Genomic DNA, 110,927 nt, shown 5'->3' with positions numbered 1-110,927 from the left:
CCCATTGATACAAATCCTGATCGTTCTCGGACAACAAGGTATCGTAGCGATCCAGCATCGCGTCATCAAAGCCTTCAAGCCGCTGTTCGGCATAGCGCGAGAGAATGATGTCCATCTCCTTGATCCCTCGGCGCATCGACCGCATGGAAAGGCGCTTCAGACGATGTTCGCGAGGTTCGTTCATGTCGGTTGCACCATCAACTTGCGCAGGCGTTTTTCAAGACGTGCCAACTGCTCGGCCTTGTAGTGCAGTTCGGATTTCATTTCACGGATTTCAAGAATGATTTCTGTCAGGTCAGACGGCACGGTCTCGGCATCGGGGCCGTCGATGCCTTCGCCTTCTCCGTTGATGAGCCACATCATCGAAACATTCAACAAACCGGCAAGCATCGAAAGGCGGTTGGCACGCGGTTCGGCCACATCGTTTTCCCAATTGCGCAGCGTGCTTTTCTTGACACCCAACCGCTTGGCCAACGCCTCCTGCGTCATACCGGCTGCCTCGCGAGCGGCAGTCATGCGGTCGCCGAAGGTTGCAATTTCAGGGGCATACCAGTTCTGGTCGCTTTCGGTCATTGGTTCTCCTTTCGCGATCGTCGCTTGATCGTGTTTCTTGCGCACCCTAAGACAGTCGCGGTGCAATCACAAACAGGGGCCGACCATGCCATTCCTCTCCGACACTCTTGCCCGCGTTAGCCCTTCGCCCACAGTTGCCGTTTCGCAAAAAGCGATGGAGCTGAAGGCAGCAGGTCACGATGTCATCGGTCTGGGTGCCGGTGAGCCTGACTTTGACACACCCGACAACATCAAGGCCGCTGCAATTGCGGCGATCGAAGCGGGAAAAACGAAGTACACCGCAGTTGATGGCATTCCCGAGGTCAAACAGGCGATCTGCGCCAAGTTCAAGCGAGAGAACGGGTTGGACTATTCCCCGTCGCAAGTGGCGGTCTCTACAGGTGGCAAACAGGTGCTGTACAACGCGCTGCTGGCAACGCTGAACCCCGGCGACGAGGTGATCATCCCGGCCCCCTACTGGGTCAGCTACCCAGACATGGTGCGCCTGGGCGGCGGTGAACCAGTGATTGTCGAAACGACGCTCGAAGATGGGTTCCGCATTTCTCCCGAAGCGCTGGAGGCAGCCATCACCCCCAAGACCAAGTGGTTCATCTTCAATTCGCCGTCGAATCCGACCGGCGCGGGCTATGGCCACAACCAGTTGAAAGCATTGACAGATGTTTTGATGCGACATCCCCATGTCTGGGTGATGACAGATGACATGTACGAACATCTGGCCTATGACGGGTTCCAGTTCTGCACCCCTGCACAGGTCGAAGCGGGGCTTTATGATCGAACGCTAACGGTGAACGGAGTGTCGAAATCCTATGCGATGACCGGCTGGCGGATCGGCTATGCAGCAGGTCCCGAACACCTGATCGCGGCTATGCGCAAGCTGCAGTCGCAATCCACAACCAACCCCTGCTCGATCAGCCAATGGGCAACGGTTGAAGCATTGAACGGCCCGCAGGAATTTCTGGCCGAGCGCAACGAGGCGTTCCGCAAGCGGCGGGATTTGGTGGTTTCCGGGTTGAATGCCTGCGAGGGCATCACTTGCGCCATTCCGGAGGGCGCGTTCTATGTCTATCCATCCATTGCTGGCTGCATCGGCAAGACCAGCGCAGGGGGCACTTTGATCGACACGGACGAGGCCTTTGCAACGGCGCTTCTGGAAGAGCACGGCGTTGCAGTCGTCTTTGGCGCAGCGTTTGGCCTAAGTCCTTATTTTCGCGTCAGCTATGCGACATCGGATGAAGCTTTGTCCGAAGCATGCCGCCGCATTCAAACCTTTTGCGCCGGTCTGTCCTAATTCAGGGCTGCGGTCAGGCCGTGAAAATTCCCCCGGTCATCCGGTCGCCCCAAGGCTGGCTTACCGAAACGTAAGTTGTTAGCCTGAGACAACACGGGCGTGAGGCAGATATGGCTGGAGACCTTCCTGATTATTATTTCAGGGTTCGCGAGAACGGAGCTCTTGTTTTTCGGGTGGATACCGAAAACCCGCAGCGGCGGATCGAGATGGACCAGATCGCCGTGGTCAACATCCGCAATGGCGAAATCAAACCTCACGGCGATCGCACACTCAGCGACGAGGATGTCACAGTCATCCGTGACTGGATGCAGGATCGGCAGGTGATTCTGGCCGATCGCGAAGTGGACGACATTCTGCGCACAGTGGATCATCTCAACCTCACCACCCAATGGGCTCAATCCCGCGCCACAGAGGACCAACTGGAAATCGTCACGGATACGCTGCTGCTGGCAATGCACGATCTGCGGGGCGTTCTGGTCCGGCGCAAGGCCGAGCGCTTGATGAAGGGTGACACGGCACGCTGACGCTTCCCCCTTGCCGCACGCTCTGCCATACTGGCGCGCAAAGCAACAAACACAGAGCAGCTGCCATGGCCGAAGACCTCCTCTCCGGACACGAACCGACCGACTATGATGCGTCCTCAATCGAGGTCCTGGAGGGGCTGGAACCCGTCCGCAAACGCCCCGGCATGTATATCGGCGGCACAGATGAACGGGCATTGCATCACCTCGTTGCCGAAGTTCTCGACAACTCGATGGACGAAGCCGTGGCGGGCCACGCCAACCGGATCGAGGTGGAACTGCACGAGGATTACGCCGTCACCATCCGCGACAATGGGCGCGGCATTCCGATTGATCCACACCCCAAGTTTCCGGGCAAATCCGCGCTCGAAGTGATCCTGTGTACGTTGCACGCGGGCGGCAAGTTTTCGGGCGATGCCTACGAGACATCCGGCGGTCTGCACGGGGTTGGCGCGTCGGTGGTGAACGCTTTGTCGGATTCGATGGTGGTGCAGGTCGCGCGGAACAAGGAAGTCTACGAACAGCGCTTCTCGCGCGGCGTGCCGCTTGGCCCCGTGGCCAAGGTCGGTGCAGCGCCGAACCGTCGTGGGACAACTGTCACCTTTCACGCGGACGAGCAGATCTTCGGCTCGCACCGGTTCAAACCCGCGCGTCTGCTCAAAATGGTGCGGTCCAAGGCTTATCTGTTTTCCGGCGTCGAGATTCGTTGGAAATCCGCGATCAACGATGGCGAAACGCCGACCGAAGCCACGTTCCATTTTCCCGGTGGTCTGAGCGATTATCTGACAGAAACACTGGGCAGCGCCTCGACCTATGCGGACAAGCCGTTCGCCGGAACGGTCGAGTTTCGTGAAAAGTTCAATGCACCGGGCAAAGTGGAATGGGCGATCAACTGGACGCCATCGCGCGACGGGTTCATCCAGTCCTATTGTAACACTGTCCCAACCCCCGAGGGCGGCACGCACGAAGCCGGGTTCTGGGCCGCGATCCTCAAGGGTATTCGCGCCTATGGCGAATTGTCGAACAACAAGAAAGCCGCGCAGATAACCCGCGACGACCTGATCACGGGCGGTTGCGCGCTCGTGTCCTGTTTCATCCGTGAGCCAGAATTCGTGGGTCAGACCAAAGACCGCCTTGCCACCACTGAAGCACAGCGTCTGGTCGAAGGGGCTGTGCGCGACCATTTCGACAACTGGCTGGCGGCGGACACGAAATCCGCAGGTGCAATCCTCGACTTCCTAGTGCTGCGCGCTGAAGAGCGGTTGCGGCGGCGGCAGGAGAAAGAAACACAGCGCAAGTCAGCGACGAAAAAACTGCGGTTACCAGGCAAGCTTGTCGATTGTTCTTCGTCAACCCGTGAGGGCACGGAATTGTTCATCGTCGAAGGCGACTCGGCCGGTGGATCGGCCAAGATGGCGCGGGACCGCAAAACACAGGCATTGTTGCCGCTGCGGGGAAAAATCCTGAACGTTCTGGGCGCTGCCTCCTCTAAACTGGGGACCAATGCCGAGATCAGCGATCTGACACAGGCCTTGGGTGTGGGGCTCGGGACGAAATTCAATGTGGACGATCTTCGTTACGATAAGATTATCATCATGACAGACGCCGACGTCGACGGCGCACATATTGCAGCGCTTTTGATGACATTTTTCTTCACCCAGATGCGCCCGATGATCGACACCGGGCATTTGTATTTGGCCTGCCCACCGCTGTACCGGCTGACGCAGGGCGCCAAGCGGCTTTACGTGTCGGACGATACCGAAAAAGATCTGATGATGGAAAAGGGCCTTGGCGGCAAAGGCAAGATCGACGTCCAGCGCTTCAAGGGTCTGGGCGAAATGGACGCGAAGGACCTCAAAGAAACTACAATGGACCCGGCGTCCCGCAAGCTGATCCGCGTGACGATTGACGAAGATGAACCGGGCGAAACCGGCGATCTAGTGGAACGTCTGATGGGCAAGAAGCCGGAGTTGCGGTTCCAGTATATTCAGGAGAACGCCCGGTTTGTTGAGGAGTTGGATGTTTAGGTAGTGTGCGTGATGGCACGCACCGAGGCGTTCACAATGGTGCGTGAAATCACACACCCTACGGATCGCCGTCCCAAAACGAAAAAGCCCCGCCACATGGGCGGGGCCGTGATCGTGCCACTTGGGCGTGATCTTATTCTTCGTCTGCCGCTTCGAATTCGGCAATGCGCGCCTTGTCGGCAGCGCCTTTGGCATCGACGTCACGGTCAACGAATTCGATGATCGCCATCGGTGCCATGTCGCCATAGCGGAAACCGGCCTTCAGGATGCGGATGTAACCGCCCGAACGCTCTGCATAGCGCGGGCCAAGGATGTCGAACAGCTTGGTAACCAGCATGTCCTGCTTGAGAGCGGCGCGCGCCTGACGGCGGGCGTGCAGATCGCCGCGCTTGCCCAGCGTGATCAGCTTTTCAACGATCGGGCGCAGTTCCTTGGCTTTCGGCAGGGTTGTCTTGATTTGCTCATGTTCGATGAGCGAGCCAGCCATGTTTGCAAAGAGCGCCTTGCGGTGCTCGTGGGTGCGGTTCAGGCGGCGATAGCCTCGTGCGTGACGCATGTGTCTTCTCCTAATGTGCCCTCTACGGGCGTTTTTGCTTTGTCCGGCCGCCGATGCGTGTCAGCAGCTCTCCTTGGGGCGGATGCCCGTTTGGGTGAGAGTTGCCCCTCACCCAAGTGTCTTAAAAGTTGTCTTCCAGCTTTTTCGCCAGGTCTTCGATATTGTCTGGCGGCCAGTCTTCGACGTCCATACCAAGGTGTAGACCCATGCCCGACAGCACTTCCTTGATCTCGTTCAAGGACTTACGTCCAAAGTTCGGCGTGCGGAGCATCTCGGCTTCGGTTTTCTGGATCAGATCGCCGATATAGACGATGTTGTCGTTCTTCAGGCAGTTCGCCGAACGGACAGACAGTTCCAGTTCGTCCACTTTCTTGAGCAGAAGCGGATTGAACTCGAGACCATCGTCGTCGTCCTGCGGGCGGGCCGATTCCGGCTCGTCGAAGTTGACGAAGATCGACAGCTGGTCCTGAACAATGCGCGCGGCGTAAGCGACGGCATCTTCAGGGGTCAGCGACCCATCGGTTTCGATTTTCATGGTCAGTTTGTCATAGTCGAGAACCTGACCTTCACGGGTCGGTTGCACGTCATAGGCGACCTTTTTAACCGGCGAATAAATCGCGTCGATCGGCATCAGGCCGATGGGCGCGTCTTCGGGACGGTTCTTGTCAGCCGAGACATAGCCCTTGCCGGTGTTGACCGTCAGTTCCATGTAAAGGTCTGCCCCATCGTCAAGGTGGCAGATCACATGATCGCGGTTCAGAACTTCGATACCGTTGGTTTCCGAAATGTCACCAGCGGTGACAACGCCCGGACCCTTGGCATTGATCGATACGCGCTTGGGGCCTTCGACTTCCATGCGAAGCGAGACACCCTTGAGGTTCAGAACGATGTCGGTCACGTCTTCGCGGACGCCAGCAACGCTGGAGAACTCGTGCAGCACGTTGTCGATCTGTACGGAGGTGATTGCAGCGCCCTGAAGCGACGACAGCAGAACCCGACGCAGCGCGTTGCCCAGGGTGAGACCAAAGCCGCGCTCAAGCGGTTCGGCGACAACGGTCGCGACACGCGACGGATCAGCGCCCGGCTTGACTTCAAGCTGTGTCGGCTTGATCAGTTCTGCCCAATTTTTGTGGATCATGCGTCCCTCCATTCTTGTTTCTGCCCCATGTCCGAAAGGCAAAAACGCCCGAGGTTAAAATGACGAAAGCACGACCCCACCAAAGGGTGGGGCCATGCCAGTAAAGTGTTCGCTTTTAGACGCGACGGCGCTTCGGCGGACGGCAGCCATTGTGTGCGATCGGGGTCACATCACGGATCGAGGTGATGTTGAAGCCGACAGCAGCCAGCGCGCGCAGAGCTGATTCACGGCCCGAACCGGGGCCCTGAACTTCGACTTCGAGCGTCTTGACGCCATGTTCCTGTGCCTTGCGGCCCGCATCTTCGGCAGCCAGCTGGGCTGCATAAGGTGTGGATTTCCGCGAGCCTTTGAAGCCCATGGTGCCGGCAGACGACCACGAAATGGCGTTGCCCTGCACGTCGGAGATCAGGATCTTGGTGTTGTTGAAGCTGGAGTTCACATGTGCGACGCCAGCTGCGATGTTCTTGGAGACCTTCTTCTTGCCTCCGCGACGGGTATCACGTGCCATTGGTTCGGACCTCCCTTATTTCTTCTTACCAGCAATGGCCTTTGCGGGGCCTTTGCGAGTACGAGCGTTGGTGTGGGTCCGCTGACCGCGTACGGGCAGGTTGCGACGATGACGCAGGCCACGGTAGCAGCCAAGATCCATCAGACGCTTGATATTCATCTGTGTCTCGCGGCGCAGGTCGCCTTCGACAGTGAAGTTGGCGTCAATATGTTCACGCACGGCGAGCACTTCGGCATCGCTCAGTTCGTTAACACGACGAGTCGGATCGATGTTGACCGCTTCGCAAATTGCCTTTGCGGAGGTATGGCCAATACCGGTGATGTAGGTGAGGGCGATTGGAACACGCTTCCCTGTGGGAATGTTCACGCCAGCAATACGTGCCACGTAGGACTTCCTTTTCGTTGCGGGTCCGTAACGCCAGACCCTTTTTTCACAACATAAGGCCCGTCGGTTTTACCCTTGGGGCCCCTAGCTGATCAGGTGATCCGCATGTGGGCGCGACCCAACATGCGATGGTGATTCTCAGTTAAGAGATGGCGGTAGATAGGAGCGTTTTTCACCCGCGTCAAGGGCATGGCAGACCTCATTGCGCGTGCGCCAGGTCTGCCAAGCTTTCTTACGCCGTTCAGGCGTCCAACACCTTCGCGATGTCCGCTTTCACCGCTGCCATCTCGCCAAGACCGTCGACCGAGGACAGTTGCCCCTTGGCATAGTAATAGCCGATCAAAGGCGAGGTCTTTTTGTAATACTCCATCAGACGCTGCTTGAGGCTATCCTCGTTGTCGTCCGCGCGGCGCTTGAATTCACTACCGCCGCAATTGGTGCATTTGCCATCCGCCGGAATTGGCTTGGTGTGGTCATTGTAGACCTCACCGCAGGAACCGCAGGTGGAACGTGCCGTGATGCGGGCGACAAGCGCATTGTCGTCGACCTGCATCTCAATCACTGCGTCGAGTGTCTCGCCTTCTTCGGCGAGCAGCTCGCCCAACGCATCTGCTTGAGCCAGAGTGCGCGGGAAGCCGTCAAAGATGAAGCCACCCTTTTTGTCACCCTCGAGTTTTTCGCGGATCAGACCGATGACGATCTCATCCGTCACCAACTCACCACGGGCCATCACGTCAGCAACGACCTTGCCCATCTCTGTGCCACTGTCTTTGGCTTCGCGCAGCATGTCGCCGGTCGAAAGCTGGATCATGTCACGTTCGTCACAGAGGAACCGCGCCTGAGTGCCTTTGCCCGCACCCGGCGGGCCCAAAAGTATGATATTCATCGGCGCGCCGGGCTCCGTCTTTTGCCTTTGGACTTACCCTTGCCGCGAAGTTGCGACTTTTGAATAAGACCTTCGTATTGATGCGCCAGAAGATGGCTTTGCACCTGTTGGATCGTGTCCATCGTTACCGACACAACGATCAGTACGGATGTGCCACCAAAGTAGAACGGGATCGCAAATTGACCGCGCAGAACTTCGGGCAACAGACAGACCGCAGTCAGGTAGGCAGAGCCCAGAACAAGCACGCGGTTGACCACGTATTCAAGGTATTCTGCGGTTTTCTTGCCCGGACGGATACCCGGTACAAAGCCGTTCTGGTTCTTCAGGTTGTCGGCCACGTCATCGACTTTGAACGACACGTTGAAGGTGTAGAAATAGGCGAAGAAGACGATCATCGCCCCGAAGAACAATAGATAAAGCGGCTGCCCTGGCCCGAAATAGGCAAGGATCGTCGACATCACCGGACCGGAATTCTGACCGCTGAAGGTGCTGATCGTGGTCGGCAGCAGCAGCAAAGAGCTGGCGAAGATCGCCGGAATCACGCCCGACGGGTTGACCTTGACCGGCAGGTGGCTGTTCTGCGCTTCTGCGATCTTCATGCCCATCTGGCGACGGGGATACTGGATGGTGATCTTTCGGAGCGCACGCTCCATGAAGACGACGAACATGATCACCAGAATGACCATGAGGATCACCCCCACGATCACCGCAGGGCTAATCGCGCCCGAACGACCCGACGCAAAGAACTGCGCAAGAGCGGCAGGAACTTCGGCGATGATGCCGACGAAGATGATGAGCGAGATGCCGTTTCCGACGCCGCGTGCGGTGATCTGTTCACCCAGCCACATCAGGAACATTGTGCCACCTACAAGGGTGATCACGCAGGACGCACGGAAAAACCAGCCCGGATCGGTGACAAGATCACCCGCCTCAAGGCTGACCGCAAGGCCATACGCCTGAAACGTGGCTAGGAACACCGTGCCGTAGCGGGTGTACTGGGCAATCTTCTTGCGGCCCGCTTCGCCCTCTTTTTTCAACTGTTCCAGCGATGGCACCATGGAGGCCAAAAGCTGAACGATGATCGAGGCCGAGATATAAGGCATGATGCCAAGAGCAAAGATGCCCATGCGACCCAGGGCACCGCCGGTGAACATCGTCAGGATGCCCCCGATGCCTTGCTGCGCCTGCTCCATGAATTCGCGCAAGGCAATACCGTCGATCCCGGGAACCGGGATGAAGGTGCCGATGCGGTAAACGATCAGAAGGCCGAGCGTAAACAGGATCCGGTTGCGCAAATCGGTCGCTTTGCCGAGCGCAGCCCAGCTTGTATTCGCGGCCATTTGTTCTGCTGCTGATACCATGCGGGTCTCTTTTATGATGAACGCCGCCATGAGCGGTCCGGCTCAGGCGGCGTTTGGAAAGCTCTGGAGGGTATGTAAGCGGCGCGAGGGCCGCTCACAACCTCTTATTCGGCAGCCTGCGCGGTTGTGACCGTCAGAGAGCCGCCAGCCTTCTCCACCGCGTCGATTGCGGATTTCGAAGCGCCGGTGACTGCCAGCGTCACTTTCGCAGTGATATCGCCCTTGGCAAGAACGCGGATGCCGTCCAGCTTGCGGCGGACCAGACCGGATGCGACCAGCGCGTCCTCGTCAATGGTGCCTTTCGCATCGAGCTTGCCGGCGTCGACGAATTTCTGGATCAGGCCAAGGTTGACCACGGCAAACGCCTTGCGGTTCGGCTTGTTGAAGCCACGCTTGGGAAGACGCTGGTAGAGCGGCATCTGGCCACCCTCGTAGCCCTTGATGGCCACACCCGAACGGGATTTCTGACCTTTGATACCACGGCCACCCATTTTACCAAGGCCGGAGCCCGGACCACGGCCAACGCGCTTTTTGCGCTTGGTTGCGCCAGGATTGTCACTTAGTTCATGCAGTTTCATATCGCTTCTCCTTTGCCGGAAACGCCCCCGAAGCGATGTGGGACGAACGCGGCTTCTCTTGATTTTAGACTCAGGACCCTATCGGGCCACCGGGGGCGTATAGAGGGTTGCCGATGCCGGATCAAGGGGCAGAGTAGCACTTGTGACGTAAACAGCAGCGTCTGTTTTTAAGTTACGAAACCCTGTCCTGAATGTCGTCACCCTCCCAAGGCGGTAATACCTTGGACACGCTACTTTCATCCATGAAATACCGTTCCCTGGGCTTTGGACCGGAAAGTTTCTGTGCGACAAGCGATACAAGGGGAGCGACGCCGGACACGTCTGGATCGGCAACAGCTGTCAGCTCTTTCAACAACTTGGCGCGATCCACCCATTTTGCATCACCGATACCATCGCAGGGAAATCCAACACGTACGTTGCGCTCAATGATCTTGAGTATCACCCGACCGCCGTCGGTGCTGTCCAAAGGCGTGCGGCGCGCCTCGGTAAAGTAATACGCGACGCCCAGCTTATGAAGAATGGCGACAGCGACAGCATTCTGACAGGCAGGATGGTCCAACATCGCGGATAGACATTCATAGGTGCTTGCAACATCGCTATTCATTGCACCTGCCAATTGCAGCCACATTTCCTGATCCGTATCGCGGTGAATGAGATCTTCGAACTCCCCAACCTCTGCTACGTCTTCAAGGTGCCAAGGCAACCTGTGCTCCAAGATATAGTTGATTACCGCATTCACATCTTCGGGCAGCCGGTCTGCCGCATACACAGGCCGCTCCGGCACAGTTCGCGCCTTTTTGCGCGGCAGATTGACGACCTCGGTTTGCGGGACGCTTGTCGGCGGTGTGTTGACGGGTTGTGTCTGCGGCTTTGACCTTGCGGTGACCACTTTTTGATCAGAATTCGACTGTTCTGCCGATCTAGTTCGATAGAACACGACGATCACAAATGCGACGACGAAGAGCAATCCAACTGCCGCGATCGCCATTTGGACATTCAGAGGCAAGGTGCGGACCGTTTCTTCCAACATCGGTTTGAGCATAGTCGCCCCGACCACAGCACTGATGGAGACGCTCAGGACAATGATCCCCAGAATGACTTTCTTAATCATGCGATACCCAATTCGACCGAGACAACTTGGTATCGGATTTAGGGGCGCATTCCGGCAGACATTCGGCGAAAAAGTGCGGAAAAAGAGTTTACCACTTCAGATATCGTTTCTTTTGACACGAAAAAAGCCCCCCGGAAAACCGAGGGGCTTTGTGTCTTGGCGGCCATCGCTTCGGCGCGATGGGACTATCCTTACCGGATAGGCAGAGCCGACAAATCAGCCGCGCTCTTCGATGATCTCGACCATGTGAGACACTTTGCGGACCATACCACGGATGGCAGGTGTGTCCTCAAGCTCACGGGTCTTGTGCATCTTGTTCAGACCCAGACCGATCAGCGTCTGGCGCTGGATGGCGGGGCGGCGGATCGGGGAGCCGATCTGCTTTACAACAATTGTCTTAGCCATAGTGATCAGGCCTCCTCAGCGACTTGGGCGCTTTCCTGCGGCGCGTCTTCGCGCTTGGGCAGGATGTCAGCCACTTTCTTACCACGACGCTGCGCAACGGAGCGCGGGCTGGACTCTTTCGAGAGACCATCAAGCGTAGCGCGGATCATGTTGTAGGGGTTCTGCGAACCGATCGACTTTGCGACCACGTCCTGAACACCCAGCATTTCAAATACGGCACGCATCGGACCACCGGCAATGATACCAGTACCTTGCGGAGCTGTACGCATCACGACGCGACCTGCACCATGACGGCCTTCCATGTCGTGGTGCAACGTGCGGCCTTCGCGCAGCGGAACGCGCATCATCTTGCGCTTGGCTTGCTCGGTCGCTTTACGGATGGCCTCGGGGACCTCCTTGGCTTTACCTTTACCAAAGCCAACGCGGCCTTTCTGGTCGCCCACAACGACAAGCGCGGCGAAGCCGAAACGCTTACCACCTTTTACGGTCTTGGACACCCGGTTGATTGCGACCAGACGATCGGCAAATTCCGGCGCCTGTTCTTCACGGTCGCGACGATTGCCACGACGATTGTTTTCACGTTCTGCCATCTAGGCATCCTTTGTTCTGTGGGCTGATGCCCGTTGTCCAATCCAGGTGAGCCTTTCGGTGCTCCCGGATCATCGGGAAGGGATGAGCCTTCCGCAAAGCAAGGTGCGTGTCAGCACGCACCTTGCGAAATCAGTTGGTAGGGTGCGTGATGTCACGCACCGCCACCCTTAGATCTTCAGTCCACCTTCGCGGGCTGCGTCAGCCAGAGCCTTGACGCGACCGTGAAAGAGGAAACCGCCACGATCGAAATACGCCTCGGTCACGCCTGCTTTTTTGGCCCGCTCGGCAATTGCCGCGCCAACCTTTGCAGCCGAAGCGACATCATTCTTGCCGCCAAGCTCTTTTTCCATCGTCGAAGCCGCTGCCAGTGTCACACCCTGAACGTCGTCGATCAGCTGAACGCTGATGTTCTTGTTCGAACGATGAACGCTGAGGCGCACGCGCCCTGCATTGACCTTGCGAAGTTTGTTCCGAACGCGCAGACGGCGCTTTTGGAACAGATCACGTTTACTGTTTGCCATGTCCTTGCGTCCTTACTTCTTCTTGCCTTCCTTACGGAAGATGAATTCGCCCTTATAGCGAATGCCTTTACCCTTGTAGGGCTCAGGACGACGCCAGTCGCGAATGTTCGCAGCCACCTGACCCACCAGCTGAGCATCCTGACCTTCGATCACGATCTCTGTCTGCTTGGGGCATGTGACGGTCACACCGTCAGGAATTTGGAAATCAACGTCATGCGACAGGCCAAGGTTCAGTTTCAGGACATTGCCCTGAAGCTGAGCACGGTAACCAACACCCTGAATTTCAAGCTCTTTCTTGAAAGTGTTGGTTACACCATGCACCAAATTCGCAACCATCGTGCGGGACATGCCCCACTGCTGGCGTGCGCGCTTGGACTTGCCACGCGGCGTGACGGTGATCACGTTTTCTTCAACCGAGATGGTCACATCATCGGTCGCGGTGAAGCTCTTGGCGCCTTTCGGGCCTTTCACTTCGACGGTCTGGCCAGACACGGACGCGGAGACACCCGAGGGCAGCTCAACCGGCTGTTTACCAATACGAGACATTACCAGACCTCCTTAGAAGACGGTGCAAAGTACTTCGCCGCCAACATTGTGGCTGCGGGCACTTGCATCGGTCATGACGCCTTTGGACGTGGACACGATCGACACACCCAGACCCTGACGGACCTGCGGGATGTCTTCCACACCCAGATACACACGACGGCCCGGCTTGGACACGCGCTTGAGTTCGCGGATCACGGGGGTTCCATCGTAGTACTTGAGGCTGATTTCATATGCGGGGTGGCCATTCACATCTTTGGTTTCTTCGAAACCGCGGATGTAGCCTTCGTCCGCCATCACCGCGAGAACGCGGCCACGCAGCTTGGAAGCCGGTGTCATGGTTGTGGACTTGCCGCGCATCTGTGCGTTGCGGATACGGGTGAGCATATCGCCGATAGGATCGTTCATTCTATGCCCTCCTTACCAGCTCGACTTGACCATACCGGGGGCTTGTCCATTGCTGGCAAGTTCACGAAGCATGATCCGGCTGACCTTGAGTTTACGATAATAGGCGTGCGGACGCCCGGTGAGCTGGCAGCGGTTGTGCAGGCGCGAGGGCGCGCTGTTCCGCGGCAGTTTGGCAAGCTTGAGGCGCGCCTTGAAGCGCTCTTCCATCGGCTTGCTTTCGTCGTTCGCGATTGTCTTCAGCTCAGCGCGCTTGGCGGCGTACTTTTCCACCAGCTTCTGACGCTTCTTTTCGCGTTCAATCATTGCTTTCTTCGCCATGGTATCAGTCCCCTCAGGCGTTGAACGGCATGTTGAAATGCTTCAACAGCGCCTTGGCTTCCGCGTCGGTCTTTGCGGTCGTCGTGATGATGATATCCATGCCCCAGACTTCATCGACCTTATCAAAGTCGATTTCGGGGAACACGATGTGCTCTTTCATGCCCATGGCAAAGTTGCCACGACCATCAAAGGACGGCTTCACGCCGCGAAAGTCCCGAATACGGGGCATCGCGATGGTGATCAAACGATCGAGGAAGTCGTACATCCGGTCGCCACGCAGGGTCACCTTGGCACCAAGCGGCATTTCTTCACGAACGCGGAAGCCCGCGATGGATTTCTTTGCCTTGGTGGTCACGGCCTGCTGACCAGCGATCTTTGTCAGATCCTCAACAGCGGATTTTGCTTTCTTGCTGTCACGGACAGCTTCGGCACCGCAGCCGATGTTCAGCACGATCTTGTCGAGGCGCGGAATCATCATGTCGTTCGAATAACCGAACTCTTCTTTCATCGCAGCCTTGATTTGCTCGCGGAAAGCGGCCTTCAGACGCGGGGTGTAGGTTGCAGTATCAAGCATCGATTACATCCCCTGTTGTCTTGGCGTAACGGACCTTTTTGTCGCCTTCGATCTTGAAGCCAACGCGGGTCGGTTTGCCGTTTGCATCAACGATAGCCAGGTTCGACAGGTCGATCGGCATCGCTTTTGGAGTGCGGCCGCCCTGGGTTGTCTGGGACTGGCGCACGTGGCGGATTGCGACGTTCACACCATCGACGATGGCCTTGCCGGCCTTCGGATCAACGGATGCGATTGTGCCCGACTTGCCTTTGTCTTTACCGGCAAGCACGACCACCTTGTCACCTTTACGGAGTTTAGCAGCCATTACAGCACCTCCGGAGCAAGCGAGATGATTTTCATGAAGTTCTTGGCGCGGAGTTCACGCACAACCGGGCCGAAGATACGCGTACCGACCGGCTCACCTGCGTTGTTCAGGATCACGGCAGCGTTGCGGTCAAAACGGATAGCTGTGCCGTCTTCGCGACGGACTTCTTTGGCGGTGCGTACGACGACGGCCTTGCGGACGTCACCTTTTTTCACGCGACCGCGCGGGATGGCTTCCTTCACGGATACGACGATGATGTCACCCACCGACGCGTATTTCCGCTTGGACCCACCCAGAACCTTGATGCACTGAACTCGGCGTGCGCCGGAGTTGTCAGCAACATCCAGATTGGTCTGCATCTGGATCATAATTTGTCTCCCGACGTCCCGGACCGCTCAGACGAGGCATTGGCCCGGGGGTTTCGTAAATGCCAAAAGGCTATCGCTTACTCAGCGATAACCTCCCAACGTTTGGTCTTCGACTTGGGGGCGCATTCCTGAATGCGGACAACGTCCCCAACAACGAATTTCTCGGCCTCATCATGGGCGCGATATTTCTTGGACTTCCGGATCGTCTTTTGAAGAACCGGGTGCTTGAAGCGGCGCTCGACGGACACGGTCACAGTTTGTGTGTTCGCGGTCGATGTAACGGTGCCGGAAAGGATACGTTTGGGCATCTGTTCAGGCTCCTCTTACGCGTCGCTGGCGGCAGCAGCCGCTTTTTGGTTCAGCACGGTGTTCACACGTGCCACGTTGCGGCGCACTTCACGAATGCGCGCGGTGTTCTCAAGCTGGCTGGTGGCCGCCTGAAAGCGGAGGTTGAAGGCCTCTTTCTTCAGGGACACAAGCTCATCCCGGAGCTGATCCGGTGTCTTGTCATGCAGTTCTTTGGCGTTCATGCGCCGTTCCTTTCTATCAACATCACCGGAGAGCCCCATCATTGATGTGGGTCACCCTGATTCCCGGTGGAGGTGGATGAAGTGGCGCGTATAGGCGGGATGCCAGAGTCGCGCAACCCCTTTGTTTACATGTCGCTTCAATGTCCTCTCGCCATTGGTGCGACCGCATATTATGACGGGGCCATGAGCACAATATCTTCCCTCTTCGTGACCCGCCTCTACCACGCGCCCCTGTCCGAGCAGGCACCGAACATCGACGCCGAGGAAATGGAAAACTCCTGTTTCGCCATCGCCGAGGATGACGAGGCTGGCCAGCAATGGTGCGAGGACAATGCCTATCCCGGCTACACCTCCTATGCCTCCCTGTCAGACCTGCCTTGGCGCTTTCCGATCTTTGCCGATTTGGTTAAGTCGCTCGACGCACATGTCGCGGCCTTTGCCAAGGATCTGGAGTTCGATCTGGACGGTCGCAAGCTGGTGCTGGAAGACCTCTGGATCAACATCCTGCCCGAAGGCGGGTTTCATGCCGCCCATATCCACCCGCATTCGGTGATTTCGGGTACGACCTACGTTTCCATGCCCGAAGGCGCGTCGGCCCTGAAACTCGAAGATCCGCGCCACGCGATGATGATGGCCGCCCCACCCCGCCGCAAAGACGCGCGCGAGGAGATGCGGAACTTCATCTACGTGAAACCGGCGGTCGGCGACGTCCTGCTCTGGGAAAGCTGGCTTCGCCACGAGGTGGTGATGAACCAGTCCGAAGACGAGCGCGTGTCGGTGAGTTTCAACTATCGGTGGGAGTGAGGAAAGCGTTTCGAAACGCTTTCTAAAGCCATTCAAATGGCTTTGATCCGCGCCTCAACCTTAGCAACCAAACGCTTAGAAGCGTTTGGTGAAATCATTCAAATGATTGCCAAAGAAAAACCCCCGGCGCTTACACACCGGGGGCTATTAATCTCGTAGGGTGCGTGCTCGCACGCACCGAACCGCTTACCAGTCCTCGCGGACCACAACGCGCGTCTTGATCGGCAGCTTCATTGCAGCCAGACGCAGCGCTTCGCGGGCAATGTCTTCACCGACGCCGTCGATTTCGAACATCACGCGACCCGGCTTTACCTTGGCGGCCCAATAATCGACCGAACCCTTACCTTTACCCATACGGACTTCGGTCGGCTTCGACGTGACCGGGGTATCCGGGAAAATCCGGATCCAGACACGGCCCTGACGCTTCATGTGACGCGTCATGGCACGACGGGCAGCTTCGATCTGACGTGCAGTCACACGCTCAGGCTGAAGCGCCTTGAGGCCGAAGGTGCCAAAGTTCAGATCGGAGCCGCCTTTGGCTTCGCCCTTGATCCGGCCTTTGAACATCTTACGGAATTTTGTACGCTTTGGTTGAAGCATGATTAGTTCCTCCGACCGCCGCCAGCACCACGCGGTGCGGGACCGTCTTGCAGTTCCTGTGCCTTACGATCCCGTGCCGACGGATCATGATCCATGATCTCGCCTTTGAAGATCCAGACCTTGATGCCGATGATGCCGTAAGGCGTTGTTGCCTCAACATTGGCATAATCGATGTCGGCGCGCAGCGTGTGCAGCGGCACACGGCCTTCGCGATACCATTCGGTCCGTGCGATTTCCGCGCCACCCAGACGGCCTGCAACGTTCACGCGGATGCCGAGGGCACCCATACGCATGGCGTTCTGCACGGCACGCTTCATGGCACGACGGAAAGACACACGACGCTCGAGCTGCTGGGAGATGCTTTCCCCAACCAGCTGCGCGTCCAGTTCCGGCTTACGCACTTCAACGATGTTGAGGTGCAGTTCGCTGTCGGTCATCGCGGCAAGCTTCTTGCGGAGCGTTTCGATGTCCGCGCCTTTCTTGCCGATGATGACGCCGGGACGTGCGGTGTGAATGGTCACGCGGCACTTCTTGTGCGGGCGTTCGATGATGACACGGGCCACACCAGCCTGCTTGCACTCTTTCGCGATGAATTCACGCATCGCGATGTCTTCGAGCAAGAGGTTGCCGTAGTCCTTAGTGTCAGCGTACCAGCGGCTGTCCCAGGTGCGGTTCACCTGAAGGCGCATGCCGATCGGATTGGTCTTGTTACCCATTAGGCCTGCTCCTCAACTTGACGCACCTTGATGGTGATCTCCGAAAACGGCTTCATGATCTTGCCGAAACGGCCACGTGCCCGCGGACGGCCACGCTTCATTACAAGGTTCTTGCCCACATAGGCTTCGGCGACGATCAACTCGTCCACGTCGAGACCGTGGTTGTTTTCGGCATTTGCGATGGCCGACTGAAGGCATTTCTTCACGTCAGCAGCGATCCGCTTCTTGGAGAAGGTCAGATCAGTCAAAGCGCGATCCACTTTCTTGCCGCGGATCAGACCGGCGACGAGGTTCAGTTTCTGCGGGCTGGTGCGCAGCATCCGCAGCTTCGCCATGGCTTCATTGTCAGCCACGCGGCGGGGGTTCTTTTCCTTGCCCATGACTTACTTCCGCTTCGCTTTTTTGTCAGCCGCGTGACCGTAATAGGTCCGTGTCGGCGAATATTCACCGAACTTCTGACCGATCATGTCTTCGGTGACGTTCACAGGAACATGCTTCTGGCCGTTGTACACGCCAAACGTCAGGCCCACGAACTGGGGCAGGATCGTCGAGCGGCGCGACCAGATTTTGATGACTTCGTTGCGACCCGATTCACGCGACGCTTCTGCCTTTTTCAAGACATAGGCATCGACGAACGGGCCCTTCCATACAGAGCGCGACATGGTTTACCGCCCCTTCTTCTTGGCGTGACGCGAGCGGATGATCAGCTTCTGCGACGCCTTGTTTCTGTTGCGGGTCTTCTTGCCCTTGGTCGGCTTGCCCCACGGGGTCACCGGGTGACGACCACCCGAGGTCCGGCCTTCACCACCACCGTGCGGGTGGTCGATCGGGTTCATGACGACACCACGGACGCTTGGGCGAATGCCCTTGTGGCGCATACGGCCCGCTTTACCGAAGTTCTGGTTCGAATTGTCCGGGTTGGACACGGCACCGACGGTGGCCATGCATTCCTGACGGACCATGCGAAGTTCGCCCGAGCTCAGACGGATCTGCGCGTAACCACCATCACGACCCACGAACTGAGCGTAGGTCCCGGCGGCACGGGCGATCTGACCACCCTTGCCGGGCTTCAGTTCGATGTTGTGAACGATTGTCCCGATGGGCAGCCCCGAGAAGGGCATCGCGTTACCCGGCTTGACGTCGGCTTTTTGCGACGCAACCACGCGGTCGCCAATGGCGAGACGCTGGGGGGCAAGGATATAGGCCTGTTCGCCATCGTCATACTGGACGAGTGCGATAAAGGCGGTGCGGTTGGGGTCATATTCGATACGCGCGACGGTCGCGCCCACGTCAAACTTGTTCCGCTTGAAATCAACGATACGGTAAAGGCGTTTCGCCCCACCACCGCGACGACGGGATGTGATACGTCCGGTGTTGTTCCGGCCACCCGATTTGGTCAAACCCTCAGTGAGGGCTTTGACCGGACGGCCTTTCCACAGCTCCGAACGGTCGATCAGCACCAGCCCGCGCTGGCCCGGCGTCGTCGGCTTATACGACTTGAGTGCCATGCTTTCTGTCTTCCGTTAGCAAGTGCAGGTCTTTGACGACCCGCTATGTTTGGGCGAACGTATTCGCCAGGGGTATAGGGCCCCGAAGGTCCCCGGTTAATGCAACAACGAAGCCCCGGACGAATCCGGGGCTGCGCGGTTGGGGCTTACTAGGTGGTGTGGCGCGTGGCGTCAAGCGCCGTGGGTTTAGAAAGAACGAGTTATCCGCGTTCCCGTCGCACACCGTCTTTGCTTCGCAAGAAGGACCGTCATCCTCGCGCTCGACCCGAGGCCACCTAACCAGACCAATCTTCGGGCCAAGCCCGAGGATGACGCCGAGTATAGACCCGTAGGCTGCGTGTTCTCACGTGCCGTGCACGGCCGGGACATCGCCAATCTGGGAGGTCTGACAATGGCCCGGCGGCTTCGCCGCTATCAGGACCAACACACTCCAAAACAAGGAAAAAGCCCCCCGCCATCACTGGCGAGGGGCTTTCTTATTCTATCAGACCGGGCCGAAACCCAACCAGATCACAGACCTGTGGTCACGTCGATCGTGTTGCCTTCGGCAAGTGTCACATAGGCTTTCTTCACGTCTTTCCGACGGCCCATTGTGCCGCGGAACCGCTTGGTCTTGCCCTTCGTGATCGTCGTGTTGACCGCCTTGACCGACACACCAAACAGCGCTTCTACGGCTGCTTTGATCTGCGGTTTGTTGGCGTCGATCGCCACTTCGAAGACCACAGCGCCGTTTTCCGACGCCATTGTGGTTTTCTCGGTGATGATCGGCTTGCGGATCACATCGTAATGTTCAGCTTTCGCGCTCATTTCAGACGAGCCTCCAGTGCTTCGACACCCGCCTTCGTGAGCACCAGAGTGTCACGCTTGAGGATGTCATAGACGTTTGCCCCCATCGACGGCAGAACATCGAGACCGTCGATGTTGGCTGCGGCACGGGCGAAGTTTTCATTCACTTCGGCCCCGTCGATGATTAGCGCGCGCTTCCAGCCCAGGTTTGAAACCTGCTTGGCCAGCGACGATGTCTTACCGTCAGAATCGATATTCTCGATGATGACAAGCGAACCGTCTTTGACCTTGGCGGACAGAGCGTGCATGAGACCCAGCTTACGCACCTTCTTGGGAAGGTCGTGCGCGTGGCTGCGCGGTGTCGGACCCTTGTAGATACCACCCTTGCGGAAGATCGGAGCCTTGCGGGAGCCGTGACGTGCGCCACCGGTGCCCTTCTGGCGATAGATCTTCTTGGTCGAGTAGCTGACTTCGGACCGTGTTTTCACCTTGTGTGTACCGGCTTGCGCTTTGTTGCGCTGCCAGCGAACGACACGGTGCAGAATGTCGGCGCGCGGCTCGAGACCAAAAATCTCGTCGCCCAGCTCGACCGACCCGGCGGTTCCGCCGTCCAGTTTGATCACGTCGAGTTTCATTCGTCGCCTTCCTTCTTCTCAGCCTGAATTTCCGCCTCGGCTTCTTTCAGAGCGGCTTCTTCGGCTGCTGCTGCCTCTGCTGCTGCAGCTTCTGCTGCGGCGGCTTCTTCAGCGGCGGCCTGAGCGGCGGCTTCTTCGGCCAGACGCTTGGCTTCTTCACCAGCCGACCGCAGAGCGGCGGGCAGGATAACGTTTTCCGGCGTCGGCTTCTTCATGGCGTCCTTGACGGTCACCCAACCACCTTTGGAGCCGGGAACGGCGCCTTTGATCATGATGATGCCGCGTTCCGCGTCCGTCTTCACAACCTGAAGGTTCTGGGTCGTCACTTTGACAGCGCCCATGTGACCGGCCATCTTCTTACCTTTGAAGACTTTGCCCGGGTCCTGACACTGACCGGTGGAACCATGCGAACGGTGCGAAATCGAAACACCGTGCGAGGCACGCAGACCACCAAAGTTGTGACGCTTCATGGCACCGGCAAAACCCTTACCAATCGACGTGCCGGAGACATCCACAAACTGACCTTCGAAGTAATGGTCAGCAGTGATCTCTTCACCTACGTTGATCAGGTTCTCGGGTGCGACGCGGAATTCCGCGACCTTCCGCTTGGGTTCCACGTTCGCCGCAGCAAAGTGACCGCGCATCGCTTTGGATACGCGCTTTGCCTTGATCGAACCGGTGCCCAGCTGAACTGCCGAATAGCCGTGCTGGTCAGCTGTGCGCTGAGCAACGACCTGAAGATTGTCGAGTTGGAGGACGGTCACGGGAATCTGCTTTCCGTCTTCCATGAAAAGCCGGGTCATGCCGACTTTCTTAGCGATGATACCAGAGCGCATCATGGGATACTCTCCTTAAACCTTGATCTCGACATCCACGCCAGCGGCGAGGTCGAGCTTCATCAGGGCATCAACAGTTTGCGGGGTCGGGTCAACGATGTCGAGCATGCGCTTGTGGGTACGGATTTCCCACTGATCGCGTGACTTCTTGTTGACGTGCGGACCGCGCAGAACGGTGAATTTCTCAATCTTGTTCGGCAGCGGAATCGGGCCGCGCACTTGCGCGCCGGTCCGCTTGGCAGTGTTGACGATTTCCTGTGTCGACGCGTCGAGCACACGATAGTCAAACGCCTTGAGCCGAATGCGAATAGTCTGGCTTTGCATTGGTCTTAGCCTTTATTGGCGTTGCGGTTGAGAGGATGAGGCAAGACCACCCTGCCCCTTCATCGAACCGAATACGGGACGGCATGACGCCGCCCCGCGCAATTTGGTATCGTTGAAGTTTACTCGACGATTTTGGACACGACGCCGGAGCCGACGGTGCGGCCGCCTTCGCGGATGGCGAAGCGGAGGCCGTCTTCCATGGCGATCGGCGCGATCAGTTCAACGTCGAACTTCAGGTTGTCGCCCGGCATCACCATCTCGGTACCTTCCGGCAGCGTCACGGTGCCCGTCACGTCTGTGGTCCGGAAGTAGAACTGCGGACGGTAGTTCGCGAAAAACGGTGTGTGACGACCGCCTTCTTCCTTGGTCAGAATGTAGACCTCGGCTTCGAACTTCGTGTGCGGGTTCACCGACTTCGGCTTGCACAGAACCTGACCACGCTCAACGCCCTCACGGTCGATGCCGCGCAGCAGAACGCCCACGTTGTCGCCTGCTTCACCACGATCCAGCAGCTTGCGGAACATTTCAACGCCGGTACAGGTCGTCGATTTGGTGTCCTTGATGCCAACGATTTCGATGGTGTCGCCAACGTTGATCACGCCACGCTCGATACGGCCGGTCACAACCGTACCACGACCCGAGATCGAGAACACGTCTTCGATCGGCATCAGGAACGGCTGGTCGATCGCACGTGCCGGCTGCGGGATGTACTCGTCCACGGCCGCCATCAGTTCGCGGATCTTGTTCTCACCGATTTCCGGCTCAGTGCCGTTCATCGCGTGCAGAGCAGAGCCCGCTACGATCGGAATATCGTCGCCCGGGAAGTCGTAGGTCGACAGCAATTCGCGGATTTCCATCTCGACGAGTTCCAGAAGTTCCGGATCGTCAACCTGGTCAACCTTGTTCATGAACACGACCATGGCGGGAATACCCACCTGGCGGCCCAGCAGGATGTGCTCGCGGGTCTGCGGCATCGGGCCGTCAGCGGCGTTCACAACCAGGATCGCGCCGTCCATCTGGGCGGCACCGGTGATCATGTTTTTCACATAGTCGGCGTGGCCGGGGCAGTCGACGTGCGCATAGTGACGCGCGTCGGTTTCGTATTCCACGTGCGCGGTCGAGATCGTGATACCACGTGCCTTCTCTTCCGGCGCGCCGTCGATCTGGTCATACGCCTTGAAGTCACCAAAGTACTTCGTGATCGCCGCCGTCAGCGTCGTCTTGCCGTGGTCAACGTGACCAATCGTGCCAATGTTGCAGTGCGGCTTACCGCGCTCAAACTTTTCCTTGCCCATTGCAAAGCTCCTTTTCTTTTCTCACGGTGCGTGCTGCGCACACATCCTACAGGGTTGGTAGGGTGCGTGGTTGCCCACGCACCGCGGGTTATGCGTATTTCGACTGGATCTCTTCAGAGATGTTCTGCGGAACCGGATCGTAGTGATCGAACTGCATCGTGAACTGCGCACGGCCCGAGGACATGGAACGCAGCGTGTTGATGTAGCCGAACATGTTGGCGAGCGGTACCATCGCAGCAATCGCAACAGCGTTGCCGCGCGGTTCCTGCCCAGTCACCTGACCCCGACGGGATGTCAGGTCACCGATGATCCCACCGGTATAGTCTTCCGGCGTCACAACTTCGACCTTCATGATCGGCTCAAGCAGCTTCGCTCCGGCTTTCTTCATGCCTTCGCGCATGCCCATCCGAGCCGCGATTTCAAAGGCCAGAACGCTGGAGTCCACATCGTGGAACTTGCCGTCGATCAGAGCGACTTTGAAGTCGATCACGGGGAAGCCTGCCAACGGACCAGAGTCCATGACCGACTTGATGCCCTTTTCGACGCCCGGGATGTATTCCTTGGGAACCGCGCCACCGACAATCTTGGATTCGAAGGAATAGCCTTCGCCCGGCTCTGTTGGTGTGATCACCAGCTTCACTTCGGCGAACTGACCCGAACCACCCGACTGTTTCTTGTGGGTGTAGGTGTGCTCGACTTCGTGACCGATGGTTTCGCGATACGCCACCTGAGGTGCACCGATGTTGGCTTCGACCTTGAACTCACGCTTCAGACGATCAACGAGGATATCGAGGTGAAGTTCGCCCATGCCCTTCATGATGGTCTGACCGGACTCAATGTCGGTTTCCACACGGAAGGAGGGATCTTCAGCCGCCAGACGCGCAAGGCCCTGGGACATCTTTTCTTGGTCGCCTTTGGTTTTCGGCTCGACCGCAATCTCGATGACCGGATCCGGGAACGTCATCGTTTCCAGAACCACCGGATCAGCTTTGTCACAAAGCGTGTCACCAGTTGTCGTGTTCTTGAGACCACCCAGAGCAATGATGTCACCAGCATACGCTTCGGTAATTTCATCGCGGTTGTTGGAGTGCATCATCATCATACGGCCCACGCGCTCACCATGACCTTTGGTCGAGTTGAGCATGGAGTCGCCCTTCATGAGCTTACCAGAGTAGATCCGTACGAAAGTCAGCGAGCCAACAAACGGGTCGTTCATGATTTTGAACGCAAGGCCGGAGAACGCCATATTGTCATCCGCGCGACGCGGGATGTTGCGTGTTTCGGTCTCATCACCCGGCTTGAAGCCCATGTAGTCAACCACGTCGAGCGGGCTCGGCAGGTAGTCGATCACAGCGTTGAGCAGCGGCTGAACACCTTTGTTTTTGAACGCGGAACCGCCCAGAACCGGTACGAACGACAGCGACAGCGTACCCTTACGCAGCAGAGCGCGCAGTGTCGGAACGTCAGGCTCGTTGCCTTCAAGGTATTCCATCATCGCGTCGTCGTCCATGTCGACGGCCGCTTCGATCATCTTGCCGCGCCACTCTTCAGCCATGTCCTTGAGGCTGTCACGGATCGGAGCTTTGATCCAGGACGCACCAAGATCCTCGCCCTGCCAGAGCCACTCTTCCATGGTCACAAGGTCAATCAGACCTTCGAGTTCGGTTTCCGCACCGATCGGAATACCAACCGGCACAGCCTTCGCGCCTGTACGGTCTTCGATCATCGCAACGCAGTTGAAGAAGTCAGCGCCGATCTTGTCCATCTTATTGACGAACACCATGCGCGGAACCTTGTAGCGGTCAGCCTGGCGCCAAACGGTTTCGGTCTGCGGCTCAACACCGGCGTTGGCGTCAAGAACACAGACTGCACCGTCGAGAACAGCCAGCGAACGTTCGACTTCAATGGTGAAGTCCACGTGCCCGGGGGTGTCGATGATGTTCAGACGGTGCTTCGGGCTATCCGGCTCAACACCGTTTTCCGTGCGTTCCCAAAACGTCGTGGTTGCAGCGGACGTGATCGTGATGCCACGTTCCTGTTCCTGCTCCATCCAGTCCATGGTTGCAGCACCATCGTGCACTTCGCCGATGTTGTGCGACTTGCCGGTGTAAAACAGGATGCGTTCGGAGCAGGTGGTTTTACCTGCGTCGATGTGCGCCATGATACCGAAGTTGCGGTAGCGCTCGAGAGGATAATCGCGTGCCATTGTGTTTGGCTCCTATTACCAGCGGTAGTGGCTGAACGCTTTGTTCGCGTCGGCCATCTTGTGAGTGTCTTCACGCTTCTTCACGGCCGAACCACGGGAGTTCACGGCATCCAGAAGTTCAGCGGCAAGACGCTCTTCCATGGTGTTTTCGTTGCGGGCGCGGCTCGCGTTGATCAACCAGCGGATCGCAAGCGCTTCGCGGCGCTCGGGACGCACTTCGACGGGCACCTGGTAGGTTGCGCCACCAACCCGGCGGGAGCGAACCTCGACCGACGGCTTGATGTTGTCCAACGCCTCGTGGAAGATTTCTACTGGCGCGCGCTTCACCTTGCCTTCGACGCGATCCAGCGCGCTGTAGACGATGCGTTCCGCGACCGACTTTTTACCATCGATCATCAGGTTGTTCATGAACTTGGTCAGAACCCGGTCGCCATACTTGGCGTCGGGCAGGACTTCGCGTTTTTCTGCGGCGTGACGACGAGACATCTGTAATTCCTCTTACTTCGGACGCTTCGCGCCATATTTCGAACGGCGCTGTTTCCGGTCCTTGACGCCCTGGGTATCCAGAACACCACGCAGGATGTGATAGCGCACACCGGGAAGGTCTTTTACACGACCGCCACGGATCAGAACCACCGAGTGCTCCTGAAGGTTGTGGCTTTCACCCGGGATGTAGCTGATGACTTCGTAACCGTTGGTCAAACGGACCTTGGCCACTTTACGCATCGCCGAGTTCGGCTTCTTCGGTGTGGTTGTGTAGACACGTGTGCATACGCCACGTTTCTGCGGGCACTGCTCAAGGTGCTGCGACTTCGAGCGCTTGATTTTCGGCTGCCGCGGCTTGCGGATCAGCTGTTGGATCGTTGGCATTCCGGTTCTTTCCCCGTGTAGCTCACATATGTGGTGCACGGGGTGCCCCGTGCGGGTTTCGTATGAAGGCCATGCGCGTCCGCTTGACCCTGTTCAATTCTCGCCGCTTTCCTACAAAAACGACGCAAAGAACCGCATCCGCCTCCTTAGTGGAAGCGATACGGTGCATTTCCAGAGGATCGGGGCTTGCGCCCGGATCTTGACCGCTCCAGTCCTGTAAATCGGCAAAACGGGTATCCACCCTGCCGAATTAGACGCGCGTATATGGAGAGTCGGATAGCTTGTCAACAGCGCCCCGGCGCTTGTGTGCACCGCGTTGCCAAGGCACAGTTACGTAACACGAGCCGTCGCCGTTACACAGGGCCAATCGCCATGCAGACCATCGTTTTCTGTCGGTTTTCCTACCCCGCCGAGGGCGGTTTCCAAGTGGAACACGACAGCATCGCCGACCGCCAGGCCTTTCTCTATGCGCCTGACCGGATGGAGCAGCGCTTTGCTCTGTTCGAGCACCTGTGCCTGCCCGGTCTCAAGGCGCAAACCGATCCCGATTTCGACTTTGTCGTTCTGGTCGGCACCTGCCTGCCGGCCCCCTATCTTTCCCGACTGAAAGCCTTGATGGCCGATATGCCCCAAGGGCGCATCATTGCCCGCGACCCCGCACCGCACCGGCAGATCTGTCAATCTGTTCTGAATGCAGCCCGTAAGCATATCAATCAGCCTTGCCTGCAAGTTCGCCACGATGACGATGACGCGCTCTCGGTCGATTTCATTGCCCGCCTGCGCAAGGCCGCCACCGATTGCGCTGCTTTGGTTCTCAGCAACAAGCTGGTTGGGTTCGATTGGAACAGGGGTTACACGATCTGCCGCTCTGACCTTCATCCGTTCGAAATCACCGAGACGGTCAATCCCTATCTCGGCGTGGCGCAGGCACTGGCGGTTCAAGGCGGCGTCCGGCAAAGCCTCATGAATTTCGCGCACAGCCGCATCAACCGTTTCATGCCAACCGTCACGTTTACCGATGCACCGATGTATCTGCGCTCACACCACGGGAGCAACGATTCCCGTCAAAAGCCCAAGGTTGATCACCCCGATTTTCACGCTCCCACAGTCGAGCACATCGAGACATTGAACCGGCGGTTTGCCCTCACGGCTGACGCGGTAGAATCGGCTTTCGCGCCCGCCGCTTCAACTGCGCCTCACGCAGCAGGCTGAACACCCCTGTCGCCACGATGATCGTCGCTCCGATCAAGGTCAGAGGCTCTGGCCATTCGCCAAAAACAAGAAATCCCAGGATCAACGCCCAGACCAACCCGGTATAGCGAAACGGTGCGACAAAGCTCACTTCGCCAACGCGCATCACCATGACGCTGCACAGATAGGCGCAGATAACAAAGGTGGTCGCCATCAGAACCAGCATCGTCAGGCGCGGTGTCATGGCCACCCAGTCCTGTTCAATCGACCAGAGCCCCGCAAACAGCGTCACGATCACCGACGAAAACACCGTTACCGTCAGCGACGGCACCACTTTGGACACCCGCCGCGTCACCAGATCGCGCACCGTGACCGCCGCGACAGCGCACAGCGCATAAACCGAAGCCGAGGTGAACCCGTCCGTTCCCGGCCGCACGATCAACAGCATGCCGACAAACCCGATAATGATCGCCGACCAGCGCCGCCAGCCCACCGCCTCGCGGAACACCAGTGCGCCACCCAAGGTGACGGTCAATGGCAACATCTGCAAAAGCGCTGTCACATTGGCCAAAGGCATCGCCAAAAGCGCAGTCAAAAAGAAATACGCCGCTGTCGCTTCGGCCAGCCCGCGCCCAAGGATCAGTGCCCAGTCTTGGGCCGGAAGTCGCAGCTTCAACCCGTTGAAATAAAGCGCCATCGCGATCAATGCAGCCGAGGCCAGAGCCCCGCGGATCACCAGCAATTGCGACAGCGGCAGATCCCCGCCGGTCGCCTTGATTGACGCGTCCCCAAAGGTGAAAGCGGCCATCGAGACACACATCAAAAGCGCGCCGCGCATATTGTCGGAGAGTTGTATCATGCTGCTCGGATTAGCAGGCCGTCTGTGCCGCCTCCATGCCAAAAGCGACACGCGATAGGTCTTTGGCTTTCAGGGCCATTCAGTGTATCGCAGCAAGGGGGCGACACCTCCCCCAGTCGCTATGAGACAGGAGCGCCCGTGGCATTAGCCCTAAACGACGATCTGACCACCGGGCCAATGCTGACCCACTACAAGAACCTCGCCATCCCGGCAGCCTTGGGGATGCTGTTCTCCACACTCTATAATATTGTGGACGTCTATTATGCCGGCAAACTCTCGACCGAGGCGCAGGCGGGTCTGGCCATTGGCTATCAAGCATTTTTCATCATGATGGCTGTCGGCTTTGGCCTTGGGTCCGCCCTCAGCGCACTGGTCAGCAATGCCAAGGGTGAAAAGAACACCACGGCCAGCCGCAGTCTCGCGGCACAAGGCCTTAGCTTTGGTGTCATCGCCACCGCGCTGCTGATGGTCGGCGGCTGGTTCGCGGGGCCACACCTGATCGCATTGGTATCCGAACCCGGTGGCTATCGCGACGCCGCTTTGGGCTATTTCCGCCTGCTGATCCTCGCCCTGCCCGGCTTCCTGCTGGCCTACGGCGGCAATGGCATCCTGCAGGCGCATGGCGACACCCGGTCCATGCAACGTGCTATGATGGTCGCCTTCTTTGCCAATATCGGCCTCAACCCGCTGATGATGTTCGGCATTCCCGGCATCTGGGGCGGCATGGGCTTCAACGGCATCGCTTTGGCCACTGTGATCAGCCAGACCGGCGTGATGGCGTTCATCCTGTCGCGCGTGTTCAATCTGAACATGATGGAACGCGTCAAACGCGCCGAGTTCATGCCAGACCCCACCTGCTACAAAGCAATTGTCGAACAGATGCTGCCGGCGACCACGGCGCTTGTGGTGATGTTTGTGTCGGGCTTTGTCGTACAATTCGCTCTCAAGAATTTTGGTGAAGACGCTATTGCTGCCTATGGCGTGGCGCTCAGGATCGAACAAATCCTGCTTTTGCCTGTCCTTGGCATGACCAGTGCCCTGCTGCCTATTGCGGGCCAGAACTTTGGCGCAAAGGAATATGACCGCGTGCGCGATGCCGTGTTCTTTTGCTGGAAACTGGGCTTTGCCCTGTCGCTGGTCGCCATGCCCGCCCTATGGTTTGGCGGAGCTTGGGCCATGCGGCCCTTCACGTCAGACCCGGACGTGATTGAGATCGGTGCAAGTTACCTGTTGGTCGATGGGTTTCTTTTTCCGATCTACATGATGCTCTTCTCCATCAACTCGCTGCTGCAAGCGATGAAGCGCCCAATCTACACGCTTTGGATCAGCGTCTACCGCCAAGGCTTTGGCGTCGCCTTCTTTATCTGGGTGTTTATTGCGCTCTTGGGTTTTGATGTCTGGGGGGTCTGGCTGGGCATTGCAACCGCTGTCTCGACCGGCTGGGTCATGGCCCTGATCGTCGCCATCCGCGTGTCGCAAACCACAATGGGTGGTCTTCGCGCCAAACCTGCATAGAAAAACGGAGCGCATTTTGCGCTCCGTTTGCGTTGCTCAAGAACCCGACCCACCGATCGTCACATGGATCAGCCCACCGTTTTCGTAATCGGTGGCGAGGATCAAACTACCGTCGCTCAGTTCTTCGATATCGCGCACGCGGCCGTACTCGGTGAACAGACGCTCCTCGGAGCTGACGCGGTCTCCGTCCCATTCAAGCCGCACGACACCCGGCGCCACCAGTCCCGCAACAAGGCTGTCGCCTTGCCATCCGGACATCAGGGTACCGTCGTAAAACAGCATATCCCCCGGTGCGATGACCGGATCCCAGTAATATGCAGGCTCAGCCATACCCTCGGCTTGTGCTCCGCCTGTTCCGATGTCCTCGCCGTCATAGCGCACGCCGTAGGATACCACCGGCCAGCCATAGTTCAGCCCCGCTTGCGGGATGTTGATCTCGTCTCCTCCAGCCGGGCCGTGTTCAACAATAAAAAGTTGTTCTCCGCGCATGGCCGCACCTTGGATATTCCGGTGCCCGTAGGACCAAATAGATGCCTCTGCACCCTCCTGACCGACGAACGGGTTGTCGTCTGGAACCGATCCGTCAAGATCCACGCGCACGACTTTGCCATACGTATTGTCCAAACCTTGCGCCTTCTCGCGCTCTTCGTCGGTAAAGTGCTCGCCCGTGGTGATGAAGGCATGACCTTTGCCGTCAAACACGATCCGGCTGCCATAATGCATCGCGGCTGGTGATGGCGGGGTTTGTTCGAAGATATCCATAACGTCCGTCAGGGCCGTCATGTCCTCTGACAAGACACCGCGTCCGGCAGCCGTCACCGACATGCCGTCGCCTTTGCCCTTGGCGTAGGTAAAATAGATCATTCGATCTTCGGCAAAGTTCGGTCCAACTTTTACGTCCAGCAAACCAGCTTGCGTGCTGTTGCCGGCCGATTGATTGAAAATCTCAGGAAGGCCAGAAATCGGCTCCGACACGTCCCCATCCAGTGACACATGCACAAGACGCCCCGGGCGCTCGGTCACCAAGAGCCCTGCCCCATCGGGCAGTTCGGCCACTGCCCATGGGTGTTCCAGCCCTTCGGTGATCTGGCGATACTCGAATGTCAGATCGGACTGTGCCAATTCGGCACGGGTCTGGTTTTCAAACGCGGGTTCGAAATCGGCGTTCTTTGCGCCCCAGCTGTGGGTCTCCTGCGCGGCCGCAGGGGCAGCAAGGCACATGGCCAGAGCAGTGGTCGTTGTCATTGAGCGGATCATGAAACTCTCCTTTTACGCTGTTGCTGGATCAACGTGCGTTAAGAGGTTCCGTTCCTGTTTTCACTGGAGTTCAAACAAAAACCCCCGCGACCAGCGCGGGGGTTTTTTATCATTTGGTAAAAAGTCGCGCTTATTCGCGGCTTTCCGGAGTGTCGACAATGATGTTGTCGAACTCGTCGCCACCCACCACATCGTCCATCGGCGCAGGAGCTGCCAGCGCAGCAGCCGCCTCGGCCTCTTCGCGGCGTGCTTCGATTACGACATTGTCGCGATCTTGCGCCACGCGACGCATTTTCTGGGTCGCCCCTCCGGTGCCCGCCGGGATCAGACGGCCCACAATGACGTTCTCTTTCAGGCCAACAAGCTTGTCTTTCTTGCCCTGAACCGATGCTTCGGTCAGAACGCGCGTGGTTTCCTGGAACGACGCCGCCGAGATGAAGCTGCGCGTTTGCAGCGACGCCTTGGTGATGCCCAGCAGGATCGGTTCGCCTTGGGCAGCACGGCCACCCTTCTTTTCGGCCTTTTCATTGGCAAGGTCGAATTCGGCTTTGTCCACATGTTCGCCTTTCAGAAGCGTGGTGTCACCAGAATCCTGAATTTCCCACTTCTGAAGCATCTGGCGCACGATCACTTCGACATGCTTGTCGTTGATCTTCACACCTTGCAGGCGATAGACGTCCTGAACTTCGTCGATCATGTAGTTCGCCAGCGCTTCGACACCCATGATGGACAGGATGTCATGCGGCGCAGGGTTGCCGTCCATGATGTATTCACCCTTCTGGATGAAGTCGTTCTCCTGAACAGGAATGTGCTTACCCTTGGGAACCATGTATTCCACGGGCTCCATGGTGTCATCCGCCGGTTCGATGGTGATGCGACGCTTGTTCTTGTAGTCCTTGCCAAAGCGCACATAGCCGTCGATTTCCGCGATGATGGCGTGATCCTTGGGGCGACGTGCCTCAAAGAGTTCAGCCACACGCGGCAGACCACCGGTGATGTCCTTGGTCTTGGCACCTTCGCGCGGGATACGTGCAACCACGTCCCCGGCCTTGACGTCTTGACCATCTTCGACGGACAGAATGGCGTCCACCGACATCGGATAGGTGATCGGATTGCCCGCATCGTTGCGCAGCGGCTCACCGTCTTCACCCATCAGGATGATTTCCGGCTTAAGCTCATTGCCCTTGGGTGCAGCACGCCAGTCGATGACGATCTTCTGGGTCATGCCTGTCGCATCGTCGGTTTCGTCACGTACGGCAACACCAGCGGTAAGGTCCACGTGCTTGGCGATACCGTCCTTTTCGGCGATGATCGGCAGGGTATATGGATCCCATTCGAACAGCTTGTCGCCGCGCTTGACCATGTTGCCTTCATTGACGAACACCTTGGTGCCGTAGCCCAGCTTGTGGCTGGCCCGTTCGACGCCATGCTCGTCCATGATGCGCAGCTTCATGTTACGGCCCATGACAAGCGTGTCACCCACCGAGTTTTCCAGCGTAGACGCGTTCTCGAACACGACCTTGCCTTCTTGGCTCGCTTCTTGGAACGACTGCTGACCACCCTGAGCAACGCCGCCGATGTGGAACGTCCGCATCGTCAGCTGTGTACCCGGCTCGCCAATCGACTGTGCCGCGATGATACCCACCGCTTCGCCGTTATTGACCAATGTGCCGCGTGCAAGGTCACGACCATAGCACATGGCACAAACGCCCTCTTCGGCCTCGCAGGTCAGCGGCGAACGGATACGCATGGTGGCAACACCCGACTCTTCGATCATGTCGGACATGCGTTCGTCGATCAGTTGACCGGCGCGCACCAGCACCTCGTCCGTCCCCGGCTTGAGGATATCATCGGCGTTCACACGACCAAGGATACGCTCGGCCAGCGATGCGACGACTTCACCATCATTGACTGCCGCCTGAGCGGTGATCGCACGATCGGTGCCGCAATCATGCAAACGCACGATGCAGTCCTGCGCCACGTCCACCAGACGGCGGGTCAGGTAACCCGAGTTCGCCGTCTTCAAAGCTGTGTCCGACAGACCCTTACGAGCGCCGTGAGTCGAGTTGAAGTATTCAAGAACGGTCAGACCTTCCTTGAAGTTCGAGATGATCGGCGTTTCGATGATGTCGCCATTCGGCTTCGCCATCAGACCGCGCATCCCGCCCAGCTGCTTCATCTGCGTGACCGAGCCACGGGCACCGGAGTGGGCCATCATATAGACCGAGTTCGGTTCCATAGTCGCGCCATTTTCGTCGGTTTTTTCTGCCGAGATGGTGGACATCATGGCTTCAGTGACCTTGTCGTTACACTTCGACCAGGCATCGACAACTTTGTTGTACTTTTCACCCTGAGTGATCAGGCCGTCCATGTACTGCTGTTCGAAATCCTTAACCTGATCGCGTGTTTCTTCAACGATCGGCCACTTGGTTTCCGGGATCACCATGTCGTCCTTGCCGAACGAAATGCCCGCCTTGAACGCTTCTTTAAAGCCCATGGTCATGATCTGGTCACAGAAGATAACCGACTCTTTCTGACCGCAATAACGGTAGACAGTGTCGATGACTTTCTGCACGTCTTTCTTACGCAGAAGCGTGTTGACGAGATCAAACGGCGCTTTTGCGTTCAACGGCAGCAGCGCACCAAGACGCACACGACCCGGTGTGGAGTCGTACAGTTTGGTGATCTCGTTGCCTTCGTCGTCGATCTGCTTGACCCGGCATTTGATGTTGGCATGCAAATGCACTTCGCCAGCATTCAGCGCGTGCTCGACTTCTTCGATCGACGCGAATGTCATCCCTTCGCCCTTCATCCCATTGCGGGCGATGGACACATAGTACAGGCCAAGGATCATATCCTGCGACGGAACGATGATCGGCGCGCCGTTGGCCGGCGACAGGACGTTGTTCGTCGACATCATGAGAACACGGGCTTCCAACTGCGCCTCAAGGCTCAGCGGGACGTGAACAGCCATCTGGTCACCGTCGAAGTCAGCGTTGAAAGCCGAACAGACGAGCGGGTGAAGCTGGATCGCCTTACCTTCGATCAGAACCGGCTCGAACGCCTGAATGCCCAGACGGTGCAGCGTCGGCGCACGGTTCAGCAAAACCGGGTGTTCGCGGATCACTTCGTCAAGGATATCCCAAACTTCGGGACGCTCTTTCTCGACCAATTTCTTGGCTTGTTTGACGGTCGACGACAGGCCCTTGGCTTCAAGCCGCGAATAGATGAACGGCTTGAACAGTTCGAGCGCCATCTTCTTCGGCAATCCGCACTGGTGCAGTTTGAGTTCCGGGCCCGTCACAATGACCGAGCGACCCGAGAAATCGACGCGCTTACCCAAAAGGTTCTGACGGAAGCGACCCTGCTTGCCCTTGAGCATGTCGGACAGCGACTTGAGCGGGCGCTTGTTGGCACCGGTGATGACACGACCACGACGGCCGTTGTCGAACAGAGCGTCCACGGATTCCTGCAGCATCCGCTTTTCGTTCCGAACGATAATGTCAGGCGCGCGCAATTCGATCAGACGCTTGAGACGGTTGTTCCGGTTGATCACGCGACGATAAAGATCGTTGAGGTCAGAGGTCGCGAAACGGCCCCCATCCAGAGGAACCAGCGGACGCAGTTCTGGCGGGATCACGGGGATCACTGTCAGAACCATCCATTCCGGACGGTTGCCGGACTCGAGGAAGGATTCAACCACCTTGAGGCGCTTGATGATCTTCTTGGGCTTCAGTTCACCTGTCGCTTCCTTGAGATCGGCGCGCAGCGTGTCGGCCTCGGATTCCAGATCGATATTGGCGAGCATCTCACGGATCGCTTCAGCACCGATATTGGCAGTGAACGCGTCCATGCCGTAGGCATCCTGCGCGTCCATGAACTCTTCTTCGGTCATCAACTGGCCGTAGGTCAGGTCGGTCAGACCCGGCTCGATCACAACGTAGTTTTCAAAGTAGAGGATGCGTTCCAGATCGCGCAGCGTCATGTCCAGCATCAGGCCGATGCGCGACGGCAGCGACTTGAGGAACCAGATGTGGGCGCAGGGCGCAGCCAGTTCGATATGGCCCATCCGCTCGCGGCGGACCTTTTGAAGCGTGACTTCAACACCGCATTTTTCGCAGACAACGCCGCGATACTTCATGCGCTTGTACTTGCCACACAGGCATTCGTAATCCTTGATCGGGCCAAAGATACGCGCGCAGAACAGGCCGTCACGTTCCGGCTTGAACGTGCGGTAGTTGATGGTTTCGGGCTTTTTGATCTCACCGAAGGACCACGACAAAATCCGCTCGGGCGATGCGAGCGAGACTTTGATCTCGTCGAACACCTTGGCCGGTGCGACGGGGTTGAACGGGTTGTTGGTCAGTTCCTGGTTCATAGAGTTACCTCAAAATAAGGGCGTGGGGGATGAGCCGGGCGCCAATTCCTTTGAAGGAATTGGCCAGACTTTTCGAAAAGTCTGGCCGCGCCCGGGGCGAACGGTGTCGCTTATTCCTCATCCTCCGCATCCAGGAGTTCCATATTCAGGCCGAGGCCGCGCACTTCCTTGACGAGAACGTTAAAGCTCTCGGGAATGCCCGCTTCGAAATTGTCCTCGCCCTTGACGATGCTTTCATAGACCTTGGTCCGGCCCGCGACGTCATCCGACTTGACGGTCAACATTTCCTGCAGGGTGTATGCAGCGCCATAAGCTTCCAAAGCCCAGACCTCCATTTCCCCGAAACGCTGGCCACCGAACTGCGCCTTACCACCAAGCGGCTGCTGGGTCACAAGGCTGTACGGTCCGGTCGAACGCGCGTGGATCTTGTCGTCGACCAAGTGGTGCAGCTTAAGCAGGTACTTCACACCCACGGTCACTGACCGCGAGAACTGCTCACCCGAGCGGCCGTCGAACAGGATCGACTGACCGGAAGTGTCGAAACCAGCGCGGATCAACGAGTCGTTGACGTCGGCTTCTTTCGCACCGTCAAAGACCGGCGTGGCAATCGGCACACCATTGGTCACGTTGCCTGCGGCTGTGATCAGCTGTGCTTCGTCCATGTCCTTGATGCCTTCTTCATAGACATCATCACCATAGGCGATCCGCATCGCTTCGCGCACCGGGGTCAGGTCGCCGGAGCGACGGTAATCTTGCAACGCTTCGTCAATCTTGATGCCCAGACCGCGTGCGGCCCAGCCCATGTGGGTTTCAAGAATCTGACCGACGTTCATGCGCGACGGCACGCCAAGCGGGTTGAGACAGAAATCGACCGGAGTACCATCTGCGAGGAACGGCATGTCCTCCATCGGCACCACTTTCGAGATCACACCTTTGTTGCCGTGACGACCGGCCATCTTGTCGCCCGGCTGCAGCTTGCGCTTCACCGCGACGAACACCTTGACCATCTTCATCACGCCCGGAGGTAGATCGTCACCACGACGGACCTTTTCGACCTTGTCTTCGAAACGGGCATCAAGAGCGCGCTTCTGCGCCTCGTACTGCTCGTTCAGGGCTTCCATGATCTTGGCGTCGTCTTCGTCTTCCAGCGCCAGCTGCCACCACTGACCACGGGTCAGCGATTCAAGCAGCTCTTCGGTGATCTGGCTGTTGGACTTGACGCCTTTCGGGCCTTTGACAGCCATCTTGCCAAGGATCAGGTCTTTAAGACGCGCGTAGATGTTACGGTCAAGGATCGCCAGCTCGTCGTCCCGGTCACGGGCCAGACGTTCGACTTCTTCACGCTCGATCTGCAACGCACGTTCGTCTTTTTCGACGCCGTGACGGTTGAAGACACGCACTTCGACAACGGTGCCGAAATCGCCCGGTTTCACTCGCAGCGAGGTATCGCGAACGTCCGACGCCTTCTCACCAAAGATGGCGCGGAGGAGTTTCTCTTCCGGCGTCATCGGGCTTTCGCCCTTCGGTGTGATCTTGCCGACCAGAATATCACCCGGTTCCACGTCGGCACCGATATAGACGATACCCGCCTCGTCGAGGTTGCGCAGCGCTTCTTCACCGACGTTCGGAATGTCGCGTGTGATCTCTTCCGGCCCAAGCTTCGTGTCACGCGCGGCGACTTCGAATTCCTCGATGTGGATCGAGGTGAACACGTCGTCCCGTGCGATCCGCTCGGAAATGAGGATCGAGTCTTCGTAGTTGTAACCGTTCCACGGCATGAACGCGACGACCACGTTCTTGCCCAGAGCCAGTTCGCCCAGATCGGTCGACGGGCCATCGGCGATAACTTCGCCCTTGCCCACGGTGTCGCCCACATTCACCAGCGGACGCTGGTTGATGCAGGTGTTCTGGTTCGAACGCTGGAACTTGCGCAGACGGTAGATATCCACACCCGCATCACCCAGCTCGAGGTCTTCGGTCGCACGCACAACGATACGGGTCGCATCGACCTGGTCGATGATCCCGGCACGTTTCGCCATGATCGCCGCACCCGAGTCGCGTGCAACCACACCTTCGATCCCGGTACCGACCAGCGGTGCCTCGGAACGCAGGGTGGGAACAGCCTGACGCTGCATGTTCGAGCCCATGAGAGCACGGTTCGCGTCGTCGTTTTCAAGGAACGGAATGAGCGAGGCCGCAACAGACACAAGCTGCTTCGGCGACACGTCGATCAGATCGACGGACTCGTTCGGGGCAAGCGTGTATTCACCCGACTGGCGGGTGTTGACGAATTCGTTCACGAACTTGCCGTTCTCGTCCAGCGTTGCGTTGGCCTGAGCCACGGTGTGACGCTGTTCCTCGGTCGCGGACATGTACTGGACTTCGTCCGTGACATGACCATCCTTGACCCGACGATACGGCGTTTCGATGAAGCCGTACTTGTTCACGCGGGCAAAGGTGGCCAGCGAGTTGATCAGACCGATGTTCGGACCTTCCGGCGTCTCGATCGGGCACATGCGACCGTAGTGGGTCGCGTGCACGTCGCGCACCTCAAAGCCAGCACGTTCGCGGGTCAGACCGCCCGGCCCAAGCGCCGACAGACGACGCTTGTGCGTCACTTCAGACAGCGGGTTGGTCTGGTCCATGAACTGTGACAGCTGCGAAGAGCCGAAGAATTCACGTACTGCAGCAGCAGCAGGTTTTGCGTTGATCAGGTCCTGCGGCATCACCGTGTCAATTTCGACCGAGGACATACGTTCCTTGATCGCCCGCTCCATCCGAAGCAGACCGACGCGGTATTGGTTTTCCATCAGTTCGCCAACCGAACGGACCCGGCGGTTGCCGAGGTGGTCGATGTCGTCGATGTCGCCCTTACCGTCACGCAGCTCCACCAGCGCCTTGACGCAGGCGACGATGTCCTGACGGTCCAGCGTGCGCTGGCTGTCCGGCTTGTCGAGCGCGAGACGCATGTTCATCTTAACGCGGCCAACAGCGGACAGATCGTAGCGTTCGCTGTCGAAGAACAGCGTTTCGAACAGCGCAGACGCCGCTTCGACGGTCGGCGGCTCGCCCGGACGCATGACACGGTAAATGTCCATGAGCGCAGTTTCGCGGTTCATGTTCTTGTCGGCCGCCATGGTATTGCGCATGTACGGGCCGACGGTGATGTTGTCGATGTCGAGCACTGGGATCTCGGTGATACCCGCATCCACCAGCTCTTTCAGCGATCCACCGGTCACGGCACCGTCCTTGTCGACGGTCCATGTCAGTTCGTCCCCGGCTTCGACATAGATCGCACCGGTGTCTTCGTTGATCATGTCCTTGGCCACGAATTTGCCAACGATCTGTTCGAACGGCAGCAAAAGATCAGTGATCTTGCCATCGTCAATGATCTTCTTGACGGCACGCGGCGTGATTTTCTTGCCAGCTTCGGCAAAGACTTCGCCGGTTGCGGCATCCACGAGATCATAGGTCGGACGGGTCCCGCGAACGCGTTCGGGGAAGAACTTGGTCTCCCAGCCCTCGCCTTTGCGCAGTGTGTAGGACACGGTGTTGTAATACGCGTCCATGATGTCTTCCTGGTCGAGGCCCAAGGAATACAACAGAGTTGTCACCGGCAGTTTCCGGCGGCGGTCGATGCGCGCGAACACAAGGTCCTTGGCGTCGAATTCAAAGTCCAGCCACGAGCCGCGATAGGGAATGATGCGGCAGGCGAAGAGCAGCTTGCCCGAGCTGTGCGTCTTGCCTTTGTCATGGTCGAAAAACACGCCCGGCGAACGGTGCATCTGGGACACGATCACGCGTTCCGTACCGTTCACGACGAATGTGCCGTTCGGCGTCATCAGGGGCATATCGCCCATGAAAACGTCTTGTTCTTTGATGTCCTTGACCGACTTGGCCCCAGTGTCTTCGTCCATATCGAACACGATGAGACGCAGCTTGACCTTCAGCGGCGCACTGTAGGTCATGTCACGCTGCTGACATTCCTCGACGTCGTATTTCGGCTTTTCCAGCTCGTAGCTGACGAATTCCAGCACGCTGGTTTCGTTGAAATCCTTGATCGGGAAAACCGATTGGAAGACGCCCTTGATGCCTTCGCCGTCAAGCGGCTGGGGCTGGTCGCCGGATTTCAGGAAGAGGTCGTAAGAGGATTTCTGAACCTCGATGAGGTTCGGCATCTCCAGAACCTCGCGGATTTTTCCGTAGTATTTACGAAGACGTTTCTGGCCAAGGTAGCTTTGCGCCATGGTCGATATCACCTTTTCATTCTCAGCTGAGCATTCCACCGTCGGGCCCCGGCGGTCTGCCCAATAGAGACGACACGAACCCGATCAATTCCCGGCACACGTCCCACCGCGCGCCTCCCGATCTTTGGATCCTGTCCAAGAAAACCCCCCTTGTCTTGCAGGGCCTTTCTAAGACGGGAGCGGCTGGGCATGGAAATCCATACCCAGCCTCTGATTTTGGATCGGTGCGTGAAGAGCGTGCACCCTACATCTTGCAGGGTAAGTGCTCTCACGCACCTGCCAATTACTTGAGCTCGACTTCCGCGCCAGCTGCTTCCAGCTTCGCTTTGATGTCTTCGGCTTCGTCCTTGGAAACCTGCTCTTTGACAGCTTTGCCGCCTGCTTCGACCAGATCCTTGGCTTCTTTGAGGCCCAGACCGGTGATGCCGCGAACTTCCTTGATCACGTTGATCTTGGATGCGCCTGCCGACTTCAGGATGACGTCGAATTCGGTCTGCTCTTCAGCAGCCGCGCCACCGGCGTCGCCGCCAGCCGGACCCGCCATCATGACCGCGCCACCAGCGGCGGGCTCGATGCCGTACTCATCCTTGAGGATTGTTTTCAGTTCTTGTGCTTCAAGCAGCGTCAGACCAACGATCTCTTCTGCCAGTTTTTTCAGATCAGCCATTGTGACTTTCCTATCTAAATGTGTTCCAACGTCGAGGTTTCAACCCCGCGAAGATTTCCAGATGCCTTACGCCGCTTTCTCTTCGATGGTCGAGAGAATAGAGGCGATGTTCGATGCAGGTGCGCCAATCGCGCCAGCGATGTTGGACGCCGGTGCGCCAATGCAGCCAACGATGGAAGCAATAAGCTCCTCGCGCGACGGCATCTTGGACACGGCTTCAACACCGGCCCGGTCAAGTGCGGTCTCGCCCATGGCCCCACCAAGGATTTCGAACTTTTTGTTCTCCTTGGCAAAGTCCTCGACCACTTTGGCGGCTGCCACAGGGTCTTCGGAATAGGTGAGAACCGTCATTCCTGTCAGGAAGTTAGCGATGCTTGCGCACGGCTTTCCATCAAGGGCAATCTTGGCCAGACGGTTTTTGGCGACACGTACGGAACTTCCAGCGGCGCGGGCGCGCCCCCGGAGATCCTGCATCTCGGCAACTGTGAGACCTTCGTAGTGGGCTACCACAACGACGCCAGAGCTTTCGAAGATCTGGCCGAGTTCGTCGACCACTTTCTCTTTTTGGGCTCTATCCACAGGTGTACTCCAGTTTGGGGGGCGGACCCCCCGGCTCAGTGGTACCGGATCGCTCCGGCGGTTTTGGTCCGCTGTTTGCGGTCCCAAACCCGCCCAGCGCTCAACGGGTGAGCCTTGGCATGTCGGTCTGTTCCCGCCTCGGGCAGGATTTATTGCGGCACATGCCCCAACCCACCGTCTCGGACGTAATACAAAAGACCGCGGGACGAATCGCGCGGTCTAATGCAAATGTGGGGATAGTACGCGTTGAAGGATTTGCCAAGCCCTCGGACCTGCAAATCTTCTGCGAATTTTCACTTTTTCAGGAGATTAACGTATCACAGCCTGAAGAAATCGCAAAAGCCATATTTTCAATCACTGTGAGCCTATCTGCGCAACCCAACCCAAACTGCGAAGGGTGGGCCTTAGCCGCCAAGGATGTCGCCGATATTCGATACGATCGCCACCAGAAGAACAGTTCCGCAGATCAGCATCGCCATCCAGAACGCGTATTGCATCACAAACGCAGAAATGCCCAAACCAATCGCCAATTTTGGAAGTGCGGTTGGCTCGTGTCGGAACAGGCTTATCCCACCCAACACGGCTGCAATTACCGCAAGAACCGGCGTCAGCACGGCCAAAAGCGCATCCAGATCCATGGTTGGTTTCTCAACCGGCGCACTGGCGACACCGGTCGCGGCATTGCGAATGTCGCGTGCCATTTCTCCAATCAGCGTTCCAACAGATTGTTCTGGCACAGGCGCCAACATCCCAGAAGTCAAAACCACCGCCGCACAAAGTGCGGCCACGCCGAACACAAACCCGATCAGCCCCCAATGGGCCGGCGTGACATCAATGGAAGTGGACATGCGCTGAACTCCGAACATTAAGATCAACATGACGATAGCTCGGGAATCGGTCAATTCTAAGTTGCACAAACGGTGATTGTTGGGCCTGCAACACGCCCCAATCCGACAACAAAAAACGGCGCCCCGAAGGACGCCGTTTTCATGAATATGCAAACTGGCTTAGTGACCAGCAGCGTCATCCACAGAGATCGACACGCCCGGACCCATGGTCGAGGACAGTGCGATCTTTTTCATGTAGGTGCCCTTTGCGCCTGTCGGCTTCGCTTTGGCAACTGCATCGACAAACGCCTTGATGTTCTCGACCAACTTGGCATCGTCAAACGAGATCTTGCCGATCCCAGCATGAACAACGCCAGCCTTCTCGGCTTTGAACTGAACCTGACCGCCTTTCGCCGCTTCCACGGCTTCCTTGACGTCCATGGTCACAGTGCCAACCTTGGGGTTCGGCATCAGGTTGCGCGGGCCAAGCACCTTACCCAGACGGCCGACGATCGGCATCATGTCCGGGGTTGCGATGCAGCGGTCAAAGTCGATGGTGCCGCCTTGGACGGTTTCCATCAGATCTTCTGCGCCAACGATATCTGCGCCCGCGGCCTTGGCTTCGTCAGCCTTCGGACCACGTGCGAACACGGCGACGCGAACAGTCTTGCCAGTGCCGTTAGGCAGTCCGACAACGCCACGAACCATCTGGTCCGCGTGACGCGGATCAACACCGAGGTTCATCGCGATTTCAAGCGTTTCGTCGAACTTTGCGTTTGCGTTCGCCTTGATCAGAGCAACCGCTTCAGCAACGGTCACGTCGTCTTTGCCAACAAAGGCTTCGCGGGCGGCGCGGGTGCGTTTTCCAAGCTTAGCCATCTTACTTCACCTCGATGCCCATGGACTTCGCAGAGCCCAGGATAATCTGCATTGCACCTTCAACGTCGTTTGCGTTGAGGTCTTTCATCTTGGCTTCCGCAATCTCGCGCACTTGAGCGACAGTCACGGTTGCGATGGTCTCGCGGCCGGGATTTTCGGCACCACGCGGACGGTTCCGCTTGCCAACAGGCTTCAGACCGGCGGCCTTCTTCAGGTAGTAAGACGCGGGCGGCGTCTTGATGTTCATGGTGAAGGATTTATCCTGGTAATAGATAATCTCTGTCGGGCAGGGTGCGCCCTCTTCCATATCCTGCGTCTTGGCGTTGAACGCCTTGCAAAATTCCATGATATTGATGCCGCGCTGACCCAGCGCAGGGCCCACGGGCGGGCTTGGGTTGGCTTTGCCTGCAGGGATCTGCAGCTTCATCTTGCCAGCAAGTTTCTTGGCCATCTGGCCTCTCCTTTTCCAACGACCCGGGAACGCGTTCCAAGGTCACTCATGTTGTGTGGTCCGGTCCACGACACGCGTGCCGCTCGCCTCCCACGCTCTTTCGGCAGGTTGCCCTGCCCGCACTCAGATCACTATTGCTTCGTGACCTGCGTGTATTCCAGTTCGACCGGGGTTTCCCGGCCAAAGATCACAACCGACACCTTCAGGCGCTGGTTGTCGTCGTCCACTTCTTCGATCATGCCATCGAAATCCTCGAACGGACCGTCGTTGACCTTGACCTTCTCGCCAATCTCGAAATGGATCAGCGTACGCGGCGTCTCTTCACCTTCGGCGACACGGCCCAAGATGGCCTGCACTTCGGCGTCGCGCATCGGCATCGGGCGGCCCTGCGGACCAAGGAATCCGGTGACGCGGTTGATCGAGTTGATCAGGTGATAGCCCTGATCCGACATCTCCATCCGCACCAGCACATAACCCGGCATGAAGCGACGCTCTGCCGTGACCTTCTTGCCGCGACGGATTTCAATCACTTCCTCGGTCGGCACCATCACTTCTTCGATCTGGTCCTGAAGCCCCTGCTCCTCGACCGCTTGCAGGATCTGTTCTGCGATTTTCTTTTCGAAATTCGACAGAACACTGACCGAGTACCACCGCTTCGCCATCTGGTCGCAAACCTTCTTGTCCATGCGGCTAAGACGCCGTCTGTTGTTTTGTGGCCGACGCGCAGGCGCATCCGCTCCGGAACAAAAAATCGGCGTGCAACTCGAATCGATGCACGCCTCATTCCGTCTTGTCGGGTCAGTTACCGTCTTAGCCCGCCCTTTTCAAGAGCAGACCCGATCTTACCCGAAGAGGTTCAGAAGGCCCTGGAGCCCGCTGCGGATCAAAATATCCACCAACGCAAAGAACACTGCCGTCAATGCGGCCATGATAAAGACCATCACGGTGGTCAAGAGGACCTCGCGCCGCGTCGGCCAGACGATCTTCGACACCTCAGCACGAACCTGCTGAATGAACTGAAGTGGGTTGGTCGTAGCCATGATAATGGTCTCACTCTGCGTTTGCTCACTTCGCACTTAGCGAAGACGCAACCCGAATTCAAGCAAGCCGCGACCGATAAGACGCATCATGTGGCCCACCATTAAAGCGGAACGCGCGTGAAGCCGTCAGTGTAGAAAAGTTCCAACTGGCGCCGTCACAAAGATGTGTCCGTTTTTCCAACGACTTGCAGGAACGTTTCCCGCCTTGATCCGGTTTGTCCACCAGAGCCGACGGGCACTGCACCGCCGGCACTAAGACCAAAGACGACGTATAGTAACGAAAGGACATCACAATGACACGCATGATGATTGCAACCGCACTCGCAACGACACTCGGCACCGCAGCGTTTGCCGCGACCGAAGCCCAGATTCAACAGGTGCAGACCTTTAACGCAGGCATCGACACCACGACATTCACTGACACCGATTACGATATTGCCTATGGCATCGTGACCTCTGGCATGTCCAACGGCGAAAAGACCGCCAAATTGCGTGCACTTGGCACGGACGACAATGTCGATATGGGCATCGCGATGATCAGCGAAGCCGAGATGGCGCGTCTGCTGGATTACGCGCCCAACACTGATTTTGGTGCGATTACCCAGTCGCAAGCCGAAGCAGCACTGGCCGTGACCTATGGTGGCGAATCTCGCGCCACGATCACCAACCGTGTTGAAGCCATCCTCGGCGGCGCGGAGATGGATGCTGATACGCTGACAATCGTCGGCGAAGGTCAAGCCGCCATGTTGCGCAACTACGTCCCAGAAGCGGACGTCACCGTATTGACGCAAGAGGAATTGGCCCTCGCGATGAGCTATGTGCACAGCGGCATGTCGCGCAATGAGAAGGCCGCTCAGATCGAAGCGCTGATCAACTGATCCCGCTGAATCATGATCACAGGGCCGTCCCATCGGGGCGGCCTTTTTTGTTGCTCGGGCCTTTGAATGCCTTGCGTTCCCGCGAGACAGCGATCCAGACTATTCGTATTTCGGAAGTGGCAGGGGCAGCAGGGTTCGAACCCGCGACCTACGGTTTTGGAGACCGTCGCTCTACCAGCTGAGCTATACCCCTAAGGCCGAGACGACGGGTATTCCAAGGCCACACTGAAATCAAGGCCCAGAACGCCAAAGCACGGACAAAAAATTCTCGTGCTCAAGAGCAGCCCAACGGCTTTCGCAAAAATGAGTGTTCGTCAGTGTAAACCCGTTTAAGCGGGTTTTCAGACTAGGTTTGCAACGCGGTGCGCAAGCGGTTTCAATACCTCTTCAACCAAGCCGCGTCGAAGCCGCTTGCCTCGCAGCGCGCGCCCCAGTTGCCGCTTTTGAACTGCACGGTGAACCTTCCGCACTCCAAACAGCAGCAAAATACGCCCTGAACGACTCACCCAGCCACAGGAAACCGGCACTGCCGCCTGACACAAGGATCACGGCCGTGGTCTCGGCTGCTCGCACTCCGGTGTTCCCATTGAAACATATGCCCTTTTCCGGACCGTCACATTTTCTTGATACGTCATAGGACATCGCCGAACCCGTGATCTCCGTCACGCAGCAGTGTCAAATCCTGCCATCCGAACACCGCCAAAAACCCAACAAATCCTGACCCGCACCAAGCCTGTGCAGTCGCGCGCAGGGGGTGATCGCCCGCCCCTCGCGTCAAGGCCACTTTTGCGAGAGCCGCTGTGCACGAGCTGTGAATTCAAAGCCCGCCGCACCAACCCTAACTTGATTGGTGTCGGACAGACAGACCGACGACAGACACAACCGAAACCGCGCCACACGGCGCATCGCAATACAAACCAAAGGACCAAACATATGAAAACTTTGATCGCAGCAACCGCCCTCGCCCTCACCGCATTCTCGGCATCTGCCATGGTCGACACCTCGGGCATCTCGCAATTCGCACCCAACGTCGATGTCTCCACGCTGACCGAAGCCGAGGTCAACACCATCCTGTCCGTCATCCATTCCGGTGACAGCAACGGCGAAAAGCGCGCCGTCATCCAGGCCCTCGTCAAGTAAACCAACCCTCACACAAAAGGACTTATACCGCGATTACGCTAAAACCCGAAATTTTTCGTGAGTGACGACCCTGAAGCTATCTGACACTTGGCTTCGGAAGGTTTCCCACTGGTTAGGCAGGGTCTCCCGGAAGAACCTCAGGATCGCATCTGCGAACTGCTTTTGCGTGGGGTAGTGGTGATTGTGGGTGACGCATTGGTGCATGACAGCCCATAATCGTTCGATAGGGTTCAGGTGTGGGCAATAGGGCGGCAGTTGGATCAGGTGGATGCGGCAGTCCGGCCGCGCGAGGAATTCACGAACGTCTGGGCCCTTGTGGTAAGCAGCGTTGTCCCAGATTACATGGATGAGGCGTTTGTGGGGATTGCGCGCCTCAATCTTGGCAAGAAGCTGCGCCGCGCTGACCCCGTCTACGGTGGTGGGCTCGACAAAGGGCGCGTCGAAGGTTTCAAGGTTGAGCGCACCATGGATATTCACGCGCCCGCGCCCTGTGGTGGTTGTCACGGCGGGTTTTGAGCCTGCCTTGACCCAGCCAAACGCGGGCTTTGTCTGGTATTCGGGATGCACGGCATCGGCGAAGTATACGGCCTCATCGGCACCCAACCCGTTCAGCAGCCGCTCATACATGGCAATGAATTCGGCCTGCTTCTCGGTACTTGCGACACGCGGAAGCCCTTTCGGCTTTCGGTACTCGTAGCCCAGCCGTGCCAGGAGCTTGATGCAGCCCGAATGGGAGTAGTCCACGCCATGCTGCGCCGCGATATACGCCCTGATCTCGACAGTCGATCGACAGAAGCGTTCGTCCAGCCAAGCGCAAAGTTCCATCTCTTGAACTGAGGTCATGCGGGCCTGGCCGCCCTTCCAGCCGTCGGTCGAAAGGGCGTCCCAGCCACCCTCCCGGTAGGTCTTGTACCAGCCCCGAATGGTATCATCGTCCAGGTAGAGAAACTCCGCGATGGCCTGACAGGACTTCCCATCATCAAGGAGCACGATTGCATTGGCCCGCCGTGCAACGCCGTGGTCTTCGCGATGGCTGCGCACGCACGCAACAAGCTCATGCCGCTCTGAAGAGGTAAGAAAACCGGGACGGATCATGCCGTAACCTGAATCGCGACCTGCTTGCACGTCAACCCTTCAAATCTCGGGTCTTCAGTGACTCCAAGTATAAGAAAATGAAAACTCTGATCGCAGCAACCGCCCTCACCCTCACCGCGTTCTCGGCATCCGCCATGGTCGACACCTCGGGCATCTCGCAATTCGCACCCAACGTCGACGTCTCCACACTGACCGAAGCCGAGGTCAACACCATCCTGTCCGTCATCCATTCCGGTGACAGCAACGGCGAAAAGCGCGCCGTCATCCAGGCCCTCGTCAAGTAAATCAACCCTCACACAAAAGGACTTTAGAAAATGAAAACTCTGATCGCAGCAACTGCCCTCGCCCTCACCGCATTCTCGGCATCCGCAATGGTCGACACCTCGGGCATCTCGCAATTCGCACCCAATGTCGACGTCTCCACGCTGACCGAAGCCGAGGTCAACACCATCCTGTCCGTCATCCATTCCGGTGACAGCAACGGCGAAAAGCGCGCCGTTATCCAAGCTCTGGTCAAGTGATCCAGACACGGCCCCTGACGGTCGCACACCACTCCCCGCGACGCAGCCTCTGACACAAGCTCCGTCGCGGATGATGAAAAGGCCGCCCCAAACGGGCGGTCTTCAATCGTTTAGGGGGCCCTGCGTTCCAACGCGCCAATGTCGCCTCCGCAAATGGCGGCCTCGGCTGCAAGGATGTCTTCGATTGGCCAATCCCACCACGCAAGCTGCTCCAAGCGCGCCACCGTGTCCGCATCATACCGCGCGCGAAGAATGCGGGCTGGGTTGCCCGCGACCACCGAATACGATGGCACCTGACCTGACACGACCGCGCCAGCTCCGATGATCACTCCATTCCCGATCCGCGCGCCCGGCAGGATCGTCGCACCGCTGCCGATCCAGACATCATGCCCAATAGTGGTGTCCGGCCCCGGCGCAGGCATACTGGGTCGCCCTGCCGGGTTCCCCCCACCAAAGATCATGAAGGGAAAGGTCGATATCCCGTCATGCCGGTGATTGGCCGAAGAGGTGATGATCTGCACACCGCTGGCGATCTGGCAGAATTTTCCGATTATGAGCCGCTCGGGCGAAAATGGGTACAGATATGGCGCAAGACAAGCTGCCCAATCCTCGGGGGGATGATGCGCGCTGGCATAGCTGTAATCACCCACCTCTATACGTGGATGGGATAGCGCCGGTTTCAGAAAAACGGTGCCCGTGTGCGGCGTACCATCGGGCAGCACAACGGGATGCAGGGTGTTGGGGTCAGCGAAAAATTCCGGCATGACATACCTCTGAATCTGGTTTCAAAAATTGTCGATCAGATCAGGGAAATGGTCACGTCGCCCTCCATCGGTTGTACTAAAATCATACCCGAAAAGGTCGCAAAACAAAAGGGCCACCCGATTGGGTGGCCCTCTGTCACTCAAAGGATCGTTGAGGTTTACTCGACGATTTTGGACACGACGCCGGAGCCTACGGTGCGGCCGCCTTCGCGGATGGCGAAGCGGAGGCCGTCTTCCATGGCGATCGGCGCGATCAGTTCAACGTCGAACTTCAGGTTGTCGCCCGGCATCACCATCTCGGTACCTTCCGGCAGCGTCACGGTGCCCGTCACGTCTGTGGTCCGGAAGTAGAACTGCGGACGGTAGTTCGCAAAGAACGGTGTGTGACGACCGCCTTCTTCCTTGGTCAGAATGTAGACCTCGGCTTCGAACTTCGTGTGCGGGTTCACCGACTTCGGCTTGCACAGAACCTGACCACGCTCAACGCCCTCACGGTCGATGCCGCGCAGCAGAACGCCCACGTTGTCGCCTGCTTCACCACGATCCAGCAGCTTGCGGAACATTTCAACGCCGGTACAGGTCGTCGATTTGGTGTCCTTGATGCCAACGATTTCGATGGTGTCGCCAACGTTGATCACGCCACGCTCGATACGACCGGTCACAACCGTACCACGACCCGAGATCGAGAACACGTCTTCGATCGGCATCAGGAACGGCTGGTCGATCGCACGTGCCGGCTGCGGGATGTACTCGTCTACCGCCGCCATCAGTTCGCGGATCTTGTTCTCACCGATTTCCGGCTCAGTGCCGTTCATCGCGTGCAGAGCAGAGCCCGCTACGATCGGAATATCGTCGCCCGGGAAGTCGTAGGTCGACAGCAATTCGCGGATTTCCATCTCGACGAGTTCCAGAAGTTCCGGATCGTCAACCTGGTCAACCTTGTTCATGAACACGACCATGGCGGGGATACCCACCTGGCGGCCCAGCAGGATGTGCTCGCGGGTCTGCGGCATCGGGCCGTCAGCGGCGTTCACAACCAGGATCGCGCCATCCATCTGGGCGGCACCGGTGATCATGTTCTTCACATAGTCGGCGTGGCCGGGGCAGTCGACATGCGCATAGTGACGCGCGTCGGTTTCGTATTCCACGTGCGCGGTCGAGATCGTGATACCACGGGCCTTCTCTTCCGGCGCGCCGTCGATCTGGTCATACGCCTTGAAGTCACCAAAGTACTTCGTGATCGCCGCCGTCAGCGTCGTCTTGCCGTGGTCAACGTGACCAATCGTGCCAATGTTGCAGTGCGGCTTACCGCGCTCAAACTTTTCCTTGCCCATCTCTACAGACGCCTCGTGAATTGGGGGGTCCACCCGACCCGGTTTTCATCGCGGGCGATCTATGCGTAGAAAACCGGAAAATCAAGCCCAAACGCACCAAGTGGCCAGGTAGCAATACCGCAAGATCGGGGCGACTTTGTTCAGCGGGTGACTGAGAGCGGTGCGCCTGCCGATTCCTGATCCGTCGCGGCGGCTGGAAGCGCCGCCCCGGACACTGTCGGAGCGGCAGGTAAGGTGGCGTCGGCGCTGCCCATGAACCATCCATCACTCTCTTGCATTTCACGCATCCAGACTTCAACGAGGCGTGCCGCTTCTTCGGCCAAGCCTGTCAATTGCTGATCCCGGTTCTTGGAAATACGCGACTCGAACACCTTGATCACTTGGATCTGTTTCGGCTCGGTGTTCATCTTGGCCTGTGCAGCATCGTCCCACAATGTCACGTTCAAGGCGACAGCGGACTTGCCGGGAATGATGGGCGGCGGCAGGGAATAGGCTTCGACGCTGACGCCAAGATGGTAGTATTTATCGCCTTCAAAACGGCTGAACCGGTCGCCCAGCGCGGTGGTGACCGCTGCGATCCATTCCTCTTCGGTTGCGTCGCGTGACACCAATAGCTTTTGCAGATTGGGTGCGACAACACCGATATGGCCGATGCGAAAATCGCCCATCGGTTCTGTGGGTTCTTCAAGATCTCGGGTGGAACTGCCGCAGGCAGCGAGTGCCACAAGCAATGGCAAGGCAACAAAAAAGCGGCGCATCGCGTCCCCCCCGGGATATCATCCGGTTCTGTCTAACCCAGCGTTGCAGGCGGCGCAACGCAGCGCCACTGGCAGCCCGCGTTTAGCGGCCTAACTTCTTGGTGAGATGCAAACCAAGTCACAGCTCCCAAACATGCTTCCCACCGAACGCCTGCCAGTGCGCGCGGACCTTGTGCGCGAACCGCTCAATCTACTGCAAAGTTGGCAGGCCTCTCGCCAGAATTTGCTCAACATCATCCCCGAGGTGTCGACCCGAATGCCGATCGTGTCGGGCCAGACCGGAACGCCGTGGCATATGTTGACAGATCCATTGGCAATCCGGCGTGTGCTTTTGGAAAATGTCGACACCTATCCGAAATCTATTGTTACCAAGAACCTGTTGCGCCCAGCGATTGGCGAGTCGCTATTTATCGCTGAGGGCAAGCACTGGCGCTGGCAGCGCCGTACGGCCGCACCGGCATTTTCCCACCGCAACGTCACCGCCTTGGCCCCGGTAATGACACGCGCTGCAGAACGGTCGTCAGAGCGCATCGCGAAGGTCGGCAACCGCGCGGTGAACATGCTGGATGAAATGGTCACCGCCACCTTTGACGTGATTTCCGACGTAACCTTTTCAGGCGAAAGCGGGTTTGACCGCGCCGCCGTGCACCGGGCGATCGATATCTATATTTCGGACGCGGGCAAGGTGTCGCTCTTCGATGTGCTTGGCCTGCCCGATTGGATTCCGCGCCCCGGTCGCAACCTTTCAGCCAACGGCATGGGCGACATGAAAGACGCCGCCGACCGGGTGATCAACGCGCGTCAGGCAGAGGGGTCACAGGGTGTGCCAGACCTGCTTGATCTGCTGCTTGACGGCGAAGATCCGAAATCCGGCCGTCGCATGACAACGGAAGAAATTCGCGACAACCTGCTGACCTTCATCGTGGCCGGGCACGAGACCACCGCCTTGACACTGGCATGGTCTCTGTACCTTTGTGCCTTTGACCCGAAGGCACAGGCCCGCGCCCGCGATGAGGCGCAAACCGTTCTGCAAGGTCGCGCAGCCACAGCCGATGACGTGCCCAACCTGCCCTATATCCGGCAGATCATCGACGAGGCGCTGCGCCTTTATCCGCCAGCCGCCATCGTGTCACGCACCGCGCTTGCCAAGGACACGCTTTGCGACACGCCGATCAATCCCGGCGACACCGTGATCATCCCGATCTACGCACTGCACCGTTCACACCTACTTTGGGACGAACCCGACAGTTTTGCCCCCGACCGTTGGGCCAACGGCACAAAGCCCGACCGATACGCCTATTTGCCCTTTGGGGATGGTCCCCGCATCTGCATCGGTGCCAGCTTTGCGGTGCAGGAGGCGGTGATCATCCTTGCGACCTTGCTAGGGCGATTCCGTTTCAAATCGGTTAAGGGCGTCGATCCTGACCCGGTGATGATCATCACCCTGCGCCCCGAAGGTGGCGTCTGGCTCGAGGTGGAACCGGTTTAGATTACAGCTTTTTCGACCTGCGGCACACCATTCAGCAAACGGTCGAAATGGAACTCGCTCAGGTCAAGTGTCTGGTAGCTGCCAAAGCACAGCCATTCCGCCAGCCCCCGCCCCATCGCTGGTGCCTGCTGCAATCCATGACCGGAAAAGCCATTGATAAACAGAAAGTTAGAAACTTCGGGATGCGCCCCCAACACTGCGTTGTGGTCAAAAGTGTTCATCTCATAATGACCAACCCAGCTATGGGTCAGCTTGATCGTCTCGAACTGCGGAATACGCGCAGCCAAAAGCGGCCAGACCTCAGCCTCCCACAACCCATGATCCATCGCGAAATCGTCGAACGCCACCGCCGGGTCATCGCCGAAATGCCCCCCCGCCTGATACGTCCCGCCGCCGTTTTCACGCACGTGCAGGCCTGAAGGATCAATCGTCAGAGGCAAATCCCGATCCAGCGGCTGTTCGGCCTTGAACACCCACGAATAGCGCTTGCGCGGCTCGACCGGCAGGTCGATCCCAGCCAGCCCCGCCACATGCCCGGCACGCGGACCGGCGGCGTTGATCACCTGCCCGCAGGCAACCCGCGCCCCATCACCCAACGTGACCGACTGCACCCGCGCCCCTGCAACTTCCATCCCAACAACCTCGGCCTCAAGGTATTCGACACCGCGTTCCTGTGCCTGTCTGCGCAGCCACTCAAAGACGGCCATGCTGTCAAAATACCCCTCGCCCCGCGTGTTGATCGACCCCAGAACGATGTCGTCCAACGCGTAGAACGGATACAGCCGCGCGATCTGGTCACGTGACAGCAAACGTGTTGCCGCCCCGGCCCCCTGCTGCACCAAAGCCCGCCCGCGCAGATCATCGGCAAAGGCATCCGTGTCCGCCAGATAGAGATAGCCGAAATTGCGGATACCCAGTTGCGGCACACGCGGATCGCCCCCCATGAAACCGCGCAGGTCAGTGATGAAGTCTGCCCCGAACTGGCTGATCCGCACATTCAGCTCGGTCGAGAACTGCTGCCGGATACACGATGTCGAGGTCGCCGTCGCGGTCTTCGCGAAACTCATATCCCGGTCCACGACCAGAATGCGCCCATCAAAGCCCAGATCTGTCAGGAACCACGCAACCGCCGACCCCATGATCGCCCCACCGACGATCACCACATCATAGCTGTCTCGTGCGGGCTGCGTGCCCATGGATCAGATCGCGGCCTTGCGGCTCTCATCAAGGTAAATTTCGCGCAGACGCGCCGTCCGTGCGCCCGGCGTGCCGTCACCCAAGGCCACACCGTCAATCTCGATCACCGGCATGACAAAGGCCGAGGCCGAGGTGATAAAGGCTTCATCCGCCTCTTTCGCCTCATCGATGGTGAAATTGCGCTCTTCCACCTGCATCTGCGCTTCTTTGGCGAACCGCAGCACGGCAGCGCGAGTGATCCCATGCAAAATGTCATTCGACAGCGCCCGCGTGACGATTGTGTTGCCTTTGATGATATAGGCGTTGTTGCTCGTGCCCTCGGTCACATGCCCGTCTTGCACCATCCACGCATCATCGGCGCCAGCCTTTTTGGCCATCATCTTGCCCATCGACGGGTAGAGCAATTGCACCGTCTTGATGTCCCGCCGCCCCCAGCGCACGTCTTCGATGGAAATGATCTTCATCCCCGTCTTTGCCGCCGGGCTGTCCGCCAGACCGGGCTTATTCTGGGTGAACAGTACCACGGTCGGCTCTGTCGTTTCCGGATCAGGGAACACGAAATCCCGGTCCCCCGGGGCGCCGCGGGTGATCTGCAAATAGACCAACCCATCCTCGATCCCGTTCACCCGCACCAATTCGCGGTGGATCTCCAACAGATCATCGAACACCGCCGGTTTCTTGATGTCGAGCTCGGTCAACGACCGCTCCAACCGCTTTGCATGGCCTGCGAAATCAATCAGCTTTCCATCCAGAACGGATGTCACCTCATAAACCCCGTCCGCCATCAGGAACGCCCGGTCGAAAATCGAAACTTTCGCTTCATCCTCGGGCAGATAGTCTCCGTTCACAAATACGGTGCGGGTCATGGGCGATCTCCTTTTTCTAAGTGTGGGATGGCGCGAGAGACGCGGGTCGTCAAGCTGTCATCCATGCACCCCGCGCCCAATCGCGCGCAGATGGCGCATATCTGTGCCGCAACACCCGCCAAAAACGCGCATCTGTGGGTATTTTTTGGCCAAGTCACCCATCTGTCGACCCAACTCATCCGGGTTGCCATTCTCCAGTTCCTCTGCCTCGTCCAATTCAGCATGACTAAGCCGCGAGGCATTGACGACCAACCCACTCAGCCGCGCCCCAGCCTCCTCAAGCACGAGATGGTCAGGATGCGCGCAGTTCACCAGATAGCCGCTCACGCCGTCAGAGGGTGCAGCGTCGATGCGCGAGATGGCGTCGCTCAGGATTGTACCATCCGGCAATCGCCCATCCGTCTCGACCGTCAACGCTACGGAAATTGGGACACCCACGACCGCAGCCGCACGCACCATGCCAATCGCTTCGTCCACCGTTCCGATGGTAAAGGCCGAAATCATGTCACAGCCGGCCTCCGCCAAGACCGCGATCTGGGGGGCGTGATACGCCTGCGCGGCGTCGGTGGTCATTGCCCCTGCCTCATAGCCATCACCACGCGGGCCGATTTGCCCCGAGATACACACTGGAATCTCGGCCTCAAGTTCCTTGAGAAATCCGATTGCCTCCCGATTGATCCGCTTCAAGTCCCCCGCATCATATCCCAAAGCCGCCGCTCGATCCGCATTCGCCATCCAGGTCACACTCTCAAGGCAGGCACCACAGCCCGTTTCCTGCGCAACGGCGATTTGGTCGCGGTAGAGCTTTCGCAGGAGCGCACGCCCCGGTTCGGTGTCCAGCAACGGAAAAGACGCAAATCCGGGCAAATCCATGCCGAGATTAAAGATCATATGAGTTTCCATACCTGTCCAACTCAGCCAACGGATGTCGTTATCTTGATCAATCACAGCTTTGTCCCCTTGGATGGTATCAGTCGCGACAAGCATATCAGTGCAGCCCGAAAAAGCAGTCGAAAACGCTGGAACTGGTGTGTGATCAAAATCGTCCTTTCCTCCGCAACGTGCGGCAAAACAAAATCATTGACCGCGCAGCACTGCCGCCGTCCCATGGACGGTGCAGCACATTCAAAGGCAACGAATGCAGATACCATCAGAGCTCTCCCGCTATATCCGCGACGCCTTGCAATCGGGTCAGTCGCAAGACGACATCGCCAAAAGCCTGCGCGCCGCCAACTGGACAGACACCGAGATCGACGCCGCCCTTGCAGGCTGGCTCCATCAAGACGGAGCCGGTGCCGTGCCACGCCCCATGCGATCTACCGCAGCGCGTGACGCGTTGTTCTACAGTCTGCTCTTTGTGGTGTTCGGTATGGTGGTCGGCAGCACGCTCACCCTCCTGTTTGCACAGATCAACATCTGGTTGCCCGAACCGGGCGAATCTGCGGCCTACGGGCGGCTGTCCGGTCTGCGGTGGTCAATGGCAGCACTCATCGTCTTTGTGCCGGTGTTCTGGGCACTTGATCGCAAAGATCGGCAGGCCTCCACCGCTGATCCCGCACGCAAGCACGGCACCGTGCGCCGTTGGCTGTCTGCGCTGGCGATGCTTGTGGCAACGATCACGCTCTTGGGTGACGCGCTCTACCTGATCTACAGCTGGCTCGACGGCCAGATCACCGTGCGCTTTCTGATCAAATCCGCGACCGTGGCGCTGATTGCGGCGGTGGTGCTCGCCTATTTCGGCGAAGCCCGCAAAATCCCGAACATGGCGATCCCACTCCCGGCGGGCTGGATTCTGATCGGCTTGGCGATCTTGTCGCTCGTGCTGACGTTTTGGCAGGTCGGCGGCCCGGCGCAGGGCCAGATCGAACAGCGCGACCGGTGGCGGATATCTGATCTGCGCACGCTCACCAACGACGTGGCCCAATGCACAGGCATCGACCGCGCCGCTTTGCCAGCCACATTCGACCCGATGACCTGCGCCAGAAATCCTACGCGGCTCACCGGCTTTGCCAGCGACATCACCTATGACAGAACAGCGGCCTCCGCGTTTTCGCTCTGTGTTCAGATCGAATACCCTGCCGCAGTGGATGGCTACGATGTGCGACTGGATGGCAATACCGCCTGCATTGACAGGCGCACCGACTAGGCCTCACCCCCAAAGCGACGGGTCGGACGGATGCACACCTGCCTCGTCGAAACGCAGCCCATGCGCGCGGTCCTCGGCCAGCAAAAGCGGCCCATCCAGATCGGTGATGGCCGCTCCCTGCGCCACCAGAACCGCCGGGGCCATTGCCAGCGACGATCCGACCATGCAACCCACCATGACATCGTACCCCTCGGCCCGCGCCGCATCGCGTAGGGCCAGCGCCTCGGTCAGCCCGCCGGTTTTATCGAGCTTGATATTCGCCATGTCATACTTGCCCTTAAGCTTGGGCAACGACGACCGGTCGTGGCAGCTCTCATCGGCACAAAGCGGAACAGGGCGGTCCACCCCCAACAGCGCATCATCCTCACCTGCAGGCAAAGGCTGCTCGACCAGCGCCACGCCTAGACGCAAAAGATGCGGCGCGAGATCAGCGTAGACCTCTGCCGACCAGCCTTCATTGGCATCGACGATGATCCGCGCATCGGGCGCACCCGCGCGCACAGCCTCGAGACGTGGCATGTCATCCGGCGTGCCCAGCTTGATCTTGAGCAAGGGCCGATGCGCATTCTTCGCCGCTTGCGCCTGCATCACCTCGGGTGTGTCCAGCGACAGCGTGTACGCTGTCACTTCCGGCAGCGGGGCTTCCAATCCGGCAAGCTCCCACACCCGGCACCCGGCCTGTTTCGCCTCCAGATCCCAAAGCGCGCAATCCATGGCATTCCGCGCGGCACCGGCAGGCAAGGCCTCCTGCAATGCTGTACGGTCAATCCCGTCAGGCAACGATCTGATCTGTGCCTCCACACTCTCTAGGGTCTCGTCATACCGCGCATAGGGCACACATTCGCCCCAGCCGGTTACACCGTCCCGCGTCACCCGCACCGTCAAAACTTTCGCTTCGGTCCGGCTGCCACGCGAGATCGTAAAGACCTGCGCCAACCGAAACACATCGCGCGTCACCTCGATCATGGGCCCGCCCCCTGCTTCTTCTTTTTTCAAATATGCAACCGCGACGCCAACACAGGCGTCGCGCCAAAGATCATTACAACGCGGCCAATGCCTCGGCCAACCGATCTGCCCCATGCCGGTAGGGATCGACTGCAGGAAGACCCATCCGATCCTCCAAAGCCTCGAGATACGCCACAGCTTCCGCCTCCCCCATGTGCTGGGTGTTGATCGAAATCCCCGCCACGACGCATGCGGGATTGGCAATCCGCGCCAACGGCAACGCCATATCGCGCAACGCTTCCAATGAAGGCAGATCATAACCTGGGAGACCGCGCATATGGGTGCGCGTCGGCTCGTGGCACAGGATCAACGCATCCGGCTGACCTCCATGGATCAGCGCCAAAGTGACCCCCGAGAACGACACGTGGAACAAGCTGCCCTGCCCTTCGATCACATCCCAGTGGTCGGGGTCGTTGTCAGGCGTCAGCCATTCGATCGACCCGGCCATGAAATCCGCCACAACCGCATCCAAGGGCACGCCGTCGCCTGTGATCAGGATGCCCGTCTGACCAGTGGCACGGAAGGTGCTTTTCATCTCCATCGCGCGCATGGATTTGTCCAGTGCAAGCCCGGTATACATTTTGCCCACCGAACAATCGGTGCCGACACCCAGCACCCGCTTGCCCGACCGCTTTACCCCGTCCGCGATGGGATACTCGACCTCGGGCACCCGCACGTCGTGCAGCGCGCGCCCCGTCGCCTCGGCCACCGCCACAAGATCGGGTTCGTCCCGCAGCAAGTTATGCAGCCCGGACGCCAGATCGAACCCCTCCTCCAGCGCCATCACAAGCACCTTCTTCCAAGCTTGGCTGATCTTGCCCCCTCGGTTTGCCACACCCACCACAAGCGTTTTGGCCCCGGCCTCCTTGGCCTCGGCAAGGGTCATGTCGGTCAGGCCAAGATCCGCCTTGCACCCTTCCATCCGGAACTGCCCCACGCAATTTTCGGGACGCCAATCCTTAATCCCTTGCGCCACCTTGGCGGCCAGCCCATCCGGTGCGTCGCCCAAAAACAAAAGATACGGTGTTTTGATCATTGCAGTCCCCTGTAAAGCAGCGTGTTTGGCAGAAGAATGGCAGGCCATGGCATGAATTGCATTGCCTCCACCTTCGCATTCCCCCTCAAATGCACAAAATTTCTTCGATTTTGGCCCAAATTCCGGGAGAATCTTGCGCCCAGTAAACTCGCTGCAGAGCAGCGACGATTCCGCAGGTGCAAAATGCACTTGCAGAAACTTGCGCAATTTCATAACCCAACGGCGACACCAAACGAAATATCCTTACCAAGAGGCCACAATGTCGTTCCGCATCCAGCCCACTCCGCCTGCCCGCCCGAACCGCTGCCAACTCTTTGGCCCCGGCTCGCGACCGGCAATCTTTGAAAAGATGGCCAACTCGGATGCGGATGTGATCAATCTCGATCTCGAAGACAGCGTCGCCCCCACCGACAAAGACAGCGCCCGCGAGAACATCATTCAGGCGATCGGTGATATCGACTGGGGAAACAAGACCCTCAGCGTGCGGATCAACAGCCTCGACACGCCGTTCTGGTATCGCGATGTCGTCGATCTGCTCGAACGTGCGCCCGAACGGCTTGACCAGATCATGATTCCCAAAGTGGGCTGCGCCGAAGACCTGTACGCTGTTGACGCGCTGGTCAGCGCCGTCGAAGCCGCCAAGGGTCGAAACAAGCGCCTTGCCTTCGAGGTCATCATCGAATCCGCTGCAGGGATCGCACATGTCGAAGCCATCGCGGCCGCTTCGCCCCGCCTCGAAGCAATGAGCCTTGGCGCTGCCGATTTCGCAGCCTCCATGGGTATGCAGACAACTGGCATCGGCGGCACTCAGGCGAATTACTACATGCTGCACGAAGGCGCGAAATACTGGTCCGATCCGTGGCATTGGGCGCAAACCGCCATCGTCGCCGCCTGCCGCACCCATGGTGTGCTGCCGGTCGATGGCCCGTTTGGCGATTTCTCCGATGATGAAGGTTTCCGCGCGCAGGCACTGCGCTCGGCCACACTTGGCATGGTGGGGAAATGGGCGATCCACCCCAAACAGGTGGCGCTGGCGAACGAAGTGTTCACCCCGACCGAGGAAGCCGTGACCGAAGCCCGCGAGATCCTTGCTGCGATGGAAGAGGCCAAAGCCAAAGGCGAAGGCGCGACTGTCTACAAAGGCCGCCTTGTCGACATCGCGTCAATCAAACAGGCCGAGGTGATCGTCCGTCAGTCAGAAATGATCACCGCGCCGTAAGAATTTTCGTACGAAAATTCTCAAGATCAGAGTCTTCGTACGAAGACTCTGATCCCCTCACTCCACGTTCAGGACCACGGTCGGGGCACCCTGTATCAGGGTGATCCGAAACCGCCCCTTGCGCCATACAGTTTGGGTGGACAAGGACGCACGATCATCCCGTTCAAATCCGATATCCGCCAAGACATGCGGTGCAGTGAGCGCCAATCTTTCGATGTGTCGCAAGAGATGTGCGTCGACTTCCGCATTATTCTGGATAAGCGTGAGTTTTTCGAACAGGCTGGAAACCCAGGCCATCGGGAAAATTGTTCGCGCGCCTTGGCTATTGAGGAACGTCATCTTCTATTTCCTTTGCAATATCGGGTCTTCATTGCAAGGATGCCTCACGCGCCGTTCTGGCTGCAAACCAAGTTATCCGCCCCTTTAGATTAGGAAACCTGACCCTATCCATGCCCAAGCTGCCCCCATTGAACGCGCTGAAAGCCTTTGAAGCAGCGGCTCGGCATGGCGGCTTCATCGGCGCAAGCAACGAGTTGCACGTCACCCGGGGCGCAATCAGCCGTCATGTCAAACTGCTTGAAGACCATCTGGGCATTCCGCTGTTTGTGCGCCAGCCTCAAGGTGTGCGCCTGACCGAAGCGGGTCAGCAGCTGCTGCCCGTTTTGACCGACGCATTCGAGCAAATCGCCCGCGAAACAGATCGGTTGTCGCAAAGCGCGACAGAGCTGCGGGTGATCTGCCCCCCCGGCACCTCGATCAGATGGCTTCTGCCCAGACTTGAAACCTTCCAAACGGCCTATCCCGAGTTTCGCCTGAAACTCACAACAGACTTCTACGCCGACCGCGGTTTTGATCCCAGCGACGCAGATATCGGGTTCTCCGTCACGAATTGGCCGAACCGCGCCCCGGATCTCAAGGTGCTGCCCCTGTTCCCAACCCTTCTGACACCCGCCTGCGCTCCGGGATACCGTCGTGACCGATCTGTGACATCGCCAGAAGACCTCACAAGATGCGAATTGCTGCATGAAACGCGATCACATTCGGATTGGATCGCATGGGCAAACACCTTTGCGCCAAACGGCGTCGACCCCAAATCCGGGCAAGCCTTCTCTAACATCGACATCGCGACAAAGGCCGCAGTCATGGGCGTTGGTGTGGTCATGGCAGATTTGGTCCTCTGCCGCGAAGAATTCGAAAGCGGAGCTTTGGTTGCCCTGTTTCCAAAGCTGGTTTGCCCATCACCCTTTGGTGGTATCTGCATTCTTGGGGGGCGTGAGAAATGGAACACTCCAAAAGTCGATGCCTTCAAGTCCTGGGCGTTTGACAGCGCGCAAACCGACCGGGCAGCCGCGCAGCAGGTGATGGCATCACTTGCCGTTTAGCCAGCGCCAAGCAGCCCAAAACTTCAGGTCTATTGCGACCAATCCTTGCGCCCATGCACACCGGTTTCATCCAGTAGCCCAAGACGCTTGGCCTCGAAATAATATCCGCGCGCATACCACCCAACCGCCTCGGCCTCGTCGCCACCGGATACAAGCCATGCCCCGCGCAAATAGCGCACCGCGTATCTCAGGTTGGTCTGTGCATCCAAAAGGTCAGATGGCGCGCCGCGAAACCCCATCGACCGCGCGGTCGCAGGCAGGATTTGCATCAGCCCGAAATACGGCCCATTGCGCGCGTCGGGCCGATGTGTGCTTTCCCGGATCACGACCCTTTGCACCAAGGAGACCGGGATATCGTTCTCCTGCGCCGCTGCAACAATCAGCGTCCGCAACTCCGGTGTTTCATTCGGGTACAGGTTCCGGGTCGAAACGGTTTCCACCGCTGGCTCAGACGGGGTGGTCGAACAGGCGGCGAGGAGAACCGCAACGCACAACACAGATGAGACAAGACGCAAGTGTTTCATGTGCCAGCCTTGCGACGAAGCCGGCCGCAAGGCAATCCTGTCTTCCATCCATAGGCAAAGCTTTGCTCAGGCCGCGTAATACTCCTCGAACACCGGCGAGGGCTGGCTGGACTGCTCGGTCACCAAGGTGGGAAGCGGCGTGTAATACGCCCAAGCTTCGGTCAGAATGCGCAGCGCATCTTCGGCGGCGATCCGGTTGGGCTGGCTGGTGTGGTTGAGTAAATGGCGTGACATGGGACGCTCCGATCTGTGTGTCCCTCCCTTGCCCTTCAACCTATGACCGTAGAGCTTTGACACCAGAGCCAAAGACACAGCCGCGACATGCACATGGTGCATGGCTGTTCAGGCCCGCTCATCCTTGGGAGACCCCATTACCACGTAGGATGTGATCGCATTGACCTGAGGCAAGACCCCCAGCACTTCCGTGTGGAAATGCTTGTACGCTGCCAGATCCGCCGCCTCGACACGCAAGAGATACTCGACCGACCCGGTGATATTGTGACACTCTCGTACCTCGGGGCTGCGCGAAATGGCGCGCTCGAACGCCTCTTGTGCCGCTTTGGTGTGCTGACTCAATCCCACAGTGACATAGGCCACGAACCCGATCCCGGTTTTCTCGGGGCTGAGCACCGCCCGATAACCCGCGATGACGCCGGACCGCTCCAACGCACTGACCCGTCGCAGACAGGCCGACGGCGAAAGTCCAACCCGTTCGGCAAGGGCCAGATTGCTGATACGGCCATCACGGGACAACACACGCAATATCTGACGATCTATTTGATCAATATCACTCATTAGTTGCGAAAATTACACCAAGGCGGCATAAAAAAGCAATCTCTGCGCAGCCCATTCGTCACATATTGCCGGGATGACACCCGATCTCTTCCTCGCCCTCGCAGGCTTCGCTCTTGTCACAGTCATCACACCGGGCCCAAACAACCTCATGTTGATGACATCGGGGGCGAATTTCGGCTTCCGCCGCTCGATCCCGCATATGCTGGGCGTGGGCCTCGGCTTTCCGATGATGATCGTGCCCGTGGGCCTTGGCGTGATGCAGGTCTTCGACCTGTGGCCGCTCTCCTACACCATCCTCAAGGTGCTGTCGGTGCTCTACATGCTCTATCTCGCATGGCGCATCGCAAATGCCGCGCCGCCCGATGGCGCACCCAAAACGGGAAGCAAACCCCTGTCCTTCGTGCAGGCTGCCGCCTTCCAATGGGTCAACCCCAAAGCCTGGTCGATGGCCCTTGGCGCGATCACCCTCTACGCCACCGGACGCGATATCGTCGCAGTGCTCTGGGTCGCGGGCACCTATGTCGCGATGGGCTGCATATCAACGACAACATGGACCGTCATCGGCCAGCAGTTGCGCCGCCTGCTCAACCGTCCGACACGGTTGCGGATCTTCAACTGGGCGATGGCGGCATTGCTTGTGGCGTCTCTCGTTCCGGTTATGTGGACCTGACCGGGTTCCGATTGCAAATCGCCGCCCGGACGGTCATATAAACCGCCAGCCACAGGCAACAGGGCAACAACTGACCATGACCAACTATCTCGATTTTGAAAAACCGCTGGCCGAAATCGAAGGCAAAGCCGAAGAACTGCGCGCAATGGCCCGCAAAAATGACGAGATGGACATCGAAGACGAGGCCCGCGCACTTGATGCCAAGGCGCAAGCGCTGCTCAAGGATCTCTACAAGAAACTCACGCCGTGGCGGAAATGCCAAATCGCCCGACACCCCGAACGCCCGCATTGCAAAGATTACATCGACGCGCTCTTTTCCGAATACACACCGCTCGCCGGCGACCGAAACTTTGCCGATGACGATGCGGTCATGGGTGGCCTTGCGCGGTTCGACGATCAGCCGGTGGTCATCATCGGCCACGAAAAGGGCCATGACACCGAAAGCCGCCTCAAGCGAAATTTCGGCATGGCCCGCCCCGAAGGATATCGCAAGGCCGTGCGCCTGATGGATCTCGCAGACCGTTTTCGCATCCCGGTACTGACCCTCGTCGACACCCCCGGCGCCTATCCCGGCAAAGGCGCCGAGGAACGCGGCCAGTCCGAAGCAATTGCCCGCTCGACCGAAAAATGCCTGCAAATCGGTGTGCCGGTGATCTCTGTTGTCATCGGCGAAGGTGGGTCCGGTGGGGCGGTGGCGTTTGCCACAGCCAACCGCGTGGCAATGCTCGAACACTCGGTCTACTCAGTGATCTCACCCGAAGGCTGCGCCTCGATCCTCTGGAAAGACGCTGAAAAAATGCGCGAAGCCGCCGAGGCCCTGCGCCTGACTGCGCAAGACTTGCTGAACCTTGGCGTGGCTGACCAAGTGATTTCCGAACCTTTGGGCGGCGCACATCGCGGCCGCGAGCAGACAATCCAATCGGTGGGCAAAGCCCTGCGCGGTATGCTGAACGACCTGTCCGATCTCTCGCCCAAAAAGCTGGTGACAGACCGTCGTCGCAAGTTCCTCGACATCGGCACCAAGGGGCTGGCTGCCTGAATGCGCGCCCTGATCCAAAGGGTCTCCGAAGCCTCCGTCACCGTCGACGGTGAGGTGCTGGGCGAGATCAACGAAGGCCTGCTGATCCTGATCTGCGCCATGCAGGGCGACACCGAGGCGCAAGCCGACAAACTGGCAGCGAAGATTGCCAAGCTGCGCATCTTCAAAGACGACGAAGGACGCATGAACCGCTCGCTGCGCGACATCGAGGGCAGCGCGTTGGTGGTGAGCCAGTTCACCCTCGCCGCAGACACCTCCCGCGGCAACCGCCCCGGTTTTTCCACCGCTGCGTCACCCGAGGACGGCAATCGTCTCTATGAGTACTTCGCCTCTCAGGTGGCAGCGCAAGGCATCCCTGTCGCCAAAGGGCGCTTCGGCGCAGATATGAACGTGCGGCTACTGAATGACGGACCGGTCACGATCTGGATGGACACCGCGGACTGACCACAACCGGTTTGGCATTTTTCACCCGAGCTTTTGCATATTTGGAAAAAGAAGAAGCAGAGCATGGCGCATGCGCCTTAACTCTCAATTAAACTTGACCGGATATTGATGGCCCTACGGTACAGGCAGGCATGCCGATGACCGTAAAAGGAGAAGCCCCAACCCGAGGTCGACCAAGAGCCTCGCTCGAACACGGTGCCTTGGGTGGGGTGGACCACCCCCGTCTTCTTCTTTTTTTTAAATATGCAAACACACCAAAGACCAAAATCCCGACGCCGTCTTGGACGTCACAGCCCCACACGCCCGAGCCGCAGGCGAGACAACCTGTCATGGGGGGCGCAGCCCGGCATGTCCTCAGGGTTCGCGCAGCGCCTCGCGGGTTTTGTAAAGCGGTTTCAAGAGGTATTGCAGCACCGTCTTCTCGCCGGTGTGCAACTCGACCGTCGCCTGCATGCCGGGGCGAATTTCCAATTGCCGCTGCCGGTCAGACAGTGATGTCTTGTCGACCCGCACCGTCACCTTGTAATGCGCAGGGGCTTCTGGCCGGCGTTCGTCCTTGAACGTGTCGGCCGAGATCACGTCGACCCGACCCTTGAGCGAGCCGAAGATAGTGAAGTCATAGGCCGAAAGCTTGATTGTCGCCTCCTGCCCCGGCCGAATACCCGCGATATTCTCTGGCGCGACTTTGGCCTCGACATAGAGCTCTTCACCCAGAGGGATAATCTGCAGGATCTCCTCGCCCGGGCGCACCACGCCGCCAATTGTGGTCACGCCCAGCTTGTTGACCACGCCATGCATCGGGCTCACCAGCACTGTCCTGTTCAACTGGTCCTGGGAAGACCGCAGGTTCTGGCGCAGCGTCGCCAGTTCCTTGAGCGTCTCGGAATATTCCTGCGCGCGGGTCAATTCTGTTTGGGTGATGATCTCGTCCATCTTGATCTGTGCGTCCGCATGCGCCTTGCGGGCACGGGTCACTTCGATCAGCGCGACCACCTTCTTGTCCAGAAGGTTCTCCATCAGGGTCTTTTCCTGCGTCGCCTGTTCCAGCACGCGGCGCGCGCCATCATAGCGCGAGTTGAAATCAAGCTGCCGCGCCGCCAGAAGCGCCTGTTCTGAAGCGGCCATTTCCGGGCTGCGTTCCCGCAGTTCCCACGGGATTTCGAATTGCACCAGCCCGGCCATTTCCGCCTCGATCCGCAAACGGCGGATGTCCAGCGCGGTGATCTGGTCTTCAAGATCATCGACTGAGGACCGGAACTGCGTCCCGTACAAGCGGGCAAGCACGTCGCCACGCATCACTTCGTCGCCTTCCTTGACCAGCAATTCCGCCAAGATACCGCCTTCGAGGTTCTGGATGATCTGCGGCCGAGAGGTCGAGATGAATTCGCCATCGGCGCGCACGATCTCGTCGATCCACGCATAGGCCGCCCAGATGATGAAGAGCCACACCGCCGCACCCGACAGCCAGATGATCATCGATGGGCCGCGCAGCCGGCGGCCTAGCTGGGCGTTCAGATCGGTTGTGCTGACAGCCATCGCTTACGCCCCCTGTGCCGTGCGCAGGTGATCGAGCACCTGATCGCGCGGGCCATCAACCACCAGCCGTCCCGACGCCAGCACACTTGTGCGGTCGGCAAGGGCAAGGATCGGCACGCGGTGGGTGGCGACAATTGCGGTGCGATCGGCAAGCCATGTCTCGAGCCGCGAGATCAGCGTCTTTTCCAGCGTCTGGTCCAGCGCCGCGGTCGGTTCGTCCAGCAGGCACACATCGGGGTCCTGCAGCCACAGCCGCGCCCAGCCGATGGATTGGCGCTGCCCGACAGACAGCCCTTCGCCGCCATCCCGAATGGGCAGGTCGAGCCCTTGCGGATGGCCTTTGACGAACTGACCCAGACCCGCGAAATCAAGCGCTTCGAACAGACGGTCGTCATCACGCTCCATCATGTTGAGGTTCAGGTTGTCTCGCAGATTTCCGTGGAACAGCCGAACGTCCTGACCGAGATACCCAAGAGACCGGCGAACATCGCGCATGTCGATCTGGTTCATATCGGTGCCGTCGACCAGAATCGATCCGGACGTGGGTGCATAAAGACCCGACAGCATCTTGAGCAGGGTGGACTTGCCAGACCCGTTTGTTCCAAGGATTGCCAGGGTTTGACCCGGTTGAATCACCAGGCTCGGGATATCCAGAACCGACGGGCTTTCGTCGTCGTAGCGGAAGGTGACTTCGCGCAGTTCGAACCGCCCTTCCAACTTTTCCCGCCGCAGGTATTTGCGATTGTCCGACCGATCCTGCGGCAGCGCCGCGATCCCGTCCAGAGCGTCCAGCGCCGCCTTGACGTTACCCCACCGCGCCATGATGCCGGACAGTTGGGTCAAAGGTGCCAGCGTGCGAGAAGTCAGGATGCCCACGGCAATGATCGAGCCCACTGAGAACTCGCCGGCAAAGACAAGATAGGTCCCCGCGATCACGGCACCCACATAGGTGGCCTGCTGCACGCCTTGGCTCCAGAAGGTCAACGCTGCGGCAAGGCGGCGTTGTTCGGAGGATTTCAGCGCCTGCACCGATGTCAGCTCTTCCCACTGGCGGGCAAAGCGATCTTCGGCGCGTTGGGTCTTGATCGTATCAAGCTCGGTCACCGTTTCATTGAGCAACCGCGATTGCTTGGTGGACGCACCCTGCATTTCGCGGGTGATGCGGATCATCTTCTTTTGCAGGAAGAACCCCGGGATCACCATCAGCACGGCACCGGCAACCAGAACCCAGACGACGCTGCCCGCGATGGACCAGACCATCAGCAGGAAGAGCACAATGAACGGAATGTCCGCAAGCGCCCCAACGGTCGAGGCTGTGAAGAATTCACGGACCGACGAAAACTCGCGCATCGATGCAAAAAGCTGCGAGGGCGACCGCCCCGCCGCGTCAGAGCGCATGCCCAAAAGCCGGTTCAACAGCGTCTGCTGCACACCGGTTTCGATCTGCCGCCCCGCCCCATCCAACAGCGTAGAACGGGCGACCTTGAGAAACGCCTCCAACATCAGCGCCATTGCGGCACCGATGGCCAGCACCCAAAGGGTGGCCGAAGATTGGTGGGGGATCACACGGTCATAAACCTGAAGCGAGAACAGCGCGACAGACAGAGCAAGGATGTTGGCGACAAACGATCCGACTGCGACCTCACCGAATTGACGGGTGTAATTGCTGAAACTTCCCCAGAACCAATGGCTCTTGAGACCGGCATCTGTGTGCGTGTCCACCAGCGTTTGCACAGGTGCTTCGCCACGCACCAGAACACCGCTGTAGAAGGGCGCGAATTCGGCCACGTCGACGCGTTCGACCTTGTCTTTGGCCGCCGGATCCCAAACCGAAAGTGTCATGCGGTCCTGAGACAGCACGAGCACCGCCTGACCGTTGGTCATAAGCGCAATCGCCGGCCAATGGTCGGGCGTCGGGCGCGGGACATGCAGCCCTTGCGCCAACATGCCAGCCGCTTTGGCGCCAGCGATCAGCGCTGCTTCGCCCACAAGCCCATTCTGGTCCTGATGCAGGCCAATGGCTTCGGTGATGTCGGATGCTACCGTGGTCAGGCCCAGACGGCCCGCATAGGTGCGGATCAGTTCGGTTCGGGCGCGAACACGGTCGGAATAGCGCGGCGCACGTTTGGGTTCGTTGGCTGGTTTGATCCCTTGCGGGACCATGCGCAGAACAGCGTTCTTGGCGCGCCCCGACAGCAGGGTGATGTTACTAACGCCGCTCAAATCTTTGCTCCATCGGCAAGAACGCCAAGCCGTTTGGCGGCGTCCAGTTCGGCACGTGCGGCCTGAAACTTAAGGTCGAGTTGTTTTTCCAGCGCCCGCAGAAAGGTCTCGTAGACGCTGACCACATCCATCACCTGACGCGTGCCTGCATCGTATTGGCGCTGGAACAGGTCGAGATTGGTCTTGGCTTGTGACGTCAGGCCTTCGGCCTCGGCGGCCTGCCGTTTCAGCGCGGCGATGGTGCGCTGATCGGCTTCGATAGCCCGGCGCGAGATGTCTTCGGCCTCGGTCACCTTACGGTCTGCTGTGATCTTGGTGGCCTCAATCGCTTGCAGCGATGCGCCTGTTCCGATGCCCAACATCTGTTCAGTGCTGGCGCTCAAAGACAGACCTTCGCCGCCATTGCGCAGACTGCCGCCTGCCGACAGGCCCGGCAAATGCGCGGCACGGGCGATCTTGGCCTGTGCCAATTGCCGGTCGCGTTCGACTTTGGCACGCAGCACATCCAGCGACTGATCCGACGGCGTACTGCCCATGCCACGCAAGCCGCGCTGACCAGCAAGCGACACCGCAGACATTGCGTTCAGCTCTGCCACCGCGCGGGTCGTTTTTTCGCGGGCCGCAGCATCGCGGGCACGCAGGTCCGCCAGTTTCTGTTTCAACACGTTGAGATCCGAAAAATCTGACACACCGCCTTTGACGCGTTCGTTCATCACCCATTCGAAATGGCTCATGTCTTTAAGCGCCTGACCATAAAGGTCGGCTGCCGCACGGCCCTCTTCGGCCTGAAGAAAGAGAACCAGACCGTCATACACGCGATCATTGCTGCTTTCCGACAGAGCGACGGCCGCCAGTTCGACATCCGCTTTCGCCAGATCGCGCTCGGCCTTCTTGCGGCCATTGTCGAACAACACCTGATTGATGACCAGATCGGCGACAAGATCACCCAGCGAAGTCAACGAAACGCGCGGGGAAATCGTAGGCCACCAGTTCTTGGAGGCTGCTTCGGCGCGCAGTTGCGCAACCTGCAATTCCGCTTCGGCCACACGGGCATCTGCGGCCAAGACACCTGCCGCCACTTCGGCATAGGGGCTGCCGGGCGTCAGAACGCTTTGCCGCGCCGCAAGCTCTGCAATAACGGGGGATACATCCTGCACCGCTTCCGCTTTCGGAGCGGCGGTCTTGGTCTCACCTGAGATGTCTGCGCGCGCGTCCGGCTGTGCGGACAGGAACCGCGACACTGTCCCGGTGCCCATGTCCTGCATGCATCCCGAAAGAGCCGTTACGGCAAGCACCGCCCCTGCCATGACCCTTGTATTCTGCCTCATGTCGATCGAGCCCCCGCCTTTGGCTTTTTTTGTTTCGGGGCCCGGGCCATCGCTGAATGGCCCGAACAGTCTATCCTCTTGCTCAGATTGTGACGTTGTTGATGTCGTCGTCGATCAGAACCGTGGCGTCGCCCAGTTCGTAGACGTCGAAGTTCTTTCCATCCTCGAACCGCGCGCCTGTGCGGGTCGCTCCGGTGATGCGCACCGTTTCGTCCGAGTTGCCCAACACGCGGACGGTGTTGTCCTCGCCTGTCATGGCAACAATCTGCGCCTCGGTGATGGTCAGTGTCGCCTCTTCGGTGAACTCTAGGTCGATCGTATCGATCTCGCGCCCACCGATATTGCTTGCAAGGCTCACGTTGCTGCGGCTGACATCCGGGTCACCAAGCACCACGTAGGTGCCAGTGCTGTTGCCCGCATTGTCGGTTGCCGTGACCACAAGGTGCGACCCGTCCGGCACAACATTGTTGAAGGTATAGCTGGTTTCGCCAGTGAAACTGTTGTCCTGCTCGTTGAACGCAACAGTCTGCGCCCCTCCAGCACCAACCCGCACAATGGACACGTCATGGTCCGATGTCTCAAGGATAATACCACGCGGTGCCTGGGTTTGATCCCAAGTAATCGCCGTCATGTCGGGCGCGTCGGGCGCAACGTTGTCCACCACCATCGTTTCGGTGATCGACTTGGTGTTGCCTGCGCGGTCGGTTGCCGCGATCTGGATCGACACGTTGTCACCATCTGCGGTCGGGATCACGCTGGCAGGAACCGCCACGGACCATGTACTGCCACTGACCTGTGCGGTCATGCGCTGACCACCAATGGTCACTTCGACGGTCGAACCCTGTTCGACCTGACCGGTCAGGGTAAAGCCCTGCGCCGCCTCGGCCTCGCTGACAACGCCATCCGCACCACCCGGCTGGCTGGTCGAGGTCAGCGGCACGACTTCGGTGTCAACTTGGAAGGTCTTGGAGGTAGTCGCGGTGTTGCCCGCCCGATCTTCGGTGCTGATCTGCGCCGTGGTGGTGTATGTCCCATCCGGCAGATCAAGGCTCGAGAACCGCGCGCTCCAGTTGCCCGCAGTATCTACACTGGCAACGCGGCTGATGCCTTCGACAACCACGGTCACGGTGGCGCCCGGCTCTGTCGTGCCGCTCAGCGTTACGCCTTGGCCCTGTTCAGCCTCGTTCACGATGTTGTCGGCGGTCACCGGGTTCGCGCTGACCGCAAAGTTGCGCACAAAAGTGTCGACCATCACAGTGTCGGACCGCGTCAGTTCATTGCCCGCCGCATCAACAGTATAGGCGGTGATCTGTGCCTCGTACTCGCCGGGGCGGATTTCGCCCGCGGCATAGTTTGCGCGCCATGTGCCGAACCCGTCGGTCTGCACCGTCTTGCTGACCCCGTCCAAAGTGACGTCGACCATCGCAAACGGGGTCGATGTACCTGTGATCACAACACCGTCCGAGGCTTCGGCCTGGTTGATGATGTCATCGGTTTCGATCGGCGCGGGGCTGATCGTAAGAAGGCCTGCATCCGTGTCGAAGATGACATTGCGGGTCTCGATTGCCGTGTTGCCCGCAAGGTCCGTCGAGCTGGCCGTGAGGGTCGCTGTCTGTTCGCCGCTGGGCAGTTCGTTGGCCGTGAAGGTCACAGTCCAGTTGCCTTGCGCATCGACGCTCGCGCTGCGCGACACACCGCCGAGGTTCACGGAAACCGAAGCGCCCGGCTCGGTAGTTCCAGTGACCACCATGCCCTGCGCGGCTTCTTCGGCGTTCACGATGCCGTCTGCACCGCCCGCTTGGCTTGTGATGTCGAAATTGCGCACCCATGTGTCCAGCACGACCTGCCCGGTTGCGCTGCTGGTGTTACCCACCTCGTCAGTCGAGGTGGCGTTGATCGTCAGGTTTTGTTCGCCAACCGGGATCTCGGTGGCGGTAAACGTCACCGACCAGTTGCCCTGCGCATCAACAAAGGCGGTCCGGGTGTAGCCGTTCATTTCCACCACCACGGTCGATCCGGCATCAGTTGTGCCGGTGATCTGAACGCCGTCGTTGCGCTCTTCCGCGTTGATGATGCCATCGGTTTCGATGGTCGTGGTGTTGATCGTCACGCCCGAAACCGTGTCGATCTCGATCCCGTCATTGATCGTGGTCGAATTGTTGAAGCTGTCGGTCGCAATGACCGTGATGTTCTCGATATACTCGCCGCGTTCAAAGGTCGAACTGCTGAGCGTCACGCTCCAGTTGCCTTGTGCATCCACATCAGCAACATGGCTGACGCCACCTGCAATGAGCACAACCGATGCACCGATCTCTGTGGTGCCGGTGACTGTTGTGCCACCGTCGAATTCACTGTCGGTGATGATGTCACCCGTCGCCGTGGTGCCGCTGGTGATCGCCACCGGCGGGGGTGTGGTGTCGATGATCACTGTGGGGCCGTCCAGATCGGTTTCGCCGTCTGTGCCCGTGACCTTTACATCCACCTCGTATTCGCCATCAGGCGGGAAGTTCGGTCCCTCGAAGACCACTTCCCATGTCCCGTCGGACCCGGTGGTCGTGGTTTCTGTATTATCGCCGATGACGACGACAACCGTGTCGCCCTCGTTTGCGGTGCCGCTGACCAGCACCGTGCGGTCTTCTTCAGTCAGGCCATCGCCACCGATTACGTACTCGCCGTCATTGACGGTCGGAGCGCGGGGGCCACCGCTTTCGCCATTGTTACCGACAAGTCCGCCACCATCTCCGCCGCCTTCACCGCTGCCGCCGATCACAGCGGCGCCAGTCGCAACCGCCGCGCCGCCGGCCAGCCACGGCAGCATGCCGCTGCCAGCCAACAGACCTGCTGCCAACATCGAAACGCCGCCTTCGTCTTCGGCGGCGACGTAATCCGCCGCGACCACTTCAGCGAGATCAAAGAAAACCAGTGCGTCGTCTGGGCTCCATTTTCCCCAGGCCGCGACATCGGCATATTGCGCGAACAGCGCCCCACCGTCGCCCTCGGCAAAGGCCACTTCGCTCAAAACGCCATCAGTGCTGAGGAAAAGACGACTTCCGCCTGACGCGAAATAGTCTTCCAAGACAATCACCCGGCCGTCCGCAAGCAGGATATGCAGATCGTTTTCCGCGCGATCATAACTGCGCAAATCCGATCGATGCAGATTGAGGGAGATTTCGCGGCCACCGGAAGCGTCGATCAGGTATCCCAGATCCTCTGCACCAACTACACCGCGTTCGACCGCGCCCGCACTCGTACGGACCACGAAATTAATCGCATTCATAACCACACCGCTCTACCTCAACGCCGCCCGTTTTCGGGTTCGGCTTATTTTTGCTCTATCTTTTGATAGATGAAAAAACAATTTGATCAAAGCAGAGATTATGGCGAAATTTCGTTTTTTTCCCCTTTCCTATAGAGTGTTGCGCGAAAAACCCGCTTGGTATGCGGTCAGATCCTGTCGATAACGCTATGAGATTGGGCGGAATTCTGCGCAGCAATGCCCATCCTGACAGCCCAAGCGCCGTCCGCTATTGACACCTCCGGCGCCCCCCCGTTTCGCACCAGATCAAGGAAGCGGGCGTGCTGATAGAAGGTCGATCCATTGTGATCTCCCGCATCAAGGATCGTCGGATCGACCGGAATATCGACCGCTTGCGGCCCCTTCGGATGACGCGGAGAGATGATCACCTGCGCCACCGGCGGCGCGCCGAGATGCGTCGGCCAGAACCGCCCTGGACCGGGAACAAAGGCCTCGATCTTGCCGTTCGGGCCAACCGCGCTGATCTCTTCCTGATAGCGCGAGCCTTCGGCATACATGCACAGCTCAAGCATCGCCCGCGCGCCATTGGCGAAATCGACAATCACATAGGCACTGTCCCAGATGTCCGGCACCTCGCCATCATAAGTCTCGTCCAAATGGTTAACTTCTTGCCCGGCACTGGCCGTCACGCGGACCGGATCGGAGCCAAGGATCAAGCGCATCAAGTCAAAGAAGTGGCAGCACTTCTCGACCAGAGTGCCCCCGGTATTGCGATTAAAGCGGTTCCAGTCGCCCACCTTGTGCAGAAAGGGAAAACGATGCTCTCGGATGGTGAGCATCTTGACCCCACCCGTGGCGCGCTGCGCTTCCTCAGCAAAGGTCTGGACCGGGGGCATATAGCGGTATTCCATCGCCACCCAGATCGGCGCGGGGTAATGGGCGGCAATCGCCTCGACCCGCGCGATGTCGGCGGGATCGGTGTAAAGCGGCTTTTCCATCAACAGCGGCAACGGGTTCAGTTCCGCAATCCGCTCCAGCGCGTCAATGTGGCGGTGGTTTGGGCTGGCGACCAGCAGACAGTCCAGATCATTGCGCGACAGCAGGTCTTCGATCGACGCCTCAAGTTTAGCGTTGGGCGCAATCGCCTTGGCGGCAGCCGCCATGATCTCGTCCGGCTCAAAGATCGCCGCCACCCGTGCGCCGTCCAGCAGGGCGATATTGCGCAGGTGTTCCTGCCCCATCATGCCACATCCGATGATGCCGTAATTGATGATTTTCATGGTGGTCCTTCAGGTGATGCGCGTCATGAAGCGCCCTAAGTGATGCGCGCGACATAGCGCGCGACGTCTGTGTTGATCCAGTTCCACGAGGCCTCCGCCGCCTCGCCCTCGGGGCCATAGCTGACCCGTGTCGCCCGCATGCAGGACTGCCCAGCGGACAGGCCAAAGCTGACAGGCGCCCAATCGGGCACCGCCGCCAGATCAAGCCTGTCCACCGCCTTGGTGATCCAGAGCCCCAGCGATTCCCGGTAATAAAGGTACAGCGACTCGCGTAGCGCGACGGCATCGATCTGATCGACGTAACTGCCATCAAGCCAGATCTCCTCAAGCACGGCAGGCACACCATTAAGACGCCGCAACCGGCGAATCCGGTGACCGTCGGAAGAGGCGCCAAACCCCGGCAAAGCTTCGGGCTTGGGCAGACGATCCACCGAAAGCAATTCTGCCGTTGGCAAGCCCCCTCCTTCGATCAGCTCAACCCGGAAAAAGGCGTAAACCGACTGCGTATCTTCTTGTGCACAAACATAATTGCCCGAGCCTTGAACCCGCTCCAGCAAGCCCAGCGCGGTCAATTCATCCAACGATTTGCGCAGCGTCCCCACGGAAATGCCAAGGCGCGCCGCCATGTCCCGTTCGGGTGGCAGGCGTTCACCATCGACCAAACGGCCAGCCTGAATATCCCGGATCAGCAGCTCACTGATCTGGACATATTTCGGCAAGGCGTGGGTGTCGGACATTTCTCGCACCAAAAATTGATACACTATTGATCTACATTTTTAGCGGTGCTACGCAAGTAGAAATGATGCCTTCCGGAGACACCTTATGACCATCGTGCCGATCACCTCTCCCGACCTCGACGCGGTTGAGGTTTCGTGGTTCGCGGCGCTGTGTTCAGACGATTACGAATTTCTTGGCGTGCCAGATGGCAATCTGCGGTCAAGCTTTGCGCATTGCTCCTCCATAGTGAAAGAGGCCGAAGCGCAGGGCTTTCGCAACATCCTATGCCCCTCCTCCTACCAAGTCGGCCAGGACACTTTGTCCTTTGTCGCAGGCTGCGCGCCGATCACAGACAAGATCAACATGCTGGCGGCTGTGCGGTGTGGGGAAATGCAGCCAATCATGCTCGCCCGCACCATTGCCACGCTGGACCACATGCTAGAAGGCCGGTTGACGGTGAACATCATCTCTTCTGATTTCCCGGGCGAGAAAGAAGACAGCAAACTGCGCTATCAGCGGTCGCGCGAGGTGGTCGAGATCCTGAAACAGGCGTGGACCCAAGGCGAGATCACCTACAAGGGTGACGTCTACAATTTCGAAGGTCTGACCACCGATCCTGCTGCACCTTACCAGACGAACGGACCTCTGCTCTATTTCGGCGGCTATTCCCCCGATGCGCTCGAACTCTGCGGTCAGCATTGCGACGTCTACCTGATGTGGCCAGAACCCAAAGACGCGCTGGCCCAGCGCATGAAAGACGTGAACGCCGTGGCCGAACGCTATGGCCGTACACTTGATTACGGTCTGCGCGTGCATGTCATCGTGCGTGACACCGAAGCCGAAGCCCGCGAATACGCGCAGCACATCGTCAGCCAGCTGGATGACGATCAGGGAAAGACAATCCGCGAACGCGCGCTGGATGCCACCTCATTGGGGGTGTCACATCAGGCCAAGAATCGCGAACTTGCTGATATGGAAGGGTTCGTTGAGCCGCATCTATGGACCGGTGTGGGCCGGGCGCGCTCGGGCTGCGGTGCGGCGCTGGTCGGGTCCACCGATCAAGTGCTAAGCGAGTTGGAACAGTACCAAAAGATGGGCATCCGCGCGTTCATCCTGTCGGGCTATCCGCATCTGGATGAATGCCGCCATTTCGGCAGCCGAGTCTTGCCGCAACTGAAGACCGTACAACTGAACGAAGCTTATGGGCGCGTGCCGAACGGCACCCCCGCAACCCCCCTTGGAAACGGAGTCCGCCGCTAATGGATCGTGTTAAGTTCAACGACGCCCTTGAAATGAGCCGCCTTGTCTATGGCATGTGGCGGCTGGGTGACGACGCCGACACCAGCGTGGACCACATCCGCAACAAGATCAGCGCGTGCCTGGATCAGGGTATCACGACGATGGATCAGGCGGATATCTACGGTGGCTATGAAGCCGAAGAAATCCTCGGCACCGCGCTTACGCCCGAGCTGCGCAATCAGATCGAGATCGTGACCAAATGCGATATCGTGGCTCCGGCGGGCCGCTATGCCGGTGCGAAGGTCAAGCACTACGACACCTCGCGCGCGCATATCCTGTCTTCGGTCGACCATTCTTTGCGTCTGATGAAGATCGACCACATCGACCTTCTGCTGATCCACCGCCCCGACCCGCTGATGGACCACCACGAGACCGGCTCCGCGCTGGACGAGGTTGTGGCAAGCGGCAAGGTCCGCGCGGTGGGTGTGTCGAACTTCCGCCCGTGGGATTGGGAATTGCTGCAATCGGGCATGAAAACCCAACTGGTGACCAACCAGATCGAAATCAGCCTTTTGCACCACACGCCATTCACCAATGGCGACATCGCATTCCACCAGAAGAACGGCCAGCCCCCGATGGCGTGGTCGCCTTTGGGCGGTGGCGCTTTGTTCGACACCAAACTGTCCGGCCTGCACGGCGCGCTGCAAAACATCGCGACAGAGCATGACGTTGAAATCGCAGCGGTGGCGATTGCGTGGCTCTTGGCGCATCCCGCCCGCATTCTACCTGTCCTCGGCACCAACAATCTGGACCGCATCGCCCGCATCGGCGATGCTGCCAAGATACAGATCGACCGGGAGACATGGTTTGACCTTTACACCCACGCCCTTGGCCATGAAGTGGCCTGAGACACGCGATGAACGCCTTGACGCATAGTTTTGACCCCGCACAGGACAACAGCCGCGAGTTTCGCGCGGCCCTTGGCCGTTTTGGAACTGGAGTTACCGTCATAACCTGCGATGCAGGCGACGGACCGCTGGGCATCACCGCAAACAGCTTTGCCAGCGTGTCGCTTGACCCGCCTTTGGTGCTGTGGTCGCCGGCCAAATCTTCGAGCCGCTATCCGTTTTTCATGGCCGCTGATCATTTCGCGATCCACGTCGTGGGCGCCGAACAGGCCGACCTGTGCACCGCCTTTGCGCGCAACGGCAATCCCTTTGACGACTTCGATTGGGAAATGGGCGATCACAACGTGCCGCTGCTCAACAACTGCCTGAGCCGGTTCGAATGCACAAAAGTCGCCGAACATGATGGCGGCGACCATTCGATCGTCATCGCGCGGGTGCGCCGCGTGACCACACGAGAAGGAGACCCGCTTTTGTTTTTCAGCGGGCGCTACGGAGGATTTACTGAAGCGACATAAACCGCCCCGATAAGACATAACAAACGGGGCCACCGGCGGGGAGGCCGGTGTGGGACTGGGAGGAGGCCTGATGGCCATTTTGCTCTGGCTGTTGAAGCCATTGGAAGTTGTGCTCGACATTGTTTTGCGTTTTGGGCGCTGGATCGCGGTTGCGGCGATCGGCCTGATGGTTTGTGCGATCCTTCTTCAGGTCTTTTGCCGCTACGTTCTGGGCAACGCTCTGCCTTGGCCCGAAGAATTGGCGATTTTCCTCATGCTTTGGATGACCGCCGCGATTGCGCCCTCGGCCTATCGGCGCGGTGGGTTTGTGGCGCTTGAAATCCTGTCCTCTGCCCTGCCCAAGCGAGGCGCCGCCGTGCTGGCGCTGGTGTTGTTGCTGATCTCGGGAATGGTCCTGTATATCGGGGCGCAGATGGGGCTGAGCGAGATGTCGGGCCTTGCCGGCAAATTCAAGAGCGCCTCGCTCAAGTACCCGACACCCGACGGCTGGGTGAAGATGCCGAATTCGTGGCAAATCGGGTCACTTGTTGTCGGCCTTTGGATGCTCTTCATCGTCAATATCGAATTGATCCTGCGCAATTTCATCACATTGGCCGGAGGGGAGGACCGCTTGCGGCCTGCTTTCGATGCCGAATTGACGGCGGAGTAAGCTGATGCTGGTCTGGTTCCTTCCTCTGTTCCTGCTGTTCCTGATGATTGGCTTGCCCGTCTTTTTCGGTATGCTGGCTGCACCGGGCATCCTCTTATGGCTCAACGGTCAGGAGCGCGATCTGATCCTGCTGTATCGTAACGTCTATAACGGCATGGCCAGCTTTCCGCTGATGGCGATCCCGTTCTTCATGCTGGCGGGCGAATTGATGAACCGCGGCGGCATCACCATGCGGCTGGTGGAGTTCAGCCAGGCGATGATGGGCCATTTCCGGGGCGGTCTGGCGCATGTGAACGTGTTGTCTTCGATGCTGTTCGCTGGTCTGTCCGGTTCTGCTGTCGCCGACACATCCGCCTTGGGGTCCATGCTGATCCCGGCGATGGAGAAAGAGGGCTATACCCGCAAATTCGCCGCCGCGATCACCGCCGCCAGTTCCGTCATCGGCCCGATCATCCCACCTTCGGGCATCATGATCATCTATGCGTATGTCATGGGCGAAAGCGTGGCCGCGCTGTTCCTTGCTGGCATCATTCCCGGCATCCTCGTGGGCGTCGGCCTGATGATCATGGTCAAGTTCATGGCCGACAAATACGACTTCCCCGCCTCACGTACCAAGGCAAGCTGGGGCGAACGAGGCGATGCCTCGCTCAAAGCGTTCTTTCCACTGATGACCCCGGTCATCATTCTTGGCGGCATTCTTGGCGGTGTCTTTACCCCAACCGAGGCTGCCGCTGTTGCGGTGGGCTATGCGATCCTCATTGGGATGTTCGTGCTCAACACGCTCAAGATCAAAGATCTGCCCGACGTGTTCATGCGGGCGGCCATGACATCGGCGACCGTGTTGCTGCTTGTGGGCGCGGCGATGGCGTTCAAGACAGTGGTGTCGCTGTCGCACACGCCTGAAATCCTCGCCGAGTTCGTGTTGGGGCTAAGCGAGAACCCGTTGATCCTGCTGTTCCTGATCAACCTTCTGCTGTTTGTCGTCGGCATGTTCCTTGATGCAGGGCCCGCGATTATCATCCTCGGGCCGATCCTAGGGCCGATTTTTGTCGACCTTGGCGTGGACCCTATTCACTTTGCCATCATCATGTCCGTGAACCTGACTGTGGGTCTTGCCACCCCGCCGATGGGCCTTGTGTTGTTTGTCGCATCAAGCGTATCGGGCGAACGGGTCGAAACCATTTCCAAAGCGATCCTGCCCTTCCTTGCGGTAGAGATCGTGGTGATCTTCCTGATCACCTTCATTCCCGAAATATCCATGACCATTCCGCGCCTCACCGGATTTGCGGACTGACATCTGCGGGTCACATGGCCCGTGTAACCGACCAAGAGAAAGCAACAGGGAGAACACTTATGCTCAAAGGTCTTACCACAGCGGCCCTGACCGCAGCACTGCTGGCAGGCAGCGCCATCACCGCAGCCGCGCAGGACTTCACCATCCGCGCCACGGCGAACTCAAACGAGAACGACGAAGACTATGACGGTCTTGTCGTGTTCAAGAACCATGTCGAGAACGCCTCGAACGGCCGCATTGCCGTCGAGCTGTTCATCGGAACGCAGCTGTGTTCGGGCGGGGCAGAATGTCTGCAGGGTGTGTCTGACGGGTCCATCGATGTGTTCGTGACGACCTCGGGCGGTGCCGCGGGCATCTTCCCTTATGTTCAGGTGCTCGACCTGCCGTATCTCATGTCGGATGACCGCGTGGCGGAGCACGTGCTGTCGGGCGATTTCACCCGCACCATGCGCAACATGGCGCTGGAAGACAGCGGCGACACGATCCGTATCATGACCATCGGCAACACAGGCGGCTGGCGCAACTTTGCCAACACGCAGCGCCGTGTGGCCCAGCCGTCCGACCTCGAAGGGCTGAAGATCCGCACCGTGGTCGCCGATCTGCCGCAGGAACTGGTCAAGGTACTGGGTGCCGCCCCAACCCCGATCAGCTGGCCTGAACTGTTCACCTCGCTCCAGACCGGTGTGGTCGACGGATCGAAGAACGGGATCACCGACATCATGGGCATGAAATTCCCGGATGCCGGCCTGCAGTACCTAACGCTTGATGGTCACGCTTATATGGGCGCGATCTGGGTGATGAACAACGCCAAGTTCATGGACATGCCCGAAGACATGCGCCGCGTCGTGGTCGACGGCTTTGCAGCCCTCCAGCAGGCGACATTCGCGTCACCCAAGCGCAAGTCGATCCAGGCCTATGAGGATTTCGTCGCAGGCGGCGGTGACCTTTACGTGCCGACACCCGAAGAGAAAGCGGCCTTCCGCGATGCGGCGGCGCCTGTGTTCGATTGGTTCCAGGCAAATGTCGATGGCGGTCCGGCAATCTTTGAAGCGCTGACCAAAGCGGTGGCCGAGGCAGAGGCCGATCTGGCGGCAGAATACGAAGCCGATCTGAACTGATCCGGTTTGCACTGCACAATGGGGCCTCGGAGGAAACTCCGGGGCCTTTTTATATGTAGAGACAAGGTATCGTCATCCTCGGGCTTGACCCGAGGATCTCTTCGGTCTGAGGTCCTCGGGTCAAGCCCGAGGATGACGGTGTAAAAGAGAAGAAGCGGCGCCGCCCTTATGGACCTGACGGTTCTCTCAACATCCCCGATTTAACGGGCGACCTGTACTTGGGGGAGACCCAAGCCTGTACGGAAACCGGTCTCTCATGGTCAGCCTTCCGGCATGTGAGAGGGTGTCAGTTCATGGTGTCGCGGCATGGGAGTGACCCTACCCGCTCAAAGCGCTTTGTGGCGGAGGGTATGGGGGAGAGGTGGTTAACGGGTTGGAAATGGGGCGTGCGGACACCCTCTTTGTACCTTCTCGAGCTCAGGCAATCATCCTCATCGCTCCTTCCAGAAAACGTTCATTTCGCCAAGCTACTCTAACCTGATAAGCAGGCGTTCCTCGACCCTTCCATCCTTCTACAAACAGTGCGTGAGCTCCGATCGGATCAAAAGTAGGTTTGCCAATATCAAGTAATTTCCACATCTTATTCACCAAGGATGTAGTGCCCCAAGGATTGCGCTTGGCTGGATTCCAGCGGGTATCGATCAATGCCATCTGAATCCAAGTGTGTAATTGCCGTGCGTATGGATATTTGCGACACATTCCATTGGCAAAGTACGCAATCTGTTTACGCGCAAGTGCTTCGGCTGAACTTTTGGAAATTCGCAAACGAGCGATATTTGCACTGGCCCTCGCGCCAACCTTGCCATCCCGCACGCGCTTCCAATCTGAAAATACAGACTCTTCGGACGCAATACTGCCATCACTTTCTAGAAATTGGACCCGCCAAGTATTCAGCAATTCGCGACATTGTGAGCGACCAAAGTTGTCTCTCTGTGAGAGAGTTCCGTCCATGTCTACCAAACTGCCAATTCCAATGGTCACAAGGTCTTTGTTATCACAGTAAAAATGCGTAATGATACCCTCCCTCTGTTTGAGGTGAGGAAAAAATACTGCCATTGCTGACCTGTCATTTATCAGGTCTAGCCCAGTGCTTCGCGGAACGTCTATTGGTACAGATTCTTGAACTGGTCGTGACGGCATATCTGGCGCCATTGAAGATGCTTGTGCCCAAAGCGCGGCGGATGCATCGTTTTTCAATGCCAGCCAAGTGCGGCCCCCAGGATCAACACGGCTGTCAGCCTTACGGAATTTGCAAACCTTGGTCTGAAAATCTGATATCGCGCCCATTGTTTTTGGTCCATTTCGACCATCAATGGCTAGTTTAAGCCTGTTGATCGGCATTAGTGAGTTCAGCAGCGACTGGACCGTCTCTACATCTTCTTTCCGGTTATTTCCCTCACGTCCAACGCTCCCAGTGAGCATCGTTCCATTTGAATTACTCATTACCCGGATCCTCAGCTCAAAACTCTCAATCTTGAAATAATTGCGTACACCAATCCTAACGAATGTGTCGTATAGCCTCAATCAGGCTACCCAACACGAAACCTAATTATTTTTTCGCAAACCAACAGAAAAAAGTGAACATTTGAATCAACACTCCAAATCTTGTGAAGACGCACCCGCCACACTCCTGCCACTTGCCCCTGCTAGGGCAATCCGCAACACTCACCGAAACGGGTAGAGCCAGACCCTGTAGTCATCCACGAGCTGTTGCGCATGTTCGATCTGATCCGGCGTCATTTTCTTGACCACCTCCTCGACCGAGATCGCCGCATCCGGGTCTCCGCCGATGGTGCTGAGTTGATACCAGAGGAACGCGCGGACCAGATCTGGGGCGGGCAGGCCCAGCCCGGTCTCGTAGTACCAGCCGATGCCCGACTGCGCGCCGGGGTGGCCCTTCATCGACGCGCGCAGGTACCAATCGAAGGCGCGGACGTAGTCTTGCTCAACCCCGAGCCCCAGCGCGTACATGACGCCGATCAGTTCCTCGGCCTCGGCATTGCCGGACCGCGCGGCGGGCCAAAGGGCCTCGCGCGCCTCGTCAAAGCGCCCCTCTTCCATCAGGTCGCGCGCGTCTTCGATATCAGCCAGCGCAGGGCTGGCCAAAAGCACACACAGGGCAAACAGGCGAAGGCGGGACATATCAGTCTGCTCCTTGCGTTGTGGGCCGCACCTGCGGCCGTGGCGCAACCGATAACAGCCGAGGATTTCATCGCCTTTGACGCAGATCAGGCGCGGCTGGGTCAATTGCTGTTTTACGACAAGATCCTGAGTGGAAACAGGAATATTTCCTGCGGAACCTGCCATCATCATGACCTTGGTGGAAGCGACGGGTTGTCGCTGGGCATCGGAGAAGGCGGCACGGGACTTGGGCCAAAGCGCACCCCCGGTGACGGGCCGGACCGGATCACCAAACGTATCCCGCGCAATGCACCTGCGCTTTGGAACTTGGGGCACAAGGATGTGCGCGTGCTGTTCCATGACGGGCGGTTGGAATTCTCGGACATCTACGGCAACGGGTTTGACAGCCCTGCCGAGGAATGGCTGCCACAGGGATTGCAAAGCATTTTGGCCGCACAGGCCCTGTTCCCAATGACCGCACAGTTCGAGATGGCCGGGAATACCGGCGAGAACGAAATCATCGGTGCGGTGAAAGATCGGATCGACCTTGGCTGGCCGATCTTGGCCAAACGGGTGCGGACGATCCCGGACTACGGCCAGATGTTCGTCGATGCGTTCGACCATATCGACCGGCCCGAGGATGTGACCATCGTCGAGATCGGCAATGCGCTGGCCGCCTTTATCGGGACGGAATGGGCCAATTACGACAGCCCCTATGATGCGTTTCTGACCAACGGCACGCCCCTGCCCGAGGATGCCGAACGTGGTCGGCAGTTGTTCTTTGGGGAAGCGCGTTGTGCGCAATGCCATAATGGACCACTTCTGAGCGATCAGGACTTCCACGCGATGGCCCTGCCCCCCTTTGGCCCCGGACGCACCCGGCAATGGGATCCGATCCCGCGCGATGTGGGGCGGATGGGGGCGACCGATGATCTGGAGGATGCCTACCGCTTTCGCACGCCGCCGCTGCGCAACGTAGCCCTGACTGCGCCTTACGGCCACAATGGGGCCTATGCGCACCTGCGGGACATGGTGCGGCACATGGCAGATCCGGTCACAATGCGCGCCGAATGGACACCTGCGTTGGCCGCGCTGCCGCAGGTGCCGTGGCTGCAAGAGATCGACTTCGTGATCCAATCGGACCGGCTGGAAATGGAACGCAGCTCGGCAACGCTGGACGTGCGTCCGGTGTCGCTGAGCGAGGCACAGGTGGACGATTTGGTGGCATTTCTCGAGAGTTTGACGGGGGTCTCGGCATTGGAACGCCCCTTGGGCCGTCCGGCCACGGTTCCAAGCGGACTGCCGGTCGATTGACGCGCCAAGACGCGATGACGTGTTTTGCTAAATCCTTTACGGGGTTTGCCCTATCACGAGGCCTTGAGGAATTCCCGGATCACTGGCTGCTGTGACGGCTTTTTGGCAAGGCTCTTGAGCAGCTTGGCCAATTTCGGCTCGCTCACCCGCTTGGCCGCACTTTTGGGGCTGAACCACCGACGTTTGCGTTGATGCCGCTCTTTCCAAGTGCGTTTGAGCGTCTCGACAACCATCGGATAGACATCCACTTCGCATTTCAGCGATGTGCCATCCGCCAGTTTTTTCTTGTAGGTGTAGGTGCCGATCACTTCCTGACCAATATAGCCAATCGCGCCAGCCTCTTCCAAAGCTTCAATCTCGGCTGCGGCCCACGGCTTTTTGCCGTCCATTGTCCAGCCTTTCGGCATGATCCAACGGCGCGTTTCCCGCGAGGTGACCATCAGGACCTGAAAGGTTCCGTCCTTTTTCCACCGCATCGGCAGAGCTGCGATTTGTTTTCCAACTTCGGGCATATCAGCACCCACAATTTATAGTTATTATTGCTGCTACACACACAACATACGCCAGAACCATAAATTTTGCAAATTCACTTGGGGTGAGCGTATCACACTCAAAGGCCTGACACACGCTTAAGGTGTCCCAAAACTTCATCTACGCCTTGATCGTGGCGGATGGCGGCGAACACGAACGGACGGCCTTCGCGCATCTTGGTCGCGTCCCGGTCCATCACCTCGAGCGAGGCGCCCACATGCGGCGCGAGGTCGGTTTTGTTGATCACCAGAATATCCGACCGGGTCAGTGCGGGACCGCCCTTGCGCGGGATTTCTTCGCCCGCAGCCACGTCGATCACATAAAGCGTCACATCAGCCAGTTCCGGGCTGAATGTGGCCGACAGGTTGTCGCCACCGGATTCGATCAACACCACTTCGACATCCGGGTGACGGCGGACCATCTCGGCCACGGCGGCAAGATTGATCGACGCGTCTTCGCGGATCGCGGTGTGGGGGCAACCGCCGGTTTCCACCCCGATGACCCTGTCCTGCGGCAGGATCTGCATCCGCATCAGCGCCTCGGCGTCTTCCTGCGTGTAGATGTCATTTGTGATCACACCCACCGAATGGGTGTCTTTCAGCCTTTTTGCCAGCGCCGCCGTGAGCGAGGTTTTACCTGCGCCAACAGGGCCACCAATACCAACACGAAGGGGACCATTGCGGGAGGTCATGTGCGGAAAATCCTTGGGCTGAGGGTTTCGTGACGCATCGCTGCGATATCGGCAGCAAAGCTCTGGCTGGTCAAATCGTCAAGCGTTTGAGTTTCGGTCTGCGCAGCAATTTCAGAGCAGAGCGGGGCCAAGGCAGCGACGATCCGCTGCGCCTCGGTCTGGCCCAGCGCCATCAGGCGTTGGCACGCAGCGACCACGGCGGCGACCCAGGCGTGGAGGTACATCTGCACAGCCATGGTCAGTGGCAAGCCGAGGTGTCTGATCCCAACGCCCAAGGCGACCGGGTAAGTGAGGTTGGTGGCGTCGATGCCCCAGTTGGACCGCAACTGGTCGCAGAACGCAGCCCCCTGCGCGTCGATCTCCAACAGGCGTTCACGGCTGGGGCAGAACGCGCGCGCGGTTTGGTCCACTTCCACCGGATCCATCCCGCTGGCCGCCGCGCGGATCAAGATGGCGTCACTTGCGCCGTTGCCGTCGTGCAGCATATCCGACAGCCAGTCCTCGACCGTCAAGGGTGTCACCACCCTGTCGGCAATCGCCTGTTCCAACCCGCTGGAATAGGCGAATGCGCCGATGGGAAAGCCCGGCGACAGCCATTGTGCCAGCGTCAGGATCGGGTCAGTGGGCGTGCGAATGAGTCCGTCCATGGCCGTAGGCTCCTCCCTCCGGGGTGAAAGGTTCGACACGTTCAGTGACCGTCGCGCCCAGCTTTCCCAGCATGTCGCGGATCACATGATCTGGCTGGATCAGCAGGCGCGTTGCTTCGACCTGACAGGGGGTGTGTCGGTTGCCGATATGCCAAGCAAGGCGGACGAGGTTCTCCCCTGTGATTTCCAAGAGTGGTTCAGGGGCCGCGACCACTTCGACCTCGCGCCCATCGTCGAGTTTGATCGCACCGCCATGGTCAAGCGAAGTGGTTTGTTCAAGGTCGAGCAGGAACTCGAGTCCGCCATCGGTTGTGAGGACACGCCGCCGCAAGAAGCGGGACTCGTAGCTGAGCGAGATACGGTCAGCGGGCGTGCCGTGGGTATGGTTGTGGTAGTGTGAGGCAGTGAGCATGTGGTTGGTCCTTATGAGGTCAGCGCCCAGCACGGGCGGCCCCCGACTGCCCCCGCGGTCGGTCGCTGCCCTCGGTTCGTGTGGCGTTTGTCATCAAAACAGGAAATACCGCTGCGCCATCGGCAGAACCTCGGCGGGTTCGCACACCAGCAATTCCCCATCCGCCCGCACCTCATAGGTCTCGGGGTTCACCTCGACTTTCGGTGTTGCGGTGTTCAACTTGAGGTCTGATTTGCCAATCCCGCGCGTATTCTGCACTGCGAGCGTCTTTTTTGCGATCCCCAGCTTTTCGCCGATGCCGTCCGCCTGCGCCGCCTCGGACACAAAGATCACGGCAGAGTTTTCGACGCTGCGCCCATAGGCCCCCCACATCGGACGGGTATAAACCGGCTGCGGGGTTGGGATCGACGCATTGGGGTCGCCCATCTGCGCACAGGCAATCGTGCCACCGATCAGTACCATTTCGGGCTTCACACCAAAGAACGCCGGATGCCAGAGCACGAGATCGGCGCGCTTGCCTTCCTCGATGCTGCCAATCTCGCGGCTGATGCCGTGGGCGATGGCCGGGTTGATGGTGTATTTCGCCACATATCGGCGCACGCGCATGTTGTCGTTGTCGCCGGTTTCTTCGGCCAGCGCACCGCGCTGCTTTTTCATTTTGTCGGCGGTCTGCCAGGTACGAATGATCACCTCGCCCACGCGGCCCATCGCCTGACTGTCGGACGCGATGATCGAAAACGCACCCATGTCGTGCAGGATATCCTCCGCCGCGATGGTCTCGCGCCGGATGCGGCTTTCGGCGAAGGCGATGTCTTCGGGGATGGATTTGTCGAGGTGGTGGCACACCATGAGCATGTCCAGATGCTCTTCCAGCGTGTTGACGGTGAAGGGGCGTGTCGGATTGGTCGAAGACGGCAACACGTGTTCTTCGCCACAGATCTTGATGATGTCCGGCGCGTGTCCGCCGCCTGCACCTTCGGTGTGGAAGGCGTGGATCGTGCGGCCCTTCATCGCTTTGACGGTGTGTTCGACAAAGCCAGACTCGTTCAGCGTGTCGGTGTGGATCATCACCTGCACGTCCATCGCATCGGCCACCGTCAGACAGCAATCTATGGCACCGGGGGTGGTGCCCCAATCCTCGTGCAATTTCAACGCACAGGCGCCTGCCTTGACCTGCTCTTCCAATGCGGCTGGCAGGGAAGCATTGCCTTTACCCGCAAAGGCAAGGTTCATCGGAAACGCATCGGCAGCCTGCAACATGCGCCCGATATGCCACGGGCCGGGCGTGCAGGTGGTGGCCAATGTGCCATGCGCGGGGCCGGTGCCGCCACCCAGCATGGTGGTCAGGCCGGAATGCAGCGCGTCCTCGATCTGTTGCGGGCAGATGAAGTGGATGTGGCTGTCGAACCCGCCAGCGGTCAGGATGCGGCCCTCACCGGCAATCGCCTCGGTTCCCGGTCCAACGATGATGTTCACCCCCGGCTGGGTGTCGGGGTTGCCCGCCTTGCCGATCTTGTAGATGCGGCCATCGCGCAGGCCGACATCGGCTTTGTAGATGCCGGTATAGTCCACGATCAGCGCGTTTGTGATCACAGTATCCACTGCGCCCTCGGCCCGCGTGGCCTGCGACTGGCCCATGCCGTCGCGGATCACCTTGCCGCCCCCGAACTTGACCTCTTCGCCGTAAACCAGCGCATTTGCACCGCTGCCCCCGGCTGTCGCCGCGCCTACGGCTTCGGCAGTCAGGTCGCGTTCAACCTCAATGATCAGGTCAGTATCCGCAAGCCGCAGCTTGTCACCCACGGTGGGACCGAACATGGCGGCGTAATCGGCGCGTTTGATCTGTGCTGGCATATCAGGCCCTCTTCAATCCACGTTTCGTCAGGCGTTTGTGATTGGCACGGGTCGCCTGCCGGATCGGCTTGATCGCAAGCGCGACCACCACGTCCGGAGACTTGCCGGCGATTGCAGCAATCGACGCGTCTGTTGTGCCTTTGACAAAGGCAAAGACCTTTTCGTTGAGCATGCGGCTGTTCTCGGATTTTGGCACCGACCACAGCCCAACCGCGCCCATGGCCCGCATGGCGATGACGCTTTGCGCCTCGGCCATCACAAAGCTCAATTGCAGGCCATTGATCCAATAATCCATTGCCGTGACGATTTTCGCCATCAGAGGTCTCCCATGACCTTTTGGTTAAAGCCGATGACCCGGCGCGCACCACCCAGCGGAATCAATTGAACTTCGCGGCGCTGACCCGGTTCGAACCGCACCGCGGTGCCCGGCGCGATATCGAGCCTGTGGCCGCGCGCGGCGTCACGATCGAAATCCAAAGCCGGGTTGGTTTCGGCGAAATGGTAATGGCTGCCCACCTGAACCGGCCTGTCGCCCGTGTTCGCCACCATCAGCGTGATCGCCGGGCGGTCAGGATTCAGGGTCAGCGACCCGTCTGCTGGAAACAGCTCTCCGGGAATCATTTGCGCTTCCGGATTTTGCCGAAGGCCAACCCGCCTGCCACAGCGATCAGGCCCAGCGCACTGACGATCGCCAACCAATGCGCACCATCATGCGGGTGCACATGGGCGCCGGGATGCGCCAACGCAGAGGACGCCCAAACCAAGGACGCAGCAGCCAAAGCAAGACCGTTTTTCATTTCAAAACCCTTTCGCTTCTTCTTTTTACAAATATGCAAATTCAACGGATCGGATTGTGCACCGTCACCAGTTTTGTGCCGTCCGGAAACGTCGCCTCCACCTGCACCTCGTGGATCATCTCGGGCACGCCCTCCATGCACTGGTCGCGCGTGATCACCTGCGCGCCCGCCTGCATCATGTCAGCCACGCTGCGCCCATCACGCGCACCTTCGACCACCACGTCGGTGATCAGCGCGATCGCTTCGGGGTGGTTGAGCTTCACGCCACGTTCAAGGCGTTTGCGCGCCACGATGGCCGCCATGGCAACCAGCAGCTTATCTTTTTCACGGGGGGTGAGGTTCATGTCTTATAGTCTCCAGGATCGCGGCAGGGCGTCACCACTCAGCCGATCAAGAACAGGAATGAGGGTGCGGCGCAGCGCGTACCCGTCTTCCGCCAATGCACGAAGGACCAGCACACCCGCCCGTACAAGCGACACACCAGCCGTGGGCGGCAGCATCGCGCGGATCGGATCAAGATGTGCCTCGGCTTCCGGCGCTGCAAAAACCACCAGCGCCATGGCACGCGCACCGCCGCCCAGCGCGGGTTTGTCGAGGAGGGCGGTGATGTCACCGTTCAAAGTGCTGGCATCGCGGAACACCTGCTCTCCATCACGTTCCAAGGTCAGGCTGTCGGCAAAGCGGGCCTGCGTGACCACCTCACCCATGGCCAAGCGGCCAAAGAGCACGGGTTCCACCACCAGCAGGCGGGCGTCGGACGCCATCTTGATGGTCAATGACCTGCGCAACGCCCCGTTTTGGAACAGGATGGTTTCCTGCGGCAGCCAATCGACACGCGCTCCGGACTCAACTGTCACGAGGTTGCGTACCCGTGCGGTGGTGTCGTCGGCGGTGCGGTAGACACGTTCCGCAGCTTGCGTGGTCAGGCGAAGCCGCGAACCCGTCTGTGCAGTGGCGGCAATGGATAATGTATCGCCACCCGTCAGCCCACCGGAGGTGTTCAGGATCACGCCTTCAACCGCATCCCGCGCCGGGGTCATCAAAATCTTGGCGGATCCGGTCTGGTGCAGATCGGCCAGCGCCGACACCCCATCGGCGCGCGCTTTGGCGGCGATGTGCAGCTTGCCATGGGATCGCGGCGGCAAGGTGGTGAGGGCGGTCAAATGAGTCATGTTGTCGGCACGCTAACAATCCGTCGCAGCCGAGTTCCAACTCATTTCGCGGAGCGACCTCAAAACAGGCGTATTGCGCCACCAATCGCGGGGGTCTTCAAAACTGAACGCCCACAAATTGGGCGGCCGTTTGAATTTCGCACATTATCCAATCAAAAATGAATCAGCAGCATCACGACTCTGGCGCGCATTCGGGCAGTTGGTTCAGCATCATGTCGCGGGACGGGCGAAACCCATCCGGCAAGTCCTGCAAAACCTCGTCCACTACCTCGGCGCTCAGCGCGGCCACCTCGCAGGAATAATCGCCAAACGTGCCATCGGGGTTTTCGGCCTGCCATTCCCGGAAATCCTGGGTCTCGAAGGCAACAGCGGCGCCAGCACCGACCACCGGGATCGCCACCAGCGCGCGACGCAGCCGCGCCTTGGCCTTGGTCCTGGCCACTACGCGGGCGAGTTCCTTGCGATGTGCCAAAGCGGCGGCTGATGCGCTGGCTGTTGCGGACGCGACTTGTGCCGACAGCGTCAGCGCCTGCACCCCGAGCGCCAGCGCACTGACCGCCAAGGCACCGCAAAGCCATATCAACAGAACCGTGTTGCGCAGCCATCCGAAAACACGAAACACCGGGCTAGCGCAGGCTTTGCAACAAGGCTTGCGACGGCGTACCGGTGACAGGCAATCCACGGCTGGTCTGATAAGCACGGATCGCGCTTTCGGTGTTAGACCCAATCACGCCATCTGCCCCCTGCGTGTCAAAGCCCCGTGCGGTCAAGCGTTGTTGCAAGGTGATCCGGTCCGATTTGGTCAGCCCATTTGCGTCGGGTGGAAATTCCATCCGCAAAGGCCCTGCCCCGCCGATCCGGTCGGACAGGTGACCGACCCCGATCGCATAGGCGTCGGAGTTGTTGTAGCGCTTGATGACCCGAAAATTCGCAGTAGTGGCAAAGCGTGGCCCGCCCGGTTGCGGCTGCAGAGACCCATTGGGCGATTCACTCCCCCAAGAGACGCCCCGCTGCCAGCCGTTGCGTTGCAGGTAAGCGGCGGCAGAGGCCAAAGCATCCGTCGGATCATCCGACCAGATGTCGCGCCGCCCGTCGCCGGTATAATCCACTGCGAATTGCAGGAACGAGGTCGGGATGAATTGCGTATGCCCCATGGCACCTGCCCAGCTTCCGGTCATTTGCGAGGCTGGGATGTCGCCGTTCTGGATGATCCGCAACGCTGCGATGAGCTGTTGTTCGAAAAACCGACCGCGCCGCCCGTCAAAGGCCAAGGTCGAGGTGGCCGAGATCACAGGGACTTCGCCACGCCGTTCGCCGTAAAAGCTTTCCAGCCCCCAAATGGCGCAGATGATTGTCGCATCAACGCCGTAACGGCTTTCCAATGCGTTCAGCGTTCCGCGATGGCGGGCAAACGCGGCGCGCCCCTTTTGAACGCGTTCATCGGATGCTGCGATAGCCAGATAGTCTTCGAGACTGCGTTTAAATTCGGTCTGATTGCGGTCGCGTGTGACCACGCCCGGCAGGTAACCGGTGCCGCGAAAGGCTGCGCTCAGCGTGGTTTGGGAAATCCCCTGCGCCGCCGCCCTGCCCCGAAACGATGTCACCCAGGAGTCATAGGCCGCGTTCGGAACGGGCCGCAGATCGGCGGGCAGCCCTGTTGGGGTGCTGGTGCTCACGCTTCCCGGCACCGCGCGGGAACATGCGGACAGGCCAAGGCCCAAAAGCCCCAGCCCGAATAGGCGTCGATTGATCTGCATCGGTCTGCTCACCTCTTGATGCGTTTTGATTGTATTGTGAGGCCAAGTCGCCTGTCACACAATGGGTGGCTTAAACAGCAGGGGTTTTGCGCGGATGCCCGCAAATCCGGCACCCCTTAACAGAGCCTTGGTCCAGCCCATCACCAGACTTTTCTTTTGCACGAATCCCAGCCAGTCTGGCGCAAAGTCTTCAGGAGGACCCGATGGAGGCCAGCTTCTCACGCCGTAAACTGCTGACACCAACTGAACTGCGCAGTCTGACGGAACGTTCGGACATGCAGGGCGCGATCCAGATGGGAAGCCATCTGGGTGCGATCCTGATCGTCGGCGTGCTGCATGCGCAGGCGATGGGCACGGGGTGGGTCTGGGTTACAGGTTTTGCACTAGGTGTGCTGATCAACTTCCTCTACGCCGCACAGCACGAGTTGAGCCATGCAACTGTGTTCAAGACGCGCAGCCTCAACGAGATATTTGGCAGGATCATCGGGTTCGTCCAAATCTTCCCGCGTGACTATGACCAGGTCATGCATTTCGCGCATCACCAGTACACGCAGGATTGGGAACGCGACGGAGAGCTGGTGCGCGAACCTTATACGCTAACCACCTACCTGCTTTGGCTGTCGGGCATCACCTATTGGCGGAACCGGGTGTTCGGCGTGGTGCGCAGGGCGCGGGGTGTGATCGTGGAGCCGTTCATCCGGCCTGAGGAAGAGGCCAAGGTCATTCGCGAAAGCCGTATCCACATTGGGCTCTATGCAGGGGTCGCGGTGATGTCGCTGGTGACGGGAAGCTGGGCTGCGCTGACCTTTTGGCTGATCCCGATGGTCCTGACCAAGCCTGTGCATCAGTTGCAGAACACCATCGAACATCTGGGGCTCAGCCACGAGAACGACATCCTTGAAAACACCCGGTCCACCCGCACCAACGCGTTCTTTCGCTGGCTCTGCTGGCAGATGCCCTACCACACCGCGCATCACACCTTTCCCGCCGTGCCGTTCTGGAAGCTGCGCGAATTGAACGACAAGATCGAAGGAGCCGCTGGTGAGGTGCACCGCATGGGCTGGATCGAGTTCCAGATCGAGGTGATCCGCAAGTTGATGGCCAAGGACGAAAGCCAATACCCGATGAACGAGGTCTGGATCGTGCCCATGTCAGGCGGCCGCACCCGCCGGGTGCCTGCCGAGTGAGGCGGCTTCAGGTTTACACCTCGCTCTGGGCGATGCAGCCGCATGACCAGACGGGCGTGAAACTGCCCTATGATCAGGTCTGCGAGATGGTTGCCGGTACCGGCTTCGACGGCATGGCGATTGATCTGGGTGCGTCAGATGTAGCGGTTGCCCATGCCGTGCGCCCGCATATGGAGGCCAACGGCCTGACGCCGCTGATTGTGGCCTTCCCCAAGACGATTGAAAGCCTTGAAGACACTCTGCACATGGCCGTCGATTTTGGCGCGCCGTTTGTCGATGTGATCGGTCAGGTGATGCCGATTGCCTTGGACGACATGATCCCGGTGATCGAGACATGGATGGCGATGTCCGACCGCATCGGTATGCCGATCCAGTTCGAGACTCACCGCAACTGCATCACCAACGACCTTTACACGACATTGCAACTGCTCGACCGCATCCCCGAGATGCGCATCTGTGCGGACTTGTCCCATTACGTGGTGGACCGGGAATTCTGGTTTCCCCTGTCGGATCATGACCTTGGGCTGATCAGCCGCGTCCTGAAACGCTCGGACAGCTTTCAGGGTCGCGTGGCAAGCCGTCAGCAGATCCAGCTGCAACTGGATTTCCCGCAGCATCAGAAATGGGTCGACCTCTTCAAGAGCTGGTGGCGCGAAGGCATGGCGGATTGGCGCAGCCGAAACGCCTCTGGCGATTGCATCTTCGTCTGCGAGCTTGGCCCGCCCGAATATGCGATGACAGGCCCGGACGGGCGCGAGATGTCGAACCGCTGGGACGAGGCACAGGTGATCCAACACTGGGTGCGCGAGATCTGGGCGGATTTGGGCGGCAACACCTGACCGGCTGAACAGATTTGACACCCGGGCGTTTCCTGCCAAAGTGCGCGCCAATGCGTTCCAAGGACAGCTCGATCATATGACCAACCCCTGTATCATCTGCGTCGCCATCACAGGATCATTGCCGACAAAGGCCGACAATCCCGCGGTTCCGACCTCTGTCGCGGAACAGATCGAAAGCACGCATGAAGCCTTTGAGGCAGGTGCCACCATCATGCACGCCCATGTGCGCAATGAGGATGAGACGCCAAGCTCTGATCCGGAAAAATTCGCGCGTCTCAAGGAAGGTGTCGAAAAGCACTGCCCCGGGATGATCGTGCAATTGTCCACCGGGGGTCGCTCTGGCGCCGGACAGACACGCGGTGGGATGCTGCCGCTGCGGCCTGATATGGCGTCATTGTCGGTTGGGTCGAACAACTTTCCGACCCGTGTTTATGAGAACCCGCCTGATCTGGTTGCGTGGCTGGCCTCGGAGATGAAGGCGTACGACATCAAGCCCGAGATCGAGGCCTTTGATCTGTCGCACATCTTCCGCGCCGCGGCGATGCATCAGGCCGGAGAAATCAAGGACACGCCCTATGTGCAGTTTGTCATGGGTGTGAAGAACGCAATGCCCGTGGATCGCGAAGTGTTCGATTTCTACATCCACACGGTTAAGCGGCTGTTCGGTGACACGACGCCTTGGTGTGCCGCCGGGATCGGGCCGAACCAGATCGTGCTGAACGAATGGGCGATCTCGTCTGGTGGCCATGCGCGGACTGGCCTCGAGGACAATATCCGCTTCGATCGCAACACGCTTGCGCCCTCGAACGCCGCTTTGGTCAAACGGGCGGTGGATCTCTGCGAGAAATATGAACGCCCAGTCGCCACGTGGCAGCAGGCGCGTGAGATGCTTGGGTTGCGCAAGGTCGCCTGACCCACGCGTGACCTTCGTTGTTTCACAAATACTTTGGGGCGTGGCCGCCGTTGGCGGACGGGGGCACCCCGCCCGTTTCCATCAATGGAAACAGCCGATGCATCAACGCATCAAGGCACGTACCGGACAATAAGCGCGACGGTGTTCCGTTGACGATACGCGCAATATGCGCCGACGTACCTTGTATCCAGCCACCAACCGACAAAAGAAAAACCCCCGCATTCGGGATGCGGGGGTTCAATTGTCTCAGCTGATCAGATGGATCAGTTGTCGTCGCCCGACTTGAGCGCCGCACCAAGGATGTCACCCAGCGATGCACCGGAATCGGAGGAACCGTACTGCTGTACCGCCTCTTTCTCTTCCGCGATCTCAAGTGCCTTGATCGACAGACCCAAGCGACGGGTCTTGCTGTCCACGTTGGTCACGCGCACATCGACCTTGTCACCCACCGAGAAACGCTCAGGGCGCTGGTCAGCACGATCACGCGACAGGTCGGAGCGGCGAATGAAGGACTTCATGCCTTCGAATTCCACTTCGATACCGCCTTCTTCGATGGCAGTGACCTGAACGGTGATGACCGAGCCACGCTTGGTGCCGCCAACCGCTTCGGCGAACTTGTCACCACCCAGCGCTTTGACGGAAAGCGAGATGCGCTCTTTCTCGACATCCACTTCGGTGACAACGGCCTGAACCATGTCGCCCTTGCGGTAGTTCTGGATCGCGTCTTCGCCACGCTCGTCCCACGACAGGTCGGAGAGGTGAACCATGCCGTCGATGTCGCCGTCGAGGCCAACGAACAGACCGAATTCGGTGATGTTCTTGACTTCGCCTTCGACCTCGGTGCCCTCGGGGTGTGTTTCTGCAAACACTTCCCATGGGTTGCGCATGGTTTGCTTGAGGCCCAGAGACACGCGGCGCTTGGCACCGTCGATTTCCAGAACCATGACTTCGACTTCCTGCGAGGTCGATACGATCTTGCCCGGATGGACGTTTTTCTTGGTCCAGGACATTTCAGACACGTGCACCAGACCTTCAACACCCGGCTCCAGCTCAACAAATGCGCCGTAATCGGTTATGTTGGTCACGCGGCCCATGTGTACCGACTCGAGCGGATACTTGGCAGCAACCAGATCCCACGGATCTTCCTGCAGCTGCTTCATGCCGAGGCTGATGCGGTGCGTGTCTTTGTTGATCTTGATGACCTGAACCTTGACGGTTTCCCCGATTGTGAGGATTTCCGACGGGTGGTTCACACGGCGCCATGCCATGTCGGTCACGTGCAGCAGGCCGTCTACGCCGCCAAGGTCCACGAACGCACCGTATTCAGTGATGTTCTTGACCACACCATCGACTGCCTGACCTTCGGTGAGGTTGCCAATGACTTCGGCGCGCTGTTCGGCGCGGGACTCTTCGAGGATCGCGCGGCGCGACACAACGATGTTGCCACGGCGACGGTCCATCTTGAGGATCTGGAACGGCTGCTTGAGACCCATGAGCGGGCCTGCGTCACGCACAGGGCGCACATCGACCTGCGAGCCGGGAAGGAACGCAACAGCGCCGCCGAGATCGACAGTAAAGCCGCCTTTGACACGACCGAAGATCGCGCCTTCGACGCGGGCGTCGTCGGCATAGGCCTTTTCAAGGCGATCCCATGCTTCTTCACGGCGCGCCATTTCGCGGGAGATAACCGCTTCGCCGCGCGCGTTCTCTGCGGAGCGCAGAAACACCTCGACTTCGTCGCCGACAGACAGGTCGGGCGCTTCGCCGGGGTTTGCAAATTCTTTAAGATCAACGCGGCCTTCCATCTTGTAGCCTACGTCGATGATGGCTTGGCCCGCTTCGATTGCGATGACCTTGCCTTTGACAACGGACCCTTCGTCCGGTGTGTCCATTTCGAGGCTTTCGTTCAAAAGCGCTTCGAATTCTTCCATAGATGCGTTCATAGCCATGTGGCGTCAGTTTCCTTTACGTATCATTTATCTGGCCGTGCGGTTGTCTCCGCCGGTCTGGGGTGGTGTCCGCGCTTGCGGCGAACGGGATTGGTCAAGGCATCCTCAAAACAAAGAGGGCCGGTGATTGCCGACCCCTGCTCGATCTTCGTTCGCGGCGTTGTTTGCCTTTTAGCGACGCGCGGGCCATAGCAGAGCGCGTGGTACTGCGCAAGTGTGCGGCGCGCGCTTGGCTGCTATTGGCGGCCTTCGGCGCAATTTTAAGCGTTTCAACCCGTGCGGCGCGCCTCAACCGCCGCAATAGCGGCCGCAATGGCCGCATCCACGTCCAGCTTGGAGGTGTCGATCATCACCGCGTCATCAGCCGGGCGCAGAGGTGCATCGGCGCGGTTCATATCGCGGTCATCCCGGGCTTGGACATCAGCCAGAACAGTATCGAAATCGGTATCGAACCCGCGTTCGGCCAATTCCGTCAATCGCCGCTGCGCGCGCACTTCGGCGCTGGCGGTGACAAAGAGCTTCACCTCGGCCCGCGGGCAGATGACCGTACCAATATCGCGCCCGTCCATGACTGCGCCGCCCGATCGACGGGCAAAGGCGCGCTGAAAATCAAGAAGGGCTGCACGGACCTCGGGGATCACCGCCACTTTTGACGCCGCCTGTGCCACGTCAGCTGTACGCAGGTCGGGGTTTTCAAGATCCCCCGCCACAAGGGTGTGCGCGGCTGAAATCGGGTCTTGGCCCTGCAACATCCGCGCGCCGACAGCGCGGTAGAGCAGCCCGGTGTCAAGATGAGCGAGGTCGAAATGCGCCGCGACCGCTTTGCTGATCGTGCCTTTACCAGCAGCGGCGGGGCCATCGATGGCGACTGTGAATGGGGACATCATGCCGGTTTCCGAAAGGTCATGTAATGCGGCATCCGCTTTTCCCGCAACGCCTTCATTTCGTACCGGGTCGAGTACCAGTCTTCCCAAGGGTGCCGCCAATCACTTGGCCCCTCGGCCAACCAGTCGAACCCGGCCTTTGGCACTTCGATCAGGGTTTGACGGACATAATCGGGAATGTCGGTGGCGACGCGGAACTCGGCACCCGGCTTGAGAACCTGAAACAGCGGTGCAAGATGCTCTTGCGTCACAAAGCGGCGACGGTGGTGACGTTTCTTCGGCCAGGGGTCGGGATAAAGTAAAAAGGCTTTTTCCACCGATCCGGCGGGTAGCACGTCAAACAGATCACGCGCATCACCGGGATGGACGCGCAGGTTAGAAACACCTGACTCGCGGATCTTACCCAAAAGCATCGCCACGCCGTTTATGAAAGGCTCACAGCCGATGATGCCCACCTCCGGATAGGTCTGCGCCTGATGGACAAGGTGTTCGCCGCCGCCGAATCCGATTTCAAGCCAGAGCGGCTTGCCATCGAAGACAGCGCTCAGATCAAGTGGCATGCGGTCGGGGTTTTCCTCCCACGACACTGCGCCGGGGCTCAGCGCGTCAAGATCGCTTTCGAGGTAGTCCTTTTGGTTCGGGCGCAGGGTCTTGCCCTTGAACCGGCCATAGAAGTTGCGCCACGGCGCGCCTGAGGGGTGTTTGGTCTCTGTCATGGCGCGCGGTTTAGCGATTGCAACACGCTCTCGCAACGGAGGTCTGCGTTTTTGTCGGCATCACGGGTCGATCAGGATGGAACCCAGCACTTCAAGACGGTCCTCTGCGTGGCGCACCACAAGCACTTCGCCGGATCGGGTCGTCTGGCCTGTCACGGCGCGGATATTGACCTGATGGGTGACGATGAAGGGGCGGTCCGTGCGATCAGCAAGAACGGTCAGCGCCTCGGCGGTCTGGCTGTCGCGAGTCGAGAAATCCTGAAAGAAGGAATTGAACGCGGGCACCTCTTGAACCGGGCCAAGGCTCAAAAGGTCAGCAGTGTCCCGGCAGCGGCACCACTGGCTGGTCAGCACGACATCAAAAGCATGCCCACGGTCAAGGAACGCCTGACCAATGCGGGAGGCCTGATCCCTGCCCTGCTGGCTGAGGTTGCGCTGGGTGCTGCAATCGCCCACCGTCAGATTGGCAGGGTCGCCCGTCCCCGGCGCAAGAGCATGCCGCATGATCGCAAAGGCGCCAGGGCTTTCCAGCGCATCCCAATCATTTGCAAGCGCGATCCCCGGAAGCATCAAGATCAGAAAGATCAGGTGTTTCAACATATCCTGCCCCTATTGGTGATTTCACCCCGGGACATAGTGTTCTGTCGCAAAAGGAAAATCGGGCCGGGCATATGTGCCCGACCCGGTTTGATGTTTCAGACAGACGTCTTGAGCGCGTCCACAAGATCAGTGCGTTCCCAGCTGAAGCCGCCATCCGCTTCGGGCGCACGGCCGAAATGGCCATAGGCCGCGGTGCGTTCGTAGATCGGCTTGTTCAGCTCCAGATGCATGCGAATGCCGCGCGGGGTGAGGTCCATCACCTTTGGGATCGCCAATTCGATTGCGGCTGCATCGACATCGCCCGTGCCATGCGTATCGGCGTAGATTGACAACGGCTTTGACACACCGATGGCATAGGAAAGCTGAATCGTGCAGCGTTCGGCCATGCCGGCGGCAACCACGTTCTTGGCGAGATAACGCGCGGCGTAAGCGGCGGAACGGTCCACCTTGGTCGGGTCTTTGCCTGAAAAGGCACCACCACCATGCGGGGCCGCACCACCATAGGTGTCGACGATGATCTTGCGGCCCGTGAGGCCCGCGTCCCCGTCAGGACCACCAATCACAAACGTGCCTGTCGGGTTGACCCACCATTCGGTGGCATCGGTGATCCAGCCATCCGGCAGAACTTCGCGGATATAGGGTTCGACAATCGCACGGATGTCGGCAGAGCTTTGGCTTGCGTCGGCATGCTGCGTGGACAGAACGATTGAGGTCACGCCCATCGGTTTGCCGTTTTCATAACGAACCGAGATCTGCGACTTGGCATCTGGGCGCAGCAGAGGCTCGGCCCCGGATTTGCGCACCTCGGCCAAGCGGCGCAGAATTGCGTGGCTGAACTGGATCGGCGCGGGCATGAGCGCGTCGGTTTCGTTGGTGGCATAGCCAAACATGATGCCCTGATCGCCAGCACCTTCGTCCTTATCACCGCTGGCGTTCACGCCCTGCGCGATATGCGCGGATTGCTGGTGCAGCAGGTTGGTGATCTCGCAGGTGGCGTGGTGAAACTCGTCCTGCTCGTAACCGATGTCCTTGATACAGGCGCGGGCAATATCCGGGATACGCTCCATATAGGTTTGCAGGCGGGTCTGATCCGACAGCCCCACCTCTCCACCGATAACGACACGGTTGGTCGTGGCGAAGGTTTCGCAGGCCACCCGGGCTTCGGGTTCTTCGGAAAGAAAGGCATCAAGGATCGCGTCCGAGATACGGTCACAGACCTTATCCGGGTGGCCCTCGGAGACGGATTCCGAGGTGAAGATATAATTCTGTCGGGACATAAGTGCTCCATTGGGGTCTGCCGTCACGTCAGGAAGCCGTTGTGACGGGAATGATAATCTGCGTTACGCGTCAGGCTCTGCCGGGTCAATGGGGTTGCGCCGTTTCCACAGCAGCAGAGTCGCAAATGCCACGATCAGAGCGGTCAGAGCGAGCCAATCGCCTGTGCGGCTGTAAAGCGTAGGCGCGCGTTTGGAAGGTAGAGGCACATCAAGGAACCCTGCCCGGCCAAGCGGGATGGCGCCAACAGTCCGGCCCGCCGGGTCGATCATCGCCGAGATGCCGGTATTGGCCACACGGATCATCGGCAGTCCCTGTTCAATGGCGCGCAGGCGAGCTTGGACCAGGTGCTGTTGTGGGCCAGCATTGATGCCGAACCATGCATCGTTGGTGATCTGAAGCAGCATGTCCGGACGCGTCGGCGCACCGTTGACGTCCTGTGGGAAGACGGCTTCGTAGCAGATCAGCGGCAAAGCTGTGCCCAAAGCCCCCAGGTCGATCAGCGCAGGACCGGGGCCGGCGGTGTATCCTGCTTCAGCGCGTGTCGCGAGACCGAGGATGTTGAACCGCGCAAACAACGGTGCTGCTGGCATGTATTCCCCGAAGGGCACAAGGTGGTGCTTGTCGTACAGCTCAGCCACCTGTCCCGTACCGTCCAGCGTGACGAGGGAATTGTAGTAGCGCCCCTGCTCTTCGCGCTGGATGCCCAGAACGACCGGTGTGCCAGCGGCGGCATCTGCAATCACTTCGAGCGCCGGACCCGCATTGTCGAGCAGGTTCGGCACAGCTGTTTCCGGCCAGACAATAAGATCGGGTTTGGGCAGTTGCGCGGTGAAATCCACCTGACGGTTAAAGAACATCGGGATGAAATCGCGGTCCCATTTCTGGTGCTGCGGCGCGTTGGGCTGGATCAGGCGCACGATTGGGCGACCGTCCAAATCCTGCACCGGAGGCGCAATGATAGTGCCGCCAGCCCAAAGGAGGATGATCCCCCCCAGAGCGCTTAGACCGAATTTCACGGTTCGCGCAGTGGTGACACATGCCACCATTGCGGCGAGCGCCAAGGTCAGCAGTGTCATCCCGTGCGGACCGATGACAGAGTGCCATTGCGCCACTGGCGTCGGCGCCCAGACATAACCAACAAGCCCCCACGGAAAGCCCGTCAGGATATAGGCACGTGCCAGTTCGATGGCGGCCCAGCACAGCACGATACCGAACATGCCGTGGTGCAACCGACGCCCTATCCAGAACGCAGCGGCCCAGAGAAGCGCGAGGCCCGCCGCCAATCCGACCAGCGCAAAGGGCGCCATCCAGCCCGTGGCGGCTGCATCCACTGCAAAGGGTTCGACGATCCAATGCATCGACAGGGCGAAATACCCGGTTCCGAACAGCCATCCTGTCCAGCCCGCAGATCGTGCGCTTGTGGCACGCCGCGCAAGATACAGAAGTCCGACCAGAGCGGTCAGCGCCAACGCCCATAGGTCAAACGGGGCCTGACCCAAGGCAAAGACGCCACCAAGACACACTGCGCCAAGGCGGCGAAAGACACGCATGGATCAGGCGGAGCGCGCGGTGGCTGCAGCAGGCTCGGCAAGCTCGCGAGCGCGGGCTGAGTCGCTGGCGGCCGTCGTCTTGAGGCGCACACGCATCCGCTTGATCCGGCGCGGATCTGCATCGATGACCTCGAATTCGGGGCCTTCGGGATGCGGGACCACTTCTCCGCGCGCGGGCACATGACCGGCCAACATGAAGACAAGACCACCCAGCGTATCGATCTCTTCGCCGTCGATATCATCGTGATCGGTGAGGTTCAGCCCGATCTCGGCTTCGAATTCTTCCAGAGGTGTGCGGGCAAAGGCCAAGTAGACGCCCGGTTTCTCGCGTGAGAAATTGGTGGCTTCATCAAGGTCGTGTTCGTCTTCGATTTCACCGATCACCTGTTCGATCAGGTCTTCAATGGTCACCAAACCGTCAACACCACCATATTCGTCGATCACCAGCGCCATATGCCGCCGCTCGGTCTGCATCTTGGCGAGCAAAACACCAATCGGCATAGACGGCGGTACAAACAGCAAGGGCCGAAGCATCTGTTTGAGATCGAATTCGCTGCTCTTGCCATTAAAGCCGTATTTGAGCGCGAGGTCCTTTAGATGGGCCATGCCCACGGGTGTGTCGAGCGTGCCACTATAGACCGGCAATCGGGTCAGGCCGCTTTCGCGGAACACATCCACAAGTTCGGATTTGGTGATGGTGTCTGCGACAGACACGATGTCCGCGCGGGGGACCGCAACGTCTTCGACCCGCATACGGCGCAGGTTCATCATGCCATCAATCGGAGACATTGATCGGGATATTTCCGGCGCCGGAGCGGTGTCGGTCACTTCAGCCGTGCCGCCCATCCAATTGCGCAGACGTGAAAAAAGACCACGTCCCGGTTGTGTTTCAGTCATCTCGTGCGCGCGATGCGCTGCGTTAGACGAGTCGTCGTTGTCGCCCATTTTTTCCTGTTCCGGTGGTGGCCAATTGGCCCGTACTAGCCCCTATATGGGTCCGCAATACCCATTTTGCCAAGTATCTTCGTCTCCAACCCTTCCATCAGCGTGGCATCGCGGTCACGAACATGGTCATAGCCCAGAAGATGTAACACTCCGTGAACGATCAAATGGGTGACATGATCGGCCATATCTTTGCCCACAGCGTCAGCCTCGCGCAGGCAAGTATCATAGGCGATGGCGATGTCGCCAAGGCTTTCGCCCATCATCGGATCGGGCGGCGGTGGCGGGTGTGGTCGCGCGCCGTCTTCATCCGCCGCGAGATCGTAGCTTGGCCAGCTGAGCACATTGGTTGGCGTCGGTTTGTCGCGGAATTCGGCGTTCAGATCGGCGATCCGCGCATCGTCACAGGCGAGGATCGCGATTTCATAGCCATCAACTGGAAACCCGAGATATTCCAGTGCCTTGAGCGCAGCATCCTCGGCCAGAGCGTCAAGTCCCGCCTCTTCCCAGCGAGGGTCTTCAATCACGATGTCGGTCAGCGTGGTCACTGCTTATGTCTTGGGGGCTCTGCCCCCAAACCCCCGGAGTTTATTTGGCAAGATGAAGATCAGGGCGTTTCCGCGTCGTTCTCGTAAGCCTCGATGATCGCGGCCACAAGCGGGTGGCGCACCACGTCCTTGGATGTGAAGTAATTGAAACTGATCTTCGGGATCGTCTTGAGCAGCCTTTCCGCATCGGCAAGCCCCGAGGCAACGCCGCGCGGCAGGTCGATCTGGGTGCGGTCACCGGTGATCACCATGCGCGAACCTTCGCCGAGACGGGTCAGAAACATCTTCATCTGCATCGACGTGGCGTTTTGCGCCTCGTCCAGAACCACGAAGGCATTGGACAGCGTCCGACCGCGCATGAACGCGAGCGGCGCGATTTCTACGGTCTTTTCCTCGATCATCTTGGCCAATTGCTTGCCCGGAAGAAAATCGTTCAGCGCGTCGTAGAGCGGCTGCATGTAGGGATCGACCTTGTCCTTCATGTCGCCGGGCAGGTAGCCCAGCTTTTCGCCCGCCTCGACCGCGGGGCGGGACAGGATGATCTTGTCGACCTGCCCCGTGATGAACATGTTCACGCCCACCGCGACCGCAAGGTAAGTTTTGCCGGTGCCTGCAGGACCGATGCCGAAAGCCAGTTCATTTTCGAAGAGCGACCGGACATAGGCCTTTTGCGCGTCGGTGCGTGGCTCTACCAGTTTCTTGCGGGTCTTGATTTCGACCGGACCACCTTCGAACATTTCGATCTGCCGGTCGGGGCCGGTGTCTTCGGGGGCCATACGGAATTCGCGGTCGATGTCGCCGGGTGACACGGTGCGCCCTTGTTCGAGCCGCTGGTAGAGCGCCATCAGCACATCGCGCGCTTCGGACTGTGCATCGGGTTCGCCGTGGATGGCCAACTGATTCCCTCGGCGTAGGATCTGGACCCCGAGACGAGTTTCGATTTCGGTCAGATTGCGGTCGTATTCGCCGCAAAGGTCGATGAGCAAACGGTTATCTGGAAATTCTACAAGCGCTTCTGACAAGGTGTCTGTGGTCACGCGGGTCTCCGGTGCAAGGGTGTCGAGAACAGGGTGGCAAGTTCCATCACGCGGTGCAAGCGGTCACCCCTTCTGTCACAGGACATCCCCAATCAAAGATGTAGAGCCGCCCTTAAAGTCGCCAATGGCGGTGTTGCGTTCGTTGGCATTGCCGGAACAGACAGGTTTGCCGGTGGGATCAAGGCGTGGCGAGAGATAGCCTTCAACGCCATCGTCGATGATCCAGTGGTCACAGCCGTTCGGGTCAATCCAGATGCCCGCCTGAAGTTGGCTGAGTGGCTTGCTGTCGATGCCGCGGTCAAAGCTTTTATCATCACCGACAGATTCGCATCCAGCGAGAGTGACGCACAGTCCGAAAAGCGAAATGGCGCGGATCATGGCGGGGCTCCTCAGCGCAGGCACAGGATTTCCACCCGGCGATTTTCGGCCATTCCGGCGGAGTTGGCATTGCTGGCGATGGGGCGGCTTTCGCCGAAGCCCCGCACCGAATAGATGCGCGCGCCGGCTTGCTGGGCGATTTGAGCGACCGCGCGGGCGCGCCGTTCGCTCAGCGCCATGTTCGATGCATCAGAGGCACGACTGTCGGTGTGGCCTTCGATCACGAACCCATTGGCGCGGTTGGACGCGAAGAAGCTGCGCAGGCTATTGGCACCGCCCGGCGCAATCGTGGCGCTGCCGGTGGCGAACATCGTATCGGTCGGCACAATCGCACAACGGCTGATCTTGTGGCACACGGGTGTGCCGTTGCGACGCAGATGTGGGCTCATGAAGCCTTCGACGCCATCATCCATGACCCAGTGTTCGCAGCCATCGGGATCAATCCATATGCCGGGCACGTAGCGTTCGCCCTGCTGCGCGGACGCAATCTGGGGCACGGCCAGCGCGATACTCAATACCAATGCGGACAACCGCCCTATCATTCCCGCATCTCCCGGCTGTGGCGACGCCCTATTCCGGGAAAGGGCGTCCGATTCACCCTCATACTACCAAAGACAGCGGTTCAGGGAAGAGCGAACCTCTATATATCGCGGCGCACCCTTAGATGATGTGTCATTTGGCCAACGCACCCTTGAGCGAGTTGCGCCCCGAGTCGATGATCTTCACACGGCGCAGGTCACCGGCGTTGAGCCCGTCTGCTTCGACATGGACGGCATGAAGGTGGTCGGATTTGCCCACCATCTGGCCTGGCAAGCGGCCCGGCTTTTCAAAGAGCACACCAACTTCTTTGCCGACCATGGCGTCCTGTGCCGCCTTCTGCTGTTCGGTGATGAGCGCTTGAAGGCGTTGCAAGCGGTCATCCTTGACGTCTTCGGGAAGTTGGTCGCGTTCTGCCGCCGGAGTGCCGGGGCGTGTGGAATATTTGAAGCTGTAGGCGTAGCCGTAATTCGACGCGCGGATGATGTCCAAGGTCGCCTGGAAATCCTCTTCGGTCTCTTCCGGGAAACCGACGATGAAATCGCCCGACAACAGAAGGTCTGGGCGAGTCTTGCGCAACTTTTCGATGATTGCGAGGTAGCTTTCCGCCGTATGCTGGCGGTTCATGCGCTTGAGGATGCGATCAGAACCAGATTGCACAGGCAGGTGCAGATACGGCATCAGTTTCGGGCACGTGCCATGTGCCTCGATCAATTCATCGGTCATGTCGTTGGGATGGCTGGTGGTGAAGCGGATCCGCTCCAGTCCGTTGATGTCGTTGAGTGCCCAGATCAGGCGAGCAAGCGACCAGTCGTCGCCCTCACACGCGCCGTGATACGCGTTGACGTTTTGACCCAGCAGAGTGATCTCGCGCACGCCTCGCTCCACCAGATCGCGGGCCTCATGCAGGATGCGGTCGGCGGGGCGGCTGACTTCGGCTCCGCGTGTATAGGGCACAACGCAGAACGCGCAGAATTTATCACAGCCTTCCTGCACGGTGAGGAATGCCGTCGGGCCGCGCTTGGCTTTAGGCCGGTTTTTCAGAACCTCGAACTTGTCTTCTTCAGGGAAATCGGTGTCGAGCGCCTTTTCGCCGTTCTGAACTTTAGCCTCCAACTCGGGCAGACGGTGATAGCTTTGCGGGCCTACCACCAGATCGACCATCGGCTGGCGGCGCATGATTTCCTGCCCCTCGGCCTGTGCGACGCAGCCCGCCACACCGATTTTGAGATCGGGCTTCTCAGCTTTGAGGCCCTTGTAGCGCCCCAGTTCGGAATAGACCTTCTCTGCCGCCTTTTCCCGGATATGACAGGTGTTGAGCAAGATCATGTCCGCATCGTCGGGCGTCTGCGTTTCGACATACCCCTGCCCGCCCAGCGCTTCGGCCATGCGTTCGCTGTCATAGACGTTCATCTGACAGCCATAGGTCTTGATAAAGAGCTTCTTCGGTTCGGACATGGGCCAATCCTCCGGGGCAAGGTTCAGGGCGTCGCGATACCGCATGTCACCCCTGTCTTGCAATGCACGCTTTTTTCATCGACTTTGTGCAAAACCCCGGCAGAGGGCTCCTCATGCGTTACAGCAGCGTCACTGAATTGATATCCCAGAACCCCGGCGCATTCGCCAAGGGGCCGATTGCATTGGTTTTTGCCGAAGACGCGGTAGAGATCGACACAACGGTGCGCCACAATCTGGACCTTGGGTTCAAATCCAATATCCTTTTCATTCCTTCCGAACTCGACCTTGCAAAAGACACGGCGGAACACGTCATTCGTGTCGACAACGACATCACTCGCCGAGGCAACCGCGAAGAGATCGTGAACGCCATCATCGACAAAGCGCCGGGCGTGTGGATGTATGTTTGCTACAATGCGGAATACCTGTTCTTCCCTTTTTGCGAGACACGCACCATCGGGGAATTGCTGGCCTTTCACACCGAAGAACGCCGCGATGCGATGCTGTGCTATGCCATCGACCTATACGCCGGCGACCTTGATGCCCATCCAGACGCAGTGGATATCGACAACGCCTATATCGACCGGTCGGGGTATTACGCCTTGGGACGCACCGATCCGGCCACAACCTATCCCAAGGAGCGGCAGCTTGATTTCTTTGGCGGCCTGCGGTGGCGGTACGAGGAACACGTGCCACCAGAGCGGCGCAAGATTGACCGGATCGCGCTGTTCCGGACGAAACCCGGGCTGCGGCTCCGGGCTGACCACACGTTCAACGATGAAGAATACAACACTTATGCCTGTCCGTGGCACCACAACCTGACAGCGGCGGTGGCGACATTCCGAACGGCGAAGGCTCTGAAGCGCAATCCGGGTTCGGCCTACGAGATCGAAACATTCCGGTGGCACAATTCGGTGCCCTTCGAATGGCATTCGCGGCAATTGCTGGATTTGGGGCTGATGGAGTCAGGCCAGTGGTTCTAGACCTCGCTATTCGGCGCCCGGCACATCCAAAGTGACAATCGTCCCCACCGCGCCGCGCGTCACTTGCAGAGACGCCTGCAAGCCGTCGCACAGCCCCTGAACGATACGCCCGCCCAACCCGTCAGAATTGGGCCATGTCACATCTTCCGGCAAGCCAACCCCGTCATCGGTCACCATTGCGCGCATCCCACCATTGTCGGTGCGCATGACGCGCAATTCGACCAGCCCCGATTTCTGCTCACGGAATGCATGTTGCATGGCGTTGGTCAAAACTTCGGACAGGATCAATCCGATGCGCACGGCGGTTTCCGTGTCGACCATCAGCGGTTCGACATGGATGTTCATGCGCACTCCGGGACGACTGTCGAGATAGGCAATTGCGTTGGCCACCCGGCCCAGATATGCGCCCAATTTGATTTTGCCGTCATTGCGCTCCAACGTGGCCGCCGACATTTCCTCGTAAAGCAATTGAAGGCTTTCGATGCGGCGCGACAAATCTTTATATTCCTCTGGCGCCTTGCTGTTGCGGGCTTTCATGCGGATCAGGCCAAGGATCATCGACAGGTGGTTTTTCACCCGATGTTGGATCTCTGCCATGACGGTTTCGAATTGCCTGAGCCGTTCAGCTTGTTTGTCGTTCTCGACCTCGCTTTGAAGGCCGACGAAATACACAAGCTCTTCGTTCTCGTCCGTGACCGGCGAAATCAGGAGCGCGTTTAGAAATGCTTCGCCATTGGCGCGCACGTTCGTCAACACGGTCGAAGCTTCCTCGCGGTGTTCAATGGCTTTGCGCAGGTCTTCCACAGCCGAAGACGAGGTTTGTTCGCCCTGCAAGAATCGGCAATTGCGGCCCAAAGCCATTTCGGACGTGTACCCGGTCAGCCTTTCAAAGGCGCGGTTGACGTAGACAATCGGATTGTCTGGCAAGCGTGGATTGGTCAAAACCATAGCAACGGTCGACGCACTGAAGATCGCAGTTGCGTCTTGTTCGCTGATATCTCCGGGTTGAAAAGACACTTTTCTGTCCATTGTCACGTACCTCGTTCGGCAATCGGCCTCGTCCCATTCTGCGTGCGCCCACACTTTGCGCCGCACACGTTGTGCAGCAGTATGTGTGGGCGGCTCTGCACCACGTTCGACTGACGGGATCAGTCCAAGTCTTCGGTGACGATCCGCTCGTCCGAAACGTTCAAATCCTTTAGCGCCTTGGAGATATCGTCGATCATCGGTTCCGGTCCGCAGATGTAGATTGGGCCGTCCGTCTGAGCGACAATCGGGGCAAGGTACTCCTTGTCGATCTGATCCCGCGCAAGCTCGCTTTCAGGATCATCTGTCACCACAAAATGGCAGTTCAAGCCGGGCATTGACGTGAAAGCATCGCGCAGGATGATGTCGTCCTCGGTCTTGTTGGAAAAGACGAGGTGGCAATCCTTCAAGGTGCCATGCGTTTGCAAACGACGTTTCAGCACAGCGATGAAAGGTGTGATCCCGGCTCCACCCGCGATGAACACTCCCGGACCCTTATCTTCGATGGCGCCCCACGGATCGCTGACTTCGACCTGATCGGTCATCTGCATCTTGGCGATCTGTTCGGTAACACCGTCATGGTCAGGATAGGACTTGATGACGAATTCCAGCGTCACATCGGTGGGCAGGCCGGTAAAAGTGAACGGGCGCTGCTCGTCGCGCCATCCGTCCTTGGCAAGTGCAAAATCGCAGGCCTGGCCGGGCGTGTAGACGTAACCATCGGGTTTGTTGAACACCAGATGGTGGGTGTCATGCGTCACGGGTTCAATGCTTTGCAGCGTCAGCGTGTATGTCATTTGACGTGTCTCCTTTGCAGAAGACAACGATCAACTCAGGGCAGAGTTCCCAACTACGTCAAAGATGCTCGAATTGCGGCATACCCAAAACATGGAACCCACCATCGACGCGAATGATCTCGCCTGTGGTGCAAGCACCGGCATCCGACGCAAGATACACCGCTGTCCCGCCCACAGCTTCGAGAGTGGCGTTGGAGCGAAGCGGAGCATTCTGATCAGTGTGCTTGTAAGTCTTGCGCGCACCACCGATCGCCGCCCCGGCAAGTGTCTTCATCGGACCGGGGCTGATCGCATTGACGCGGATGCCTTCGGGACCAAGGTCGTTCGCCAGATAGCGCACAGAGGCCTCCAACGCAGCCTTGGCCACGCCCATGACGTTGTAGCTGGGCGTCACGCGGGTGGACCCCATATAGGTCAGCGTCAGCAGCGTACCGCCGTTGTCCACCATGAGCGGGTGCGCCCGACGTGCCACGTCGATAAAGCTGTAGGCCGAAACATCGAGCGAATTCTTAAAGTTGGCGCGGCTCGTGTTAAGGATGCGTCCCTGCAGTTCCGACTTGTCGGAAAACGCGATCGCATGAACAAGAAAATCGATCGTCGGCCGGCGTGCGGCCAGTTGTTCGAACGCCGTGTCGAGTGACGCATCATCCGTCACATCTACATCGACCATGAAATCCGACCCGACACTGGCCGCCAGCGGTTCAAGACGTTTCCCAAAGGCTTCGCCCTGATAGGTGAAGGCAAGCTCTGCTCCGGCTTCGGCCATCGCCTTTGCGATCCCCCACGCGATGGACCGCTCATTGGCGACGCCCATGATCAGGCCGCGCTTGCCCTTCAATTGTCCTGTCATTTTCAATCCATGTACTTCGACAACAACATCGACCCATTGGTGCCGCCAAACCCGAAGGAATTGGTCATCAACGTATCAAGACCCGCATTTTCCACCAGTGCCGTGGCGATCTCTTCCGGCTTCAGTGCCGGATCGAGTGTTTCCACGTTGATCGATGGAATGATGAAATCGTCCCGCAGCGCGAGCAGGCAGTAGATCGCCTCTTGCGCGCCGGTGGCGCCTTGGCTGTGACCTGTCATCGACTTGGTGGAACTCACCGGCGGTGTCGATCCATCGCCAAAGACACGCCGCACAGCTTCGATTTCGCCGACATCGCCTACGGGCGTCGAAGTGCCATGGGCATTTATATAGCTGACTTTGCGGCCCTCTGGCAGCGTCTTGAGCGCGCCGCGCATCGCGCGTTCGCCCCCCTCGCCGGACGGGGCGACCATGTCAGCACCGTCCGAGGTGGCGGAGAACCCGGTGACCTCGGCATAGATCGTAGCGCCCCGTGCCAGCGCGCGTTCCAGCGGTTCAAGCACCACCATCGCGCCACCGCCCGAGATCACGAACCCGTCGCGCCCCGCATCAAAGGCCCGCGACGCTTTCTCGGGTGTGTCGTTGTATTTCGACGACATGGCGCCCATCGCATCGAACAGGCAGGACAGCGTCCAGTCCAGTTCTTCGCCACCGCCCGCGAACATCACATCCTGCATCCCCAAAGCCACCTGTTGTGCCGCCATGCCGATGCAATGCAGCGACGTCGAGCAGGCCGAGGTGATCGAAAAGTTCATGCCCTTGATCTGATATGCCGTAGCAAGGTTGGCGCTGACAGTCGACGACATGGTTTTCGGC

122 protein-coding genes, 1 tRNA gene and 1 riboswitch (2 of these 124 running past the window's edge) are annotated in these 110,927 nt (G+C 58.9%); of the genes, 28 read left to right on the top strand and 95 right to left on the bottom strand.

The window, feature by feature from the left end:
• Nucleotides 1-184, bottom strand: the 5' portion of a protein-coding gene (locus tag MCRY_RS07580; RefSeq protein WP_085628874.1) for a succinate dehydrogenase assembly factor 2. 77 nt of this gene lie to the left of the window's left edge; only the first 184 of its 261 coding nucleotides appear in the window; its start codon is at nt 182-184; the stop codon falls past the left edge of the window.
• Nucleotides 181-573 carry a helix-turn-helix domain-containing protein gene (locus tag MCRY_RS07575; protein WP_085628873.1) on the bottom strand — a complete coding sequence of 131 codons (393 nt, stop codon included), beginning with the start codon at nt 571-573 and terminating at the stop codon, nt 181-183. The genes MCRY_RS07580 and MCRY_RS07575 overlap by 4 nt, the downstream gene beginning before the upstream one ends.
• Nucleotides 574-658: 85 nt before the next feature.
• Between MCRY_RS07575 and MCRY_RS07570 the strand changes: the two genes are divergently transcribed.
• From MCRY_RS07570 to parE, 3 genes are all read left to right on the top strand, one after another.
• Nucleotides 659-1,861, top strand: coding sequence for a pyridoxal phosphate-dependent aminotransferase (locus MCRY_RS07570; protein ID WP_085628872.1), 1,203 nt, complete (start codon nt 659-661; stop codon nt 1,859-1,861).
• Nucleotides 1,862-1,971: 110 nt separating this feature from the next.
• Entirely contained in the window at nt 1,972-2,385 is a 414-nt protein-coding gene (locus MCRY_RS07565; RefSeq protein ID WP_085628871.1) for a hypothetical protein, read from the top strand.
• A 65-nt stretch (nt 2,386-2,450) separates the two neighbouring features.
• On the top strand, nt 2,451-4,409 hold the full coding sequence (gene parE, locus MCRY_RS07560) for a DNA topoisomerase IV subunit B (protein WP_085628870.1): 1,959 nt from the start codon (nt 2,451-2,453) through the stop codon (nt 4,407-4,409).
• A 133-nt stretch (nt 4,410-4,542) separates the two neighbouring features.
• Here the strand turns inward: parE and rplQ are convergent, their stop codons facing one another.
• The 19 genes from rplQ to rpmC form a co-directional block, all read right to left on the bottom strand.
• On the bottom strand, nt 4,543-4,965 hold the full coding sequence (gene rplQ, locus MCRY_RS07555; RefSeq protein WP_085628869.1) for a 50S ribosomal protein L17: 423 nt from the start codon (nt 4,963-4,965) through the stop codon (nt 4,543-4,545).
• A 121-nt stretch (nt 4,966-5,086) separates the two neighbouring features.
• Complete coding sequence (locus tag MCRY_RS07550) at nt 5,087-6,103, bottom strand: DNA-directed RNA polymerase subunit alpha (protein WP_085628868.1); 1,017 nt, start codon at nt 6,101-6,103, stop codon at nt 5,087-5,089.
• Between the two features lie 115 nt (nt 6,104-6,218).
• The gene (rpsK, locus tag MCRY_RS07545; protein ID WP_072780049.1) at nt 6,219-6,611 is read right to left on the bottom strand and encodes a 30S ribosomal protein S11; all 393 of its coding nucleotides are present in this window, start codon (nt 6,609-6,611) and stop codon (nt 6,219-6,221) included.
• 15 nt (nt 6,612-6,626) lie between these two features.
• Nucleotides 6,627-6,995 carry a 30S ribosomal protein S13 gene (rpsM, locus tag MCRY_RS07540; protein ID WP_085628867.1) on the bottom strand — a complete coding sequence of 123 codons (369 nt, stop codon included), beginning with the start codon at nt 6,993-6,995 and terminating at the stop codon, nt 6,627-6,629.
• Between the two features lie 241 nt (nt 6,996-7,236).
• Nucleotides 7,237-7,881 (bottom strand): adenylate kinase, encoded by a 645-nt coding sequence (locus tag MCRY_RS07535; RefSeq protein WP_085628866.1) that lies wholly within the window; start codon nt 7,879-7,881, stop codon nt 7,237-7,239.
• Nucleotides 7,878-9,242: a preprotein translocase subunit SecY gene (gene secY, locus MCRY_RS07530; protein ID WP_085628970.1), complete on the bottom strand. Its 1,365-nt coding sequence runs from the start codon at nt 9,240-9,242 to the stop codon at nt 7,878-7,880. The genes MCRY_RS07535 and secY overlap by 4 nt, the downstream gene beginning before the upstream one ends.
• A gap of 104 nt (nt 9,243-9,346) precedes the next feature.
• Nucleotides 9,347-9,820, bottom strand: coding sequence for a 50S ribosomal protein L15 (rplO, locus tag MCRY_RS07525; RefSeq protein ID WP_085628865.1), 474 nt, complete (start codon nt 9,818-9,820; stop codon nt 9,347-9,349).
• A gap of 172 nt (nt 9,821-9,992) precedes the next feature.
• Nucleotides 9,993-10,931, bottom strand: coding sequence for a hypothetical protein (locus tag MCRY_RS07520; RefSeq protein WP_085628864.1), 939 nt, complete (start codon nt 10,929-10,931; stop codon nt 9,993-9,995).
• A gap of 216 nt (nt 10,932-11,147) precedes the next feature.
• Nucleotides 11,148-11,336: a 50S ribosomal protein L30 gene (rpmD, locus tag MCRY_RS07515; protein WP_085628863.1), complete on the bottom strand. Its 189-nt coding sequence runs from the start codon at nt 11,334-11,336 to the stop codon at nt 11,148-11,150.
• A gap of 5 nt (nt 11,337-11,341) precedes the next feature.
• Complete coding sequence (rpsE, locus tag MCRY_RS07510) at nt 11,342-11,926, bottom strand: 30S ribosomal protein S5 (protein WP_085628862.1); 585 nt, start codon at nt 11,924-11,926, stop codon at nt 11,342-11,344.
• A gap of 168 nt (nt 11,927-12,094) precedes the next feature.
• Nucleotides 12,095-12,448, bottom strand: coding sequence for a 50S ribosomal protein L18 (gene rplR / locus MCRY_RS07505; protein ID WP_085628861.1), 354 nt, complete (start codon nt 12,446-12,448; stop codon nt 12,095-12,097).
• 12 nt (nt 12,449-12,460) lie between these two features.
• A complete protein-coding gene (gene rplF / locus MCRY_RS07500) occupies nt 12,461-12,994 on the bottom strand; it encodes a 50S ribosomal protein L6 (RefSeq protein ID WP_085628860.1) in 534 nt (177 codons plus the stop codon).
• A 12-nt stretch (nt 12,995-13,006) separates the two neighbouring features.
• Nucleotides 13,007-13,399, bottom strand: a complete 393-nt coding sequence (rpsH, locus tag MCRY_RS07495) for a 30S ribosomal protein S8 (protein ID WP_085628859.1) — start codon at nt 13,397-13,399, stop codon at nt 13,007-13,009.
• Between the two features lie 12 nt (nt 13,400-13,411).
• Complete coding sequence (gene rpsN, locus MCRY_RS07490; protein WP_085628858.1) at nt 13,412-13,717, bottom strand: 30S ribosomal protein S14; 306 nt, start codon at nt 13,715-13,717, stop codon at nt 13,412-13,414.
• Nucleotides 13,718-13,730: 13 nt separating this feature from the next.
• Complete coding sequence (rplE, locus tag MCRY_RS07485; RefSeq protein WP_085628857.1) at nt 13,731-14,291, bottom strand: 50S ribosomal protein L5; 561 nt, start codon at nt 14,289-14,291, stop codon at nt 13,731-13,733.
• Nucleotides 14,284-14,595 carry a 50S ribosomal protein L24 gene (gene rplX, locus MCRY_RS07480; protein WP_085628856.1) on the bottom strand — a complete coding sequence of 104 codons (312 nt, stop codon included), beginning with the start codon at nt 14,593-14,595 and terminating at the stop codon, nt 14,284-14,286. The genes rplE and rplX overlap by 8 nt, the downstream gene beginning before the upstream one ends.
• On the bottom strand, nt 14,595-14,963 hold the full coding sequence (gene rplN / locus MCRY_RS07475) for a 50S ribosomal protein L14 (protein ID WP_007427594.1): 369 nt from the start codon (nt 14,961-14,963) through the stop codon (nt 14,595-14,597). Before rplN ends, rplX begins: the two co-directional genes overlap by 1 nt.
• 77 nt (nt 14,964-15,040) lie before the next feature.
• A complete protein-coding gene (rpsQ, locus tag MCRY_RS07470) occupies nt 15,041-15,271 on the bottom strand; it encodes a 30S ribosomal protein S17 (protein WP_085628855.1) in 231 nt (76 codons plus the stop codon).
• Between the two features lie 15 nt (nt 15,272-15,286).
• Nucleotides 15,287-15,493, bottom strand: coding sequence for a 50S ribosomal protein L29 (gene rpmC, locus MCRY_RS07465; protein WP_085628854.1), 207 nt, complete (start codon nt 15,491-15,493; stop codon nt 15,287-15,289).
• Nucleotides 15,494-15,676: 183 nt separating this feature from the next.
• On the opposite strand from rpmC, the gene MCRY_RS07460 reads away from it, so the two are divergent.
• A complete protein-coding gene (locus tag MCRY_RS07460; RefSeq protein WP_085628969.1) occupies nt 15,677-16,297 on the top strand; it encodes a 2OG-Fe(II) oxygenase family protein in 621 nt (206 codons plus the stop codon).
• 186 nt (nt 16,298-16,483) lie between these two features.
• Here MCRY_RS07460 and rplP read toward each other — a convergent pair whose 3' ends face one another.
• The 13 genes from rplP to rpsL form a co-directional block, all read right to left on the bottom strand.
• Nucleotides 16,484-16,897, bottom strand: a complete 414-nt coding sequence (rplP, locus tag MCRY_RS07455) for a 50S ribosomal protein L16 (RefSeq protein WP_085628853.1) — start codon at nt 16,895-16,897, stop codon at nt 16,484-16,486.
• A gap of 2 nt (nt 16,898-16,899) precedes the next feature.
• A complete protein-coding gene (gene rpsC, locus MCRY_RS07450; protein ID WP_085628852.1) occupies nt 16,900-17,613 on the bottom strand; it encodes a 30S ribosomal protein S3 in 714 nt (237 codons plus the stop codon).
• Nucleotides 17,613-17,993, bottom strand: coding sequence for a 50S ribosomal protein L22 (rplV, locus tag MCRY_RS07445; protein ID WP_085628851.1), 381 nt, complete (start codon nt 17,991-17,993; stop codon nt 17,613-17,615). Before rplV ends, rpsC begins: the two co-directional genes overlap by 1 nt.
• Before the next feature lie 3 nt (nt 17,994-17,996).
• Complete coding sequence (gene rpsS, locus MCRY_RS07440; RefSeq protein WP_085628850.1) at nt 17,997-18,275, bottom strand: 30S ribosomal protein S19; 279 nt, start codon at nt 18,273-18,275, stop codon at nt 17,997-17,999.
• 3 nt (nt 18,276-18,278) lie between these two features.
• Nucleotides 18,279-19,121 carry a 50S ribosomal protein L2 gene (rplB, locus tag MCRY_RS07435; RefSeq protein WP_085628849.1) on the bottom strand — a complete coding sequence of 281 codons (843 nt, stop codon included), beginning with the start codon at nt 19,119-19,121 and terminating at the stop codon, nt 18,279-18,281.
• A 510-nt stretch (nt 19,122-19,631) separates the two neighbouring features.
• Nucleotides 19,632-19,928: a 50S ribosomal protein L23 gene (locus tag MCRY_RS07430; RefSeq protein ID WP_085628848.1), complete on the bottom strand. Its 297-nt coding sequence runs from the start codon at nt 19,926-19,928 to the stop codon at nt 19,632-19,634.
• Complete coding sequence (gene rplD / locus MCRY_RS07425; protein WP_085628847.1) at nt 19,925-20,542, bottom strand: 50S ribosomal protein L4; 618 nt, start codon at nt 20,540-20,542, stop codon at nt 19,925-19,927. The genes MCRY_RS07430 and rplD overlap by 4 nt, the downstream gene beginning before the upstream one ends.
• Nucleotides 20,539-21,381: a 50S ribosomal protein L3 gene (rplC, locus tag MCRY_RS07420; protein WP_085628846.1), complete on the bottom strand. Its 843-nt coding sequence runs from the start codon at nt 21,379-21,381 to the stop codon at nt 20,539-20,541. The genes rplD and rplC overlap by 4 nt, the downstream gene beginning before the upstream one ends.
• Before the next feature lie 12 nt (nt 21,382-21,393).
• Nucleotides 21,394-21,702 carry a 30S ribosomal protein S10 gene (gene rpsJ / locus MCRY_RS07415; RefSeq protein WP_085628845.1) on the bottom strand — a complete coding sequence of 103 codons (309 nt, stop codon included), beginning with the start codon at nt 21,700-21,702 and terminating at the stop codon, nt 21,394-21,396.
• A gap of 119 nt (nt 21,703-21,821) precedes the next feature.
• Nucleotides 21,822-22,997, bottom strand: coding sequence for an elongation factor Tu (gene tuf, locus MCRY_RS07410; protein ID WP_085628829.1), 1,176 nt, complete (start codon nt 22,995-22,997; stop codon nt 21,822-21,824).
• Nucleotides 22,998-23,085: 88 nt separating this feature from the next.
• Complete coding sequence (gene fusA / locus MCRY_RS07405; protein ID WP_085628844.1) at nt 23,086-25,203, bottom strand: elongation factor G; 2,118 nt, start codon at nt 25,201-25,203, stop codon at nt 23,086-23,088.
• Between the two features lie 15 nt (nt 25,204-25,218).
• The gene (rpsG, locus tag MCRY_RS07400; RefSeq protein WP_085628843.1) at nt 25,219-25,689 is read right to left on the bottom strand and encodes a 30S ribosomal protein S7; all 471 of its coding nucleotides are present in this window, start codon (nt 25,687-25,689) and stop codon (nt 25,219-25,221) included.
• Between the two features lie 12 nt (nt 25,690-25,701).
• A complete protein-coding gene (rpsL, locus tag MCRY_RS07395) occupies nt 25,702-26,073 on the bottom strand; it encodes a 30S ribosomal protein S12 (protein ID WP_054000841.1) in 372 nt (123 codons plus the stop codon).
• Nucleotides 26,074-26,445: 372 nt separating this feature from the next.
• On the opposite strand from rpsL, the gene MCRY_RS07390 reads away from it, so the two are divergent.
• Complete coding sequence (locus MCRY_RS07390; protein WP_085628842.1) at nt 26,446-27,285, top strand: putative rhamnosyl transferase; 840 nt, start codon at nt 26,446-26,448, stop codon at nt 27,283-27,285.
• Here MCRY_RS07390 and MCRY_RS07385 read toward each other — a convergent pair.
• On the bottom strand, nt 27,218-28,123 hold the full coding sequence (locus MCRY_RS07385) for a DMT family transporter (protein WP_085628841.1): 906 nt from the start codon (nt 28,121-28,123) through the stop codon (nt 27,218-27,220). The genes MCRY_RS07390 and MCRY_RS07385 overlap by 68 nt on opposite strands.
• Nucleotides 28,124-28,261: 138 nt before the next feature.
• Here MCRY_RS07385 and MCRY_RS07380 point away from each other — a divergent pair, with 138 nt between their 5' ends.
• On the top strand, nt 28,262-29,638 hold the full coding sequence (locus tag MCRY_RS07380; protein WP_244897891.1) for an MATE family efflux transporter: 1,377 nt from the start codon (nt 28,262-28,264) through the stop codon (nt 29,636-29,638).
• A 36-nt stretch (nt 29,639-29,674) separates the two neighbouring features.
• Here the strand turns inward: MCRY_RS07380 and MCRY_RS07375 are convergent, their stop codons facing one another.
• The 10 genes from MCRY_RS07375 to secE all read right to left on the bottom strand — a co-directional run bounded on the left by MCRY_RS07375 (nt 29,675) and on the right by secE (nt 43,963).
• A complete protein-coding gene (locus tag MCRY_RS07375) occupies nt 29,675-30,883 on the bottom strand; it encodes a PQQ-dependent sugar dehydrogenase (protein WP_085628967.1) in 1,209 nt (402 codons plus the stop codon).
• A 142-nt stretch (nt 30,884-31,025) separates the two neighbouring features.
• Nucleotides 31,026-35,273 carry a DNA-directed RNA polymerase subunit beta' gene (gene rpoC, locus MCRY_RS07370; RefSeq protein WP_085628840.1) on the bottom strand — a complete coding sequence of 1,416 codons (4,248 nt, stop codon included), beginning with the start codon at nt 35,271-35,273 and terminating at the stop codon, nt 31,026-31,028.
• Nucleotides 35,274-35,383: 110 nt separating this feature from the next.
• Nucleotides 35,384-39,520, bottom strand: a complete 4,137-nt coding sequence (gene rpoB, locus MCRY_RS07365) for a DNA-directed RNA polymerase subunit beta (RefSeq protein ID WP_085628839.1) — start codon at nt 39,518-39,520, stop codon at nt 35,384-35,386.
• Between the two features lie 283 nt (nt 39,521-39,803).
• A complete protein-coding gene (rplL, locus tag MCRY_RS07360) occupies nt 39,804-40,187 on the bottom strand; it encodes a 50S ribosomal protein L7/L12 (RefSeq protein ID WP_085628838.1) in 384 nt (127 codons plus the stop codon).
• A gap of 66 nt (nt 40,188-40,253) precedes the next feature.
• Nucleotides 40,254-40,766, bottom strand: a complete 513-nt coding sequence (gene rplJ / locus MCRY_RS07355; protein ID WP_085628837.1) for a 50S ribosomal protein L10 — start codon at nt 40,764-40,766, stop codon at nt 40,254-40,256.
• 404 nt (nt 40,767-41,170) lie between these two features.
• Nucleotides 41,171-41,614, bottom strand: a complete 444-nt coding sequence (locus tag MCRY_RS07350) for a hypothetical protein (RefSeq protein ID WP_085628836.1) — start codon at nt 41,612-41,614, stop codon at nt 41,171-41,173.
• A gap of 159 nt (nt 41,615-41,773) precedes the next feature.
• Complete coding sequence (gene rplA / locus MCRY_RS07345; RefSeq protein WP_085628835.1) at nt 41,774-42,472, bottom strand: 50S ribosomal protein L1; 699 nt, start codon at nt 42,470-42,472, stop codon at nt 41,774-41,776.
• 1 nt (nt 42,473) lies between these two features.
• Nucleotides 42,474-42,923: a 50S ribosomal protein L11 gene (gene rplK / locus MCRY_RS07340; RefSeq protein WP_085628834.1), complete on the bottom strand. Its 450-nt coding sequence runs from the start codon at nt 42,921-42,923 to the stop codon at nt 42,474-42,476.
• Nucleotides 42,924-43,054: 131 nt separating this feature from the next.
• Nucleotides 43,055-43,585 (bottom strand): transcription termination/antitermination protein NusG, encoded by a 531-nt coding sequence (nusG, locus tag MCRY_RS07335; protein ID WP_085628966.1) that lies wholly within the window; start codon nt 43,583-43,585, stop codon nt 43,055-43,057.
• 180 nt (nt 43,586-43,765) lie between these two features.
• On the bottom strand, nt 43,766-43,963 hold the full coding sequence (secE, locus tag MCRY_RS07330; protein ID WP_085628833.1) for a preprotein translocase subunit SecE: 198 nt from the start codon (nt 43,961-43,963) through the stop codon (nt 43,766-43,768).
• Between the two features lie 293 nt (nt 43,964-44,256).
• On the opposite strand from secE, the gene MCRY_RS07325 reads away from it, so the two are divergent.
• Nucleotides 44,257-44,841: a hypothetical protein gene (locus tag MCRY_RS07325; RefSeq protein WP_085628832.1), complete on the top strand. Its 585-nt coding sequence runs from the start codon at nt 44,257-44,259 to the stop codon at nt 44,839-44,841.
• 117 nt (nt 44,842-44,958) lie between these two features.
• Here the strand turns inward: MCRY_RS07325 and MCRY_RS07320 are convergent.
• A tRNA-Trp gene (locus MCRY_RS07320) sits at nt 44,959-45,034 on the bottom strand.
• A gap of 740 nt (nt 45,035-45,774) precedes the next feature.
• Between MCRY_RS07320 and MCRY_RS07315 the strand changes: the two genes are divergently transcribed.
• On the top strand, nt 45,775-45,981 hold the full coding sequence (locus tag MCRY_RS07315) for a hypothetical protein (RefSeq protein ID WP_085627624.1): 207 nt from the start codon (nt 45,775-45,777) through the stop codon (nt 45,979-45,981).
• Between the two features lie 33 nt (nt 45,982-46,014).
• Here the strand turns inward: MCRY_RS07315 and MCRY_RS07310 are convergent, their stop codons facing one another.
• Nucleotides 46,015-47,106 carry an IS630 family transposase gene (locus MCRY_RS07310; RefSeq protein WP_244897890.1) on the bottom strand — a complete coding sequence of 364 codons (1,092 nt, stop codon included), beginning with the start codon at nt 47,104-47,106 and terminating at the stop codon, nt 46,015-46,017.
• A 47-nt stretch (nt 47,107-47,153) separates the two neighbouring features.
• Between MCRY_RS07310 and MCRY_RS07305 the strand changes: the two genes are divergently transcribed.
• Nucleotides 47,154-47,360 (top strand): hypothetical protein, encoded by a 207-nt coding sequence (locus tag MCRY_RS07305; protein WP_085628831.1) that lies wholly within the window; start codon nt 47,154-47,156, stop codon nt 47,358-47,360.
• Nucleotides 47,361-47,390: 30 nt separating this feature from the next.
• Nucleotides 47,391-47,597 carry a hypothetical protein gene (locus tag MCRY_RS07300; protein ID WP_085627624.1) on the top strand — a complete coding sequence of 69 codons (207 nt, stop codon included), beginning with the start codon at nt 47,391-47,393 and terminating at the stop codon, nt 47,595-47,597.
• Between the two features lie 110 nt (nt 47,598-47,707).
• Here MCRY_RS07300 and MCRY_RS07295 read toward each other — a convergent pair whose 3' ends face one another.
• The 3 genes from MCRY_RS07295 to MCRY_RS07285 form a co-directional block, all read right to left on the bottom strand.
• Entirely contained in the window at nt 47,708-48,361 is a 654-nt protein-coding gene (locus MCRY_RS07295) for a CatB-related O-acetyltransferase (RefSeq protein WP_085628830.1), read from the bottom strand.
• A 158-nt stretch (nt 48,362-48,519) separates the two neighbouring features.
• A complete protein-coding gene (gene tuf, locus MCRY_RS07290; protein ID WP_085628829.1) occupies nt 48,520-49,695 on the bottom strand; it encodes an elongation factor Tu in 1,176 nt (391 codons plus the stop codon).
• 140 nt (nt 49,696-49,835) lie between these two features.
• The gene (locus MCRY_RS07285) at nt 49,836-50,453 is read right to left on the bottom strand and encodes a hypothetical protein (protein WP_085628828.1); all 618 of its coding nucleotides are present in this window, start codon (nt 50,451-50,453) and stop codon (nt 49,836-49,838) included.
• Between the two features lie 133 nt (nt 50,454-50,586).
• On the opposite strand from MCRY_RS07285, the gene MCRY_RS07280 reads away from it, so the two are divergent.
• The gene (locus tag MCRY_RS07280; RefSeq protein WP_085628827.1) at nt 50,587-51,942 is read left to right on the top strand and encodes a cytochrome P450; all 1,356 of its coding nucleotides are present in this window, start codon (nt 50,587-50,589) and stop codon (nt 51,940-51,942) included.
• Here the strand turns inward: MCRY_RS07280 and MCRY_RS07275 are convergent.
• The 3 genes from MCRY_RS07275 to MCRY_RS07265 are packed head-to-tail and all read right to left on the bottom strand — an operon-like array spanning nt 51,939 to nt 54,953.
• On the bottom strand, nt 51,939-53,138 hold the full coding sequence (locus MCRY_RS07275) for an NAD(P)/FAD-dependent oxidoreductase (protein ID WP_085628826.1): 1,200 nt from the start codon (nt 53,136-53,138) through the stop codon (nt 51,939-51,941). The genes MCRY_RS07280 and MCRY_RS07275 overlap by 4 nt on opposite strands.
• Nucleotides 53,139-53,141: 3 nt before the next feature.
• Entirely contained in the window at nt 53,142-54,005 is an 864-nt protein-coding gene (locus MCRY_RS07270; RefSeq protein ID WP_085628825.1) for a D-amino-acid transaminase, read from the bottom strand.
• A 57-nt stretch (nt 54,006-54,062) separates the two neighbouring features.
• Nucleotides 54,063-54,953, bottom strand: coding sequence for a homocysteine S-methyltransferase family protein (locus MCRY_RS07265; RefSeq protein WP_244897889.1), 891 nt, complete (start codon nt 54,951-54,953; stop codon nt 54,063-54,065).
• Nucleotides 54,954-55,143: 190 nt separating this feature from the next.
• Here MCRY_RS07265 and MCRY_RS07260 point away from each other — a divergent pair, with 190 nt between their 5' ends.
• The gene (locus tag MCRY_RS07260; protein WP_085628824.1) at nt 55,144-56,151 is read left to right on the top strand and encodes a DUF5671 domain-containing protein; all 1,008 of its coding nucleotides are present in this window, start codon (nt 55,144-55,146) and stop codon (nt 56,149-56,151) included.
• A 3-nt stretch (nt 56,152-56,154) separates the two neighbouring features.
• Here the strand turns inward: MCRY_RS07260 and dgcA are convergent, their stop codons facing one another.
• Both dgcA and dgcN read right to left on the bottom strand, forming a co-directional pair.
• The gene (gene dgcA / locus MCRY_RS07255; RefSeq protein ID WP_085628823.1) at nt 56,155-57,117 is read right to left on the bottom strand and encodes an N-acetyl-D-Glu racemase DgcA; all 963 of its coding nucleotides are present in this window, start codon (nt 57,115-57,117) and stop codon (nt 56,155-56,157) included.
• 73 nt (nt 57,118-57,190) lie between these two features.
• Nucleotides 57,191-58,192, bottom strand: a complete 1,002-nt coding sequence (gene dgcN / locus MCRY_RS07250) for an N-acetyltransferase DgcN (RefSeq protein WP_085628963.1) — start codon at nt 58,190-58,192, stop codon at nt 57,191-57,193.
• A 259-nt stretch (nt 58,193-58,451) separates the two neighbouring features.
• Between dgcN and MCRY_RS07245 the strand changes: the two genes are divergently transcribed.
• Nucleotides 58,452-59,411, top strand: coding sequence for an L-malyl-CoA/beta-methylmalyl-CoA lyase (locus MCRY_RS07245; RefSeq protein WP_085628822.1), 960 nt, complete (start codon nt 58,452-58,454; stop codon nt 59,409-59,411).
• Between the two features lie 57 nt (nt 59,412-59,468).
• Here MCRY_RS07245 and MCRY_RS07240 read toward each other — a convergent pair whose 3' ends face one another.
• Nucleotides 59,469-59,750, bottom strand: a complete 282-nt coding sequence (locus MCRY_RS07240; protein ID WP_085628821.1) for a hypothetical protein — start codon at nt 59,748-59,750, stop codon at nt 59,469-59,471.
• A 110-nt stretch (nt 59,751-59,860) separates the two neighbouring features.
• On the opposite strand from MCRY_RS07240, the gene MCRY_RS07235 reads away from it, so the two are divergent.
• Nucleotides 59,861-60,793: a LysR substrate-binding domain-containing protein gene (locus tag MCRY_RS07235; RefSeq protein ID WP_085628820.1), complete on the top strand. Its 933-nt coding sequence runs from the start codon at nt 59,861-59,863 to the stop codon at nt 60,791-60,793.
• Nucleotides 60,794-60,822: 29 nt separating this feature from the next.
• Here MCRY_RS07235 and MCRY_RS07230 read toward each other — a convergent pair whose 3' ends face one another.
• The 3 genes from MCRY_RS07230 to MCRY_RS07220 all read right to left on the bottom strand — a co-directional run bounded on the left by MCRY_RS07230 (nt 60,823) and on the right by MCRY_RS07220 (nt 62,112).
• Nucleotides 60,823-61,317: a lytic transglycosylase domain-containing protein gene (locus MCRY_RS07230; RefSeq protein WP_085628962.1), complete on the bottom strand. Its 495-nt coding sequence runs from the start codon at nt 61,315-61,317 to the stop codon at nt 60,823-60,825.
• Between the two features lie 66 nt (nt 61,318-61,383).
• Complete coding sequence (locus MCRY_RS22830; protein ID WP_171046029.1) at nt 61,384-61,551, bottom strand: hypothetical protein; 168 nt, start codon at nt 61,549-61,551, stop codon at nt 61,384-61,386.
• Nucleotides 61,552-61,659: 108 nt separating this feature from the next.
• Nucleotides 61,660-62,112: an Lrp/AsnC family transcriptional regulator gene (locus tag MCRY_RS07220; RefSeq protein ID WP_085628818.1), complete on the bottom strand. Its 453-nt coding sequence runs from the start codon at nt 62,110-62,112 to the stop codon at nt 61,660-61,662.
• 73 nt (nt 62,113-62,185) lie between these two features.
• Between MCRY_RS07220 and MCRY_RS07215 the strand changes: the two genes are divergently transcribed.
• The 3 genes from MCRY_RS07215 to dtd all read left to right on the top strand — a co-directional run bounded on the left by MCRY_RS07215 (nt 62,186) and on the right by dtd (nt 64,265).
• Nucleotides 62,186-62,782, top strand: coding sequence for a LysE family translocator (locus tag MCRY_RS07215; protein ID WP_085628817.1), 597 nt, complete (start codon nt 62,186-62,188; stop codon nt 62,780-62,782).
• A gap of 76 nt (nt 62,783-62,858) precedes the next feature.
• Nucleotides 62,859-63,821, top strand: a complete 963-nt coding sequence (locus MCRY_RS07210; RefSeq protein WP_085628816.1) for an acetyl-CoA carboxylase carboxyltransferase subunit alpha — start codon at nt 62,859-62,861, stop codon at nt 63,819-63,821.
• Complete coding sequence (gene dtd / locus MCRY_RS07205; RefSeq protein ID WP_085628815.1) at nt 63,822-64,265, top strand: D-aminoacyl-tRNA deacylase; 444 nt, start codon at nt 63,822-63,824, stop codon at nt 64,263-64,265. It begins immediately after the preceding gene.
• A 354-nt stretch (nt 64,266-64,619) separates the two neighbouring features.
• Here the strand turns inward: dtd and MCRY_RS07200 are convergent, their stop codons facing one another.
• The 6 genes from MCRY_RS07200 to MCRY_RS07175 all read right to left on the bottom strand — a co-directional run bounded on the left by MCRY_RS07200 (nt 64,620) and on the right by MCRY_RS07175 (nt 74,625).
• Nucleotides 64,620-65,801 carry a beta-barrel domain-containing protein gene (locus MCRY_RS07200; protein ID WP_085628814.1) on the bottom strand — a complete coding sequence of 394 codons (1,182 nt, stop codon included), beginning with the start codon at nt 65,799-65,801 and terminating at the stop codon, nt 64,620-64,622.
• A gap of 3 nt (nt 65,802-65,804) precedes the next feature.
• The gene (locus MCRY_RS07195) at nt 65,805-67,964 is read right to left on the bottom strand and encodes a type I secretion system permease/ATPase (protein ID WP_085628961.1); all 2,160 of its coding nucleotides are present in this window, start codon (nt 67,962-67,964) and stop codon (nt 65,805-65,807) included.
• Nucleotides 67,965-68,020: 56 nt separating this feature from the next.
• On the bottom strand, nt 68,021-69,352 hold the full coding sequence (locus MCRY_RS07190) for a TolC family protein (RefSeq protein WP_171046028.1): 1,332 nt from the start codon (nt 69,350-69,352) through the stop codon (nt 68,021-68,023).
• Nucleotides 69,353-69,434: 82 nt separating this feature from the next.
• A complete protein-coding gene (locus tag MCRY_RS07185; protein WP_085628812.1) occupies nt 69,435-72,629 on the bottom strand; it encodes an Ig-like domain-containing protein in 3,195 nt (1,064 codons plus the stop codon).
• Between the two features lie 167 nt (nt 72,630-72,796).
• Nucleotides 72,797-73,888: a Gfo/Idh/MocA family protein gene (locus MCRY_RS07180; protein ID WP_085628811.1), complete on the bottom strand. Its 1,092-nt coding sequence runs from the start codon at nt 73,886-73,888 to the stop codon at nt 72,797-72,799.
• Nucleotides 73,889-73,923: 35 nt separating this feature from the next.
• Entirely contained in the window at nt 73,924-74,625 is a 702-nt protein-coding gene (locus tag MCRY_RS07175; protein WP_085628960.1) for a GntR family transcriptional regulator, read from the bottom strand.
• A gap of 85 nt (nt 74,626-74,710) precedes the next feature.
• Between MCRY_RS07175 and MCRY_RS07170 the strand changes: the two genes are divergently transcribed.
• The 6 genes from MCRY_RS07170 (at nt 74,711) to MCRY_RS07145 (ending at nt 80,328) form a co-directional block, all read left to right on the top strand.
• A complete protein-coding gene (locus MCRY_RS07170; RefSeq protein ID WP_085628810.1) occupies nt 74,711-75,865 on the top strand; it encodes an LLM class flavin-dependent oxidoreductase in 1,155 nt (384 codons plus the stop codon).
• Nucleotides 75,865-76,752 (top strand): aldo/keto reductase, encoded by an 888-nt coding sequence (locus MCRY_RS07165; RefSeq protein ID WP_085628809.1) that lies wholly within the window; start codon nt 75,865-75,867, stop codon nt 76,750-76,752. The genes MCRY_RS07170 and MCRY_RS07165 overlap by 1 nt, the downstream gene beginning before the upstream one ends.
• Before the next feature lie 8 nt (nt 76,753-76,760).
• Nucleotides 76,761-77,267 carry a flavin reductase family protein gene (locus MCRY_RS07160; protein WP_085628808.1) on the top strand — a complete coding sequence of 169 codons (507 nt, stop codon included), beginning with the start codon at nt 76,761-76,763 and terminating at the stop codon, nt 77,265-77,267.
• A gap of 70 nt (nt 77,268-77,337) precedes the next feature.
• Nucleotides 77,338-77,916, top strand: coding sequence for a TRAP transporter small permease (locus MCRY_RS07155; protein ID WP_085628807.1), 579 nt, complete (start codon nt 77,338-77,340; stop codon nt 77,914-77,916).
• A 4-nt stretch (nt 77,917-77,920) separates the two neighbouring features.
• Nucleotides 77,921-79,210: a TRAP transporter large permease gene (locus tag MCRY_RS07150; protein ID WP_085628806.1), complete on the top strand. Its 1,290-nt coding sequence runs from the start codon at nt 77,921-77,923 to the stop codon at nt 79,208-79,210.
• Nucleotides 79,211-79,269: 59 nt separating this feature from the next.
• Complete coding sequence (locus tag MCRY_RS07145; RefSeq protein WP_085628805.1) at nt 79,270-80,328, top strand: TRAP transporter substrate-binding protein; 1,059 nt, start codon at nt 79,270-79,272, stop codon at nt 80,326-80,328.
• Nucleotides 80,329-80,745: 417 nt separating this feature from the next.
• On the opposite strand, the gene MCRY_RS22580 is transcribed toward MCRY_RS07145, so the two are convergent.
• Both MCRY_RS22580 and MCRY_RS07135 read right to left on the bottom strand, forming a co-directional pair.
• A complete protein-coding gene (locus tag MCRY_RS22580; protein ID WP_138488036.1) occupies nt 80,746-81,771 on the bottom strand; it encodes a peptidoglycan-binding domain-containing protein in 1,026 nt (341 codons plus the stop codon).
• A 222-nt stretch (nt 81,772-81,993) separates the two neighbouring features.
• Nucleotides 81,994-82,470, bottom strand: a complete 477-nt coding sequence (locus MCRY_RS07135) for a tetratricopeptide repeat protein (RefSeq protein WP_085628958.1) — start codon at nt 82,468-82,470, stop codon at nt 81,994-81,996.
• A gap of 39 nt (nt 82,471-82,509) precedes the next feature.
• Here MCRY_RS07135 and MCRY_RS07130 point away from each other — a divergent pair, with 39 nt between their 5' ends.
• Entirely contained in the window at nt 82,510-83,763 is a 1,254-nt protein-coding gene (locus MCRY_RS07130; RefSeq protein WP_138488037.1) for a cytochrome-c peroxidase, read from the top strand.
• Between the two features lie 53 nt (nt 83,764-83,816).
• Here MCRY_RS07130 and MCRY_RS07125 read toward each other — a convergent pair whose 3' ends face one another.
• From MCRY_RS07125 to MCRY_RS07070, 12 genes are all read right to left on the bottom strand, one after another.
• The gene (locus tag MCRY_RS07125) at nt 83,817-84,275 is read right to left on the bottom strand and encodes an NUDIX hydrolase (RefSeq protein ID WP_085628803.1); all 459 of its coding nucleotides are present in this window, start codon (nt 84,273-84,275) and stop codon (nt 83,817-83,819) included.
• 98 nt (nt 84,276-84,373) lie between these two features.
• Nucleotides 84,374-84,985, bottom strand: coding sequence for an urease accessory protein UreG (gene ureG, locus MCRY_RS07120; RefSeq protein WP_085628802.1), 612 nt, complete (start codon nt 84,983-84,985; stop codon nt 84,374-84,376).
• Nucleotides 84,982-85,632 (bottom strand): urease accessory protein UreF, encoded by a 651-nt coding sequence (locus MCRY_RS07115; RefSeq protein WP_085628801.1) that lies wholly within the window; start codon nt 85,630-85,632, stop codon nt 84,982-84,984. Before MCRY_RS07115 ends, ureG begins: the two co-directional genes overlap by 4 nt.
• Nucleotides 85,604-86,044 (bottom strand): urease accessory protein UreE, encoded by a 441-nt coding sequence (locus tag MCRY_RS07110; protein ID WP_085628800.1) that lies wholly within the window; start codon nt 86,042-86,044, stop codon nt 85,604-85,606. The genes MCRY_RS07115 and MCRY_RS07110 overlap by 29 nt, the downstream gene beginning before the upstream one ends.
• A 93-nt stretch (nt 86,045-86,137) precedes the next feature.
• Nucleotides 86,138-87,898, bottom strand: a complete 1,761-nt coding sequence (gene ureC / locus MCRY_RS07105; RefSeq protein ID WP_085628799.1) for an urease subunit alpha — start codon at nt 87,896-87,898, stop codon at nt 86,138-86,140.
• A gap of 1 nt (nt 87,899) precedes the next feature.
• Nucleotides 87,900-88,214, bottom strand: coding sequence for a hypothetical protein (locus tag MCRY_RS07100; protein WP_085628798.1), 315 nt, complete (start codon nt 88,212-88,214; stop codon nt 87,900-87,902).
• Nucleotides 88,214-88,519, bottom strand: coding sequence for an urease subunit beta (locus MCRY_RS07095; protein WP_085628797.1), 306 nt, complete (start codon nt 88,517-88,519; stop codon nt 88,214-88,216). Before MCRY_RS07095 ends, MCRY_RS07100 begins: the two co-directional genes overlap by 1 nt.
• On the bottom strand, nt 88,516-88,695 hold the full coding sequence (locus tag MCRY_RS07090; RefSeq protein ID WP_085628796.1) for a hypothetical protein: 180 nt from the start codon (nt 88,693-88,695) through the stop codon (nt 88,516-88,518). The genes MCRY_RS07095 and MCRY_RS07090 overlap by 4 nt, the downstream gene beginning before the upstream one ends.
• 41 nt (nt 88,696-88,736) lie before the next feature.
• Complete coding sequence (locus tag MCRY_RS07085) at nt 88,737-89,039, bottom strand: urease subunit gamma (RefSeq protein WP_085628795.1); 303 nt, start codon at nt 89,037-89,039, stop codon at nt 88,737-88,739.
• 3 nt (nt 89,040-89,042) lie between these two features.
• Nucleotides 89,043-89,867, bottom strand: coding sequence for an urease accessory protein UreD (locus tag MCRY_RS07080; RefSeq protein ID WP_085628794.1), 825 nt, complete (start codon nt 89,865-89,867; stop codon nt 89,043-89,045).
• A 172-nt stretch (nt 89,868-90,039) separates the two neighbouring features.
• On the bottom strand, nt 90,040-90,489 hold the full coding sequence (locus MCRY_RS07075; RefSeq protein WP_085628793.1) for a hypothetical protein: 450 nt from the start codon (nt 90,487-90,489) through the stop codon (nt 90,040-90,042).
• A 4-nt stretch (nt 90,490-90,493) separates the two neighbouring features.
• Nucleotides 90,494-91,624 carry a lytic murein transglycosylase gene (locus tag MCRY_RS07070; protein WP_085628792.1) on the bottom strand — a complete coding sequence of 377 codons (1,131 nt, stop codon included), beginning with the start codon at nt 91,622-91,624 and terminating at the stop codon, nt 90,494-90,496.
• A 203-nt stretch (nt 91,625-91,827) separates the two neighbouring features.
• Between MCRY_RS07070 and MCRY_RS07065 the strand changes: the two genes are divergently transcribed.
• The 3 genes from MCRY_RS07065 (at nt 91,828) to MCRY_RS07055 (ending at nt 94,563) form a co-directional block, all read left to right on the top strand.
• Complete coding sequence (locus MCRY_RS07065; protein WP_085628791.1) at nt 91,828-92,811, top strand: fatty acid desaturase; 984 nt, start codon at nt 91,828-91,830, stop codon at nt 92,809-92,811.
• Complete coding sequence (locus MCRY_RS07060; RefSeq protein ID WP_244897888.1) at nt 92,808-93,650, top strand: sugar phosphate isomerase/epimerase family protein; 843 nt, start codon at nt 92,808-92,810, stop codon at nt 93,648-93,650. Before MCRY_RS07065 ends, MCRY_RS07060 begins: the two co-directional genes overlap by 4 nt.
• 76 nt (nt 93,651-93,726) lie before the next feature.
• Nucleotides 93,727-94,563: a 3-oxoadipate:acetyl-CoA acetyltransferase gene (locus tag MCRY_RS07055; RefSeq protein ID WP_085628789.1), complete on the top strand. Its 837-nt coding sequence runs from the start codon at nt 93,727-93,729 to the stop codon at nt 94,561-94,563.
• 263 nt (nt 94,564-94,826) lie between these two features.
• On the opposite strand, the gene rpsA is transcribed toward MCRY_RS07055, so the two are convergent.
• From rpsA to miaB, 12 genes are all read right to left on the bottom strand, one after another.
• The gene (gene rpsA, locus MCRY_RS07050) at nt 94,827-96,512 is read right to left on the bottom strand and encodes a 30S ribosomal protein S1 (RefSeq protein ID WP_171046111.1); all 1,686 of its coding nucleotides are present in this window, start codon (nt 96,510-96,512) and stop codon (nt 94,827-94,829) included.
• 269 nt (nt 96,513-96,781) lie between these two features.
• Nucleotides 96,782-97,399, bottom strand: coding sequence for a (d)CMP kinase (cmk, locus tag MCRY_RS07045; RefSeq protein ID WP_238939836.1), 618 nt, complete (start codon nt 97,397-97,399; stop codon nt 96,782-96,784).
• Nucleotides 97,396-98,112, bottom strand: coding sequence for a tRNA (guanine(46)-N(7))-methyltransferase TrmB (gene trmB, locus MCRY_RS07040; protein ID WP_085628787.1), 717 nt, complete (start codon nt 98,110-98,112; stop codon nt 97,396-97,398). The genes cmk and trmB overlap by 4 nt, the downstream gene beginning before the upstream one ends.
• A gap of 60 nt (nt 98,113-98,172) precedes the next feature.
• Complete coding sequence (locus tag MCRY_RS07035; protein WP_171046112.1) at nt 98,173-98,712, bottom strand: histidine phosphatase family protein; 540 nt, start codon at nt 98,710-98,712, stop codon at nt 98,173-98,175.
• Nucleotides 98,713-98,807: 95 nt separating this feature from the next.
• Entirely contained in the window at nt 98,808-99,989 is a 1,182-nt protein-coding gene (metK, locus tag MCRY_RS07030) for a methionine adenosyltransferase (RefSeq protein ID WP_085628786.1), read from the bottom strand.
• Between the two features lie 3 nt (nt 99,990-99,992).
• Nucleotides 99,993-100,040, bottom strand: a riboswitch (SAM-SAH riboswitch).
• 12 nt (nt 100,041-100,052) lie between these two features.
• Nucleotides 100,053-101,540 (bottom strand): apolipoprotein N-acyltransferase, encoded by a 1,488-nt coding sequence (gene lnt, locus MCRY_RS07025; protein ID WP_085628785.1) that lies wholly within the window; start codon nt 101,538-101,540, stop codon nt 100,053-100,055.
• A gap of 3 nt (nt 101,541-101,543) precedes the next feature.
• Nucleotides 101,544-102,329, bottom strand: a complete 786-nt coding sequence (locus MCRY_RS07020; RefSeq protein ID WP_409644555.1) for a hemolysin family protein — start codon at nt 102,327-102,329, stop codon at nt 101,544-101,546.
• A 191-nt stretch (nt 102,330-102,520) separates the two neighbouring features.
• On the bottom strand, nt 102,521-103,030 hold the full coding sequence (gene ybeY / locus MCRY_RS07015; protein ID WP_244897887.1) for an rRNA maturation RNase YbeY: 510 nt from the start codon (nt 103,028-103,030) through the stop codon (nt 102,521-102,523).
• 59 nt (nt 103,031-103,089) lie between these two features.
• Nucleotides 103,090-104,067 (bottom strand): PhoH family protein, encoded by a 978-nt coding sequence (locus MCRY_RS07010; RefSeq protein WP_085628783.1) that lies wholly within the window; start codon nt 104,065-104,067, stop codon nt 103,090-103,092.
• A gap of 75 nt (nt 104,068-104,142) precedes the next feature.
• Nucleotides 104,143-104,445: a hypothetical protein gene (locus MCRY_RS07005; RefSeq protein WP_085628782.1), complete on the bottom strand. Its 303-nt coding sequence runs from the start codon at nt 104,443-104,445 to the stop codon at nt 104,143-104,145.
• Between the two features lie 11 nt (nt 104,446-104,456).
• Nucleotides 104,457-104,987 carry an OmpA family protein gene (locus MCRY_RS07000; RefSeq protein WP_085628781.1) on the bottom strand — a complete coding sequence of 177 codons (531 nt, stop codon included), beginning with the start codon at nt 104,985-104,987 and terminating at the stop codon, nt 104,457-104,459.
• A 130-nt stretch (nt 104,988-105,117) separates the two neighbouring features.
• Nucleotides 105,118-106,440: a tRNA (N6-isopentenyl adenosine(37)-C2)-methylthiotransferase MiaB gene (miaB, locus tag MCRY_RS06995; protein WP_085628954.1), complete on the bottom strand. Its 1,323-nt coding sequence runs from the start codon at nt 106,438-106,440 to the stop codon at nt 105,118-105,120.
• A gap of 113 nt (nt 106,441-106,553) precedes the next feature.
• Between miaB and MCRY_RS06990 the strand changes: the two genes are divergently transcribed.
• Entirely contained in the window at nt 106,554-107,420 is an 867-nt protein-coding gene (locus MCRY_RS06990; protein WP_085628953.1) for a glycosyltransferase family 2 protein, read from the top strand.
• 6 nt (nt 107,421-107,426) lie between these two features.
• On the opposite strand, the gene MCRY_RS06985 is transcribed toward MCRY_RS06990, so the two are convergent.
• The 4 genes from MCRY_RS06985 to MCRY_RS06970 form a co-directional block, all read right to left on the bottom strand.
• Complete coding sequence (locus MCRY_RS06985; RefSeq protein WP_244897886.1) at nt 107,427-108,437, bottom strand: PAS domain-containing protein; 1,011 nt, start codon at nt 108,435-108,437, stop codon at nt 107,427-107,429.
• Between the two features lie 131 nt (nt 108,438-108,568).
• Complete coding sequence (locus MCRY_RS06980) at nt 108,569-109,243, bottom strand: ferredoxin reductase domain-containing protein (RefSeq protein ID WP_085628779.1); 675 nt, start codon at nt 109,241-109,243, stop codon at nt 108,569-108,571.
• A 58-nt stretch (nt 109,244-109,301) separates the two neighbouring features.
• A complete protein-coding gene (locus tag MCRY_RS06975; RefSeq protein ID WP_085628778.1) occupies nt 109,302-110,093 on the bottom strand; it encodes an enoyl-ACP reductase FabI in 792 nt (263 codons plus the stop codon).
• 2 nt (nt 110,094-110,095) lie between these two features.
• On the bottom strand, nt 110,096-110,927 hold the 3' portion of the coding sequence (locus tag MCRY_RS06970; RefSeq protein ID WP_085628777.1) for a beta-ketoacyl synthase N-terminal-like domain-containing protein. The gene runs 398 nt beyond the window's last position; 832 of the gene's 1,230 nt are visible here — the last part of the coding sequence; its start codon lies beyond the right edge, outside the window; its stop codon occupies nt 110,096-110,098.

The organism is Marivita cryptomonadis (assembly GCF_002115725.1).
Taxonomy (GTDB): Bacteria; Pseudomonadota; Alphaproteobacteria; order Rhodobacterales; family Rhodobacteraceae; genus Marivita; species Marivita cryptomonadis.
The sequence above is the reverse complement of the archived record's forward strand: the minus strand, read 5'-3'. Positions and strand labels throughout refer to the sequence as shown.

What these genes read in the sequence shown, in the direction of transcription:
- MCRY_RS07575 (WP_085628873.1), bottom strand. Translation starts at nt 573, where the DNA reads ATGACCGAAAGCGACCAGAACTGGTATGCCCCTGAAATTGCAACCTTC.
- MCRY_RS07570 (WP_085628872.1), top strand. Translation starts at nt 659, where the DNA reads ATGCCATTCCTCTCCGACACTCTTGCCCGCGTTAGCCCTTCGCCCACA.
- MCRY_RS07565 (WP_085628871.1), top strand. Translation starts at nt 1,972, where the DNA reads ATGGCTGGAGACCTTCCTGATTATTATTTCAGGGTTCGCGAGAACGGA.
- parE (WP_085628870.1), top strand. Translation starts at nt 2,451, where the DNA reads ATGGCCGAAGACCTCCTCTCCGGACACGAACCGACCGACTATGATGCG.
- rplQ (WP_085628869.1), bottom strand. Translation starts at nt 4,965, where the DNA reads ATGCGTCACGCACGAGGCTATCGCCGCCTGAACCGCACCCACGAGCAC.
- MCRY_RS07550 (WP_085628868.1), bottom strand. Translation starts at nt 6,103, where the DNA reads ATGATCCACAAAAATTGGGCAGAACTGATCAAGCCGACACAGCTTGAA.
- rpsK (WP_072780049.1), bottom strand. Translation starts at nt 6,611, where the DNA reads ATGGCACGTGATACCCGTCGCGGAGGCAAGAAGAAGGTCTCCAAGAAC.
- MCRY_RS07535 (WP_085628866.1), bottom strand. Translation starts at nt 7,881, where the DNA reads ATGAATATCATACTTTTGGGCCCGCCGGGTGCGGGCAAAGGCACTCAG.
- secY (WP_085628970.1), bottom strand. Translation starts at nt 9,242, where the DNA reads ATGGTATCAGCAGCAGAACAAATGGCCGCGAATACAAGCTGGGCTGCG.
- rplO (WP_085628865.1), bottom strand. Translation starts at nt 9,820, where the DNA reads ATGAAACTGCATGAACTAAGTGACAATCCTGGCGCAACCAAGCGCAAA.
- MCRY_RS07520 (WP_085628864.1), bottom strand. Translation starts at nt 10,931, where the DNA reads ATGATTAAGAAAGTCATTCTGGGGATCATTGTCCTGAGCGTCTCCATC.
- rpmD (WP_085628863.1), bottom strand. Translation starts at nt 11,336, where the DNA reads ATGGCTAAGACAATTGTTGTAAAGCAGATCGGCTCCCCGATCCGCCGC.
- rpsE (WP_085628862.1), bottom strand. Translation starts at nt 11,926, where the DNA reads ATGGCAGAACGTGAAAACAATCGTCGTGGCAATCGTCGCGACCGTGAA.
- rplR (WP_085628861.1), bottom strand. Translation starts at nt 12,448, where the DNA reads ATGGCAAACAGTAAACGTGATCTGTTCCAAAAGCGCCGTCTGCGCGTT.
- rplF (WP_085628860.1), bottom strand. Translation starts at nt 12,994, where the DNA reads ATGTCTCGTATTGGTAAACAGCCGGTTGAGCTGCCCTCGGGTGTCTCC.
- rpsH (WP_085628859.1), bottom strand. Translation starts at nt 13,399, where the DNA reads ATGAACGATCCTATCGGCGATATGCTCACCCGTATCCGCAACGCACAG.
- rpsN (WP_085628858.1), bottom strand. Translation starts at nt 13,717, where the DNA reads ATGGCGAAGAAAGCAATGATTGAACGCGAAAAGAAGCGTCAGAAGCTG.
- rplE (WP_085628857.1), bottom strand. Translation starts at nt 14,291, where the DNA reads ATGCTTGATACTGCAACCTACACCCCGCGTCTGAAGGCCGCTTTCCGC.
- rplX (WP_085628856.1), bottom strand. Translation starts at nt 14,595, where the DNA reads ATGGCTGCTAAACTCCGTAAAGGTGACAAGGTGGTCGTGCTTGCCGGT.
- rplN (WP_007427594.1), bottom strand. Translation starts at nt 14,963, where the DNA reads ATGATCCAGATGCAGACCAATCTGGATGTTGCTGACAACTCCGGCGCA.
- rpsQ (WP_085628855.1), bottom strand. Translation starts at nt 15,271, where the DNA reads ATGCCCAAACGTATCCTTTCCGGCACCGTTACATCGACCGCGAACACA.
- rpmC (WP_085628854.1), bottom strand. Translation starts at nt 15,493, where the DNA reads ATGAACGCCAAAGAACTGCATGACAAGACACCGGATCAGCTCCGGGAT.
- MCRY_RS07460 (WP_085628969.1), top strand. Translation starts at nt 15,677, where the DNA reads ATGAGCACAATATCTTCCCTCTTCGTGACCCGCCTCTACCACGCGCCC.
- rplP (WP_085628853.1), bottom strand. Translation starts at nt 16,897, where the DNA reads ATGCTTCAACCAAAGCGTACAAAATTCCGTAAGATGTTCAAAGGCCGG.
- rpsC (WP_085628852.1), bottom strand. Translation starts at nt 17,613, where the DNA reads ATGGGTAACAAGACCAATCCGATCGGCATGCGCCTTCAGGTGAACCGC.
- rplV (WP_085628851.1), bottom strand. Translation starts at nt 17,993, where the DNA reads ATGGGCAAGGAAAAGAACCCCCGCCGCGTGGCTGACAATGAAGCCATG.
- rpsS (WP_085628850.1), bottom strand. Translation starts at nt 18,275, where the DNA reads ATGTCGCGCTCTGTATGGAAGGGCCCGTTCGTCGATGCCTATGTCTTG.
- rplB (WP_085628849.1), bottom strand. Translation starts at nt 19,121, where the DNA reads ATGGCACTCAAGTCGTATAAGCCGACGACGCCGGGCCAGCGCGGGCTG.
- MCRY_RS07430 (WP_085628848.1), bottom strand. Translation starts at nt 19,928, where the DNA reads ATGAGCGCGAAAGCTGAACATTACGATGTGATCCGCAAGCCGATCATC.
- rplD (WP_085628847.1), bottom strand. Translation starts at nt 20,542, where the DNA reads ATGAAACTCGACGTGATCAAACTGGACGGCGGAACCGCCGGGTCGGTC.
- rplC (WP_085628846.1), bottom strand. Translation starts at nt 21,381, where the DNA reads ATGATGCGCTCTGGTATCATCGCTAAGAAAGTCGGCATGACCCGGCTT.
- rpsJ (WP_085628845.1), bottom strand. Translation starts at nt 21,702, where the DNA reads ATGCAAAGCCAGACTATTCGCATTCGGCTCAAGGCGTTTGACTATCGT.
- tuf (WP_085628829.1), bottom strand. Translation starts at nt 22,997, where the DNA reads ATGGGCAAGGAAAAGTTTGAGCGCGGTAAGCCGCACTGCAACATTGGC.
- fusA (WP_085628844.1), bottom strand. Translation starts at nt 25,203, where the DNA reads ATGGCACGCGATTATCCTCTCGAGCGCTACCGCAACTTCGGTATCATG.
- rpsG (WP_085628843.1), bottom strand. Translation starts at nt 25,689, where the DNA reads ATGTCTCGTCGTCACGCCGCAGAAAAACGCGAAGTCCTGCCCGACGCC.
- rpsL (WP_054000841.1), bottom strand. Translation starts at nt 26,073, where the DNA reads ATGCCAACGATCCAACAGCTGATCCGCAAGCCGCGGCAGCCGAAAATC.
- MCRY_RS07390 (WP_085628842.1), top strand. Translation starts at nt 26,446, where the DNA reads ATGCAGACCATCGTTTTCTGTCGGTTTTCCTACCCCGCCGAGGGCGGT.
- MCRY_RS07385 (WP_085628841.1), bottom strand. Translation starts at nt 28,123, where the DNA reads ATGATACAACTCTCCGACAATATGCGCGGCGCGCTTTTGATGTGTGTC.
- MCRY_RS07375 (WP_085628967.1), bottom strand. Translation starts at nt 30,883, where the DNA reads ATGACAACGACCACTGCTCTGGCCATGTGCCTTGCTGCCCCTGCGGCC.
- rpoC (WP_085628840.1), bottom strand. Translation starts at nt 35,273, where the DNA reads ATGAACCAGGAACTGACCAACAACCCGTTCAACCCCGTCGCACCGGCC.
- rpoB (WP_085628839.1), bottom strand. Translation starts at nt 39,520, where the DNA reads ATGGCGCAAAGCTACCTTGGCCAGAAACGTCTTCGTAAATACTACGGA.
- rplL (WP_085628838.1), bottom strand. Translation starts at nt 40,187, where the DNA reads ATGGCTGATCTGAAAAAACTGGCAGAAGAGATCGTTGGTCTGACGCTG.
- MCRY_RS07350 (WP_085628836.1), bottom strand. Translation starts at nt 41,614, where the DNA reads ATGTCCACTTCCATTGATGTCACGCCGGCCCATTGGGGGCTGATCGGG.
- rplA (WP_085628835.1), bottom strand. Translation starts at nt 42,472, where the DNA reads ATGGCTAAGCTTGGAAAACGCACCCGCGCCGCCCGCGAAGCCTTTGTT.
- rplK (WP_085628834.1), bottom strand. Translation starts at nt 42,923, where the DNA reads ATGGCCAAGAAACTTGCTGGCAAGATGAAGCTGCAGATCCCTGCAGGC.
- nusG (WP_085628966.1), bottom strand. Translation starts at nt 43,585, where the DNA reads ATGGCGAAGCGGTGGTACTCGGTCAGTGTTCTGTCGAATTTCGAAAAG.
- secE (WP_085628833.1), bottom strand. Translation starts at nt 43,963, where the DNA reads ATGGCTACGACCAACCCACTTCAGTTCATTCAGCAGGTTCGTGCTGAG.
- MCRY_RS07325 (WP_085628832.1), top strand. Translation starts at nt 44,257, where the DNA reads ATGACACGCATGATGATTGCAACCGCACTCGCAACGACACTCGGCACC.
- MCRY_RS07315 (WP_085627624.1), top strand. Translation starts at nt 45,775, where the DNA reads ATGAAAACTTTGATCGCAGCAACCGCCCTCGCCCTCACCGCATTCTCG.
- MCRY_RS07305 (WP_085628831.1), top strand. Translation starts at nt 47,154, where the DNA reads ATGAAAACTCTGATCGCAGCAACCGCCCTCACCCTCACCGCGTTCTCG.
- MCRY_RS07300 (WP_085627624.1), top strand. Translation starts at nt 47,391, where the DNA reads ATGAAAACTCTGATCGCAGCAACTGCCCTCGCCCTCACCGCATTCTCG.
- MCRY_RS07295 (WP_085628830.1), bottom strand. Translation starts at nt 48,361, where the DNA reads ATGCCGGAATTTTTCGCTGACCCCAACACCCTGCATCCCGTTGTGCTG.
- tuf (WP_085628829.1), bottom strand. Translation starts at nt 49,695, where the DNA reads ATGGGCAAGGAAAAGTTTGAGCGCGGTAAGCCGCACTGCAACATTGGC.
- MCRY_RS07285 (WP_085628828.1), bottom strand. Translation starts at nt 50,453, where the DNA reads ATGCGCCGCTTTTTTGTTGCCTTGCCATTGCTTGTGGCACTCGCTGCC.
- MCRY_RS07280 (WP_085628827.1), top strand. Translation starts at nt 50,587, where the DNA reads ATGCTTCCCACCGAACGCCTGCCAGTGCGCGCGGACCTTGTGCGCGAA.
- MCRY_RS07275 (WP_085628826.1), bottom strand. Translation starts at nt 53,138, where the DNA reads ATGGGCACGCAGCCCGCACGAGACAGCTATGATGTGGTGATCGTCGGT.
- MCRY_RS07270 (WP_085628825.1), bottom strand. Translation starts at nt 54,005, where the DNA reads ATGACCCGCACCGTATTTGTGAACGGAGACTATCTGCCCGAGGATGAA.
- MCRY_RS07260 (WP_085628824.1), top strand. Translation starts at nt 55,144, where the DNA reads ATGCAGATACCATCAGAGCTCTCCCGCTATATCCGCGACGCCTTGCAA.
- dgcA (WP_085628823.1), bottom strand. Translation starts at nt 57,117, where the DNA reads ATGATCGAGGTGACGCGCGATGTGTTTCGGTTGGCGCAGGTCTTTACG.
- dgcN (WP_085628963.1), bottom strand. Translation starts at nt 58,192, where the DNA reads ATGATCAAAACACCGTATCTTTTGTTTTTGGGCGACGCACCGGATGGG.
- MCRY_RS07245 (WP_085628822.1), top strand. Translation starts at nt 58,452, where the DNA reads ATGTCGTTCCGCATCCAGCCCACTCCGCCTGCCCGCCCGAACCGCTGC.
- MCRY_RS07240 (WP_085628821.1), bottom strand. Translation starts at nt 59,750, where the DNA reads ATGACGTTCCTCAATAGCCAAGGCGCGCGAACAATTTTCCCGATGGCC.
- MCRY_RS07235 (WP_085628820.1), top strand. Translation starts at nt 59,861, where the DNA reads ATGCCCAAGCTGCCCCCATTGAACGCGCTGAAAGCCTTTGAAGCAGCG.
- MCRY_RS07230 (WP_085628962.1), bottom strand. Translation starts at nt 61,317, where the DNA reads ATGAAACACTTGCGTCTTGTCTCATCTGTGTTGTGCGTTGCGGTTCTC.
- MCRY_RS22830 (WP_171046029.1), bottom strand. Translation starts at nt 61,551, where the DNA reads ATGTCACGCCATTTACTCAACCACACCAGCCAGCCCAACCGGATCGCC.
- MCRY_RS07220 (WP_085628818.1), bottom strand. Translation starts at nt 62,112, where the DNA reads ATGAGTGATATTGATCAAATAGATCGTCAGATATTGCGTGTGTTGTCC.
- MCRY_RS07215 (WP_085628817.1), top strand. Translation starts at nt 62,186, where the DNA reads ATGACACCCGATCTCTTCCTCGCCCTCGCAGGCTTCGCTCTTGTCACA.
- MCRY_RS07210 (WP_085628816.1), top strand. Translation starts at nt 62,859, where the DNA reads ATGACCAACTATCTCGATTTTGAAAAACCGCTGGCCGAAATCGAAGGC.
- dtd (WP_085628815.1), top strand. Translation starts at nt 63,822, where the DNA reads ATGCGCGCCCTGATCCAAAGGGTCTCCGAAGCCTCCGTCACCGTCGAC.
- MCRY_RS07200 (WP_085628814.1), bottom strand. Translation starts at nt 65,801, where the DNA reads ATGGCTGTCAGCACAACCGATCTGAACGCCCAGCTAGGCCGCCGGCTG.
- MCRY_RS07195 (WP_085628961.1), bottom strand. Translation starts at nt 67,964, where the DNA reads ATGGTCCCGCAAGGGATCAAACCAGCCAACGAACCCAAACGTGCGCCG.
- MCRY_RS07190 (WP_171046028.1), bottom strand. Translation starts at nt 69,352, where the DNA reads ATGAGGCAGAATACAAGGGTCATGGCAGGGGCGGTGCTTGCCGTAACG.
- MCRY_RS07185 (WP_085628812.1), bottom strand. Translation starts at nt 72,629, where the DNA reads ATGAATGCGATTAATTTCGTGGTCCGTACGAGTGCGGGCGCGGTCGAA.
- MCRY_RS07180 (WP_085628811.1), bottom strand. Translation starts at nt 73,888, where the DNA reads ATGAAAATCATCAATTACGGCATCATCGGATGTGGCATGATGGGGCAG.
- MCRY_RS07175 (WP_085628960.1), bottom strand. Translation starts at nt 74,625, where the DNA reads ATGTCCGACACCCACGCCTTGCCGAAATATGTCCAGATCAGTGAGCTG.
- MCRY_RS07170 (WP_085628810.1), top strand. Translation starts at nt 74,711, where the DNA reads ATGACCATCGTGCCGATCACCTCTCCCGACCTCGACGCGGTTGAGGTT.
- MCRY_RS07165 (WP_085628809.1), top strand. Translation starts at nt 75,865, where the DNA reads ATGGATCGTGTTAAGTTCAACGACGCCCTTGAAATGAGCCGCCTTGTC.
- MCRY_RS07160 (WP_085628808.1), top strand. Translation starts at nt 76,761, where the DNA reads ATGAACGCCTTGACGCATAGTTTTGACCCCGCACAGGACAACAGCCGC.
- MCRY_RS07155 (WP_085628807.1), top strand. Translation starts at nt 77,338, where the DNA reads ATGGCCATTTTGCTCTGGCTGTTGAAGCCATTGGAAGTTGTGCTCGAC.
- MCRY_RS07150 (WP_085628806.1), top strand. Translation starts at nt 77,921, where the DNA reads ATGCTGGTCTGGTTCCTTCCTCTGTTCCTGCTGTTCCTGATGATTGGC.
- MCRY_RS07145 (WP_085628805.1), top strand. Translation starts at nt 79,270, where the DNA reads ATGCTCAAAGGTCTTACCACAGCGGCCCTGACCGCAGCACTGCTGGCA.
- MCRY_RS22580 (WP_138488036.1), bottom strand. Translation starts at nt 81,771, where the DNA reads ATGAGTAATTCAAATGGAACGATGCTCACTGGGAGCGTTGGACGTGAG.
- MCRY_RS07135 (WP_085628958.1), bottom strand. Translation starts at nt 82,470, where the DNA reads ATGTCCCGCCTTCGCCTGTTTGCCCTGTGTGTGCTTTTGGCCAGCCCT.
- MCRY_RS07125 (WP_085628803.1), bottom strand. Translation starts at nt 84,275, where the DNA reads ATGCCCGAAGTTGGAAAACAAATCGCAGCTCTGCCGATGCGGTGGAAA.
- ureG (WP_085628802.1), bottom strand. Translation starts at nt 84,985, where the DNA reads ATGACCTCCCGCAATGGTCCCCTTCGTGTTGGTATTGGTGGCCCTGTT.
- MCRY_RS07115 (WP_085628801.1), bottom strand. Translation starts at nt 85,632, where the DNA reads ATGGACGGACTCATTCGCACGCCCACTGACCCGATCCTGACGCTGGCA.
- MCRY_RS07110 (WP_085628800.1), bottom strand. Translation starts at nt 86,044, where the DNA reads ATGCTCACTGCCTCACACTACCACAACCATACCCACGGCACGCCCGCT.
- ureC (WP_085628799.1), bottom strand. Translation starts at nt 87,898, where the DNA reads ATGCCAGCACAGATCAAACGCGCCGATTACGCCGCCATGTTCGGTCCC.
- MCRY_RS07100 (WP_085628798.1), bottom strand. Translation starts at nt 88,214, where the DNA reads ATGGCGAAAATCGTCACGGCAATGGATTATTGGATCAATGGCCTGCAA.
- MCRY_RS07095 (WP_085628797.1), bottom strand. Translation starts at nt 88,519, where the DNA reads ATGATTCCCGGAGAGCTGTTTCCAGCAGACGGGTCGCTGACCCTGAAT.
- MCRY_RS07090 (WP_085628796.1), bottom strand. Translation starts at nt 88,695, where the DNA reads ATGAAAAACGGTCTTGCTTTGGCTGCTGCGTCCTTGGTTTGGGCGTCC.
- MCRY_RS07085 (WP_085628795.1), bottom strand. Translation starts at nt 89,039, where the DNA reads ATGAACCTCACCCCCCGTGAAAAAGATAAGCTGCTGGTTGCCATGGCG.
- MCRY_RS07080 (WP_085628794.1), bottom strand. Translation starts at nt 89,867, where the DNA reads ATGACTCATTTGACCGCCCTCACCACCTTGCCGCCGCGATCCCATGGC.
- MCRY_RS07070 (WP_085628792.1), bottom strand. Translation starts at nt 91,624, where the DNA reads ATGCAGATCAATCGACGCCTATTCGGGCTGGGGCTTTTGGGCCTTGGC.
- MCRY_RS07065 (WP_085628791.1), top strand. Translation starts at nt 91,828, where the DNA reads ATGGAGGCCAGCTTCTCACGCCGTAAACTGCTGACACCAACTGAACTG.
- MCRY_RS07055 (WP_085628789.1), top strand. Translation starts at nt 93,727, where the DNA reads ATGACCAACCCCTGTATCATCTGCGTCGCCATCACAGGATCATTGCCG.
- rpsA (WP_171046111.1), bottom strand. Translation starts at nt 96,512, where the DNA reads ATGGCTATGAACGCATCTATGGAAGAATTCGAAGCGCTTTTGAACGAA.
- cmk (WP_238939836.1), bottom strand. Translation starts at nt 97,399, where the DNA reads ATGATGTCCCCATTCACAGTCGCCATCGATGGCCCCGCCGCTGCTGGT.
- trmB (WP_085628787.1), bottom strand. Translation starts at nt 98,112, where the DNA reads ATGACAGAGACCAAACACCCCTCAGGCGCGCCGTGGCGCAACTTCTAT.
- MCRY_RS07035 (WP_171046112.1), bottom strand. Translation starts at nt 98,712, where the DNA reads ATGTTGAAACACCTGATCTTTCTGATCTTGATGCTTCCGGGGATCGCG.
- metK (WP_085628786.1), bottom strand. Translation starts at nt 99,989, where the DNA reads ATGTCCCGACAGAATTATATCTTCACCTCGGAATCCGTCTCCGAGGGC.
- lnt (WP_085628785.1), bottom strand. Translation starts at nt 101,540, where the DNA reads ATGCGTGTCTTTCGCCGCCTTGGCGCAGTGTGTCTTGGTGGCGTCTTT.
- MCRY_RS07020 (WP_409644555.1), bottom strand. Translation starts at nt 102,329, where the DNA reads ATGTCTCCGATTGATGGCATGATGAACCTGCGCCGTATGCGGGTCGAA.
- MCRY_RS07005 (WP_085628782.1), bottom strand. Translation starts at nt 104,445, where the DNA reads ATGATCCGCGCCATTTCGCTTTTCGGACTGTGCGTCACTCTCGCTGGA.
- MCRY_RS07000 (WP_085628781.1), bottom strand. Translation starts at nt 104,987, where the DNA reads ATGATAGGGCGGTTGTCCGCATTGGTATTGAGTATCGCGCTGGCCGTG.
- miaB (WP_085628954.1), bottom strand. Translation starts at nt 106,440, where the DNA reads ATGTCCGAACCGAAGAAGCTCTTTATCAAGACCTATGGCTGTCAGATG.
- MCRY_RS06990 (WP_085628953.1), top strand. Translation starts at nt 106,554, where the DNA reads ATGCGTTACAGCAGCGTCACTGAATTGATATCCCAGAACCCCGGCGCA.
- MCRY_RS06980 (WP_085628779.1), bottom strand. Translation starts at nt 109,243, where the DNA reads ATGACATACACGCTGACGCTGCAAAGCATTGAACCCGTGACGCATGAC.
- MCRY_RS06975 (WP_085628778.1), bottom strand. Translation starts at nt 110,093, where the DNA reads ATGACAGGACAATTGAAGGGCAAGCGCGGCCTGATCATGGGCGTCGCC.